This window comes from Streptomyces sp. NPDC031445 (assembly GCF_055581365.1).
On record NZ_JBVIJO010000007.1, the window covers coordinates 168201 to 281914 of the forward strand.

At 73.1% G+C, this 113714-nt stretch carries 99 protein-coding genes and 6 pseudogenes (2 of these 105 cut by a window edge); 52 read left to right on the top strand and 53 right to left on the bottom strand.

Going from position 1 to position 113714, the window contains the following annotated elements; genetic code table 11:
• Window positions 1–134, bottom strand: partial view of an MFS transporter gene (locus ACZ5DC_RS20135; RefSeq protein WP_468654875.1) — the 5' end (the start) only. The gene continues 1000 nt to the left of window position 1, outside the view; 134 of the gene's 1134 nt are visible here — the first part of the coding sequence; the start codon lies at window positions 132–134; its stop codon lies beyond the left edge, outside the window.
• A 291-nt stretch (window positions 135–425) separates the two neighbouring features.
• Here ACZ5DC_RS20135 and ACZ5DC_RS20140 point away from each other — a divergent pair, with 291 nt between their 5' ends.
• The gene (locus ACZ5DC_RS20140) at window positions 426–1088 is read left to right on the top strand and encodes a ScbR family autoregulator-binding transcription factor (protein WP_468654447.1); all 663 of its coding nucleotides are present in this window, start codon (window positions 426–428) and stop codon (window positions 1086–1088) included.
• A gap of 139 nt (window positions 1089–1227) precedes the next feature.
• On the opposite strand, the gene ACZ5DC_RS20145 is transcribed toward ACZ5DC_RS20140, so the two are convergent.
• Window positions 1228–1680, bottom strand: a complete 453-nt coding sequence (locus tag ACZ5DC_RS20145) for an SgcJ/EcaC family oxidoreductase (protein WP_468654449.1) — start codon at window positions 1678–1680, stop codon at window positions 1228–1230.
• 90 nt (window positions 1681–1770) lie between these two features.
• On the opposite strand from ACZ5DC_RS20145, the gene ACZ5DC_RS20150 reads away from it, so the two are divergent.
• From ACZ5DC_RS20150 to ACZ5DC_RS20160, 3 genes are all read left to right on the top strand, one after another.
• The gene (locus ACZ5DC_RS20150) at window positions 1771–2259 is read left to right on the top strand and encodes a MarR family winged helix-turn-helix transcriptional regulator (RefSeq protein WP_468654451.1); all 489 of its coding nucleotides are present in this window, start codon (window positions 1771–1773) and stop codon (window positions 2257–2259) included.
• A 111-nt stretch (window positions 2260–2370) separates the two neighbouring features.
• Entirely contained in the window at window positions 2371–3219 is an 849-nt protein-coding gene (locus ACZ5DC_RS20155) for a class I SAM-dependent methyltransferase (RefSeq protein ID WP_468654453.1), read from the top strand.
• Between the two features lie 142 nt (window positions 3220–3361).
• Window positions 3362–5542: an MMPL family transporter gene (locus ACZ5DC_RS20160; RefSeq protein WP_468654455.1), complete on the top strand. Its 2181-nt coding sequence runs from the start codon at window positions 3362–3364 to the stop codon at window positions 5540–5542.
• 158 nt (window positions 5543–5700) lie between these two features.
• On the opposite strand, the gene ACZ5DC_RS20165 is transcribed toward ACZ5DC_RS20160, so the two are convergent.
• A complete protein-coding gene (locus ACZ5DC_RS20165) occupies window positions 5701–6624 on the bottom strand; it encodes an SDR family oxidoreductase (protein ID WP_468654457.1) in 924 nt (307 codons plus the stop codon).
• 85 nt (window positions 6625–6709) lie between these two features.
• Between ACZ5DC_RS20165 and ACZ5DC_RS20170 the strand changes: the two genes are divergently transcribed.
• Window positions 6710–7276, top strand: a complete 567-nt coding sequence (locus ACZ5DC_RS20170; RefSeq protein WP_468654459.1) for a TetR/AcrR family transcriptional regulator — start codon at window positions 6710–6712, stop codon at window positions 7274–7276.
• A 64-nt stretch (window positions 7277–7340) separates the two neighbouring features.
• Here the strand turns inward: ACZ5DC_RS20170 and ACZ5DC_RS20175 are convergent, their stop codons facing one another.
• Complete coding sequence (locus ACZ5DC_RS20175; RefSeq protein WP_468654461.1) at window positions 7341–7739, bottom strand: ACT domain-containing protein; 399 nt, start codon at window positions 7737–7739, stop codon at window positions 7341–7343.
• A gap of 197 nt (window positions 7740–7936) precedes the next feature.
• On the opposite strand from ACZ5DC_RS20175, the gene ACZ5DC_RS20180 reads away from it, so the two are divergent.
• The 5 genes from ACZ5DC_RS20180 to ACZ5DC_RS20200 all read left to right on the top strand — a co-directional run bounded on the left by ACZ5DC_RS20180 (window position 7937) and on the right by ACZ5DC_RS20200 (window position 10951).
• On the top strand, window positions 7937–8659 hold the full coding sequence (locus ACZ5DC_RS20180; protein ID WP_468654463.1) for an FAD binding domain-containing protein: 723 nt from the start codon (window positions 7937–7939) through the stop codon (window positions 8657–8659).
• 50 nt (window positions 8660–8709) lie between these two features.
• Window positions 8710–9171: an AAA family ATPase gene (locus ACZ5DC_RS20185; RefSeq protein ID WP_468654465.1), complete on the top strand. Its 462-nt coding sequence runs from the start codon at window positions 8710–8712 to the stop codon at window positions 9169–9171.
• 130 nt (window positions 9172–9301) lie between these two features.
• Complete coding sequence (locus ACZ5DC_RS20190) at window positions 9302–10228, top strand: glyoxalase (protein ID WP_468654467.1); 927 nt, start codon at window positions 9302–9304, stop codon at window positions 10226–10228.
• A gap of 11 nt (window positions 10229–10239) precedes the next feature.
• A complete protein-coding gene (locus tag ACZ5DC_RS20195; RefSeq protein WP_468654877.1) occupies window positions 10240–10689 on the top strand; it encodes a DUF5709 domain-containing protein in 450 nt (149 codons plus the stop codon).
• 34 nt (window positions 10690–10723) lie between these two features.
• Window positions 10724–10951 (top strand): hypothetical protein, encoded by a 228-nt coding sequence (locus tag ACZ5DC_RS20200; protein WP_366753220.1) that lies wholly within the window; start codon window positions 10724–10726, stop codon window positions 10949–10951.
• Window positions 10952–11012: 61 nt separating this feature from the next.
• Here the strand turns inward: ACZ5DC_RS20200 and ACZ5DC_RS20205 are convergent, their stop codons facing one another.
• The 9 genes from ACZ5DC_RS20205 to ACZ5DC_RS20245 all read right to left on the bottom strand — a co-directional run bounded on the left by ACZ5DC_RS20205 (window position 11013) and on the right by ACZ5DC_RS20245 (window position 22256).
• Window positions 11013–11828: a carbohydrate ABC transporter permease gene (locus ACZ5DC_RS20205; protein ID WP_468654469.1), complete on the bottom strand. Its 816-nt coding sequence runs from the start codon at window positions 11826–11828 to the stop codon at window positions 11013–11015.
• A 12-nt stretch (window positions 11829–11840) separates the two neighbouring features.
• Window positions 11841–12767, bottom strand: a complete 927-nt coding sequence (locus ACZ5DC_RS20210) for a carbohydrate ABC transporter permease (protein ID WP_468654471.1) — start codon at window positions 12765–12767, stop codon at window positions 11841–11843.
• The gene (locus ACZ5DC_RS20215) at window positions 12739–13989 is read right to left on the bottom strand and encodes an ABC transporter substrate-binding protein (protein ID WP_468654473.1); all 1251 of its coding nucleotides are present in this window, start codon (window positions 13987–13989) and stop codon (window positions 12739–12741) included. The genes ACZ5DC_RS20210 and ACZ5DC_RS20215 overlap by 29 nt, the downstream gene beginning before the upstream one ends.
• Window positions 13990–14123: 134 nt before the next feature.
• Complete coding sequence (locus ACZ5DC_RS20220; protein ID WP_468654475.1) at window positions 14124–14828, bottom strand: alpha/beta hydrolase; 705 nt, start codon at window positions 14826–14828, stop codon at window positions 14124–14126.
• 124 nt (window positions 14829–14952) lie between these two features.
• On the bottom strand, window positions 14953–17700 hold the full coding sequence (locus ACZ5DC_RS20225) for an ATP-binding protein (protein ID WP_468654477.1): 2748 nt from the start codon (window positions 17698–17700) through the stop codon (window positions 14953–14955).
• A 135-nt stretch (window positions 17701–17835) separates the two neighbouring features.
• The gene (locus ACZ5DC_RS20230) at window positions 17836–18900 is read right to left on the bottom strand and encodes a helix-turn-helix domain-containing protein (protein ID WP_468654479.1); all 1065 of its coding nucleotides are present in this window, start codon (window positions 18898–18900) and stop codon (window positions 17836–17838) included.
• Between the two features lie 156 nt (window positions 18901–19056).
• Window positions 19057–19908: an NmrA/HSCARG family protein gene (locus ACZ5DC_RS20235; RefSeq protein ID WP_468654481.1), complete on the bottom strand. Its 852-nt coding sequence runs from the start codon at window positions 19906–19908 to the stop codon at window positions 19057–19059.
• A gap of 1197 nt (window positions 19909–21105) precedes the next feature.
• The gene (locus ACZ5DC_RS20240; RefSeq protein ID WP_058083357.1) at window positions 21106–21681 is read right to left on the bottom strand and encodes a Dps family protein; all 576 of its coding nucleotides are present in this window, start codon (window positions 21679–21681) and stop codon (window positions 21106–21108) included.
• 131 nt (window positions 21682–21812) lie between these two features.
• Window positions 21813–22256, bottom strand: a complete 444-nt coding sequence (locus tag ACZ5DC_RS20245) for an SsgA family sporulation/cell division regulator (protein WP_468654483.1) — start codon at window positions 22254–22256, stop codon at window positions 21813–21815.
• Window positions 22257–22505: 249 nt separating this feature from the next.
• On the opposite strand from ACZ5DC_RS20245, the gene ACZ5DC_RS20250 reads away from it, so the two are divergent.
• The 8 genes from ACZ5DC_RS20250 to ACZ5DC_RS20285 all read left to right on the top strand — a co-directional run bounded on the left by ACZ5DC_RS20250 (window position 22506) and on the right by ACZ5DC_RS20285 (window position 31861).
• The gene (locus ACZ5DC_RS20250) at window positions 22506–23495 is read left to right on the top strand and encodes a pirin family protein (RefSeq protein ID WP_468654485.1); all 990 of its coding nucleotides are present in this window, start codon (window positions 22506–22508) and stop codon (window positions 23493–23495) included.
• A gap of 21 nt (window positions 23496–23516) precedes the next feature.
• The gene (locus ACZ5DC_RS20255; protein ID WP_366753210.1) at window positions 23517–23855 is read left to right on the top strand and encodes a GNAT family N-acetyltransferase; all 339 of its coding nucleotides are present in this window, start codon (window positions 23517–23519) and stop codon (window positions 23853–23855) included.
• Between the two features lie 266 nt (window positions 23856–24121).
• Window positions 24122–26398 (top strand): xanthine dehydrogenase family protein molybdopterin-binding subunit, encoded by a 2277-nt coding sequence (locus tag ACZ5DC_RS20260; protein ID WP_468654487.1) that lies wholly within the window; start codon window positions 24122–24124, stop codon window positions 26396–26398.
• Window positions 26395–27327 carry an FAD binding domain-containing protein gene (locus ACZ5DC_RS20265; protein WP_468654489.1) on the top strand — a complete coding sequence of 311 codons (933 nt, stop codon included), beginning with the start codon at window positions 26395–26397 and terminating at the stop codon, window positions 27325–27327. Before ACZ5DC_RS20260 ends, ACZ5DC_RS20265 begins: the two co-directional genes overlap by 4 nt.
• On the top strand, window positions 27324–27806 hold the full coding sequence (locus tag ACZ5DC_RS20270) for a (2Fe-2S)-binding protein (protein WP_468654491.1): 483 nt from the start codon (window positions 27324–27326) through the stop codon (window positions 27804–27806). Before ACZ5DC_RS20265 ends, ACZ5DC_RS20270 begins: the two co-directional genes overlap by 4 nt.
• A 34-nt stretch (window positions 27807–27840) precedes the next feature.
• On the top strand, window positions 27841–28830 hold the full coding sequence (locus tag ACZ5DC_RS20275) for an amidohydrolase family protein (RefSeq protein WP_468654493.1): 990 nt from the start codon (window positions 27841–27843) through the stop codon (window positions 28828–28830).
• A gap of 20 nt (window positions 28831–28850) precedes the next feature.
• The gene (locus ACZ5DC_RS20280) at window positions 28851–30041 is read left to right on the top strand and encodes an XdhC family protein (RefSeq protein WP_468654495.1); all 1191 of its coding nucleotides are present in this window, start codon (window positions 28851–28853) and stop codon (window positions 30039–30041) included.
• Window positions 30042–30118: 77 nt separating this feature from the next.
• Window positions 30119–31861 (top strand): pyruvate dehydrogenase, encoded by a 1743-nt coding sequence (locus ACZ5DC_RS20285; RefSeq protein WP_468654497.1) that lies wholly within the window; start codon window positions 30119–30121, stop codon window positions 31859–31861.
• A gap of 12 nt (window positions 31862–31873) precedes the next feature.
• Here ACZ5DC_RS20285 and ACZ5DC_RS20290 read toward each other — a convergent pair whose 3' ends face one another.
• Window positions 31874–33523 carry an MFS transporter gene (locus ACZ5DC_RS20290; protein WP_468654499.1) on the bottom strand — a complete coding sequence of 550 codons (1650 nt, stop codon included), beginning with the start codon at window positions 33521–33523 and terminating at the stop codon, window positions 31874–31876.
• 201 nt (window positions 33524–33724) lie between these two features.
• On the opposite strand from ACZ5DC_RS20290, the gene ACZ5DC_RS20295 reads away from it, so the two are divergent.
• On the top strand, window positions 33725–34690 hold the full coding sequence (locus ACZ5DC_RS20295) for a helix-turn-helix transcriptional regulator (RefSeq protein WP_468654501.1): 966 nt from the start codon (window positions 33725–33727) through the stop codon (window positions 34688–34690).
• A 74-nt stretch (window positions 34691–34764) separates the two neighbouring features.
• Here ACZ5DC_RS20295 and ACZ5DC_RS20300 read toward each other — a convergent pair whose 3' ends face one another.
• The 4 genes from ACZ5DC_RS20300 to ACZ5DC_RS20315 form a co-directional block, all read right to left on the bottom strand.
• Entirely contained in the window at window positions 34765–35502 is a 738-nt protein-coding gene (locus tag ACZ5DC_RS20300; protein ID WP_468654503.1) for a YoaK family protein, read from the bottom strand.
• A complete protein-coding gene (locus tag ACZ5DC_RS20305; protein WP_468654505.1) occupies window positions 35483–36007 on the bottom strand; it encodes a DoxX family protein in 525 nt (174 codons plus the stop codon). The genes ACZ5DC_RS20300 and ACZ5DC_RS20305 overlap by 20 nt, the downstream gene beginning before the upstream one ends.
• Before the next feature lie 52 nt (window positions 36008–36059).
• Entirely contained in the window at window positions 36060–36722 is a 663-nt protein-coding gene (locus ACZ5DC_RS20310; protein WP_468654507.1) for a hydrolase, read from the bottom strand.
• 104 nt (window positions 36723–36826) lie between these two features.
• Window positions 36827–38695, bottom strand: a complete 1869-nt coding sequence (locus ACZ5DC_RS20315; protein ID WP_468654879.1) for an amidohydrolase — start codon at window positions 38693–38695, stop codon at window positions 36827–36829.
• 428 nt (window positions 38696–39123) lie between these two features.
• On the opposite strand from ACZ5DC_RS20315, the gene ACZ5DC_RS20320 reads away from it, so the two are divergent.
• The 7 genes and pseudogenes from ACZ5DC_RS20320 (at window position 39124) to ACZ5DC_RS20350 (ending at window position 45190) form a co-directional block, all read left to right on the top strand.
• Entirely contained in the window at window positions 39124–40095 is a 972-nt protein-coding gene (locus ACZ5DC_RS20320) for an alpha/beta hydrolase (protein WP_468654509.1), read from the top strand.
• Window positions 40096–40112: 17 nt separating this feature from the next.
• Window positions 40113–40829, top strand: coding sequence for an alpha/beta fold hydrolase (locus tag ACZ5DC_RS20325; RefSeq protein WP_468654511.1), 717 nt, complete (start codon window positions 40113–40115; stop codon window positions 40827–40829).
• Window positions 40830–41006: 177 nt separating this feature from the next.
• Complete coding sequence (locus tag ACZ5DC_RS20330) at window positions 41007–41429, top strand: hypothetical protein (RefSeq protein WP_468654880.1); 423 nt, start codon at window positions 41007–41009, stop codon at window positions 41427–41429.
• A 112-nt stretch (window positions 41430–41541) separates the two neighbouring features.
• Complete coding sequence (locus ACZ5DC_RS20335) at window positions 41542–42717, top strand: PLP-dependent cysteine synthase family protein (protein ID WP_468654513.1); 1176 nt, start codon at window positions 41542–41544, stop codon at window positions 42715–42717.
• Window positions 42714–43955, top strand: coding sequence for an MFS transporter (locus ACZ5DC_RS20340; RefSeq protein WP_468654515.1), 1242 nt, complete (start codon window positions 42714–42716; stop codon window positions 43953–43955). The genes ACZ5DC_RS20335 and ACZ5DC_RS20340 overlap by 4 nt, the downstream gene beginning before the upstream one ends.
• A gap of 69 nt (window positions 43956–44024) precedes the next feature.
• Window positions 44025–44459 (top strand): annotated as a pseudogene (locus tag ACZ5DC_RS20345) (MalY/PatB family protein); the annotation flags it as partial.
• A gap of 110 nt (window positions 44460–44569) precedes the next feature.
• A complete protein-coding gene (locus tag ACZ5DC_RS20350; protein WP_468654517.1) occupies window positions 44570–45190 on the top strand; it encodes an aminotransferase class I/II-fold pyridoxal phosphate-dependent enzyme in 621 nt (206 codons plus the stop codon).
• A 10-nt stretch (window positions 45191–45200) separates the two neighbouring features.
• Here ACZ5DC_RS20350 and ACZ5DC_RS20355 read toward each other — a convergent pair whose 3' ends face one another.
• The 5 genes and pseudogenes from ACZ5DC_RS20355 to ACZ5DC_RS20375 form a co-directional block, all read right to left on the bottom strand.
• Complete coding sequence (locus tag ACZ5DC_RS20355) at window positions 45201–47117, bottom strand: glycoside hydrolase family 5 protein (protein WP_468654519.1); 1917 nt, start codon at window positions 47115–47117, stop codon at window positions 45201–45203.
• A gap of 189 nt (window positions 47118–47306) precedes the next feature.
• Entirely contained in the window at window positions 47307–49628 is a 2322-nt protein-coding gene (locus ACZ5DC_RS20360) for a glycosyl hydrolase family 95 catalytic domain-containing protein (RefSeq protein WP_468654521.1), read from the bottom strand.
• 280 nt (window positions 49629–49908) lie between these two features.
• Window positions 49909–51021: a glycoside hydrolase family 19 protein gene (locus ACZ5DC_RS20365; protein ID WP_468654523.1), complete on the bottom strand. Its 1113-nt coding sequence runs from the start codon at window positions 51019–51021 to the stop codon at window positions 49909–49911.
• A gap of 127 nt (window positions 51022–51148) precedes the next feature.
• Window positions 51149–51424 (bottom strand): septal ring lytic transglycosylase RlpA family protein, encoded by a 276-nt coding sequence (locus ACZ5DC_RS20370; protein ID WP_366753253.1) that lies wholly within the window; start codon window positions 51422–51424, stop codon window positions 51149–51151.
• Between the two features lie 57 nt (window positions 51425–51481).
• Window positions 51482–51937: pseudogene (locus ACZ5DC_RS20375) on the bottom strand (lectin); the annotation flags it as partial.
• Between the two features lie 282 nt (window positions 51938–52219).
• Here ACZ5DC_RS20375 and ACZ5DC_RS20380 point away from each other — a divergent pair.
• Window positions 52220–53437, top strand: a complete 1218-nt coding sequence (locus tag ACZ5DC_RS20380; protein WP_468654525.1) for an alginate lyase family protein — start codon at window positions 52220–52222, stop codon at window positions 53435–53437.
• Window positions 53438–53460: 23 nt separating this feature from the next.
• On the opposite strand, the gene ACZ5DC_RS20385 is transcribed toward ACZ5DC_RS20380, so the two are convergent.
• Entirely contained in the window at window positions 53461–54363 is a 903-nt protein-coding gene (locus tag ACZ5DC_RS20385; RefSeq protein ID WP_468654527.1) for a DUF6424 family protein, read from the bottom strand.
• A gap of 201 nt (window positions 54364–54564) precedes the next feature.
• The gene (locus ACZ5DC_RS20390) at window positions 54565–55041 is read right to left on the bottom strand and encodes an SRPBCC family protein (protein WP_468654529.1); all 477 of its coding nucleotides are present in this window, start codon (window positions 55039–55041) and stop codon (window positions 54565–54567) included.
• A gap of 326 nt (window positions 55042–55367) precedes the next feature.
• Here ACZ5DC_RS20390 and htpG point away from each other — a divergent pair, with 326 nt between their 5' ends.
• Complete coding sequence (gene htpG, locus ACZ5DC_RS20395; protein ID WP_468654531.1) at window positions 55368–57278, top strand: molecular chaperone HtpG; 1911 nt, start codon at window positions 55368–55370, stop codon at window positions 57276–57278.
• 174 nt (window positions 57279–57452) lie between these two features.
• Here the strand turns inward: htpG and ACZ5DC_RS20400 are convergent, their stop codons facing one another.
• The 4 genes from ACZ5DC_RS20400 to ACZ5DC_RS20415 all read right to left on the bottom strand — a co-directional run bounded on the left by ACZ5DC_RS20400 (window position 57453) and on the right by ACZ5DC_RS20415 (window position 60812).
• On the bottom strand, window positions 57453–57878 hold the full coding sequence (locus tag ACZ5DC_RS20400; RefSeq protein WP_468654533.1) for a pyridoxamine 5'-phosphate oxidase family protein: 426 nt from the start codon (window positions 57876–57878) through the stop codon (window positions 57453–57455).
• Between the two features lie 96 nt (window positions 57879–57974).
• Window positions 57975–58190 (bottom strand): hypothetical protein, encoded by a 216-nt coding sequence (locus ACZ5DC_RS20405; RefSeq protein WP_468654535.1) that lies wholly within the window; start codon window positions 58188–58190, stop codon window positions 57975–57977.
• Between the two features lie 125 nt (window positions 58191–58315).
• Window positions 58316–59833: an MFS transporter gene (locus tag ACZ5DC_RS20410; RefSeq protein ID WP_468654537.1), complete on the bottom strand. Its 1518-nt coding sequence runs from the start codon at window positions 59831–59833 to the stop codon at window positions 58316–58318.
• 79 nt (window positions 59834–59912) lie between these two features.
• Window positions 59913–60812, bottom strand: coding sequence for a LysR substrate-binding domain-containing protein (locus tag ACZ5DC_RS20415; RefSeq protein WP_468654539.1), 900 nt, complete (start codon window positions 60810–60812; stop codon window positions 59913–59915).
• A 142-nt stretch (window positions 60813–60954) separates the two neighbouring features.
• Here ACZ5DC_RS20415 and ACZ5DC_RS20420 point away from each other — a divergent pair, with 142 nt between their 5' ends.
• Window positions 60955–61962 (top strand): aldo/keto reductase, encoded by a 1008-nt coding sequence (locus ACZ5DC_RS20420; RefSeq protein WP_468654541.1) that lies wholly within the window; start codon window positions 60955–60957, stop codon window positions 61960–61962.
• A gap of 41 nt (window positions 61963–62003) precedes the next feature.
• The gene (locus ACZ5DC_RS20425) at window positions 62004–62420 is read left to right on the top strand and encodes an SRPBCC family protein (protein WP_468654543.1); all 417 of its coding nucleotides are present in this window, start codon (window positions 62004–62006) and stop codon (window positions 62418–62420) included.
• Between the two features lie 35 nt (window positions 62421–62455).
• On the opposite strand, the gene ACZ5DC_RS20430 is transcribed toward ACZ5DC_RS20425, so the two are convergent.
• Window positions 62456–63124, bottom strand: a complete 669-nt coding sequence (locus tag ACZ5DC_RS20430) for a TetR/AcrR family transcriptional regulator (RefSeq protein ID WP_468654545.1) — start codon at window positions 63122–63124, stop codon at window positions 62456–62458.
• A 151-nt stretch (window positions 63125–63275) separates the two neighbouring features.
• On the opposite strand from ACZ5DC_RS20430, the gene ACZ5DC_RS20435 reads away from it, so the two are divergent.
• Window positions 63276–63521 carry a hypothetical protein gene (locus tag ACZ5DC_RS20435; RefSeq protein WP_468654547.1) on the top strand — a complete coding sequence of 82 codons (246 nt, stop codon included), beginning with the start codon at window positions 63276–63278 and terminating at the stop codon, window positions 63519–63521.
• Between the two features lie 15 nt (window positions 63522–63536).
• On the opposite strand, the gene ACZ5DC_RS20440 is transcribed toward ACZ5DC_RS20435, so the two are convergent.
• The 7 genes from ACZ5DC_RS20440 to ACZ5DC_RS20470 all read right to left on the bottom strand — a co-directional run bounded on the left by ACZ5DC_RS20440 (window position 63537) and on the right by ACZ5DC_RS20470 (window position 67776).
• Complete coding sequence (locus tag ACZ5DC_RS20440; protein ID WP_468654549.1) at window positions 63537–64328, bottom strand: beta-glucanase; 792 nt, start codon at window positions 64326–64328, stop codon at window positions 63537–63539.
• A 161-nt stretch (window positions 64329–64489) separates the two neighbouring features.
• A complete protein-coding gene (locus ACZ5DC_RS20445; protein ID WP_468654551.1) occupies window positions 64490–64663 on the bottom strand; it encodes a hypothetical protein in 174 nt (57 codons plus the stop codon).
• 29 nt (window positions 64664–64692) lie between these two features.
• Window positions 64693–65049 (bottom strand): PRC-barrel domain-containing protein, encoded by a 357-nt coding sequence (locus ACZ5DC_RS20450; protein WP_468654553.1) that lies wholly within the window; start codon window positions 65047–65049, stop codon window positions 64693–64695.
• Between the two features lie 63 nt (window positions 65050–65112).
• Window positions 65113–66324: a spore photoproduct lyase family protein gene (locus ACZ5DC_RS20455; protein WP_468654555.1), complete on the bottom strand. Its 1212-nt coding sequence runs from the start codon at window positions 66322–66324 to the stop codon at window positions 65113–65115.
• Window positions 66325–66444: 120 nt separating this feature from the next.
• Entirely contained in the window at window positions 66445–66786 is a 342-nt protein-coding gene (locus ACZ5DC_RS20460; RefSeq protein WP_468654557.1) for a DUF3140 domain-containing protein, read from the bottom strand.
• 5 nt (window positions 66787–66791) lie between these two features.
• On the bottom strand, window positions 66792–67028 hold the full coding sequence (locus ACZ5DC_RS20465) for a hypervirulence associated TUDOR domain-containing protein (protein WP_468654559.1): 237 nt from the start codon (window positions 67026–67028) through the stop codon (window positions 66792–66794).
• 130 nt (window positions 67029–67158) lie between these two features.
• Complete coding sequence (locus ACZ5DC_RS20470; protein ID WP_468654561.1) at window positions 67159–67776, bottom strand: hypothetical protein; 618 nt, start codon at window positions 67774–67776, stop codon at window positions 67159–67161.
• 606 nt (window positions 67777–68382) lie between these two features.
• Here ACZ5DC_RS20470 and ACZ5DC_RS20475 point away from each other — a divergent pair.
• Genes ACZ5DC_RS20475 through ACZ5DC_RS20485 form a run of 3 tightly spaced genes read left to right on the top strand, consistent with a single transcriptional unit; the run spans window position 68383 to window position 71215 of the window.
• Window positions 68383–69438 (top strand): FecCD family ABC transporter permease, encoded by a 1056-nt coding sequence (locus ACZ5DC_RS20475; RefSeq protein ID WP_468654563.1) that lies wholly within the window; start codon window positions 68383–68385, stop codon window positions 69436–69438.
• A gap of 2 nt (window positions 69439–69440) precedes the next feature.
• Complete coding sequence (locus ACZ5DC_RS20480) at window positions 69441–70208, top strand: ABC transporter ATP-binding protein (RefSeq protein WP_468654565.1); 768 nt, start codon at window positions 69441–69443, stop codon at window positions 70206–70208.
• An 8-nt stretch (window positions 70209–70216) separates the two neighbouring features.
• Window positions 70217–71215, top strand: coding sequence for an ABC transporter substrate-binding protein (locus tag ACZ5DC_RS20485; RefSeq protein WP_468654882.1), 999 nt, complete (start codon window positions 70217–70219; stop codon window positions 71213–71215).
• Window positions 71216–71316: 101 nt separating this feature from the next.
• On the opposite strand, the gene snpA is transcribed toward ACZ5DC_RS20485, so the two are convergent.
• Window positions 71317–72003: a snapalysin gene (snpA, locus tag ACZ5DC_RS20490; protein ID WP_468654567.1), complete on the bottom strand. Its 687-nt coding sequence runs from the start codon at window positions 72001–72003 to the stop codon at window positions 71317–71319.
• A 181-nt stretch (window positions 72004–72184) separates the two neighbouring features.
• Here snpA and ACZ5DC_RS20495 point away from each other — a divergent pair, with 181 nt between their 5' ends.
• The 5 genes and pseudogenes from ACZ5DC_RS20495 to ACZ5DC_RS20515 all read left to right on the top strand — a co-directional run bounded on the left by ACZ5DC_RS20495 (window position 72185) and on the right by ACZ5DC_RS20515 (window position 77991).
• A complete protein-coding gene (locus tag ACZ5DC_RS20495) occupies window positions 72185–73189 on the top strand; it encodes a LysR family transcriptional regulator (protein WP_468654569.1) in 1005 nt (334 codons plus the stop codon).
• Between the two features lie 943 nt (window positions 73190–74132).
• Complete coding sequence (locus ACZ5DC_RS20500) at window positions 74133–75047, top strand: GNAT family N-acetyltransferase (protein ID WP_468654571.1); 915 nt, start codon at window positions 74133–74135, stop codon at window positions 75045–75047.
• 186 nt (window positions 75048–75233) lie between these two features.
• Window positions 75234–76460: a cytochrome P450 family protein gene (locus ACZ5DC_RS20505; RefSeq protein ID WP_468654573.1), complete on the top strand. Its 1227-nt coding sequence runs from the start codon at window positions 75234–75236 to the stop codon at window positions 76458–76460.
• A gap of 63 nt (window positions 76461–76523) precedes the next feature.
• Window positions 76524–77003 (top strand): annotated as a pseudogene (locus ACZ5DC_RS20510) (NAD(P)-dependent oxidoreductase); the annotation flags it as partial.
• A gap of 385 nt (window positions 77004–77388) precedes the next feature.
• A complete protein-coding gene (locus ACZ5DC_RS20515; RefSeq protein ID WP_468654575.1) occupies window positions 77389–77991 on the top strand; it encodes a sugar O-acetyltransferase in 603 nt (200 codons plus the stop codon).
• Window positions 77992–78096: 105 nt separating this feature from the next.
• On the opposite strand, the gene ACZ5DC_RS20520 is transcribed toward ACZ5DC_RS20515, so the two are convergent.
• Window positions 78097–79620, bottom strand: coding sequence for a class I adenylate-forming enzyme family protein (locus ACZ5DC_RS20520; protein WP_468654577.1), 1524 nt, complete (start codon window positions 79618–79620; stop codon window positions 78097–78099).
• A gap of 234 nt (window positions 79621–79854) precedes the next feature.
• Here ACZ5DC_RS20520 and ACZ5DC_RS20525 point away from each other — a divergent pair, with 234 nt between their 5' ends.
• From ACZ5DC_RS20525 to ACZ5DC_RS20540, 4 genes are read left to right on the top strand one after another with little or no spacing between them, the layout of a single operon-like run.
• Window positions 79855–81480: an NAD(P)-binding domain-containing protein gene (locus ACZ5DC_RS20525; RefSeq protein ID WP_468654579.1), complete on the top strand. Its 1626-nt coding sequence runs from the start codon at window positions 79855–79857 to the stop codon at window positions 81478–81480.
• Window positions 81477–82586 carry an alpha-hydroxy acid oxidase gene (locus ACZ5DC_RS20530; RefSeq protein WP_468654581.1) on the top strand — a complete coding sequence of 370 codons (1110 nt, stop codon included), beginning with the start codon at window positions 81477–81479 and terminating at the stop codon, window positions 82584–82586. The genes ACZ5DC_RS20525 and ACZ5DC_RS20530 overlap by 4 nt, the downstream gene beginning before the upstream one ends.
• The gene (locus ACZ5DC_RS20535; RefSeq protein ID WP_468654583.1) at window positions 82583–84043 is read left to right on the top strand and encodes a cytochrome P450; all 1461 of its coding nucleotides are present in this window, start codon (window positions 82583–82585) and stop codon (window positions 84041–84043) included. Before ACZ5DC_RS20530 ends, ACZ5DC_RS20535 begins: the two co-directional genes overlap by 4 nt.
• Before the next feature lie 43 nt (window positions 84044–84086).
• The gene (locus ACZ5DC_RS20540; protein WP_468654585.1) at window positions 84087–85364 is read left to right on the top strand and encodes a cation:proton antiporter; all 1278 of its coding nucleotides are present in this window, start codon (window positions 84087–84089) and stop codon (window positions 85362–85364) included.
• 231 nt (window positions 85365–85595) lie between these two features.
• Here the strand turns inward: ACZ5DC_RS20540 and ACZ5DC_RS20545 are convergent, their stop codons facing one another.
• The 7 genes from ACZ5DC_RS20545 to ACZ5DC_RS20575 all read right to left on the bottom strand — a co-directional run bounded on the left by ACZ5DC_RS20545 (window position 85596) and on the right by ACZ5DC_RS20575 (window position 97979).
• Window positions 85596–87230: a SpoIIE family protein phosphatase gene (locus ACZ5DC_RS20545; protein WP_468654587.1), complete on the bottom strand. Its 1635-nt coding sequence runs from the start codon at window positions 87228–87230 to the stop codon at window positions 85596–85598.
• On the bottom strand, window positions 87227–88243 hold the full coding sequence (locus ACZ5DC_RS20550; protein ID WP_468654589.1) for a PP2C family protein-serine/threonine phosphatase: 1017 nt from the start codon (window positions 88241–88243) through the stop codon (window positions 87227–87229). The genes ACZ5DC_RS20545 and ACZ5DC_RS20550 overlap by 4 nt, the downstream gene beginning before the upstream one ends.
• Before the next feature lie 744 nt (window positions 88244–88987).
• On the bottom strand, window positions 88988–91975 hold the full coding sequence (locus tag ACZ5DC_RS20555; protein WP_468654591.1) for a glycoside hydrolase family 2 TIM barrel-domain containing protein: 2988 nt from the start codon (window positions 91973–91975) through the stop codon (window positions 88988–88990).
• Window positions 91976–92064: 89 nt separating this feature from the next.
• Entirely contained in the window at window positions 92065–94800 is a 2736-nt protein-coding gene (locus ACZ5DC_RS20560; protein ID WP_468654593.1) for a glycoside hydrolase family 38 N-terminal domain-containing protein, read from the bottom strand.
• A gap of 35 nt (window positions 94801–94835) precedes the next feature.
• The gene (locus ACZ5DC_RS20565) at window positions 94836–95693 is read right to left on the bottom strand and encodes a carbohydrate ABC transporter permease (RefSeq protein WP_468654595.1); all 858 of its coding nucleotides are present in this window, start codon (window positions 95691–95693) and stop codon (window positions 94836–94838) included.
• A complete protein-coding gene (locus ACZ5DC_RS20570) occupies window positions 95690–96637 on the bottom strand; it encodes a carbohydrate ABC transporter permease (protein ID WP_468654597.1) in 948 nt (315 codons plus the stop codon). Before ACZ5DC_RS20570 ends, ACZ5DC_RS20565 begins: the two co-directional genes overlap by 4 nt.
• Window positions 96638–96644: 7 nt before the next feature.
• Window positions 96645–97979, bottom strand: coding sequence for an ABC transporter substrate-binding protein (locus ACZ5DC_RS20575; RefSeq protein WP_468654599.1), 1335 nt, complete (start codon window positions 97977–97979; stop codon window positions 96645–96647).
• Between the two features lie 266 nt (window positions 97980–98245).
• Between ACZ5DC_RS20575 and ACZ5DC_RS20580 the strand changes: the two genes are divergently transcribed.
• A complete protein-coding gene (locus ACZ5DC_RS20580) occupies window positions 98246–99244 on the top strand; it encodes a LacI family DNA-binding transcriptional regulator (protein WP_468654601.1) in 999 nt (332 codons plus the stop codon).
• A gap of 50 nt (window positions 99245–99294) precedes the next feature.
• Here ACZ5DC_RS20580 and ACZ5DC_RS20585 read toward each other — a convergent pair whose 3' ends face one another.
• On the bottom strand, window positions 99295–100215 hold the full coding sequence (locus ACZ5DC_RS20585; protein WP_468654603.1) for a LysR substrate-binding domain-containing protein: 921 nt from the start codon (window positions 100213–100215) through the stop codon (window positions 99295–99297).
• A gap of 100 nt (window positions 100216–100315) precedes the next feature.
• Between ACZ5DC_RS20585 and ACZ5DC_RS20590 the strand changes: the two genes are divergently transcribed.
• Complete coding sequence (locus ACZ5DC_RS20590) at window positions 100316–101470, top strand: diaminopropionate ammonia-lyase (protein WP_468654605.1); 1155 nt, start codon at window positions 100316–100318, stop codon at window positions 101468–101470.
• Window positions 101471–101913: 443 nt separating this feature from the next.
• Here ACZ5DC_RS20590 and ACZ5DC_RS20595 read toward each other — a convergent pair whose 3' ends face one another.
• Window positions 101914–102339 (bottom strand): VOC family protein, encoded by a 426-nt coding sequence (locus tag ACZ5DC_RS20595; RefSeq protein ID WP_468654607.1) that lies wholly within the window; start codon window positions 102337–102339, stop codon window positions 101914–101916.
• A gap of 264 nt (window positions 102340–102603) precedes the next feature.
• On the opposite strand from ACZ5DC_RS20595, the gene ACZ5DC_RS20600 reads away from it, so the two are divergent.
• Window positions 102604–103311, top strand: a complete 708-nt coding sequence (locus ACZ5DC_RS20600) for a HEAT repeat domain-containing protein (RefSeq protein WP_468654609.1) — start codon at window positions 102604–102606, stop codon at window positions 103309–103311.
• Window positions 103312–103314: 3 nt separating this feature from the next.
• Window positions 103315–104319 (top strand): MerR family transcriptional regulator, encoded by a 1005-nt coding sequence (locus ACZ5DC_RS20605; protein ID WP_468654611.1) that lies wholly within the window; start codon window positions 103315–103317, stop codon window positions 104317–104319.
• Between the two features lie 151 nt (window positions 104320–104470).
• On the opposite strand, the pseudogene ACZ5DC_RS20610 reads toward ACZ5DC_RS20605, so the two are convergent.
• Window positions 104471–104824, bottom strand: a pseudogene (locus tag ACZ5DC_RS20610) (MmyB family transcriptional regulator); the annotation flags it as partial.
• 21 nt (window positions 104825–104845) lie between these two features.
• On the opposite strand from ACZ5DC_RS20610, the pseudogene ACZ5DC_RS20615 reads away from it, so the two are divergent.
• Window positions 104846–104998, top strand: a pseudogene (locus ACZ5DC_RS20615) (carboxymuconolactone decarboxylase family protein); the annotation flags it as partial.
• Window positions 104999–105199: 201 nt separating this feature from the next.
• Window positions 105200–105397: pseudogene (locus tag ACZ5DC_RS20620) on the top strand (SDR family NAD(P)-dependent oxidoreductase); the annotation flags it as partial.
• A gap of 49 nt (window positions 105398–105446) precedes the next feature.
• Here the strand turns inward: ACZ5DC_RS20620 and ACZ5DC_RS20625 are convergent.
• Entirely contained in the window at window positions 105447–106040 is a 594-nt protein-coding gene (locus tag ACZ5DC_RS20625; RefSeq protein WP_468654613.1) for a GNAT family N-acetyltransferase, read from the bottom strand.
• Between the two features lie 242 nt (window positions 106041–106282).
• Between ACZ5DC_RS20625 and ACZ5DC_RS20630 the strand changes: the two genes are divergently transcribed.
• Window positions 106283–108460, top strand: a complete 2178-nt coding sequence (locus ACZ5DC_RS20630) for an ATP-binding SpoIIE family protein phosphatase (protein ID WP_468654615.1) — start codon at window positions 106283–106285, stop codon at window positions 108458–108460.
• An 85-nt stretch (window positions 108461–108545) separates the two neighbouring features.
• Here the strand turns inward: ACZ5DC_RS20630 and ACZ5DC_RS20635 are convergent, their stop codons facing one another.
• From ACZ5DC_RS20635 to ACZ5DC_RS20645, 3 genes are all read right to left on the bottom strand, one after another.
• The gene (locus tag ACZ5DC_RS20635; protein ID WP_468654617.1) at window positions 108546–109730 is read right to left on the bottom strand and encodes a beta-ketoacyl-[acyl-carrier-protein] synthase family protein; all 1185 of its coding nucleotides are present in this window, start codon (window positions 109728–109730) and stop codon (window positions 108546–108548) included.
• A 371-nt stretch (window positions 109731–110101) separates the two neighbouring features.
• A complete protein-coding gene (locus ACZ5DC_RS20640) occupies window positions 110102–110734 on the bottom strand; it encodes an ATP-binding protein (protein ID WP_468654619.1) in 633 nt (210 codons plus the stop codon).
• Between the two features lie 58 nt (window positions 110735–110792).
• On the bottom strand, window positions 110793–111488 hold the full coding sequence (locus tag ACZ5DC_RS20645) for a DNA alkylation repair protein (RefSeq protein ID WP_468654621.1): 696 nt from the start codon (window positions 111486–111488) through the stop codon (window positions 110793–110795).
• 455 nt (window positions 111489–111943) lie between these two features.
• Here ACZ5DC_RS20645 and ACZ5DC_RS20650 point away from each other — a divergent pair, with 455 nt between their 5' ends.
• The gene (locus ACZ5DC_RS20650; RefSeq protein ID WP_468654623.1) at window positions 111944–113131 is read left to right on the top strand and encodes a lycopene cyclase family protein; all 1188 of its coding nucleotides are present in this window, start codon (window positions 111944–111946) and stop codon (window positions 113129–113131) included.
• Between the two features lie 66 nt (window positions 113132–113197).
• Window positions 113198–113714, top strand: partial view of a class I SAM-dependent methyltransferase gene (locus ACZ5DC_RS20655; RefSeq protein WP_468654625.1) — the 5' portion only. The gene runs 203 nt beyond the window's last position; only the first 517 of its 720 coding nucleotides appear in the window; it begins with the start codon at window positions 113198–113200; its stop codon lies off the right edge, out of view.

Here is a 113714-nt window from a genome sequence, read left to right on the forward strand (position 1 = left end):
ACGGCCACCGTCATGCCGTAGCCGGTGACCAGCAGACCTACCGCCGGCAGGGACACCCCGAGGCTGCCGGACATGAGGTCCAGGAGGCCGATGGGCAGGTTCTCCGCGGTGTTGAAGGTGAACGCGGCCAGCATGAGGGCCGCGAGCACCGCCGGGCCGCGCCGTGCGGCCGGTCGTGCGCGGACCGCACGGTCTCGTCCCGGCCCCGTCCACCGCGCCGGCTCGATGACACCGCCCATGCCCTCAGCTCACCGGCCGCACCGGTCCCGCCGCAACCGAATTCCGGCTCGCCGGCACGGCCGGGGCGTCCTGTGTCAGGCGCATGTGCCAACTCCCCGGCAACCGCCTTCGCCCGCCCTTCCGTCCAGATGGCGTGCGGTAGGGTACGAGCTGTTTGGTTTAATTTTCAGCTTGGGGGAGGGTCCATGGCTCAGCAGGAGCGAGCTGTCCGGACCCGACGTGCTGTTCTGGAAGCGGCCGCCGCCGTCTTCGCGGAACGCGGATACGCGGCCGCCACCATCGCCGAGATCCTGAACCGGGCCGGTGTCACCAAGGGTGCCCTGTACTTCCACTTCGACTCCAAGGCGGCCCTCGCCCGGGGCGTGCTCCAGGAGCAGCTGCGGACCGAGTACCACCTGCCCCGCGAACTGAAGTTGCAGGAGTGGGTGGACGCGGGCATGACCCTCGCCAAGCGGCTGCCGCAGGAGCCCGTACTGCTCGCCGGTGTCCGGCTTTCGGCCGACCTCCAGGGCCACGACGTCCTCGGCAGCGCCTGGCCCGCCTGGGCCCGGATGACCTCGTGCGCCCTGGCGGAGGCGAAGGAACGCGGCGAGGTGCTGCCGCACGTGGACCCGGAGGAGACCGCGCAGGTCTTCCTCGGCGCCTGGATCGGCGTGCAGTTCGTGTCCCAGGCCGTGGCCGGCTGGGCGGACCTGGACGACCGTATGTCGGCGCTGTACGGGCACCTCCTCCCCGCCATCGCGGCCCCGGCCGTCCTCGTCCGGCTGGACACCGCTCCGGACCGGGGCGCCCGTGTGATCGCCGAGGTGCAGCGGAACTCGGCGGCCCTCGCCGGCGCCTCCGCCTGACGCCGGCCACCGCGCCCGGCCCCGTCGGCGGCTGCCCCGGAGGGGTCGCGGGAGGCGCAGGCACCGGCATGTACCAAACCGCCGGGACGGTTTGGCGCGGACCTCGTCCGAGCCCCGTGTTCGAGGACCCGGCGTCCGGTCACGCCCGTCCGCCCGCCGGGACCAGACCGGGGGCGAACCGGAACGAGACCGCCTCCATCAGCGGCTTGCGCTTGGTGTTGTGGAAGGCGGCGATCCGCCACCCGCCGTCCGCCTCCCGCACCAGCGTGTACGTCTGCACCTTGCCGAGCCGGCGGGGCCGCCTGCCCTTGTAGGTGTCGCCGCGCCCGCTGACGACGGCCGTGTCCGGACCGGGGAAGCGGATGCCGACGACCTCGTCCGCGAGCCGGGTGTCCTTGAGGAAGGTCGTGAACAGCACGCGGTGGCTCTCGGTGATGTCCCGGCGGCCCTGGTAGAGGGTGCCGACATAGGTGGCGTAGGTGGCGTCCTCGGTGAACAGGCGGCCGTAGGCGTCGGCGTCGTGGCCGTTCCAGGCGTCGACCAGTGCGTCCAGGACGGCGGTGACGGCTGCGGTGTCGTGCGGTGCGGGCATGACGGAGGTCTCCCCTCGTGGGTAGACTGGACCGGTATCTTACTGAGAACAGTATCTGCACGCGTGCAGAGATTTGGGAAGGGGGTCACCGTGCCGAATGCCGGGAGCGGTGGGGACGACGAACACGTGCTCTTCCGTCAGTACCTGGACGCCGTGGGCCTCCAGGGCCTGGCCAGCGCCGAGGCCGCGGGTCTGCATTCCTCCGAGTGGTACGCGCTCAGCCTGCTCGGCCGGGAGGGCAGCCTGACCTCGGGCGAACTCGCCACCCGCACCGGGCTGACCACCGGGGCCACCACCCGGCTGATCGACCGCCTGGAGCGCGCCGGATACGCGCGCCGGACGCCCGACCCCACCGACCGCCGGCGCGTGCACGTCGAAGCCGTCCCGGACGCGCTCGACCGCGTGGAGCAGGTCGTGGGCCCGGCCCGCCGCCGCCTCGCCGAGGTCCTGGCCCACTACACACCCGGGCAACGCGCCCTGATCTTCGACTACTTCGCCCGCGCGGCCCCCGCGTTCCGCGCCGCGACCGAGGAGATCCGGGCGGCGGCCCCGCCCAGGCGGGCCAGGAAGTCCGGCTGACCCCGGCGCGCCGGACGGCCGGGGCACGCCGCGCTCACGCCGGGCGCTCCCGGGCGTGCCATCATCACCGTCGTCCGTACGACCGCTCCCACCGGAAGGGCACGGGCCGCGATGACCGACTGGGAGTGGGACGAGACCCTCTTCGCGGGCGCCGCCCCCTACTACCAGCGGGGCCGGCTGCCCTACGCCCCCGGGCTGGTGCCCCGGCTCGCCGAGGTGCTCGCGGCCGACGGCACCGGACGCCTCCTCGACGTGGGCTGCGGACCGGGCACCGTCACCCTCCCGCTGGCCCCGCTGTTCCGCGAGGCGGTCGGCGTCGACCCGGACCCCGGCATGATCACCGAGGCCGCCCGCCGGGCCGCCACCGCGGGACTGGCCGCCAGGACCCGCTGGCTGCGGCTGCGCGCTGAGCATCTCCCGGCCGGTCTCGGCACGTTCGACGTGGCGGTCTTCGCCCAGTCCTTCCACTGGACCGAGCGCGAGCGGGTGGCCAGGACCGTCCACGGCATGCTCCGGCCCGGCGGAGCACTGGTGCACCTGGCCGACCTGAAGACCGAGCGCCGCACGGCCGCGGGCCTGCCCCACCCGGACGTGCCCTACGCCGGCATCGCCGCCCTGGTCCGGCGGTATCTCGGCCCCGTCCGCCGCGCCGGCCGGAGCCTGCTGCCACGGGGCACGCCGGGAGGTGAGGCGGCGGTGTTCTCCGGGGCCGGATTCGCGGGCCCCGAGCGGCATGTCGTACCCGGCGGACAGGCGCTGGTGCGCACCACGGACGACGTCGTCGCCTGGACGTTCTCGATGTCCTTCGCCGCCCCGCACCTGTTCGGCCCGGACCGCGAGGTCTTCGAGGCGGACCTGCGCCGCCTGCTCGGCAGCGCTTCCCCGGCGGGCCGGTTCGCCGAACGGGTCCCGAGCACCGAGGTGTTCGTATGGCACCGGCCGCCACGCCGATATCGATGAGAGGATGCATGTCCACGGTCACTAGGATGTGAGGCCAAGACAACCATGCGACCGGCCGTTCGTTGAGGGCCGGTCGGGGTCGCCGATGCCAGGGACCGCTCCCCGGGCTGCGGTGATCTTCCTGCCCAGGAGGACCCTCCGCATGTTCCGACGAATAGGCAACGCCGTCGTCCGTCATCCCATTTGGACGATCGTGGCGTGGCTGATCGCCGCGGTGGCCATCGTGGCCACCGCCCCGAGCCTGCCCTCGAACAGTGACGAGAGCAGCTTTCTGCCCAAGAGTTACGAGTCGATCCAGGCGGTGCAACTACAGGAGAAGGCGTTCCCCAGCGCCTTCACGCCGTCGGCGATCGTGCTCTACCAGCGCACCGACGGCGGCAAGCTCACCGCCGCCGACGTGCGCGACGTCGCCCGGATCACTTCCGAGCTGGGCGAGAAGCACATCGACCAGGTACAGAAGGTCGTCCCCGGCCGGCCGTCCAAGGACGGCAGGTATGACCTGACCCTCGTCCAGATGGACAGCAAGACCGCCGGTCAGCCCGAACAGGCGGACGCGGCCAAGGAGTTGCGTGACGAGGCCAAGAAACTGGCCAAGGGCACGGACCTGGAGGCCAAGCTCGGCGGTTCCGCCGCGCAGGCGCTCGACCAGCAGGACTCCTCCAAGCGGGGCGAGGCGCTGATCGGCATCGGCACCTTCGGGATCATCCTGATCACCCTGCTCATCATCTTCCGGGCACCGATCCTCGCCGTGCTTCCCCTGCTGCTGATCGGCCTGGTGTCCGCCGTCGCCAACGGACTGATCGCCTACGCCACCAAGCTGTTCGGGCTGGAGGCCAACAGCTCGATCTCCTCCATCCTGATCGTGGTGCTCTTCGGCGTGGGCACCGACTACTTCCTGTTCCTGATATTCCGTTACCGGGAGAGTCTGCGGGCCGGCGACGAGCCCAAGGAAGCCATGATCAACGCGGTCGGCCGGGTCGGCGAGGCCATCGCCTCGGCGGCCGGCGCGGTCATCATCGCGTTCCTCGCCCTGGTGCTGTCCACGCTGGGCTTCCTCAAGCAGATGGGCCCGGCGCTCGCCATCGCGGTCGGCGCCACGCTGGTCGCGGGCCTGACCCTGATCCCGGCCGTGGTCTCGCTCATCGGGCCGAAGGTCTTCTGGCCCTCCAAGTCCTGGAAGACGGAACCCCGGAACGCCCGCTTCGCCGCCCTCGGCCGGGGCGTCCAGCGCCGCCCGGCGCTGACCGCCGTCGTCTCGGGCCTCGTCCTGCTCGTCCTGTCGCTCGGCACCCTCGGCTACAAGGCCACCTTCGACCTGGCGTCGGGCTCCATGCCCAAGACCAAGGAGTCCATGGTCGTCCAGGACGAGATGCAGAAGGCGTACTCGGCGGGCGCCGCGGCGCCGACCGACGTCTACCTGTCCAGCACCGACGGCAAGCCGCTCGACAAGTCCGCCTTCGACGCGTACGCCGGGAAGCTCGGGGCCGTGGACGGCGTCGCGAGCGCCCGCCTGACCCAGGTGAACAAGGCGGGCACCACCGCGGACTTCACCGTCACGCTCAAGTACGAGGCGTCGACGGACAAGGCGATCGACGCGGTGGGCAGGGTCCGTGACGTCGCGCACTCCTCGGCGCCCGGGGGCACCAAGGCGCTCGTCGGCGGCATGTCCTTGATCTACAAGGACATCAACGCGGCGGTCAACCACGACTACCGGACGGTCTTCCCCGTCGCCGCCGCCCTGATCATGGTCATCCTGGGCCTTCTGCTGCGCAGCGTGGTCGCGCCCTGGTACCTGATGGCCTCCGTGGGCCTCGGCTTCGGCGCCACCCTCGGTGCCACCGTGTGGATCTTCCAGGACGCCCAGGGCCACTCGGGCCTGATGTTCATGCTGCCGGTGATCATGTACCTCTTCGTGGTCGCGATCGGCACCGACTACAACATCCTCATGATCGCCCGCTTGCGCGAGGAGGCCCGTGAGGGCCGTGAGCCGCGCGAGGCCGCCGGCATGGCGCTCCGGCACGCCGGGCCGACCGTGGCCGCGGCGGGCTTCATCCTGGCGGCGACCTTCGCCACGATGATGCTGGCCGGCAACGCGCTGCTCTCGGAGATGGGTTTCGCGGTCTCCTTCGGCATCGCGGTGGCCGCGTTCGTCATGGCGATGTTCTTCACCCCGAGCCTCACGGCCCTGATCGGCCACGCGGCCTGGTGGCCGGGCCACGCCGACCGGGCGGTGGTGCCGGCCGCCGGCACCGGCGCCGGGACGACCGGCTCCGGGCCGGTCCGGGGCGAGGAGGACCGGGATCCGGCCGGGCGCCGCGGTTAGCGGCTGCCGGTGAGTTGCGCCGCGTGTCCGGGCGGTGGATGACACCGGCCGGTTCCGCCGGGCGTCGCGACGGGCGGCCGGTCTGAACGACGAGTCCTGCCGGGCCATGTGGCCCGGCAGGACTTTTTCGTGTCCGGAGCCAAAACGGGCCGGTGCGGTCAGCCGGTGGCGGCGGGGCCGTGGAAGTAGTGGCCCTCGTCCAGGTCCGCGAGGAGACCGGGCTGGACCGGTTCCCAGCCCAGCAGTTCGCGGGTCAGGGCACTCGACGCGGTGGCGTCGAAGCCGAGCGGGCCGCTCAGCCAGCCGAAGTGCCCGGCGGCGGCCTCGGGCGCCACGGAGGTCACCGGCACCGCCAGGTGACGGCCGATCACCTCCGCGATGTCACGCAGCGCGACACCCTCCTCCGCCGAACCGTGCAGCACCGAACCGGCGGGCGCCTTCTCGGCCGCCAGCCGGAACAGCCGTGCGGCGTCGAGGCGGTGCACGGCCGGCCAGCGGGTGGTGCCGTCGCCCGGGTGGCCGGAGACGCCCTTGGCGCGGGCGATGGCGACCAGGCTCGCGACGAAACCGTTGTCGCCCTCGCCGTGGCAGGTGGGGGAGAGCCGCACCACGGACGAGCGGACACCGCGTTCGGCGAGGGCCAGCGCCGCCTCCGCGGTGGTCTGCCGGACGGCGAAGTGCGAGCCGTGGAGCGCGGGCCTGTCCCGTTCGGTGGCGAGCCGCCCGGGTGCGACCCCGAGCAGCCCGGAGGCCAGGACGAAGGGCCGTCCGCTGCCGGCGAGGGCGTCGCCGAAGGCGTCCACGGCTCGGCGGTCGGCCTCGGCCGCCTCCTGGAACCCGCCGCTGAAGGCCAGGTCGTGCTTGAAGGCGAGGTGGATCACCCCGTCCGAGACGGCGGCCGCGTCCCGCAGCACGGCGAGGTCGTCGACGGTGCCGCGGACGACCTCCGCACCGGCCGCGGTGAGCGCGGCGGCGGAGGCGTCGGAGCGGGCCAGCCCGGCGACCTGGTGTCCCGCCTCGAGGAGGTCGGGCACGAGGGCGGAGCCGATCCAGCCGGACGCCCCGGTCACGAAGAAACGCATGGGAGAACCCCAGACTCTTGATGTCAGTGACTGTCATGGACCCTAGCACCGGATGTCAGTGACTGTCATCGCGTAGGATCTGCGCATGGGCAGATGGGAGCCGAACGCGCGCGAGCGCCTGGCGGAAGCGGCGTTGGAGCTCTACGGCGAACGCGGGTACGAGCAGACCACCGTCGCGGAGATCGCCAAGCGCGCCGGACTGACCGAGCGCACCTTCTTCCGCCACTACGCCGACAAGCGCGAGGTGCTGTTCGGGGGCTCGGGGGAGCTGGAGGACCTGTTCGTGCGGGCGGTCACCGGGGTGCCGGCGGACGCCGCGCCGATCGATGCGCTGGCCGCCGGGCTCGACGCGGTCTCGGAGGTCTTCGCCGACCGCCGCGCGTACGCGCGCGCCCGGCACGCCGTGATCACGGCGAACGCGGAACTCAAGGAGCGCGAGCTGATCAAGCTGGCCTCCCTCGCGGCCGCGCTCGCCGGCACCCTGCGCGGGCGCGGCGTCCCGGAGCCCGCCGCGAGCCTCGCCGCCGAGGCCGGGGTGGCCGTCTTCAAGATCGGCTACGAACGCTGGCTGGCGGCGGCCGGGGACCGCGACCTGGTGCACCTGGTGCGAGAGGCGCTGACCGAGTTCAGGGCGGTGGCCGCCGGCGGCTGAGCCCGGCGGAGGACCCGGCCGCGCCCGGTCGTGTGCTCGTGCGCGGAAGCGGTGCCGGTACGACTCAGGCGGTGGCGTCCGCCAGCCTCCGGAGGACCTCCACCGCCCGCTCGGCCTGATCGTGGGGCACGAAGAGGTGGTCGTGGTGGAAGCCCGCCACCACGTTGCAGCTCAGGCCCGCGTCCGCGAGCGCCCGGGAGACCGCGGCGGTCAGCCCGACCGCGTCCAGCGCGGAGTGCACGCGCAACGTGATCCACCCGGCCACGTAGTCGTACGCCATCCCGGCCGCGTCCGCGTCCGCCTGCGGCAGCACGAGGGTGAGGCCCTCCTGCTCGGCGACGGTGACCACCGGGGAACAGCCGGACGGTACGCCGCCCTCGGCCATGGTGAAGACATAGCGGCCCGGGTTCAGCTCCGGCCGCATGCCGCTGAGCAGCGCGCGCAGATCGGTCTCCCCTGTCACGGACCCCACCCTACGGGCCGTGCCGGCGGCCGGCCGCCCGGCCGGGCGCCCCGGCACGCCGACCGGACGGGAGCGCGGCGGGTGCTCGTGTGAGCCCTGTACGCGCCCCCGCTCGTGTGACAAGACTGCGCTGTCGGCGGGCAGCGGCCGGGCGCCGCCCGCGCATCGTCCGAGCCCAGGAAGGCAGGTCGGCCGCCGTGCTGTTGCGTCTGCCCACGTCCGTGACGGAAGCCCGGGAATGCCTGGCCGAAGGGGCCGTGCCGGTAGGCGGGGCGACTCTCGTGTGGGCGACGTGGCAACGCGACGGATTCCCCCGACTGGCCATGTCCCTGCGGGAGTTGCCGGAGGCCAACGTGCTCGGCCCGCAGACCGTGGGCGGCGCCGTGATCCTGCACCGGATCGACGGACGGGTGCCGGACGTCCTGCGGCTGGCCGCCGCCACGGTCGGCACCGGCGCCGTACGGCGCACGGCGACCGTCGGCGGCAACATCGCCGGCAGCACGCTGCGCTGCCTGCTGCCCGCCGCGCTCGTCCTGGACGCCCGCGCGACGGTCCTGGAAGCCGACGGCGTCCGCGAGGCCGGCCTGGCCGAAGTGGTCGCCAAGCGGCCGGTGCTGATCGGCCTGCGCTGGCGCACGCCGACCGCCTCGGCGTACCGCAAGCTGCCCGCGGAGGCGGGCGGCGCGCCGCCCCTCGTCGTCGCCTCGGCCCTGCACGCCGGGCAGGGCGCGCCCCACCGCGTGCGGGTCGCCGTACGGGACGGTTACGAGGTGCTCAGCGGCACCGCCCCCGGCGACGCCGGCGCCGGTGAGGCCCTCGAAGCGCTGCGCGGCACCGCCCTCGGCGAGCTGCCGGCCGCCGCCTGGGACGTCGTACGCCCGCAGGTCGTCGGCCTGTTGGAGCGACGCGGTACGGACTGAGGGGACGGCTGCTCCCCGCGGCCGTGCACGGGCGTGTCATCGTGGCGGGTATGGCGACGGAACCGGACGTGGCGGTGCTGGTCGGGCTGCAGGCGGCCGGCAAGTCCACCTTCTACGCGCAGTGCCTGGCCGGCCGGTACGCGCTGGTCAGCAAGGACCTGTTCCCGCGCGGTGCCCGGAACAAGCAGGGCCGGCAGATGCGGCTGGTGGCCGAGCACCTGGCCGCAGGACGGGCCGTGGCCGTGGACAACACCAATCCGTCACCGCGGGAGTGGGGACCGCTGGTCCAGGCGGCCCACGCCCACGGCGCGACCGTGACGGCCTACTGGTTCCCGTCGGACGTGACGGGCTCCCTGCGGCGCAACGCCGCGCGCGAGGGCCGCGACCGGGTCCCCGACGTCGGCGTCCTCGCCACGGCGAAGCGGCTGCGCAGGCCGTCGCCGCGGGACGGCTTCGACGCGGTGCGCGAGGTCCGGTTCGACGGGCGGGGAGGCTTCCGGGTACGGGACTGAACCGACGCCGCCGGTGACGGGACGCCGCACTGTTCGCTGACAGGCAACACCCGGGGCGCTGTCGGGACCGGAGCCCCCGCGCCGGGCTCCTACCTTTTCGGTGAACAGGGTCCGACCGAAGGGGACGTGAATGAAGCGCAAGGCGACGGCATGGGTGCTGCCCGCGTTACTGGTGGCGCTCAGCGTGGTGGGCTCCGGGGCTCCGTCCTCGGCGCAGAACGAGGACCGGGCCGCGGCCGCGCCGACCACGGCGGTCGGACCGCAGTACGACACCACGCACGTCTACGTCACCCCCGGCGCCACGGACGCGTTCGTTGCGAGCTGGGAGGCGACCTTCGGCGGGACCCACACGGCCAAGGCCGTCACGACGGTCACCCCGACGCCCAGCACCACCGAGTCCGAGCTGGTCTTCTCACCGGTCGGGACGCTGTCCGTCTTCGACTTCAAGACGCCCGTGCCCTATCCGTTCGGCAGCGAACGGACGGGCTGGCTCATGAGCGACTTCGACACGGGCGTCCGCCTCGCCCGCAAGAGCGGGGCCCAGGTCGTCGTCGCGCCCTTCGACGACCCCATCGGCCGGGACGCGGTCGTCCAGTTCCCGGGCGGCGTCAACGCCCAGCTGTACTGGCACACCAAGGTCCCGTCGTACGCGCCGCTGGAGAGCGTGCCGGACAACCGCGTCTATCTGACACCGGACTCGGTGGACGCGTTCCTGCGCTCCTACCTGCGCTTCACCGGTGGCCGGATCGTCGCCGACCAGCGGGCGGCGGACGGCGGTGACCTCGGCCGGCCCGGGCAGACGTACCGCCGCGTCGCCCTGCGCTCCCCGTACGGCAACACGGTCGTCAGCGTCACCGACGGCCACCTGCCCTACCCGTTCGGCCGGGAGACCACCGGCTACGCGGTGAAGGACCTGCCGGCGACGCTGCGCAGGGCCGGGGCGGCCGGCGCGAAGGTGCTGTCGGGGCCGTACGCTTCGGGGAGCCGGTCCTCCGCGATGGTGGAGTTCCCCGGTGGCTATGTGGCCGAACTGCATCAAGGAGGGGATCGCGGGTGACCGACGCGACGATGGGGGATGACGTCTACCAGCCGGACGGGTCGGAGGTGCAGGACGACGCCGGTCTGCTCGACGCGTCCGACACCCTGGACTACCGCGGTGGTGAAGAGGCCCTGGACGAGGGCTACTCACCGCCGGAGCGCCCCTGGGGCGTGGAGCACACCGGCGTCACGGCGGCGGAGCGGTGGCGGGGGGAGAGCCTGGACGAGCGCCTCGCCGAGGAGGTGCCGGACATCGGCGTCCCGGAGGGCGACGGCATCGGCGACACCTGGGGCACGGACGGAGAAGTCATCGACGACGAGGTCGGCGACGAGCGCGCCGGACGGCTCGTCGCGCCCGACGAGGGCAGCCACGAGAACACCGAGTCCGACCTGTTCGCCTCCGACCGGGGCCTGGACGGCGCCGGGGCCTCGGCGGAGGAGGCCGCGATGCATGTGATCCCCGGCTCCGAGAGCTACTGACGCCCACCGCGGGCCCGACACGGAAGGCCAGCCGATGAGCAGCGCCGAACCAGGGCCGGACGCCGGCCACCACCTGCGGAACCTCCGGGAACGGATGGCCGGGCATCACCGCCGGGCCCAGGCCGAACGGGAGGAGTCCGCGCTGGAGGACGCGATCGACGGGGCGGCCTTCGACCTGGCCGCCGACATCGCCCACCCCACCGCCGGCGGCCCGGAGCCCGGCTACGACGTCGACACGGACCTCGGCGTCGACCGGCGGTGACGGGGTCCCGCGTTCCGCACGTGGACACGACCGGCCGGCCCCGCTGCGGGGCCGGCCGGTCTCACTTGAAGGCTCCGCCGGTGATCCCGGCGGTCAGGTGGCGCTGGGCGGCGACGAGCAGCGCTGCCGCCGGGACGGACGCCAGGACGGCGGTGGCCATGACGGCGTTCCACCGGTCCGTGTGGGCGCCGAGGTACTCGTAGATGCCGACGGTGACCGGCCGCACCGACTCCGTGGTGTTCAGCGTGAGCGCGAAGAGGAAGTCGCCCCAGGCGAACAGGAAGCCGAAGAGACCGGCGGTGATCAGCGCGTTGCGGCTCAGCGGGAGCACCACGGACCACAGCACGCGGAGCCGTCCGGCGCCGTCCACGCGGGCGGCGTCGACGATCTCCCCGGGGATGCTCCGCATGAAGGCGCGCAGGACGAGGATCGCGAAGGGCACGCCCATGGTGGAGTCGGCGAGGATCAGTCCGCCGTAGGAGTTCAGCAGTCCCAGGTCGGTGTAGGCGCCGTACAGGGCGTTGGCCACGACGATGCCCGGCACCGTCTGGGTGACCAGGATGCCGAACAGCACGACCGGGGTGCCCCGCAGGCGGAGCCGGGCGAGCGCGTAGGCTGCCGGTGCCGCGAGGCCGAGGCTCAGCGCCGCACTGCCGAGGGCCACGACGAGGCTGGTGAGCAGGTTGCGTCCCTGGTCGCGCAGGGCGGTGGCGTAACCGCCGAAGTCGGGGTGGCGGGGGAACCAGCCCGCCGTGAGCATGCTGCCCGCCGGTTGCAGGGAGGCGTTCACCATCCAGTACACCGGGAACAGCATCACCACGAGCAGGAGGATCCCGACGACCGTGGACAGGGGCCCGCGTGCGGGTCCGCGCTTCACCGAAGGCCCCCCTCAGCCGTTGCGGGCGCGCCGGTCGGCGCGCAGGTGGACGAGGGCGAAGGCGAGCGAGACGAGGACGAGCACGTTGCCCGTCGCGGCGCCGCGCCCGAACTCGAACTGCTGGAAGGAGAGCTGGTACGACCGGGTGGCCAGGGTCTGCGTCGCGTCGGCAGGGCCGCCGCCCGTCACCACGAGGATGATGTCGAGCACTTTCACCGTGTAGACGACGCCCAGCACCAGCACCACGCCGGCCACGGGCCGCAGCAGCGGCCAGGTGACGTGGCGGAACGACGCCAGCCGGCCGGCGCCGTCCAGCTCCGCCGCCTCGTACAGGTGCGCCGGGATGTCCTGGAGGCCGCCGTACAGGAGCGCGGTGTTGAAGGGGATGCCCACCCAGATGTTGACCAGGATCACCGACACCAGTGCCTCGGAGGTGCCGGTCAGCCAGGGGATGCCCGAGGACAGCAGGTGGAGGTGGCGCAGCGCCTGGTTGACGACCCCGCTGTCCGTGTCGAGCATCCACCTCCACGTCGTCCCGGAGACGACCAGGGGCAGCAGCCACGGCAGCAGCAGGAGCGACCGCAGCAGGCCGCCGAGCGGGAACCTCCGCCGGAAGAACAGGGCGAGGGCCAGCCCGAGCACGAACTGTCCGGCGAGCGAACCGGCGGTGAACAGGACCGTGGTGAGCAGGGTCCGCCAGAACACGTCCGCCGACAGGGTGGCCGTGTAGTTCCGCAGGCCCACGAAGGGCGCGGCACCGGTGTAGAACGTCGTCACCGAGTAGTCCTGGAAGCTCATCACGACGTTCTTGACGATGGGGTAACCGAAGAACAGCGACAGGTGGACCAGGGCGGGCAGCAGGAACAGCCACCGGGAGACCCGCGCCCACAGCCGGGCCCGGGCCGCCCGGTCAGGAACCGGTCGCGATGTGCTGCGCACGCCTGAGCGCTTCCTGCGGGGTCCGCTCGCCCGTCAGCGCGGCCTGCACGGCGGTGTAGATCCCGGTCGCGGCGCGCGGCCATTCGACGCCGAGCTCGCCGGTGCGGGCCCGGGCCCCCTGCACGCTCCTGACGAAGGCGGCCATCGACGGGACCCGCTCGGCGTACCGGGACGCCACCGAGGGGCGGGAGGGCACGGTGTGGTACTGCTCGGCCAGGGCGAGCATGTTCTCGGAGTCGTTCAGGCAGGCCAGGACCCGGGCGGCCTTCCGCTGCCGGGCCTCGGAGGAGTTCTGCGGGACGGTCCAGACCTCACCGCCGAGCGGGGTGACCAGTCTCTGGCCCGGCCGGCGGACGGGGAGGGGCGCCACGCCCCAGTGCAGGTTCTCCGTGCTGTCCATCGCGGAGATCCGCCAGGGTCCGTTGACCATCATGGCCGCCCGGCCGGCGACGAACTGGTCGTGGACATCGGCCTGGGTCCAGTTCAGCACGGACTTCGACATGGACCCGCTCCTGACCAGGTCGACCCAGAGCTGGAGGGCCTGGGCGGCCTGCGGGCTGTCCAGCCGTGTCTCGTCCCCGCCGTTGGACCACAGGAAGGGCAGGAACTGCCAGGTGCCCTCGAAGGTGGCGTTGGCGTCCACGGCCATGCCGTAGCGGCCCGGCCGGGTCAGCCGGGCCGCGGCCGTCCTCAGCTCGTCCCAGGTCTTCGGCACGGCGACACCGGCCTCGGCGAGCATGTCCTTGTTGTAGAAGAGGGCGACCGTGCTGACCGTGGGCGCGAGCCCGTACACCTTCCCGCGGTAGGTGCCGGCCGAGCGGATGCCCCCGGTGTAGCCGGCGGCGTCGATGCCGTACCGGTCCAGCGGGGTCAGCGCTCCGGTCCGGGCTATCTGCTGCAGGTCGGGGTTGTCGAGCATCAGCAGGTCGGGCAGGGTCCGCGACGACGCCTGCCGCAGCACCTGGGGGACCAGCGACGCCCCCGGCACGCTCCGGTGCTCGACGGTGACACCGGCGGCCCTGCCGCAGGCGGAGAGCCGCTCACCCCACTGGGCGTGCTCGGTCGCGTCGGTGTAGTAGTCGAGGGCGGTGATGGAGGTCACCTCGCCGCCGACCGATCGGGAACCGGTTCCCCCACCGCACCCGGCGGCGGCCAGTACCAGGGCGACGGTTCCGCAGAGGGCGGTGATCCGCCGGGCCGACGGTCTGACCGCTGTGTTCATGGGGTGGTGCCTTCCGAGCGCTGCTGGTACCGGACCGTCCCGAGTCCGGATGAGTGGGTCCATACCGGCATGTTCCAGTCCGAGCAGGGATGGTACCGGAAGCAGACAATCGGAAGATCACCAGATGGTGAACGTCAGTACAGGGCTCCGTGGTCACCGCACTGGCCCGCGGCTTCCCGGATCATCGCCGCCACGGCGTCCGGCCGCGACAGGACCACGGCGTGCGAACCGTCCACGACGCGTTCGGTGGCCGCCATGCGCTGCGCCATGAACCGCTGAGCGGTCGGGCTGAGCATCCGGTCGGCGGCGGCGATGGCGTACCAGGACCGCTTGCGGGCCCACGCGGGCGGTCCCGACCGCGCGGTCAGCGCATCCCGCGCGATCGGGCGCTGCGTCACGGACAGCACGCCGCCGACCCCGGGCGCCAGATCGGCGGCGTACACGTCGAGGAAGCGCTCGCGGCGGAGGTACAGCTCGCTGTCCGGGCCGGCGGGAGACTGCGCGGGAAGCCGGCGGGTGACGGTCGGATCCGGCCCCGGCATGGGGGAGAAGCGGTGCGTGACGTCCAGCAGGGACTCCCCGGCGTCCAGTCCGAACCCCGCGACGTAGCACAGCGCCACGACGTTGTCGGCGTCGGCCGCGGTGATGACCGCGCCCCCGTAGCCGTGCCCGGCCAGCACGACCGGGGCGCCGATCTGGCCCACGACGCTCCTGAGGTAGGCGGCGTCGTGCGCGAGGCCGCGCAGCGGGTTCGCCGGCGCGTACACCGTCAGTCCGGTGGTGTGCAGGCGACGGATCACCCCCGCCCAGGACGAGGCGTCGGTGAACGCACCGTGCACGAGCACGACGGTCGGCGGTAAAGGTGTGCGTCCGGGCACCTCGGTGACCTCCGGTGGGGGGTGGAGGCGTCCAGCCAAGCCCATCCGGGGCACGCCGGCATCGCGCGAACGTACCAGGAACCCCTCACTCGTCGGGCAGGGCCATGACCAGGTTGGCCAGCTGCACCCGGGAATTGACCGACAGCTTGCGGAAGGCGGACGTCAGGTGCGTGTTGACGGTGTGCGGGGAGACGACGAGCAGCTCCGCGGCCGCACGGTTGCTGTGTCCCTCGGCGATCAGCCGCGCGACCTTCTTCTCCGAGGCGGTCAGGGCCTCCCAGCCCTGGACGGGGCGCTGCCCGTCCCCCGTGCGCCGTCCGCCGGCCCCCGCACGCCGCAGGTCGCGCTGGACGTGGGCCGCCACGGCGTGCGCGCCCGCCGCGGTGAACGCGTCCTGGGCCCCGGTCAGGGCCGCCACCGCCTCGTCCCGCCGGCCCGCGGCCAGGAGCGCCCGTCCGAGGTCGGCGGAGGCCGCGGCCCGGACCAGCGGGCGCGGACTCTCCCCGAGCAGGCTGACGGAACGTTCCAGCAGGGCCAGGTCGTCGTACACCAGCCCACGGGCGCGCGCGGCGAGACCCACGGCGGTGGGCACCGCCGGATTGCGGGCGGCATGGGCCTCGGCCTGCGCGGCCAGGTCCTCGGCGAGCTCCCGGTCCGCGCCGCGCAGGGCCACGCGGATCGCGGTGCCGACCCACGTGCGCAGCAGCCGCCAGCGCAGGAAGGGCGCCTCCCGCTGGACCTGCCGGACCCGGTCGACGGCACGGCCGGCGTCCCCGTCGGCCTCGGCGTGGACCGCTTCCAGGAAACGCACCGCGGCCGTGTTGCCCGGGTTCGGCTTGACCGCCAGCCGCTCGCGCGCCTCGGCCAGGTGCTGCCGCGCGGCCTCCCGGTCGCCGCGCAGCAGGGCGATCCGGGAGCGGATCACCCGGCCGTTCACCTGCTGGACGTGCGCCCGCACCTCGTCCTCCAGGCGCTCCATCGTCACGAAGTCGGCCTCCGCGTCGTCCAGCCGGCCCAGCTCCAGATGCTGCTGTCCCTGCGCCCACAGCAGCAACGCCTCACGGATGCCGCTCGCTTCGTCCGCCGCCCTCGCCAGCAGCCGCTCGCTGGTGACGAAGTCGTCCATGTGCTGGTACGCGACGATCTCCTCGGGGAAGAAGGCGGGGTCGACGGCGCTGAGCGCGGTGAAGCGTTCCAGCGCGAGCGCGTTCTCCCCCGCGTTGAGCGCGATCTCCCCGAGCGCGAACAGTGCCTGGACATGGGCGTCCCGGTCGCCGGTCGCCACGGCGGCACGCAGTGCCTCCTCGCCTGCCTCCCGCGCCGGCGCCAGGTCGTGCGCCCGGGACAGCGCCAGCGCGCGCAGACCGGCCAGCCGCGCCGCCACCTCCGGGGCCGCGCCGCCGACCGCGAGGGCCGACTCGGTGCGGCGGCGCAGCTCGTCGGCGAGGTCCAGGTTCCACAGCGTGCCGCCGAGGGCGGCGTGGAGCCGGCCGAACGTCCCCATGGGCGGCCGGTACGCCAGCAGCCGGTCCCCGGTCGCCAGCGCCTCACGGTTCCGCCCGGCCCGGCTCAGGGACACGATCGCCTGCTCACCCACGGCGAACCACAGCGGCCGTGCCACCGGCACCAGGTCCAGCGCGCGCGTCACCAGGTCGGCCGCGAGGCCGGGCGTGACGGGCAGCACGTCGGCGGCGGCGCGCCTGAGCAGCTCGACCGCCTCCTCGTCTCCGGGCTGGGCGCCCCTGAGGATGTGCGAGACCACGTCGATCGGCTGGTGGCCCGCGGCGACGAGCCTGCCCGCGGCCTCCCGGTGCAGCACCTTCCGGGCCGAGGGCGGGATGTCCACGTAGACCGCCTGGCGCAGCAGGTCGTGCCGGAAGACGAGCTGGTCGCCGTCGTCGTCCAGCAGTCCCGCGCGCACGGCCTCCTCCAGCGCCGGGAGCAGCGTGACGGACGGCCGGCCGCAGAGGGCGGCGGCGTCCTGGAAGCCGAAACGGCGGCCCAGCACCGCTCCCATCTGCAAGAAGCGCAGGGTGTCCGGGTGCAGCGAGCCCAGCCTGCCGCGGACGCCCACGACCAGCCCCGGGGGCACGGACTCACCGGAGGCGTCGGAGGACCGCAGCCCCGAGAGCATCTCGACCGCCAGGAACGGGTTCCCGCCCGCCCCGGCGAGCAGCTCGCGCACCCGCTCGTCGACGGCCGCCCCCAGGGTGTCACCGGCCAGCTGGCCGATGGCCGCGCCGGACAGCGGGCCCAGGGACAGGGCGCGCACCGGGAGCTCGTCCGCCACGGCCGCGACGATCTCCTCCGCCGGTCCGCCGACGCCCTGCCGTTCGGTCAGCAGCCACAGCACGGGCGAGGTCCGCAGCCGGCCGGGCAGCTGCTTCAGGGCGAACCGGCTCAGCGGGTCGGCCCACTGCACGTCGTCCAGGGCGATCAGCAGCGGCCCGCCGCCGGCCCGGTCCTCGATCGCCTCCGCGAGACGCTCCACCAGCCAGATCCGCTGGTCGTGCCGGCGGGTGAGGTCGACCAGCGCGTCGCCGGACAGCAGCGGCCGGTCGCCGTGCAGGACGCAGGTCGCCAACGACGACAGCGGCACCAGGTGGTGCAGCTCGTCGGCCTTGCCGAGGCCGACGGAGAAGCCCGCCGCCTGCGCACGGGCGACGGTTTCGGTCAGGAGCGTGGTCTTGCCGATGCCCGGTTCCCCGCGGAGCACGGCGAGCGCGCCGCCTCCGGTGCGGGCCACCGAGTCGATCAGTGTCCGCAGCACGTCCAGTTCGGCCTCCCGGCCGCGCAGCCCGCTGCGCGACAGCGGTCCGCCTGACCCCGCCACCTGAGCCCTCCCCGTCCGCACGCGCCGGTCGGGCCGGCGCCCCAGGGCCACTATGGCAAAAACGGCAGCTCAGCGCATTGTGGGGAAGTGACGACGCGTGACCCCGCTCACTGCCGATCGGCTCGTCCGACCCGCTCAGGCCGACACGGGCGGCGCGACCGACGGTGACGCGGGGTGTACGGGCGTGCCGCCCCGCAGCGAGGCGGTCCGCGGACGCAGGGCGGAGTCGCGCCACGCGGCGGGGGAGGTCCCGTAGGCGGCCCGGAACACCCGGCTGAAGTGGGAGGCGCTGGTGAAGCCCCAGCGGTGCGCCACCGCGGCGACGGTCAGGCCCGCCGCGTCCCGGCGGGCCAGGTCGCGACGGCAGTGCTCCAGCCGGCGCTGCTGTATCCACCGGCTGACGGTGATGTCCTCCAGCTCGAACAGCTTGTGCAGGTAGCGCACGGAGATGTGGTGGGCCCGGGCGATGGAGTCCGGCGACAGCTCCGGGTGTGCGAGGTGCCGGTCGATGTACGCCCGGATCCGGACCAGCGACGTCCGGGCGCCGCTCGCCGAGTCCTCGGTTGCCCTTCCGCACCGCTCCTCGGCCAGGGTCCGCACCAGGTCCACCACGTTGCGGGCGATCAGCTCGCCCGTCCGCTGGGGGTAGGTCGGCGCGCTGTCCACGAGCCGGGACAGGAGCGGGGTCAGCAGGCCGCCGACCGCCGACTCGGGGCCGAGCGGGGCCGCCGTGATCTGCCGCAGGTCCGACTCGCCCAGACCCAGGACCTCCCGGGGCAGCACCAGGGACTTCGTCCGGAAGTGCTCGGGGAGGATCAGCCGGACGGGCCGCGCCATGTCGTAGAAGAACAGCTGCCCCGGACGCACGTGGGCCTCACGGCCGTCCTGTTCGATGCGGGCGGCGCCCGCGCAGAGCAGCTTCACCACGACGTAGTCGTCGTTGTCGCTCCCCGCGATGAGCCGCCGGGTGCGGTGGGCCCGCAGCGGATCGCTGTCCACCGTGACGGTCTGCACCGGGCCCAGCGACGACGTACGGATCGTGCCGCGGTCGACCTCGTCGGGAACGCCCATGTCCACGGCGCTGAACGTCTGGGCCAGGGCCTCGCGCCAGTACGCCCGCCGTCGGTGGGCGGGAACCGTCTTCGTGGTGTAGTGGGTGCCCGGGGTCCCCGGGTCCGGTGTCGAGGGATCCGACGACATGATCTCCGCCCTTCGGCCGTTGCGCTTTCGAAAACACAGCGTGCCAGGGTGGCCGGATGACCACATCGCGCGAACGCGTGAGACCAGGGGTACGGGACGACGGGCCGTGCTCAGGGCGGCCGGTTCAGCGGGGGCCGGTTTCAGCGGGGGCCGGTTTCAGCGGGCCCCCGCCCAGGTGCGCCGTGCCCAGTCCGCGAAGGACGTCCAGCGCACCTCCGGGTGGGCGGCGTGCAGCTCGGGGATGTCGACGCGGTAGCCGGGTCCGTTCAGGAAGGCCCACATGGCGTGCATGTCCGGATTGCCGATCGCCGCCAGCGGGACCTGCTCGTGCCGGACCTCCCGCCCCACTGCCTCGCCGAGCGCGGCCGCCATCTGGGCCGGGGTGGGCGCGTCGCCGGCCAGCTCGATCCGCCGCCCGGCGTAGGGGGCGGGGTCGAGCAGCACCTCCGCCGCGAACGCGCCGAGGTCCGGACGGGCGAGCTGCTGCAACGGCCGGTCGGGCGGCAGCGGCAGATCGAGGACGCCGTCCAGGATGCGCTCCGCTCCGCCCAGCGCGTTGTCGAAGAAGTAGGTCGGCCCCAGGATCGTGTACGGCACGTCGCCGGCGGCCAGCTCCGCCTCGATGCGCGCCTTGCTCTGGAAGTGCGGCACCCCGCTGTCCTGGTCGGCCCCCGCCACGGAGCTGAACACCAGATGGGGAACGCGTGCGTCCGCCGCGGCGGCGAGGATGGCCCGCCCCTGGCCCACCTCCGCGTCGACTCCGGCCTCGAAGGGCGTGGTGAACGCGAAGACGCCCGCCACCCCTCTCATCGCGGAGGCCAGCGACTCACGGTCGCCCAGCGATCCCGCCACCACCTCCACGCCCCGCTCGGCCAGTTCCCGGGCGGAGCTCCGGCCCGGGTCACGGACCAGCGCGCGGACCCGCGCCCGGCGGCCCAGCAGCGCGTCGGTCACCGCCCCGCCCTGCCCTCCGGTCGCCGCGAGCACCAGAACCGGTTGGTCGTTCATCAGGGTTCTCCCTCTTTCGTACGTGATGACGGGCGCCGGCCGGAGCACGCGGCCCCCGGCCACCTTCCACCCTGGCCGGCCGCACCCGGCGTCACGGCGCGCGGGTGGCCTTGACCGTCCCCGTGGCGGACGACCTCGGCCGCCCGGTCCGGGTGCCGGCCGGGGATGCCGCCCGGCAGCCGCCCGGCACGGACCGGCGGCCACGGTGGCGGCTCCGCCTGTGGTGTGTCCGCCCTCCTGCCGGGGCCGGTCACGGCCGGCGCCGTCGCGGTGGCCGCGCGAGCAGCGCCCGCGGCCTCGGCCGGCGGGGGCGGGCGGTGACGCGGGCGGTGCGGGGCAGGCAGGCTGCGGGGGCTGGGCCGGGCCGGTGGGCGGCCCCGCTCGTGGCGCGTCAGGCGCCGGGCATGGCCGTCGCCGACGGCGTGGCTGCCGTTGGCAGGGCCCGCTGGTCTGGCGGGCTCGGGCCGGGACCTCGATCGAGCCCCGTTCGCGTCCCGGAGCCGGTCGTCTCCGGTCGGTGGGGGCGGGCGGTGACGCGGACGGCGCGGGGCAGGCAGGCTGCGGGGGCTGGGCCGGGCCGGTGGGCGGCCCCGCTCGTGGCGCGTCCGGCGCCGACGGCGTGGCTGCCGTTGGCAGCGCCCGCTGGTACGGCGGGCGCGGGCCGGGCCCTCGATCGAGCGCGGGGCAGGCTGGGCCGGCTGGCGGCCCTGCCCGTGGCGCGTCCGCCCTCCCGTCGGGGGCCGGTGCGCCGGTGCCGGGCGCGCGATCCAGGTGGGCGGCCGTCGCGAGCGACGCCCCGCCGGGTCGCGTCGCCCCGCCGGGTCGCGTCGCCCACCGGGTCGCGTCGCCCACCGGGTCGCGTTGCCCACCGGATCGCGTTGCCCACCGGATCGCGTTGCCCACCGGGTCGCGTTGCCCACCGGGTCGCGTTGCCTCCCCGCGCCGTGCCTCCCCGCGCCGTGCCTCCCCGCGCCGTGCCTCCCCGCGCCGTGCCTCCCCGCGCCGTGCCTCTCCGCGCCGCGGCTCCCCGCGCCGCGGCTCCCCGCGCCGCGGCTCCCCAGGCCGTGCCTCTCCGGGTCCGGTCCGCGCCGTCCCCCCCCGGGCCCGGTCCGCATGGGATCACGGCGTGGGCGGCGGGGCGGGCGGGGTCGTTGCCGGACACGCCGCCCGTTCCGCCGTGGGCGGTCCCCGCCGGCCTCAGGAGCGGACGAGCGGAGTGTCCACCAGGTGCTCGGCCAGGAACCAGGCCTGGAGTTCGCCGGTGCGGATGATCTGGGACACCAGCAGGTCGTTGGTGCCGTCGTCCCCCAGCTCGACGGTGCGGGCGGCCGCGTCGTGGGCCTCGGTCAGGATGGTCTCGTGGGCCTCCAGGAGCCGCGAGAGCATCGCCGGGACCTCCTCCACACCGTCCGGCGGGCGCGGGATCGACGTGATCTCGGCGACGTGCCGGGGGTCGCCCACCGCGACGCCGCCCAGGGTCTGGACGCGCTCGGCGAGGGTGTCGACCAGTTCCAGCTGCTCGCCGGCGTGCTTGTCCAGCAGCAGGTGCAGCTGGTAGAAGGTCGCGCCCCGCATGATCCAGTGGTGCTTCTTGTAGAGGCCGTAGAGGATCTGGGTGTCGGCCAGCACCTTGTTCAGGCGCTGGCAGGAGTACATGCGCGCCTCGTAGGACAGGGCGATGGGGAACTGCTTGACGGTCCCGAACTCCTGGATGACCGCGCCCTTCTGGTGCAGCCAGGGCTGGCTGCTCGGGGGCTGGGTACCGGTGGTCATGTCGTGCCTCCTGCGGATGGCGTGCTTGCGTACGGGGTCGACGCTAGGTGCCGAACCGGGGGGCGGGTTGCCCGGGAGTGCACGCATGGGTGCTCGTCAGCGCACCGGGCGGAACCCGCGGCACGGGCGGGTCACTCGCTGCCGGCCGTGAGCTGTTCCACGACACGGTCGAGGTCGATGTGGCGGTGCTCGGTGCCCGGCGGCACCAGTACCTCGGTGCGGTGCAGAAAGGCCGTGACGGAGGCGCTCGCCAGGTCCAGGAGCGCCGAACCGGCGCGCGTCCGGAGCAGGACGCGGATCGAGCCCGGCCGGCCCTGGCGCCGCGGGTAGACCACCACGTCCCCGGCCCCGGCGGGCCGGCGCAGCCCCTGGGCGAGGAGCGACCGGGCGAAGACCCACTCGACGCGGAGCGCGGAGGGTGCGCCCAGGCACAGGCGGACGGCGTAGGGATCCGCGGCGGAGTACTGGAGTTCGGCCGGTACCGGTATCGGCAGTTCGTCGGCCACGGTGACGCGGACGCTGGTCTTGCATACGATCGGGTCCTCGTCCGCGGCCCCGGAAGAATCGTTTCTCATGCCGTCCCCCTGTGTGTGACGTCTCGGTTCGGTGTGCCGGCCCGTGCCCTGACGGGCCGGGGTGCTGACGACGGTACGGCGGGTCCGGGGGAGTGGCTTGCCGACGAGCGCACGGGTTGTTGCCCGAAGAAGAAGCACCCGCGTACGCGGCCCGCGGGGTGCCCGGGGTCCGGTCCGCCTGGCGTCCGTGCCGGTCCGGACGGATGATGGTTGAATGTAAAACAATTACTGGGTGGAGAGGTGATCCCGATGAGCAATGTCGAGACGGAGCCCGTCGAAGTGCGCTGCGGCACCGAGGCGGACGGCGGGCCGCCGGCCGGGACGCCCCGGGTCGAGGTGCTGACCCCGCGCGACGTCCCCCTGGGCGGCCCGCGCGCGATGACCGTACGGCGCACCCTGCCGCAGCGCGCCCGGACCCTGATCGGCGCCTGGTGCTTCGCCGACCACTACGGCCCCGACGACGTCGCCGAGACCGGCGGCATGGACGTCGCCCCGCACCCCCACACCGGGCTGCAGACGGTGAGCTGGCTGTTCAGCGGGGAGATCGAGCACCGCGACAGCCTGGGCAGCCACGCCCTGGTACGGCCCGGCGAGCTGAACCTCATGACCAGCGGGTACGGCATCAGCCACTCCGAGGTCTCCACCCCGCGCACCGCCGTCCTGCACGGCGTCCAGCTCTGGGTGGCGCTCCCGGAGGAGCACCGCGCCACCGCGCGGGACTTCCGGCACCACGTCCCCGAGCCCGTGACGGCCGACGGCGCCGAGATCCGGGTCTTCCTCGGCTCCCTCGCCGGCAGCACCTCCCCGGTGCCGGCCTTCACGCCCCTGCTCGGTGCCGAGATCGTCCTGGAGCCGCACGCGGCCGTCACGCTCGCCGTGGACCCCGGCTTCGAGCACGGTCTCCTGGTCGACCAGGGCACCGTCCGCCTCGCCGGCGTCCCGCTGAAGCCGGCCGAGCTGGGCTACGTGCACCCGGGGCCCGGCACGCTGACCCTGGCCAACGAGTCGGACGGCGTCGCGCGGACGGTCCTCCTCGGCGGAACGCCTTTCGAGGAGGAGATCGTCATGTGGTGGAATTTCATCGGCCGCAGCCACGAGGATATCGTCAGGGCCCGCGAGGACTGGCAGAATTCCTCCGATCGCTTCGGCGCCGTCGAAGGATATCCGGGAGACCGTCTTCCCGCCCCCGTCCTGCCGAATGCCACCATCACCCCGCGCAGGAATCCGCCGCGTCACTGACGCCCTTCCGAAAGGCACCCCATGACCCAGCCATCCGCCACCCCGGTCGTCGAGCGTGTGGACGCCAGGAACCGCTACGAAATACACGTCGACGGCAAGCGCGCCGGCCTGACCGCCTACCGCGACCGCGACGCGCAGCGCGTCTTCTACCACACCGAGATCGGCGACGCCTTCGCCGGACAGGGCCTGGCCTCCCGGCTGGTCCAGGAAGCGCTCACCGACGTACGGGAGTCCGGGAAGCGGATCGTCCCCGTCTGCCCGTACGTGGCGAAGTTCCTCCAGCGGCACGAGGAGTTCGCCGACCTCGTCGACCCCGTGACGCCCGACGTCCTGCGGTGGCTGGAGACCGAACTGGGCTGACCGGCCACGACCCGGCCGCCGGCCGTCCAGGGCCGGCGGCCGGCTGTCCGGGCAGCGCACCGGCTCTGGCCTCACAGTGCACACCGCCCGTGTTCCCCTCGCCCCGCGGACGCCCGTGCGGTTAGTGTCCAGACGGTCGAATTCCACCGGCGTGGGCGTTCCCCGCGAACGCCCACGCGGCGACGGGCCGCATATTCCGCACACCTTCGCATTCGAATAAGGCCGTCGCCGGTCAATTCCCGCCACCACACGAACGAGGTGTTGTCGTGGAGCGATGGACAAGGCGCGAGGACGAACGGCTGCTCACCGGTAAAGGCCGGTACGTCGCCGATATCCAGGTGCCCGGATGCCTGGACGCCGCATTTGTGAGAAGCAAGGTCGCCCACGGCTCGCTGCGCGGCGTGGACTGTGCCGCGGCGCGTGACGTGCCCGGCGTCGTGGGCGCCTGGTCGGCCGCGGACCTGCCGGACCTGCCGCAGGTCCCGTACACCCTGCTCGCCCGGCTGTCGACACGGGAAGCGGTCGCGGGCCGGGAGTGGCCGGCGCTCGTCAAGGACCGGGTGCGCTATCCCGGCGAGGCGCTGGCCGTGGTCCTCGGCGAGGACCGCTACCGGGCCGAGGACGGGGCGGCCGAGGTCACCGCCGTGGTCGATCCGCTGCCCGCCGTGGTGACACCGTCCGAGGCCCTGGACGACTCCGTCCAACTGTTCGACGGCCTCAGCAACACCGCCCTGCGGGGCGAGGCCGGCACGCCCGTCGACCCGGCCGTCTGGCAGGACGCCGCCGCCGTGGTCGAGGCCACCTACCGGCAGCAACTGCTCATGCCCAGCCCCATGGAGTGCCGCACGATCCTCGCCGTGCCCGAGGGGGACCGGCTGACCGTGTGGTCGGGCCACCAGATGCCGCACCGGCTGCGCCGCGAACTCGCCGCGCTGCTCGGCTGGTCCACCGACCGCGTCCGGGTCGTCGTCCCGGACACCGGAGGCGCCTTCGGCTCCAAGAGCGCCGCCTTCCCCGAGTTCGTGGTCGTCGCCTATCTGGCCGTCACGCTCGGCCGGCCGGTGCGCTGGATCGAGGACCGCCTGGAGTCCATGCTCGTCGCCACCCGCGGCCGGGGCCAGGACCAGACCGTCCGGCTCGCCGCCGACGCCGAAGGGCGCTTGCTCGCTTACGAGTTGACCATCAACGCGGACGTCGGCGCCTATCCGCACCTCGGCGTGGGACTGCCCATGCAGACCGCCTGGATGGCGCCCGGCGCGTACACCACCCCGCACGTCCACGCGACCCTGCGCTCGGTGCTCACCAACACCATGGTGACCTACCCCTACCGCGGCGCCGGACGCCCCGAGGCCGCCATCGCCATCGAACGCACCATGGACCTGCTCGCCCGGCGGCTCGGCATCGACCCGATCGAGCTGCGGCGGCGCAACTTCATCCCGCCCGACGCCTTCCCGTACGACACCCCCACCGGCCGCCGCTACGACAGCGGGAACTACGCCGCCGCACTGGACCTCGCGCTGGAGACGGTCGGCTACGAGAAGTGGCGCGCCGAGCAGGCCCGCCGCCGCGGCGACCCGGACGCGCTGCCGCTCGGCATCGGCGTCTCCTGCTACGTGGAACGCTCGGGCGGCGAACCCGGCGGACTGCACGAGTTCGGCAGCCTGGAGGTCCACGAGGACGGCACCGTCACCGCCCGCTGCGGCGCCGCCCCCAGCGGCCAGGGGCACGAGACGGTCTTCCCGGCGCTCGTCGCCAAGACCCTCGGCATCCCCGAGGCGCGGGTCCGTCTCGTCGCGGGCGACACGGACGAACAGCCCGAAGGACTGGGCTCCTTCGCCAGCCGGTCGGCACAGGTCGACGGCGCGATGTTCCAGCAGGCGGCCGGCCTCCTGATCGAGCAGGCCCGCGAGCGCGCGGCGCGGCTGTGGGGCCTGCCGGCCGACGAGGTCGCGTGGGCCGACGGCACCGTCCACGCGACCTCCGGCGGCCCGGCCGTCCTGGGCCTGGCCGAACTCGTCAGGGCGAGCGGGCCGCTGCGCGTCGAGACCCGCTACGAGGCCGGCATGGCCTTCCCCTTCGGCGCGCACGTCGCCGTGACCGAGGTGGACCCCGACCTCGGCACCGTGAACGTCCTGCGCCTGGTGGCCGTGGACGACTGCGGAGTGGTCCTCAACCCCACCGTGGTGCACGGACAGGCGTACGGATCCGCTGTGCAGGGCATCGGCCAGGCCCTCTACGAAGGCATGACGTTCGACGCGGACGGCGTGCCGCACCTGGCGAGCGGATTCCTGGACTACCTGCTGCCCACGTACACGGAGATCCCGCCCATCGAGATCAAGGACACCTGCACCCCCAGCCCCGGCACCCCGCTGGGCGCCAAGGGAGCGGGCGAGTCGGGCTGCATCGGCACCCCGGCCGCGATCGTCAACGCCGTGGCCGACGCCCTGCGCGTCGCCGACCCCGACCTGCTCCAGATGCCGCTCACGCCGGACAGCGTCTGGCGGGCCGCCCGCGCCCCGAAGCACGAGGAAGGTGTCCGGTGAAACCCGCGTCCTTCGACTACGTCGTCCCCCGCACGGTCGCCGAGGCCGTCCAGGCGCTCGGCGACACCGACCGCGCGGCCCAGGTGCTCGCCGGCGGGCAGAGCCTGATCCTGGAGATGCACCTGAAACGCATCCGGCCGCAGCTCGTCGTCGACATCAACCGCATCGCGGAACTCGACGGCATGCGCGTCGACGGCGACGAACTGCGCGTCGGAGCCCTCGTCCGGCACGCGGCATTCGAGTCGGCCGACGCCGTCCCCGGCCCCCTCGGCACCCTGCTGTCCCGAGCCGTCGTCAACATCGCCCACCCGCCCATCCGTTCCCGCGGCACCATGGCCGGCAGCTACGGCTGGGCCCACCCCGCCTCGGAGTGGTGCGCCATCGGCGTCGCCCTCGACGCCACCGTCGAGGTCACCGGTCCCGACGGCGCCCGCTCCATCCCCGCGCGGGACTACTTCCTCGGGCCGTACCGCACCGCGCGCCGGCCGCAGGAGCTGATCACCGCCGTACGCCTGCCGCTGCTCGGCGAGAACACCGGCGTCGGCTTCGTCGAACACCGCCGCACGCACTTCTGCTTCGCCCAGGTCGCGGTCGCGGCGGCCCTCACCGTGACCGACGGCGTGATCAGCGACGCACGCATCGGACTGGTCAACTGCGCCGACCGCCCGCTGCGGGCCCGCGCCGCCGAACAGGCCCTGATCGGCGCCGACTTCGCAGCGCTCCCCGAGGGGTCCCGGCTCCCCGGCGGCCATCCGTTCGCCCGCGCCGCCCGGGCCGCCGCCCAGGAGGACGCCGCACCACTCGCCGAACCGTACGCCGACGTGGAGTACAAGCGGCAGGCCGTCGACGTCCTGGTCGGCAGGACACTCACCGAGGCGGCGACCGGCCTGCGCTCGCGTCCCGCCCCACGACAGGGAGGCCCCCGATGAGGATCACGCTCACCGTCAACGGCACCGCGCACGCCCTCGACGTCGAACCCCGCCGCCTGCTCGCCGACGTCCTCCGCGACGACCTGGGCCTCACGGGCACCCACCTGGGCTGCGAGCACGGCGTCTGCGGGGCGTGCAGCGTGCTCATGGACGGCGAGGCGGTCCGCGCCTGTCTGGTGCTCGCCGTACAGTGCGACGGACGCTCGGTCCGCACGGTCGAGGGCCTCGCCGGGCCCGACGGCGAACCCCACCCGCTGCAACGGGCGTTCTCCGCCGAGCACGCGCTCCAGTGCGGATTCTGCACCCCCGGCTTCCTCATGGTGGCCGCCGCGGCGCTCGACGCCGACCCCGACCTCGCCGACAAGCCGGAGGCCGTCGAGAGCGTCGTCGGCTCCAACATCTGCCGGTGCACCGGCTACGAACCCATCCGGCGCGCCATCGCCCGCGCGGCCTGGGAACAGCGGGAGACCACCGCCTGACACACACCGGCCCGCACCGACCGAGGAGACACACATGAACGGCGACATCCGCGCCGGAGTGATCGACGTGCACGCCCACTGGCTGCCCCGCGACCTGCTCCCCCTGCCGCCCGGGAACCCGCTCGGCGGCATGAACGACCGCGACGGCGAACTCTTCCTCGGCGACGTCCCGCTGTCGTTCCCGACCACCGCGATGACCGACATCGACACCGTCGTCGCCGACACGCTGAAGGCCGGACTCGGCGCGCGCGTCATCTCCGCACCCCCCTTCGCCTTCCCCGTGCACGCCCCCGCCGACGCCGACGACTACGTCGCCGCCTACAACGAACAGCTCGCCGACGCCGTCTCCCGCACGGACGGCACCCTCGTCGGACTCGGACTGGTCCGGCTGGACGACGCCGGCGCCGCCCGCAGGGAACTGACCCGGCTCGCCGCCGCCGACGGGATCGCGGGCATCGCCGTCCCGCCCGTGGTGGACGGCCGCTCCTACGACCGGGGCGTCCCCCGGCAGATCCTCGGCATCGCCGCCGAACTGGGCCTGTCCGTCCTCGTCCACCCGATGCAGCTGCCGCGCCCCGAATGGGACCACCACTACCTGGTCAGCCTCATCGGCAACCCGGTGGAGAGCGCGACCGCCGTGGCCGGGGTCCTGCTCGGCGGCGTCCTGGAGGAACTCCCCGGCCTGCGGATCTGCTTCGTCCACGGCGGCGGCTGCGCGCCCGCGCTGCTGGGCCGGTGGGGCCACGGCTGGCGCACCCGCGAGGACGTGCGCCACGGCAGCGGCCGGCCCCCGGCGGAGTCCTTCGGCCTGCTCTACTTCGACACGGTCACCCACGACCCCGAGGCGCTCACGCTGCTGCGGGCCCACGCCTCGCCCGACCGCATCGTGTGCGGCAGCGACTACCCCTTCGACATGGCCCAGCCCGACCCGGCCGGCTTCCCGTCGGCGCACGGCATCGACGCCGCGGCGCTCGAAGCGAACGGCCGCCGGTTCCTCGGGCTGACCCCGGCGAACCACGGCTGACGGCAGATCGGAGACATCCCATGCGAGACCTGGCGCCCCGCCTGCTGGAGTGGCAGGCCGCCGGAGCCCGCTGCGCCCTCGCGAGCGTCGTCGCCGTCCGGGGCAGCGCGCCGCTGCGCACCGGAGCGGCGCTGTGCGTCCACGAGGACGGCACGGTCCTCGGCAGCGTGTCGGGAGGCTGCGTCGAAGGCTCCGTCTACGACCTGGCCCGGGAGGTGCTGGACTCGGGACAGGCGCGGTACGTGTCCTTCGGGTACGCCGACGACGACGTGTTCGCCGTGGGGCTGATGTGCGGAGGCGAGATCGACGTCCTCGTCCAGGCCGTGGACGAGGACCTGACACGGGTCCTCGCCGCCGCCCACCTGGCCGCGGCGGCACGGCGCCCGGTCGCCGTGGCACGCGTGCTGCCGGGAGCGGACGCGGGCGCCGGCTCCGTCGCCGTGTGGCAGGACGGCCACCTGGGCAGCACCGGCGACCCCGCCCTGGACATCGCCGTCCTCGCCGACGCCCGCCGCCTGCTCGACCGGGACGGCACCGCCGTACGGACGTACGAGGCCGGCGTGCCGAACGGGTCACGGGCCCCGCGCGTGCTGTTCGAGTCCTGGACCCCGCCGCCCCGGCTGCTGGTGTTCGGCGCCGACGCCCACGCCGCCGCGGTGAGCCGCGTCGGTGCCCTCCTCGGCTACCACGTCACGGTCTGCGACGCCCGCGCCCCCTTCACCACACCCGAGCGCTTCCCGGACGCCGACGAGGTCGTGGTCGACTGGCCCCACCGGTACCTGGCGGCCACGCGGACCGACCACCGGACCGCGGTGTGCGTGATGACGCACGACGCCAAGTTCGACGTCCCCGTCCTCGCCGAAGCCCTCGGCCGCCCCCTGGCCTACGTCGGAGCGCTCGGCTCCCGCCGCGTCCAGGCACGCAGGCGGGAGGATCTCGCCGCGGCCGGCGTGTCGCCCGACGCCCTCGCGCGGTTGCACGCGCCCCTCGGCCTCGACCTCGGCGCGTCGACCCCCGAGGAGACCGCCGTGTCCTTCGCCGCGGAACTCATCGCCGTCCGCTCCGGCCGCACCGCCCGCCCCCTCTCCCTGCTGGACGGCCCCATCCACCCGACCGCGGCAACGGACCGTCCCGGCGCCGCCGGCGCCCGGTGCGCTCCCGGAACCGATCCCGTGCGCGGACGGACAACGGCGGCACTGCGCGCTCACTAGCGTGGGCCGGGCGCGAGGCAGGCCCTCCGTGCCCCGCCCGGAGGGTCGTGCCGCAAGGCCCGAACCCGAGGAGTCCCATGGCCAAGCAGACCATCGCCGAACAGTACGTCGACCTCATGGCGCGCGCCGGTGTGCGCCGCATGTACGGCGTGGTCGGAGACAGCCTGAACCCCGTCGTCGACGCCGTCCGGCGGCACGCCGACGTCGAGTGGATCCAGGTGCGCCACGAGGAGGTCGCCGCGTTCGCCGCCGGAGCGGAGGCCCAGCTCACCGGCCGGCTCGCGGCCTGTGCCGGATCCTGCGGGCCCGGCAACCTCCACCTGATCAACGGCCTGTACGACGCCCACCGCTCGATGGCGCCCGTGCTCGCGCTGGCCGCCCACATACCCAGCGGCGAGATCGGCACCGGCTACTTCCAGGAGACCCACCCCGACCGGCTGTTCGCCGAGTGCAGCCACTACTCCGAGCTGATCTCCTCACCCCGTCAGATGCCCCGCGTGGTGCAGACGGCCATCCAGCACGCCGTCGGCCGGCGCGGGGTCTCCGTCGTCGCCCTGTCCGGTGACACCGCCGCCGAGGACTCCCCGGACGCGGCACCCGAACTCGCCATGCCCCTGGACCTGCCCGCCATCCGCCCCAGCGACCACGAGATCGCCCGGCTCACCGAACTGGTGGACGGCGCCGAACGCGTCATGGTGTTCTGCGGCCGGGGCGTCGCCGGAGCCCACGCCGAGGTGATGGAGTTCGCCGGGAAGGTCAAGGCCCCGGTCGGCCACGCCCTGCGCGGCAAGGAGCACATCCAGTACGACAACCCGTACGACGTCGGCATGTCCGGACTGCTCGGCTACGGCGCCGCCTACGAGGCCATGCACGAGTGCGACCTGCTCGTCCTCCTCGGCACCGACTTCCCGTACACCGACTTCCTGCCCCGCCACGTGCGCACCGTGCAGGTCGACGTGCAGCCCGAACGGCTCGGCCGGCGCACCCAGCTCGACTTCGCCGTCTGGGGAGACGTCCGCGAGACCCTGCGGTGCCTGACGCCCGCGGTGCGGGAGAAGGGGTCGCGCCGGTTCCTCGACCGGATGCTGGAACGGCACGCGCACGCCCTCGAAGGCGCCGTCGGCGCCTACACGCGCGACGTCGACCGGCACACCCCCATCCACCCCGAGTACGTGGCCTCGGTGCTCGACGAGGAGACCGCCGACGACGCCGTGTTCACCGTCGACACCGGCATGTGCTGCGTGTGGGCGGCGCGTTACCTCACGCCCAACGGCCGCCGCCGCATCCTCGGCTCCTTCGTGCACGGTTCCATGGCCAACGCGCTGCCCCAGGCCATCGGCGCCCAGTTCCTCGACCGCGGCCGGCAGGTCGTCTCGCTCTCCGGGGACGGCGGGTTCTCCATGCTCATGGGCGACTTCCTCACGCTCGTCCAGTACGACCTGCCGGTCAAGGTGGTCGTCTTCAACAACTCCTCACTCGGCATGGTCGACCTGGAGATGATGGTCGACGGCCTGCCCCCGCACGGCACGACCTACCCGCACGCCGACTACGCCGCCATCGCCACGGCCGCCGGAGCGCGCGGCATCCGGGTGGAGCAGCCCGGCCAGGTCCGCGACGCGCTGCGCGAGGCGTTCGCCCACGACGGGCCCGCTCTGGTGGACGTCGTCACCGACCCCGCCGCGCTGGCCGTGCCGCCGAAGATCACCACCGAACAGCTCACCGGGTTCGCCCTGTCCGCGAGCCGGACCGTCCTGAGCGGGGGCGTCGGCCGCATGGTCCACCTGGCCCGGGCCAACCTCCGCAACATCCCCCGCCCCTGACCCGGCGCCCCCCTACCCGGCGAGCGCGGGGCCGGACCCGGCCGGTACGGCCGGCCCCGCCACCGTGTCGAAGGCATGGGTCACCTCGGGCACCGTCCCCGGCGCGAGCAGCTCACGGGCCTGCTCCTCGCGCCGCCGGTCGGTGTCCGTCCACCGGACGTGGTGCTGGGCGAGGTGCTCCGCCCAGGAGCCGACCAGGTAGTTCTCCACGAAGCGCGCCGGATCGCCGCCGTCCTGGTAGAGACCCCAGGACAGGGCGCCCGTACGGCGCCGGGACCGGGCGACCTGGCGCATGCGGTGCGTGAACGCGGCCCGGTTCCCCTCGGGGACGCGGTAGACGACGGAGACCAGGACCGGGCCGTCGGCCTCACCGGGCTCGAACACCAGGGGAGGGGCCGGCCAGTGGTCGGACGGCGTGGGGTTGATGCCCTCGGCGTCGTACAGCGGCCACCGGCGCACACTGGCCGCGCCGAGCAGCATCACCGCACCGGCGACCAGCAGGCACGCGCTGAGCCCCACCCAGTCGGCGACCGCGCCCCACAGCGGTGCCGCGAGCGCCTGACCGCCCTGGAAGACCAGCAGGTACACCGCGAGGCCACGCGCCCTGACCCAGCCGGGCAGCCGCGTCTGCACGGCCGCGTTCAGCGTGGACAGCACCCCGATCCAGGCGAGCCCCGCCGGCAGCAGCGCGAGTGCGACCAGCCAGGGTGTGCGGACCGTCGCCAGCACGGCGAGCACGCCGGCGAACACCAGGGCGCCCGCGGCGAGCGTGCCGTTGGCACCCAGCAGGGCACGCACACGCGGCAGCGCGAACGCCCCCGCCACGGCCCCCACGCCCACCGCCGCCAGCAGCAGCCCGTACCCGCCCGAGCCCAGGCCGAGGACGCGGCTCGCGGTCAGCGGCAGCAGCGCCCACAGCGCGGCACCGCCGGGGATGAACAGCAGCGTGCGCAGCAGCACCCGGCGCACACCGGGCGCGTTCCACACGTAGCGGCGTCCGGCGTACAGGGCCGCCAGCAGACCGTCGTTCCCGGAGGCGGTCACGGTGGCCGGCGGGCGCCGCCACGCCACGAGGACGGCCGCGATGCCCAGGTAGGAAGCCGCGTTGAAGGCGAACACCCAGCCCGCGCCGGCCGCCGCGACCACCGCGCCGCCGAGCGCCGGGCCGACGGCACGGGCCAGGTTCACGTTCACCGCGCCCAGCGCCGCCGCCTGGCCGAGCCGCCGGCGCTCCACCAGTTCCGGCTGGATCGCCTGCCACGCCGGACCCATCAGCGCGCTGCCGCAGCCCAGCAGGAACGTGAGCACGAGCAGCACCGCGGGCGTCAGGACGTCCAGGAACGCCAGCACGGCCAGCACACCGGACACCGCGAGCATCGCGAACTGCGCTGCCAGCAGCACCGAGCGCCGGTCGAAGCGGTCGGCGACCACCCCGGCGGGCAGGGCCAGCAGGACCACCGGGAGGCCGGCCGCGGTCTGCACCAGCGTCACCAACGCGGCACCGTGCCCGACCAGCAGCCACTGGGCGCCTACGGTCTGCATCCAGCTTCCGGTGTTCGAGACCAGCTGGGCGATCCACAGGGCCCGGAAGACGCGCGCCGCGAGCGGCGCCCAGGGGGAGTCGGTCGCGGCGGGCGCGGGGGCTGAAGAGGGGCTGCTCATGTCCGGGACAGTAGGGGCCGCGGCCCCGCGGCTCTTGACCGCCAGCGCATGGGCTGTGATCCGGCAGCGCAGCCCCGGTCACTGTCTTGTCACTCTTTTCGCACATCCACCGGCCTACGCTCCGGGCGAAGCGGAGCCGATCGCGCATTCCCCGGCACGGCCGCTTCAAACACGGCAACGGTTCGGAGGCAAGGGCGGTTCATGTCCGGCACAGGCACGTCCCTCATCGGCAGGCACACGATCGGCACGTCCACGGCCGGCACATCACCGGGCGGCAGCATGTGGCGGATGCCCATGGGCCTGGACATCGTCATCAGGGACGCGGCACCCGCACACCTGCCCCGGGAGGGGACGTCCGGCCGGCCGCCGGGCCCCGCGGCACCCGCCCGGCGGCTGACCGCCCGGCAGAGCGGCGAGTACCTCTTCGTGGGGCTGCGCGGCACCGGCGGCGCCTTACTCGCGCGGCAGCCCCCCACGGACCTCCTCCTCGGCCCCGGCGACATCTGTTTCTACGACGTGCACCAGCCCCCGGTGCTGGACTTCCCGCGCCACGCCCGCCTGAAGGTGTTCCTGCTCTCGCCCCAACTGCTCGGCCTGGCCCGGTCGGACGTGCCCCGCCTCGCGCACGCCCCCGTCACCCCGGCGTCCCGGCTGGGCGCCCTGCTCTCGCCGTTCCTGTCCGACTTCGCCGACACGGCGGCGGCAGCCCGGTCCGAGGTCGGCGACATGCTCGCCTGGAACGCCGTGAGCCTGCTGTCCACCCTGGCCGGCGAACACCTGGCCGACCAGGCGCGGGGACGGCGGCCGGGCGCCCGGGCGCCGCTGATGTCGGACATCCTGGACTTCATCGACCTGCGGCTGAGCGACACGGACCTGTCCCCGGAGAGGATCGCCCGCGCGCACCACATCTCCGTCCGCTACCTGCACAAGCTGTTCCGGGAGGAGGGCACGACGGTCGGCCGGCTGATCCAGCGCCGGCGGCTGGCCGAGTGCCGGCGTGTCCTCACCCTGCGTTCGGCGGAGCACCTGACCATCGCGGCCGTCGCGCACCGCTGGGGCTTCGCGAGCCCCACCCACTTCAGCCGGGTGTTCCGCGCCACCTACGGCATGTCGCCCAGCGCCTGGCGGGACTTCGCCGGGCGGGGCGACCGGGAGAGCACGCGATGAAGCCGTCCGGACGGATGGCTTCCGACCGGACGGCTCCCTTCGCGACGGACCTCCGTCCGCACCGCGGCCTGCCGTCAGGACGGCGGCCGGGTCCAGGCGGCGCCGTCGGAGGACAGGCGGTGGGTCAGCACGGAGGTGACCGCCAGGAGCAGCAGGCTCAGGACCAGGGTGAGCACGAGGTGCCCGTGCAGGACGAGTTCCGCGCCGACGAGGGCGCCGAGCAGCATGGCCAGCACGGACAGGATCCGCCGGCCGGGCCTCGGCGCCGCACCGCCCGCCGGCGGCGAGTCCGCGGCCAGACCGGTGAGGGTCAGCGTCAGCACGGTCGTGGTGAGGTCGGGCACGCCGAGGCGCCGGGCGACCGCGTTCTGCAACCCCATGGCGAGCCCGAGGCACACGATCAACGTGTACTCGACGCCGGTGGTGACCCGGCCGCCGGCGACCGCCGTGACGACGACGGTGACGGCGACCAGCACCGTCTGCGCGGCGGCGGCCGTCTTCAGCAGGTTCCCGCGGTGCCCCGCGAAGAGGGTCCCCAGCCGGCCGCCGGTCAGCGCGCCGGTGAGGAAGGACGCCAGCGCGACGACGGAGGCGAGCACGGACAGGGTCTGGGCGCCCGCCAGGGCGAAGCCGAGGAACACCACGTTGCCCGTCATGTTGGCGACGAAGACGTGGCCCAGCGCCAGGTAGCTCACCGCGTCGACCAGACCGGTGACCACGGTCAGGGTGAGCATCAGGGGGGGCAGCGGGCCGTGCCGGTCGCCCTTGGGCGGAACCAGCGTGTGGGCCGCGTCAGTCAGCAGGCTGCGCATGGGTCTTTCCTTCCGGAGCCAGGGCCGGGCGGTGCAGCACCAGCCGGGTCAGCAGCCCGCTCGCCGGGCCGATCACGATCACGGCGACCGCGACCCGCACCGGCCACGGCGTGACGCCGAGCGCGTGGTCGAGGGACCAGGCGCCGGGCCCCGTGAGGGATAGCGCCGCGGAGACGACCACGAGGACCAGGGGGTACTCGTAGCCGTCATTCTGCACCCACAGGCCCCTGGGCCACTTGACGGTGCCCGCGACCGTCATCACGCCCATGGCGGCCATCGCCGCCAGGGGAGTGAGCAGACCGGCGGTCAGGAACAGACCGGCCCCGATCTGGCCGGCGCCCGCGACGACCGCGGTCAGCCGGCCCCCACGGAACCCGTCGTGCCGGAACTCCTCGGTTCCGCCCGCCAAGCCGTGGCCCCCGAGCCGGAAGCTCACCTTCTGCACCCCGTGGCCGGTGATGAGGAGTCCCACCACCACCCGGAGGACCAGCAGTCCCGCGTCCATCTCTTCCTGCCTGTTCCTGACTCGGTCGTTGATCGCCGTGCTGGGGAGGGGATCAGCCGGCCGCGTGGCCGCCGATGAAGGTCTGCGCGTACACCAGGCCGAGGCCGTAGGTGCCGCCGTGCTCCTTCACGACCTCCGTCACCGGCACGTACGTCTCGCTGCGGGCCCAGTCACGCTGGAGCTCCAGCAGCACCTGCACCCAGGTGACCGGCACGGCGCCGCCCTGGATCATGCGCTGGACGGCGTGCTCGTGGGCCTGCGGGCTGACCCCGCCGGACGCGTCGGTGACGACGTAGACCTCGTAGCCCTGGGCGATCGCGGAGAGCACCGGCAGGACGACGCAGACCTCGGTCCACAGACCGGCGATGACGAGCTTCTTGCGGCCGGTCGCCTTGACGGCCTCGACGAACGCGGTGTCCTCCCAGGCGTTCATCGTGCTGCGGTCCACGATCTCGTGGTCCGGGAACACGTCCGCGAGCTGCGGCAGGATCGGGCCGGAGAAGGACTCGGCGGCCACGGTGCTCAGCACGACCGGCACGTCGAACACCTTGGCGGCCTTCGCCAGACCCACGGTGGCGTTGATGATCGAGGTCCGGTCGCCGCTGCCGGTGCCGAAGAACATCTGCGGCTGGTGGTCCACGAACAGGACCGCGCAGTTGTCCGGGGTCAGCAGGTCGGGGCTGGGGGACGCGGTGACCTGGGCGATGTCGACCATGAGAGTGCCTTTCCATGGGTGGGTGACGGCGCGGACGGGTGCCCGCGCCGGACAACGACCGTCCTGGGGACGGGGTTTGTGGGTGTGGAGGGAGCGGGGACCGCTCAGAGGACGAAGCAGGGATCGAACGGCATGTCGGCGGCGCCGGGGGCCAGACCGCGCCGCGCGCGCCAGGCGCGGTGCTGCTCCGACTCCGCGACGGCCTCGCCGAGGGCCTCGGCCTGGCGCGCGCCGTCCGGCCGGGACGCCTGGTAGCCGCCGAAGTGCGCCACCGGGCTCCACGCGGGGGTGACGGGCGGCAGCTCCTCGTCCAGGCCCTCGTACTCGCGGGCGGCGTAGACGATCCGGCCGCCGGTCACCGTGAGCAGCGACTCGATGTGCGCGATCTCCGGCTCCGGCACGGTGAAGAAGTCGTCCGACAGCACCGCGAGGTCGGCGTAACACCCCGGCCGGAGCACGCCCTTGACCTGCTCCTCGCCGGTCAGCTCGGCGCCGGCGACGGTGAACATCCGCAGTGCGGTCTCCCGGTCGACGCGGTTGCCGGGGGAGCGGAGCACCAGGTCGCCGATGTCGCGACCGCTCACCAGCCAGTGCAGGGCGACCCAGGGGTTGTAGGTGGAGACCCGGGTGGCGTCCGTGCCGGCGGCCACGGTCAGCCCGCGGTCCAGCATGGCCCGGACGGGCGGGGCGTCCGCGGCGGCCCCGGGGCCGTAGCGGCGCAGGAACGCCTCGCCCTGGAAGTACAGCCGGTTCTGGACGGACATGGCACCGCCGAGCGCGGCGACCCGGTCGAGGCTCTGCGCGGACACGGTCTCCGCGTGGTCGAACAACCACCGGTTGCCCGCCGGGAAGAGCCCCTCGGCCGCCAGCTTCTCGAAGACCGCGAGATCCCGGCGGATGGTCTCGTCGTACGTGGCGTGCAGCCGGAACCCCCAGCCGTTCTCCATGAGGAGACGCACGGCCCTCTCGAACTCGGCCTCGTAAGGGCCGAGTTCCGGGCGCGGCTGGCTGAAGTTCTCGAAGTCCGCCGCCGCCCAGGTGAGGTTCTCGCCCGCGCCGTTGAGACGCAGCCACGCGTCCCCGTCCTCCGGGCGGGCCATCTCGATCCAGCGGGTGAGGTCGGCTATCTCCTGGCCCGCGGTCTGCGGGAAGAGGTGGTAGGCGATGCGCAGCGACAGCTGCCCGGCCTTCGCCAGCTCGATGACGGTGCCGTAGTTCTCGGGGAAGTTCTGGAAGCCGCCGGCGGCGTCGATCGCCGAGGTCAGGCCGAACCGGTTCAGCTCACGCAGGAAGTGACGGGTCGACACCTTCCTGTCCTCCCCCTCCAGGACCGGTGCCTTGGCCAGCGTCGAGTACAGGACGAGGGCGCTCGGCGCGGCCAGCAGCATGCCGGTCGGCTCCCCGTCCCGGCCGCGGACGATCTGCCCGCCCCTCGGGTCGGGCGTGTCCTTGGCGTACCCGGCGGCCCGCAGCGCCGCCCGGTTCAGGACGGCCGACTGGTACAGGTGCAGCACGAACACCGGGGTGTCGGGGGCGGCTGCGTTCAGCTCGGCCACGGTCGGCAGCCGCCGTTCGGCGAACTGGTCGGCCGACCAGCCCCCGACGACCCGCACCCACTGGCCCTTCGGCGTCCGCGCCGCCTGCTCCCGCAGCATCGCCAGGGCCTGACGGAGCGTGCGGACCCCGTCCCAGCGCAGCTCCAGCACGTAGTTGAGACCGCCCCGGATCACATGCAGATGGGCGTCGTTGAGCCCCGGGATCATCCGCCGGCCGAGCGCGTCCACCACCTTCGTGGCGGGCCCGACGTGCGGGGCGACGTCCTTGTCGTCGCCGACGACCGTGATGACGCCGTCCCGCACCGCGAGCGCCTCGGCCCGCGGGCGGCGCGGGTCCCCCGTATGGATACTGGCATTGCGGACGACCAGATCCGCGGCATCGTCGATGGCCCGGGGAACCAGCCCGCCGACCGGCATGACAGACACGTGTGCGAGACCTCTTCCGTGGTGGGCGTCCTGGATGTCCGCCGCGCCGCGCTCGGTGGCCGGGAGGAGCACGAGCGGTGCGACGGGAGAAGCGATCAGAGACGCGGGCGAGAAAAGCGGTGATGGCGCGAGAGTCCGTGGCCGTGCCGACGGGCGGACCGCGACCGCTGTGCCCTCACGCTAGGGCCGGTGATCACCGCCGTGTGTCCCGTCCGTGCACCGGGCCGTTCCCCACAGCGCACAGGGCGCGCGGCGGGCGGCATTCGTGCACTTTCAGGACGCGAGGAGTGCACGGACGGGCAACCGCCCGGCCGGCGGCGGTCCTAGGGTTGCGCTCAGCGGCGCCGGAGTGCCGAGCACGACGATCCGGCTCGTACGCCGGAACGACCGGCACCCCTACGCACGTCCAGGAGATGCACATGTCTGACGCCCAGGAGCCGGTGGCCCCGGTGCTGGAGCCTGCCGCGGCCGAGTTCGTGGCGGCGACCGCCAATCCGCCCTACCTCTTCGACCTGGCCCCCGCCGAGGGCCGCAAGGCCGTCGACGAGGTCCAGTCCGGCGAGATCGACAAGCCCGCCGTTGACGAGGAGTGGATCACCGTCGAGGGCGGGCCCACCGGCAGCGTCCGGGCACGGATCGTCAAGCCCGCCGGCGCCACCGGCACCCTCCCCGTCATCTTCTACATCCACGGCGCCGGCTGGGTCTTCGGCAACGCCCACACCCACGACCGCCTCGTGCGCGAACTCGCCGTCGGCGCCGAGGCCGCCGTCGTCTTCCCCGAGTACGACCTCTCGCCCGAGGTCCGCTACCCGGTCGCCATCGAGCAGAACTTCACCGTCGCCAAGTGGGTCGTGGAGGAGGGCGCCGCCAAGGGCCTGGACGGCTCCCGCCTGGCCGTGGCCGGTGACTCCGTCGGCGGCAACATGACCGCCGCGCTGACCCTGATGGCCAAGGAACGCGGCGGCATCCCGCTGGTGCAGCAGGTGCTGTTCTACCCGGTCACCGACGCCGGTTTCGACACGCCGTCCTACCACCAGTTCGCCACCGGCTACTTCCTGCGCCGCGACGGCATGCAGTGGTTCTGGGACCAGTACACCACCGACGAGTCCGAGCGCGCCCAGATCACCGCCTCCCCGCTGCGCGCCACCACCGAGCAGCTCACCGGGCTGCCTCCGGCCCTGGTCATCACCGGCGAGGCCGACGTGCTGCGCGACGAGGGCGAGGCGTACGCCAACAAGCTCCGCGAGGCCGGTGTGCCCGTCACCGCCGTCCGCTTCCAGGGCATCATCCACGACTTCGTGATGCTCAACGCCCTGCGCGGGACGCACGCCGCCGAGGCCGCCATCACCATGGCGGTCCGCACGCTGCACGCGGCCCTGCACACCGCCTGACCCGCGAGGAGACACACGTGAGCACCACGCCCACCGTCGTCCTGGTCCACGGTGCCTTCGCCGACGCGGCGAGCTGGTCCGGGGTCATCGAGGAGCTACAGACCCACGGCATCCCCGTGATCGCGCCGCCGAACCCGCTGCGCGGCCTCGCGTCCGACGCCGCGTACGTCGCCTCCGTCGCCGCCCAGATCGACGGTCCGGTCGTGCTGGTCGGCCACTCGTACGGCGGTGCGCTGATCACCGTGGCCGGCACCGCCGAGAACGTCGTCGGCCTCGTCTACGTGGCCGCCTACGCGCTCGAAGAGGGCGAGAGCCTCGGCGAACTCCAGGGCCGTTTCCCGCTCTCGCCGCTGGTGAGCAACCTCAAGCAGTGGACGTACCCCGTGCCGGGCGGCGAGCCCGCCGTCGAGGTCACCATCGCGGAGGACGCCTTCCCGTCGGTCTTCGCCGCCGACGTGCCCGCGGAGGTCACCAAGGTCCTCGCGGCGGCGCAGCGCCCGCTGGCCGCCGCCGCCTTCGAGGAGACGGCGTCCGCCGCCGCCTGGAGGACCAAGCCGTCCTGGGCCCTGGTGGCCGGCGCCGACAACGCCATCAACCCGGAGGTGGAGCGCTTCGGCGCGCAGCGGGCCGGGGCGACGACCGTCGAGATCGAGGGCGCCTCGCACGCCGTGGCCGTCTCCCAGCCGAAGGCGGTCGCCGAGCTGATCCGCGACGCGGTCCGCGCGACCGGCTGACCCGGCCCCACGAACGACCGCGCGGACGTCTCCCCCGTATCGCGTCCGCGCGGTCTCGTCCGGCCAGGCACCGCCCCCGGCACCGGGGCCGCTCCGCACCCGAGCCCTCGCGCGGACGAATCACGCCCTCACCGATGTGACAGACCGTCATCGCTTGATTACTGTGGGACTGTGATCATGTCGTGGGGCAGCGGTGGCGGACGCGCGGGGCGCTTTCGTCGTGCCGCCCCGCTGATCGGGCTGGTCCTGGTGATCGCCGCCCACCTCACCGGCGCGGTGCACGCCTGCGCCTTCGCCGGCCCGGACCCGAGCGCCCCGGTGGCGCAGGACGTCCGGCTGGTCGCGGACGGAGCCGACGAGCCGGGCTCGAACGGGCCGCCCCAGCACCGGCACGCTGCGGACGGGCACGCCGACCACACGGCGGACCGGCCGCGCGCCGCCCTGGACGACACCGCCCTCGACGGCGAGTCGCACCAGCCGCTCCTTCCCGCCGGGCTGGGCGGGCCCGTCACCCACACCGTCCGGCGCGGCCCGCCCGGTGTGTCACCCTCCTGTGCGCACGGTTCACCGCTCGCGCTCGTCTGCGTGCTACGGCAGTAGGCCCGCGCCCGCACGCCCCCCGCCCCCGCGCGGTCCGGGCGTGCCTCGCGCGCCGCCCCCCACCCGCACAGCGCCCGCCGCACCCCCGCCGGGCGCGAAGGAGCCGTACGCCATGCACCCCTCCCTGCCCGGATACCTCCCCGAAGCCCCGCCCGGATCCCTCTCCGGACTCCTCCCGGAAGCCCTGCCCGAGCCCTTGCGGACCCGTACCCCCCGCCTGCGGACCGCCCGGCGCCCCGCCCACCTGGTCGGCGACACCCCGGTCCTGTGGGTCGACGAACCCTTCGCGCCGCCCGGCCGCGGCTTCCACGCCAAGCTGGAGGGCGCCAACCCCGGCGGCATCAAGGACCGGCCCGCCCTACACATGGTCCGCGAGGCCCGCCGGCGCGGCGACCTCGCGCCGGGCGCGCCGGTCATCGAGTCCTCCAGCGGCACGCTCGGCCTCGGCCTCGCCCTGGCCGGGCTCACCTACGGCCACCCGGTGACCGTCGTGACCGACCCCGGCATGGAACCGGCCATGGCACGCCTGCTGACCGCGCGGGGCGCACGCGTCGTCCAGGTCGCCGCGCCGCACCCCGAAGGCGGCTGGCAGGAGGCGCGCCGCGCGTGCGTCGCCGGACTGCTGGCCCGCACACCGGGCGCCTACTGCCCGGACCAGTACCGCAACCCCGACAACGCCGCCGCCTACCGCCCCCTCGCGGCCGAGCTGATCGCCCAACTCGGCTGGGTCGACGTGCTGGTGACGGCGGTCGGCACGGGCGGGCACTCCGCGGGCGTGTCCGCCGTACTGCGGGGGATCTTCCCGCGGCTGACGCTCATCGGGGTGGACTCGGTCGGCTCGGCGATCTTCGGCCAGCCGCCGGGACCCCGGCTGATGCGCGGCCTCGGCTCCAGCATCCACCCGGACAACGTCGCCTACGCGGCCTTCTCCGAGGTCCACTGGGTGGCCCCGGCCGAGGCGGTCTGGGCCTGCCGCCAACTCGCCCGCCGGCACTACGCCTCCGGCGGCTGGAGCGTCGGAGCGGTGGCACTGGTGGCTGGGTGGGCGGCGGGGACGTACCCGGCCGGGACGAGGATCGCCGCGGTCTTCCCCGACGGCCCGCACCGCTACCTGCACACGGTCTACGACGACGGCTGGTGCCGCGAGCACGGCCTGCTCGGGCGGACTCCGCCGCCGGAGCCCGACGACATCACCGAGCCGGACGCGTGCGTGGTGACCCGCTGGACGCGGTGCGGCCGGGTCCGTGACCCGCTCGCGCGCGACCTGACGAAGGCGGGTGCCCGGTGAAGCGGTCGCGCCTGGCCCTGGCCTCCTTCGACCGGCCGGCCCGGCTGCTGATGGTAAACCAGTTCGCCATCAACCTGGGCTTCTACATGCTCATGCCCTACCTCGCCGACCACCTGGCCCACGGCCTCGGCCTCGCCGCCTGGGCGGTCGGCCTGGTACTGGGAGTGCGCAACTTCTCCCAGCAGGGCATGTTCCTCGTCGGCGGCACCCTCGCCGACCGCTACGGCTGCAAGCCGATGATCCTGACCGGATGCGCCCTGCGCGCGGGCGCCTTCGGGCTGCTGGCGGTCGCCGGCTCGCTCCCCGCCCTGGTGGCGGCGTCGGCGCTGACCGGCCTGGCGGGCGCGCTGTTCAACCCGGCCGTGCGGGCGTATCTCGCGGCGGACGCCGGCGAGGAGCGCAGGGTGGCGGCGTTCGCCGCGTTCAACGTCTTCTACCAGGCGGGCATCCTGGTCGGTCCGCTCGCCGGGCTCGCCCTGCTGACCTGGAACTTCGGCGCGGTGTGCACGGTCGCGGCCGTCATCTTCGGCGCCCTCGCCGTGCTGCAGTCCCGCGCCCTGCCCGCCCGGCCCCCCGCCGGCCGCGGGACCGGGCCCGCCTGGCGGGCGGTCGCCGCCGACTGGCGCACCGTCGCCGCCAACCGCCCCTTCCTGCTCTTCGCGGCCGCCATGAGCGGCTCCTACGTCCTGGCGTTCCAGGTCTACCTCGCCCTCCCGCTGCACGCCCGCGCACTCTTCGGCGAGCGGACCGGATGGGTCACCGGCGCGGTCTTCGCCGCGTCGGCGCTGGCCGCGCTGGCGGGCCAGCTCAAGCTGACCGCGTGGGCGCAACGCACCCTCTCCGGCCCCCGGGCCGTCGCGTGGGGGCTCACGGTCATGGGCGTGGCCTTCCTGCCACTGCTGCCCCGCTCGTACGGCGCGCCGGCCGGACTGTGCGCGCTGACGGTGTGCGCGGTCCTGCTGGCCTGGGGCGGGGCGCTGCTGTACCCCTTCGAGATGGACACCGTGGTACGGCTCTCCGGCGACCGGCTCGTCGCGACGTACTACGGCGCCTACAACACCGCCTCCGGCATCGCCGTCTCGCTGGGCAACCTCGCCGTCGGGGCGCTGTTCGACACCGGGGTGCGATGGCTGCCGTGGGCGGCCCTGGCGGCGACCGGCCTCGGCTGCGCCGGACTGGTCGCCCGGCTGGACCTGGGCGGGCACCTGGCGGTACGGCCGGCGCCGGTGGCCGGATGACGTGTCGCCGGACACGGGGTCGCCGGACACGGGGGTGCTTCCACGTCCCGCCGGCGTCAGGATGGACGGATGGCAGCACAGAGGCACCCCCTGTTCGACGACCTGGACGTCCGCGCGCTGTCCCGGCGGCCCGGCGCCAAGTGGAGCGGCGCCGAGCCGGACGTACTCCCCGCGTGGATCGCGGAGACGGACTTCCCACCGGCTCCCGCCGTGCGTGAGGCCCTGGAGCGGTGCGTGGACGACGGCCTCGGCTACCCCGCCTGGGACGGACGGTCCGTCCACAACCCCCTGCGGGCCGCCTTCGCCGAGCGGATGCGCGCACGGCACGGCTGGGTGCTCGACGCCTCGCACGTACGGGAGTTCACCGACATCAACCAGGGCCTCCAGGCCGTGCTGAACGTCGCCACGCGGCCGGGCGACGGCGTCGTGGTGCACACCCCGGCCTACCCGCCGTTCCTGGAGACGATCGCGGGCATGGGCCGGCGCCTCCACCCGGTGCCGTACACACCGGACGGCGGCGGCTGGACGTTCGACGCCGACCGGCTCGACCGGGAGCTGCGGGAGGGCCGGCGCGGGTGCTGCTGCCGGTCAACCCGCACAACCCGACGGGACGCGTGCTGCGCCGCGAGGAACTGGAGACGCTGGCGGTGCTCGCCCTCCGCCACGGCCTGCTGGTCGTCGCGGACGAGATCCACTCCGACCTCGTGCACGCCCCGCACCGGCACCTCCCGTTCGCCTCGCTCTCGGCCGAGGTGGCCGCGCGCACGGTGACCCTGACCTCGGCCACCAAGGCGTTCAACGTGCCCGGGCTGCGCTGCGCCGTCGCCCACGTCGGCGCGGCCGGGGTGCGCGAGGCGCTGGCGCACCCCGCCCACCTGTACGGCGAGCCGAACACCTTCGGCGTCGCGGCCACCCTGGCCGCCTGGCGGGACGGGGACGCCTGGCTGGCGGAGCTGAGGACGGTCCTCGCGCGCAACGCCCGGTCGGTGCGCGAGGAGCTTCCGCCCGGTGTGCGCCACCGGACGCCGGAGGCGACGTTCCTCGCCTGGCTCGACTGCCGCGAGCTGGAGCTGGACACCGACCCGCAGACCTTCTTCCTGAACAAGGCCCGCGTCCTGCTCAACGACGGGCGCACGTTCGGAGCGGAAGGAGAGGGCTTCGTACGGCTCAACTTCGGGACGTCGGAGAGCATCCTGCGGGAGATCCTGCGCCGGCTGCGCGACGCCCTGCTCTGAGGCCCGGCGCTCAGGGCAGGGTGCGGCACAGCAGGGCCGCGGGGCCGGGGCGGCTGCCCACGCGGGTGGTGAAGGCGATCCCGGCGGCGTACTCGGTCACCGCGCACTGGCCCTTGTAGGCGCCGTACGCGAAGTCCCCGCCGGCGCCGTCGGCGGGACGGCTGTCGGACCGGTCGAACCACACCGTGCGCCCGGAGCCCGGCAGCGCGGTCCGTGCCGGGACGCACAGGGCCGCCGACACGCGCTCGCCCCGCAGGCTGTAGCCGATGAGGAACTGGCCGGAGGGGCACTGGTACTTGGTGTACCCCGACGCCCAGTCCCCGCCGGCCGGTACGTACCGCTCGTCGGTGACGACCGTCTGGCGGGCGTCGGCGGCGCGCAGCTCTCCCGCCCCGGCGTCGGTGCACAGGCCGCGCCCGCCGGTGTGGCTCAGCCCGGCCAGTCTCGTACCGTCGGGGCAGGCCGCCTTGTACGCTCCCGGGTCCCAGTCTCCCGTGGCCCGCACCCGCGGCGACGTCACCGCGTCCCCGTGATCGGTGCTCAGCATGCGCCAGAGCGGGACGGAGGCCACGGGACCGGTCGTGCCCGGCGCGGACATCAGACGCTGCCACGCGGTGGCGCGCCAGTCGCCGGGGTCGAGGACGCCGGAGCGGTGCCCCGCGCTGTCGTAGCGCAGCAGTGCCCAGTCGTCGTGGCCCTCGAAGCCGACCAGCGGCCAGAACGCGAAGTCGGCGTCATGGTCCGCGAGGTAGTCGGTGACATTGCCGAACCAGGTGCGGGCCGCCGCGTTCGTCTCGCCCGAGCCGATGCCGAACTCGCTCACCCAGACGGGGGCGGTGTAGTGCCGGCCGGTCTCCTCCACGAAGAACGCCTCGTCGTCCAGGGCCGCGGCCAGCTCGGCGCGGGACAGGTCCTGGTAGCGGGCGTCGTGGGTCTCGCCGACGCCCGTCGCGCCGCTGTGGCGGGGGCCGGTGTAGCCGTAGAAGTGGGCGGAGTAGACCAGTTTGCGGGCGTCCAGGAGGGTGTGCGAGAGGGTGCGCGCGGGGGTGAGCACCGGCCGGCCGTGGGGGAGTCCGTCGACGGGCACCCCGGTCCAGTTGATGCCCTCGATCACGATGAGGAGGCGCGGGTTGGCCTCGGTGAGGATGCGGTCGGCGGCCAGCCGGGCCGCGCTGTACCAGTCGTGGTCGTCCCCCAGGCCCCAGTTGGGGTCGTCCAGCACGTCACGCCGTACCTCGTTGTACAGGTCGGCGCCGACCACGCGGGGCACGGAGGCGTAGCGGCGGGCCATGAACACCCAGTCGTCCGCCCACTGCGCGGTGGTCTGCGCGCTGTTCCACCGCTCGTTGCCGTCGATGCCGCAGCACCATCGCGAGGTGTTGGTGTGGTTGTTGAGCACGACGGCGAAACCGCCCTGGCTGAGCGCCTGCACCACGGCGTCGTAGACCTCCAGCGGTGTCCTGCCGCGCAGTCCGGGGTTGGCCGCGACCGCGCTGTCGGGGACGGGCGCCGTGCTGTGGATCATCTCGTCGGAGAACGGCAGCCGGATGGTGTTGACGCCCAACTGGCGGAAGTCGGCCAGCAGTTCGCTCAGTGGCGCGCGGTCCAGGCCCAGCGGTATGCCGTGCGAGTCCTGCCCGGCGTGGTGGTTGGCGGGGTCGGCGGCGTTGCCGCTGCCGGTCCAGGAGCCCTGCGCGCCGTCCCAGTTGGCGCCCTTGAGCCGGAAGCGGTCGCCGTGCGCGTCGACGATGTACCGGCCCCGGGTCGACAGCGGCGCGGACCAGGCGGTCTGGTCCGGTGCGCCGGCGGCGACCCGGGCCGGTGCGCCGGGTGGCGCCGCGGCGGCGGGGACCGTGGTGGTGGCGGCCGTGAGGAGGAGTCCCACGGCGGTGACGGCGAGCCGCAGCGCGGCTGGTGGCATCGGCATGAGGGCAGCCCTTGGGGTCGGAGGCGCGGAGCCGGGCGGTGGCCGGTCGGTGGCGCCGCCCGGCCGGAGTGTCCACCACCGTGCCGGGAAGGACCGCGAAGGTCCATACCTGCGGACGGCCGGCCGACGCCGGCCCGGCGCGGGCGCGCCGCGCGGCGATTGGTGGGGGAGGAGGGGTACGGACGGCCGTTACGGCAGTCCCCAGGCCGGGCCGGGTTCGCTGACGGCCACCGGGGCGATGACCAGGTCGGGACGGGACCCGGAGTGGACCAGCACCTCGCGGTCCTTCGGCAGGTCGATGGCGAGGGTGCCGTCGCCGAGGTCCCGGGTGTGCGCCGGGGAGCCGTCGTCCAGCAGCACGGTGAGGGTTCCGCTCAGGCCGTGCCGGAGCGTGAGTGGCTCGCCCGCCAGGCTCCTGACCCGGATGAACCGGGTGACGCCCGCCTCGCGGACGGCGCTCACCAGGAAGGCGCCCTGGGTGCGGAAGTCGTGCAGGGTGACGTCCGCCCAGGCCGAGGGGACGGCGGGGAAGACGCGGATCACACCGCCCCAGCTCTGGCAGAACATGTCGTGCAGCGACTGCGAGGCGGACAGCGGGGTCTCGATCACCGGACCGGCCTCGGTGTAGTGCGTGTTGGCCCGGCAGGGGTAGCGGGTCGTGGGGTCGAAGAACTTCCGCAGATAGCCGAGGGCGGTGTCACCGTCGCCGGTCATGGCGTGGATCGACGCGGCCCCGGTGTAGCTGTAGCCGCGGTGGGCGCCGGTCAGCGCGTGCCAGTGGGTCACCGACTTCATGATCAGCTCGCGGTTCTCCGGCTGGTCCCAGTTGACCAGGTACAGCGGGTAGACCATCAGCAGGTGCGAGTAGTGCCGGTGGGACTGCGCGTACGGGGTGCCGGCGCCGATCATGAACCCGTTGTCGTCGACCGGGTACGGAGTGAGCCGGGCCAGCACGTCCTGCCAGCGCGGCGCCGACTCGTCCTCGATGCCGAGGAGTCCGGCCGACTCCAGGAGCGTCCGGCAGCCCCAGCGGATCAGTGCCAGGTCGTAGTTGGTGTCCTGCGGCGGCACGACGGGGTATTCGGGCGAGAGCGTGCTCGGCAGGTGGAGCCTGCCGTCGCTGCCCGGGGTGAGGAAGTGCAGGTAGTAGTTGACCGCCCGGCGCAGCAGCGGGTAGACCGTGTCCCGCAGCAGCGACTTGTCCATGCTGTGCCGGTAGGACAGCCACACGTTGTGCAGCGCCCAGGTGAGGTCGCCCGTCTCGGCGCCGGTTCCCGGCAGGCCCACCGAGCGGTTGGCGAACATGTCGGAGCTGCGGCCGATCCCGGAGCTGTCCTTGCGGTAGGCGGCGGGCACGTTGGCGACGAGCTGTTCCTGGTTCTGCCGCAGGGTGCCGGCGAGCGCGTCGAGCTCCAGGTGGTTGGAGCCGTGGATGAGCCAGTACTCCAGCTGGACGTTGAGGTTCCACCAGACCGCCGGCCAGGGCGTCGGCTCCAGCCAGGGCCCGCTGGTGGCCATGACGGGCCCTGTGGCGCGGCTGGCGGAGGCGACCTTGTAGAGCTGGATCCAGTGGAAGCTCTGCAACCGCTGGTCCGGGAACGACACGAAGCTCTTGCGGTAGAAGGCGTGCCACCAGCGCACATGCCGCCGCCTGAGGGCCGCGTACGACGTCCCGCGCCGCAGGTTGCGCAGCGAGTCGGCTTCCGCGGCGGTTGCGGAGGGGAAGCTGTGGCCGACGCTGAGCAGCAGTGCGCCGCCGGTACGGCGGTAGGCGGTGGCGGTCTGCCCGCCCCCGGTGAGCGGCTGGAGCACCTGCTCGGTGCCGTCGGACGCGGTCCGGGTGGTCCAGGGCGGGTTGCCGGTGTAGCCGGCGGGCGGGGGCTCCTGGATCCTGCGGGGGCTGACGGCCTCCTCGGGGTGGAAGGTCCAGGCGACCCGCTCGCCACCGTCCGGCGTCACACGGACGGCCAGGACCTCGTCGTGGATGAGGGCGGCCAGGGTGAGCGTGCCCGCGGTGGTGGTCACGGTGCCGGTCAGCTCGGCGTTCCACAGGCTCAGCCGCCAGTCCACGGCGGTGATGGTGCCGACCGGCTCGAGGGTGAGGTGTCCGACCGGCAGCCGGCAGGTGCCCCAGCCGCTGCCGAACTCGGGCCGGTGGTCCTGGACCCGGCCGTGCTGGACGGTGAACCGGATCCGGTTGGCGTCCGGCTCCCGGTAGATCATGCTGCCGAGCAGCCCGTCGCCCAGGAAGGGGCCCTCGTACCAGAGGGCGGGCAGCCGGCTCCACAGCAGGTCCTGGCCGCGCAGGAACCTCTCCCAGGCGCTGTCGGCGTCCATGGCGGAGCGGAGCCGCCACGGCCGTCCGGCGCCCGCGGAGCCGGTGTCCCCGCTCGTCCCCGCCTGTCGCGCGTGCGCCGCCCCCGGCAGCGCCGCCACCGCGGCTCCGCCCAGCGCGGTACCGAGCACGGATCTCCTGGCCACCGGTGAGCGCTTGTCCGACTGTGAGGCCATCGTCGTCCTCCAGACCTGACGGATCGTCGATACATCGGGTGTATCGGCCGAAGCTAGGCACCTAGCGTGCACCTGTCAATCGTCTGCACGGGGATGACCTGATCGACCATGAGCAACACATCGGATGTCTAGGCCCTCGTGGGCTCGAACGCGGCAGGTGAAAGAGGTTGCCTCCGGCCGGTCCGGCTGGATCGCGGAGCCCGGTGGCGCGACGAGAAGACCCCTGGCGCTGGGCCCCGGTCGGTGCCGGTCCGTGCGCCAGGGGTGCGCCGAGGGTGTGTCAGCAGTACAGGTTGCCACCCGGGCTGACGCCGAGGATCTGGGTGAACCTCTGGTAGGCGTCGACGCGGCTCTGGACCTGGGCGGGGTTCTTGCCGTCGCATTCCAGGGAGCCGTTGATGGAGCGGATGGTCTGACCGAAGCCGGCACCGTTGACCATGGCGTTGTGCGGGGTCATCGTGCCGGGCCCGGACTGGGTGTTCCAGTACCACAGGCCGGTCTTCCAGGCGACGGCGGAGTCGTTCTGCACCAGCCAGGGGTTGTTGAGCAGGTCGATGTGGAGCGCGTCACCGGCGGCCTTGTAGTTGAAGTTCCAGGACAGCTGGATGGGGCCGCGCCCGTAGTAGGCCGCCTGGCCCGCCGGGCAGCCGTACGGCTGGTTCGGGTCGCAGTAGTGCGGGTAGTTGGCGGTGTTCTGCTCGACCACGTACACGAGCCCGCCGGTCTCGTGGCTGACGTTGGCGAGGAAGGCGGCGGCCTCCTGCTTCTTCACGGTGTCGCTGCCGGTGTTCGCGAAGCCCGGGTAGGCGCTGAGGGCGGCGGTGAGACCGCTGTAGGTGTAAAAGGGGTTCCGGTTCGGGAACATCTGGTTGAACTGGGCCTCGGAGACGACGAACCCGGAAGGCGTGGTACCGCCCCCGCCGCTCGCCGGCGCGTTCCACTTCTGGTTCGCCCCGCCGGTGCAGCTCCAGATCTGCAGGCGGGTGCCGTTGGCGGAGGTGTTGTCCCGCACGTCCAGGCACTTGTTCGCGGCCGGGTTGACGATGTCGTGCGCGGCGGTGACCACCCACTGCTGGTTGGCTCCGCCGGAGCAGTCCCACAGTTGTACGGCGGCTCCGTCGGCTGTGCCGCGGTCGACGACGTCCAGGCACTTGCCGAGCGCCCGCAGGGTGCCGTCACCGGGGTTGGACCACCGCTGGGCGTTGGTGCCGTTGCAGTCGTAGAGCTGTACGGCGGTGCCGTTGGCGCTGTTCGCGCCCGCCACGTCGACGCACTTGCCGGCGAGGCCGGTGATCTGTCCGTCGGCGGCCCGGGCCGGGGTGACGGCGAACAGCACGGCGAGGCAGGCGGCGACGGAGGCGGCCAGCATCCGTCCGGGGTGCACGCGCGTCATCGGTATCCGTCTGAAGTACGGGACATTCATGGGGGATGCGCTCCAGTTCACGGGGCGTACTGCGAGGGGGGATGCGCGGAGCGCGGGCCGGCGCACGACGCCGGCGCTGACTCCGCGTGTTGGCGGATCAGTTGAGGACGGTCTGGGTGACGGTGATGTGCCCGGCGTCCGGGTTCAGGCTGCCGCCGAGCCGGCTGAACGCGCCGTCGGTCAGGTCGAGGCACTTGGGCTCCTGCGGCGTCTGCGCGAAGGTGCCCCGGTCGTTGATGCGGACGACCAGCGACCGGCCGTTGGCGACGTTGGTCACCTGGACGCGGGTGCCGAAGGGCAGTTGCGGCTGGCGGCTGAGGGAGGTCGCCGCCGTGTCGGCGTTGTTGTCGAAGACCTCGCCGCTGGCCGTCAGGGCACCGGGCGGCTGGGGCCCGTAATGCGTCGCCCAGCACTGGTCGGCCGGCTGCTGCGCGGCGGGCGCGTTCCACTTCTGGTTGGCGCCGCCGGTGCAGCTCCAGATCTGTGTCCGGGTGCCGTTGGCGGAGTTGTTGCCGGTGACGTCCAGGCACTTGTCGGCCTGCGGGTTGACGATGTCGTGGGCGGCGGTGACGGTCCACTTCTGGTTGGCGCCGCCGGTACAGGTCCACAGCTGCGCCTTGGCGCCGTCGGCGGTGGAGTTGCCGGTGACGTCGAGGCACTTGCCGAGGGCGCGGAGGGTGCCGTCGCTGCCGACCGTCCACTGCTGGGCGTTGGTGCCGTTGCAGTCGTAGAGCTGTACGGCGGCGCCGTCGGCGGAGCTCGCCCCGGCGACGTCGAGGCACTTGCCGGCCAGGCCGGTGATCGTGCCGGTGGCGGCCTGCGCGGGGGAGGCGGCCAGCAGCCCGGCCGAGACGGCGAACGCGGCGGCGAGCACGGTCCTGAGCAGGGGGGCGCGGTGGGGGAAGGGCGCGGACAAGGGAGGGGATCACTGCCTTTCGCGTCGATGAGGGAAAGGGAGGGCCTCGCCGGGTCGAACGCTGCGCGCGAAGGCCGCCCGGCACCGGGGACGGTAAGAGGTCTGAACCAATCACGTCAAGACATGAAGAGGCGTGCGCGTGACGGGAGTTGTCGCTTCCGGCCTCTTGACGGCCATCTGGTCCGTACCTATGGTCTCGTCAACTCGACGTTCAGTCAGCCGCACTTCGTTCACATACGAGGACGGGATCAGATGCAGGACACACCCGCTCGGCGCCGTCGCACCTCCCCGCGTTCCGCTCTCGCCCTCACGGCGGCGGCCACCCTGCTCACCACCGGACTGCTCTCCTGGCCCGGCAGCCAGCGGGCGGAGGCCGCACCCGCCACCTTCACCCACCCCGGCGTCACCGTCTCCCGCGCCCAACTCGACTTCGCCCGCGGCAAGGTGCTCGCCGGCGTACAGCCCTGGAAGGGCGCGTACGACCAGATGATGGCCAGCAAGTACGCGAGCCTCAGCCGCACCCCCCAGCCGCGCGCCGTCGTCGAGTGCGGGTCGTACTCCAACCCCAACTACGGCTGCACGGACGAACGCGAGGACGCGATCGCGGCGTACACGGACGCGCTCGCCTGGTACATCACCCGGGACGAGCGCTACGCCAAGAAGTCGATCGAGCTGATGGACGCCTGGTCCGCCGTGCTCCAGGACCACACCAACAGCAACGCCCCGCTGCAGACGGGCTGGGCGGGATCCTCCTGGCCGAAGGCCGCCGAGATCATCAAGTACACGTACACCGGCACGTGGGCCAACTCCGGCCGGTTCGCGACGATGCTCCGCAACGTCTATCTGCCCGAGATCATCAACGGCTCGAACTCCAACGGCAACTGGGAGCTGTCGATGATGGAGGCGGCCGTCGGCATCTCCGTCTTCCTGGAGGACAAGTCGTCGTACGACACCGCCATGGCGAAGTTCCGCACCCGCACCGCCGCGTACGTGTACCTCGCCTCCGACGGCGACCTGCCGAAGACCGTGCCGAGCCAGAACCTGAACACGCGCGACAAGATCGTGTCCTACTGGCAGGGACAGTCCACCTTCGTCACCGGACTCACCCAGGAGACCTGCCGCGACTTCACCCACACCGGATACGGCATCTCGGCCATCTCACACGTCGCCGAGACCAGCCGCATCCAGGGGCAGGACCTGTACGGCACCGACGTGGGCGAGCGCCTGCGGCAGGCGCTCGGCTTCCAGTCCAAGTACGAACTGGGCGCCGCCGTCCCGAGCTGGCTGTGCGGCGGGTCGGTCAACCGTGGGCTGGGCCCGGTCACCGAGGTCGGCTACAACGCCCTGCACAACCGCCTGGGCATCGCCATGACCAACACCCAGGCCCTGACCGAGCAGAACCGCCCGGCCGGCAGCAACAACCTCTTCGTCGCCTGGGAGACCCTCACCCACGGGGACAACCCGAACTGAGTCACCCGCCGGTGTCCTCCCGCTCAACGGGCCCGCGCGCCCCGCCCGTTCCCGTGCGCGTGGGCCCGGCGGGCCGTCAGCGGGCCGGACGCGGTGCGCTGCCCCGGCCCGATCTGGCCGGCGAACGCCTGGAGCGCGGCGGAGCTGTTCGGCGGCAGCACCGCCATCAGCCCGCGGTCCCGCGCCTCGGCCAGCGTGTCCGCGGCCCGGCTGCCCTCGGGGGCGTGCACCAGACGCACATGCCCGTCACCCGAACCCCGCCGGTCCACCGGTGCCACGGCGCCGTGCGTGCCGTCGGGCAGGGTCACCCACAGCTGGAAGTCGTCGTACCGGAAGAAGTCCGCACCCTTGACGGGCCACGGGTAGTGGTGCTCGCCGGGCACCTCGGGGAGGATTCCCTGGTGATCCGAACGGCTCAGCGGTACGCAGGAGTTGAAGAGCGAGTCGGTCCACGCCTCGACACCGTCGGCGTCCGTGACCGGGGTGCGCAGCAACTCCTCGGCCTCCCCGTAACCGAGTTCCGCCAGGGCGGGCAGCGTCCCGGGGAACCCGGCCACGAGGACGGCCGCGTCCTGGCGCAGCCGGTCGATCCTGGACGGCTCGGCGCAGAACTGCATGCTCCACTCGATGCCCGCACGGGCCCGGTACATCCGCCAGCCGCTCGTCGTCTTCACCCACAGGCTGCCCCCGTGGTGCATCTCCCAGTGCGCGGGCGCCACGGGCCGGGGCCCGTAGGGCAGGTCGGCGTCGTCGATCTCGTCCAGGATCCTGTGCGCCGTGCGTTTCGCGGCCTGGAAGAACGAGGACTCGAAGCGCTCCGGGTGCTTGACCAGCCGGATCCTCCAGGGATGGTTCTCCGATTCCTCACCGCCCGGCTGGATCGTGTCGGGTATCCGGGCTGCGGCGACGGTGCCGGCGCGGGTCATGACGACCTCCTCCTGCCGCCCACGGCCCGGAGCACGGACCGTGGGCCGAGTGTCCCCTGTGACTATCGTGCGCTGTGGGGCGGCAGTGGGCGAGCCGAGGCGCACCCGGCGAACGGCCGGTGAGCCCGCGTGCGCGGCACGGCGGCAAACGGCCGCCGAGCCTGTGCGCCCGGCGGCGTATGCGTCACGGCCGCGTCCGGATCAGAGGGACGAACCGCTGTCCCCGGGCCGGATCCGGCCGCGCCAGGAACCGGACTCCCCGCCCTGTTCCTCGATGAAGTGCTTGAACCGCTTCATGTCTCCCTTGACGCGCCGGTCGATCGTGCCGATCAGGTCCGCCGCCTTCTCCACGGCTCCGCTGGGCTCGACATCCATCACCAGCTCGACCTTGGTGTGCATGTCGTCCAGGCGCTCGAAGCGAACGGTGCCCTTCTGGCTCGTGTCGCCGCTGGTGGTGCGCCAGGTGATGCGCTCGTCGGGCAGTTGGTCGACGATCTCGGTGTCGAACTCGCGCCGCACACCGCCGATCTTCATGGTCCAGTGATTGTGCCGGTCGTCCAGCTGCCTGACCTCCTCGACGCCTTCCATGAAGTTCGGGAAGTCCTCGAACTGCGTCCACTGGTTGTAGGCGGTGTGCAGCGGAACGTCGACCTCCACCGCTTCCTTGACCGTGCTCATCTCCGTACCTCCGTTGTCCTCGCTCGACGGACGGCGGTCCCGGACCGTTTCCGGGCCTGGACCCCGCGAGTACCCGGCGAGCCGCCGGTCATGAGCCCCGGCTTCGGCACGGCACCGGTGCGGCGGCGCCGTTCCCCAGCGTGAGAGACTGGCCACGCAGCGCGCCGGCGGGCCGCGCGTGGGCGCCGGGGCGGACCCGAACGGTACGGATCCGGCCACCAGCCGCTCTTCCAGCCACGGCCCGCTCTTCCGGCCACCGCGCTGACGTGGTGTTTTACAGTAGCTCCACCAGTTCCGGCGACAGGACCTGTGAGGTATTCGCGAACATGCCGACCGAGACCTTCGAGTTCCAGGTGGAGGCGCGTCAGCTGCTGCAGCTGATGATCCACTCGGTCTACTCGAACAAGGACGTCTTCCTGCGGGAGCTCGTCTCCAACGCCTCGGACGCGTTGGACAAGCTGCGCCTGGAGAAGCTCTGGGACGACTCGCTCGACGCCGACGTGTCCGACCCGCACATCGAGATCGACATCGACAAGGACGCCCGTACGCTCACCGTGCGGGACAACGGCATCGGGATGTCGTACGACGAGGTCGGGCAGCTCATCGGCACGATCGCCAACTCGGGCACCGCGGAGTTCCTGCGGGAGCTGCGCGAGGCCAAGGACGCGGCCGGGGAGGAGGGACTCATCGGCCAGTTCGGCGTGGGGTTCTACTCCGGGTTCATGGTGGCCGACGAGGTCACCCTGCTGACCCGGCGCGCCGGCGAGGGCCAGGGCACCCGCTGGACGTCGCGCGGCGAGGGCACGTACACGCTGGAGCGGGTGGACGACGCGCCGCAGGGCACCTCGGTCACGCTCCACCTCAAGCCGGCCGACCCGGAGAACCAGCTCCACGACTACACCTCGCCCTGGAAGATCAGGGAGATCGTCAAGCGGTACTCGGACTTCATCACCTGGCCCATCCGGATGGTGCCCGAACGCTCCGCCACGGCCGGCGAGGACGACGGCGCGCCGGAGCCGGAGACGCTCAACTCGATGAAGGCGCTGTGGGCGCGGCCCCGCGACGAGGTGTCCGACGACGAGTACCACGAGCTGTACAAGCACATCGCCCACGACTGGCGTGACCCGCTGGAGACGATCCGGCTCCAGGCGGAGGGCACCTTCGAGTACCAGGCCCTGCTGTTCCTCCCCGAACACGCCCCGCACGACCTGTTCACGCGGGACTTCAAGCGCGGCGTGCAGCTCTACGTCAAGCGCGTGTTCATCATGGACGACTGCGAGGCGCTGCTGCCGCCGTACCTCCGCTTCGTCAAGGGCGTGGTCGACGCGGCCGACCTCTCGCTCAACGTCTCCCGCGAGATCCTCCAGCAGGACCGCCACATCGAGATGATGCGGCGCCGGCTGACGAAGAAGGTCCTGTCCACGGTCAAGGAGATGATGACCAAGGACCAGGAGCGGTACGCCACCTTCTGGCGGGAGTTCGGCACGGTCCTGAAGGAAGGACTGGTCACCGACTCGGAGAACCGCGACGCCCTCCTCGCCGTCGCGTCGTTCGCGAGCACCCACCACGACACCGAGCCGACCACGCTCAAGGGGTACGTGGAGCGGATGAAGGACGGTCAGGAGGACATCTACTACCTGACCGGCGAGTCGCGGCAGAGCATCGAGAACTCCCCGCACATGGAGGCGTTCCGGGAACGGGGCATCGAGGTGCTGCTGCTCACCGACCCCGTGGACGAGGTGTGGGCCGACGCCGTCGGCGAGTACGAGGGCAAGAAGCTGCGGTCCGTCGCCAAGGGGCAGATCGATCTCGACGCCGAGGACGAGGCCACCGCCGACGAGGAACGGGAGAAGCAGACCGAGGAGTACGCCGGGCTGCTCGGCTGGATGAAGGAGCAACTGGACGAGGACATCAAGGAGGTGCGCCTGTCCTCCCGGCTCACCGTCTCCCCGGCCTGTGTCGTCTCCGACGCGCACGACCTGACGCCGGCGCTGGAGAACATGTACCGCGCCATGGGCCAGGAGGTGCCCCGCGCCAAGCGGATCCTGGAGCTCAACCCCGGCCACCAGCTGGTGAAGGGCCTCAACCAGGCGTACAAGGAGCGCGAGGACCGCACGGAGCTGGCCGAGACCGCCGAGCTGCTGCACGGTCTGGCCGTGCTCGCCGAGGGCGGCCAGCCGAAGGAACCGGCCCGGTTCGTGAAGCTGATGGCGGACCGTCTGGAACGCGCGCTGTAACGGTGCCCTCCGGGGCGGGCGGTGTACTCGGCGCCGAGCACACCGCCTCCCTCCCCGCTGTCCGTGGGCACGAAGTCCCGGCTGTGATCATGGCCGGATCCTGTCCCCAGGCACCGCCGACGACGACCTTCCGCGGACCGGCGGGGGAGACGGCACGGTGCCGGCCCCGTGCCGTCAGACGGCTCCCAGGTCGGCGGCGATCCAGTGCTCGGGCCGCATGTAGACCAGGAAGTGCTCGCCGAGCCGGGTCCGGTCGTACTCGACGAACGCGGCGACCTTCTCCTCGGGCAGGTAGCGCGCCGCCATCTCCCAGGAGTGCTCGTGGCTGTCCGGGGCCGTCCTGGTGACCGGTCCCTCGGCCGACACGTAGCGCACGGTGGGCTCCGTGCGCTGCACCATCAGGCTGAAGCGCCCCGCGGCACGGATGGCCCGCGCCTTGCGGGAATCGGGGCCGGTGCGCACCCACAGTTCGCCACCCGGCGTGTACTGGTACCAGATGGGAACCGTCAGCGGGGCGCGGTCCGGCCGTTCGACGACCGACAGCGCGCCGATGTGGGGCTCCGCGAGAAACCGCTCTCGTTCTTCGATGGAGAGTGTCACGGGGCCGACCCTAACGCCCGGGCCGCGCGGCCGGCCGTAGCGGATTCCGCCGAGTTCCGCGGCCCGGCCGCACGCGGGGCGCGCGCCGAGAGCGTGCTAGCCGGCGTCGCGGTCCAGGACGCGGCGGGCCGCCTCGGCCTCCGCCGCCGCGGGGGACAGCTCGTCGAGCGTGTCCAGCTCGTCGTCCGCTTCGAGTTCCCGTTCCCAGGCCGCCGCCAGGGCTTGCTGCTCCTCGCGCGGCCGCGCGCCGACGGCCTCGCGGTGGTGGGGGTCCAGCGCCGCCAGGAATCGTTCGACCGTGTCCGTCGGCATGCGGTGCTCCTTGTCGCCACTGGGTGCCGCTCCGGCCCAGCATGGCCAACCCGGGGCGCGTCGGCAGCCCGACACGGCCCGGCGCCACCCTGATGGCCCTGCCGCGTGCCGGGACCGCGGGCCGGTCAGGTGTGCCGGGCGTGCACCGGGTCGTGGGCGACCTCGTCCGGGCACGTCCCGTGCGGGTCGCTCGGCCGCCGGTCCCGCTGCCAGTCGAAGGCCGCGAGCGCCAGGGACGCCGCCATCCCGACGAGGGCGGCGCACAGCGCGGTCAGGAGGGCGCCCCGGTAGTCGTGGCCGCGGCCGAGCACCAGGTAGAACAGGCCGGGCAGGGCGGCGGTGCCCAGCGTGGCGCCCAGCCGCTGCCCGGTCTGCAGGGCGCCGCCCGCCGCGCCCGCCATCGACACCGGCACGTCCCGCAAGGTCATCGTGATGTTGGGGGAGACCACGAAACCGCCGCCGACGCCGCCGAGGAACAGCACCGGGGCGGCGACCCAGGGAGCGACGTCCAGGGGCACGAAGCGGAGCAGCAGCGCGGTGCCGCCCAGACCGGCGAGCACGCCCGTCAGGCCGCACACGGTGAGCAGACGGCCGTACCTGTCCACCAGCCGCCCGGACACCACGGCCGCGCTCGCCGAGCCGAGGGCGAACGGCGTCACGGCGAGACCGGAGCGGAGCGGGGAGAAGCCGAGGCCGTGCTGGTAGAAGAGGGCGAACACCAGCCAGACCCCGCTGAAGCCGATGAAGTACAGGGTGCCGATGCCGGCGCCGACCGCGTAGCCCCGCACGCTGCTGAACAGCCGCGGGTCGAGCAGCGGCTGGGCGTGCCGGGCGACCAGGCGGCGCTGCCACTGGACGAAGACGACGAGCACCGCCGCGCCCGCCGGGAACAGCCACCACAGGCGGCCGAGACCACCGGAGTCCGCCTGGACCAGCGGATACATGAGCGCGAGGACGCCCAGGCCGAGGAGCACGACGCCGGGCACGTCCACCCGGCCCCGCCCGGAGCGCCGGGTGCGCGGCAGCAGGCGGCGGCCGAGGAGGACGGCGAGGATGCCGATGGGGACGTTGACGTAGAAGATCCACCGCCAGCCCTGGGCGCCGGAGGCGAGGGCGAGGATGACACCGCCGGTGACGGGGCCCGCGGCGGAGGAGAGGCCGACGGTGGCACCGAAGAAGCCGAAGGCCCGGCCGCGTTCGGCGCCGCGGAACATCTGCTGGATGAGCGCGGAGTTCTGCGGGGCCATGAAGCCGGCCGCCAGGCCCTGGGCGAGACGGGCCGCCACCAGCAGCATGATGTCGGGGGCCGCTCCGCACGCCGCGCTGAAGACCACGAAACCGCCGAGGGCCAGCAGGAAGATACGGCGCCGGTCCAGCGCGTCGCCGAGACGGCCGGCGGTGACGAGGGCGAGGGCGAAGGTCAGGGCGTATCCGGAGACCACCCACTGCACCTGTGCCGGAGAGGCGCCGAGATCCCGTTGGACGGTGGGCAGGGCGACCGCCACGATCGTCACGTCGAGCAGGCTCATGAAGCCCGCCACCAGGGTGACCCACAGGGCGCGCCACCGGCGCGGATCAGGCTCGTACCCGGCCTCCTGGGCGCCCGCGTTCCGACCGCCCGCCGCCGATGTCGACGCTGTCAACCTGGGACTCCTTCCACCAGGGCCGCACTCGGTCGGACCAGGTTCCCGCGCCGGGCGAAGGCACACATGCCCCGGCCGCTCACACGGTCCCGGCCCCGCCCAGGACCAGCTCGCGGAACGAGGGCACGACCGGGCGGAGATCCGTCCGGTGCCAGGCCGCCCAGAGCCGTACGGACGCCTCGTGCCAGGGTAGTTCCCGTACGGTGACGCCTTCGCCGGCGCCTCGGAGCATGCTCTTCTGGATCAGCGCGAGGCCCAGTCCGGAGGCGACGAGTCCGAGGGCGGTCTGCGGCTCGGCGGCGTCCAGCCGCACGTCCGGAGTGAACCCGGACGCCGCGCAGGCCGCGATGAAGACGTCGCGCCAGGCCGGGTGCTGGGAGTCCGCCACGGCGATCCAGGGCTGCCCGTCGAGATCGGCGGCGGTGACGACCTCCTGCGCGGCGAGCGGATGCCCGTGGGGGAGCGCGAGCATCAGCGGGTCCTCCAGCAGCAGCGCCGAGCACAGGTCGGAATCGTCGTCGGCGGGCGGCTCGTGGACGAGCGCGATGTCCAGGCTGCGCTGCCGCAGACCCTCGAACTGCTCGGCGGGGCTCAGCGGGTACAGGGCGACGTGGATGCCGGGGCTGCGCTGCTGGAGGGCGCGCAGCGCGCCGGGCAGGATGCCGGTGTGCAGGGCGTGCGGGACGTACCCGATGCACAGTCCCCCCTCCTCGCCCCGGCCCAGCCGCCGGCCGAGGTTCTCCAGCCGCTCGGCGTGCCGCAGCAGCGCGCGGGCCTCGCTGAGGAAGACCCGGCCGTCCGCGGTGAGCCGGATCCGCTGCTGACTGCGCTCGAAGAGCGTCAGACCGAGCTTCTGCTCCAGCTGGGCTATCTGCCGGCTGAGCGGCGACTGGGAGATGTGCAGGGCCTCCGCGGCCCGGCCGACGTGTTCGGCCTCGGCCACGGCGACGAAATAGGTGAGCTGGCGCAGATCAAGCATGTAAGACCTCTGGGGACTGAAGTCTGTCCAACTATGTCTTGGACAGTCTCAACTCCTCGATCCTAGCCTCGGTGACACAAGGACGACGACCCGCCGGACACCCCGCGCGGCACCCGTCACCACCCTCACCGAAAGACCCCCCATGAGCATCAAGAACCTGCTTCCCGGACGTCTCGGCTTCGGCACGGCCCCGCTGGGCAACATGTTCCGCGCCATCCCGGACGAGGAGGCGGCGGCCACCGTCCAGGCCGCCTGGGACCACGGCATCCGCTACTTCGACACCGCCCCGTTCTACGGCGCGGGGCTCAGCGAGATCCGCCTGGGCGAGGTGCTGTCCGGCATGCCCCGCGACGCCTACGTCCTGAGCACCAAGGTCGGCCGCGTCATCCTCGACGAGGCCGAGGACCCGGCCGCCCGCGACCTGGGCGAGAAGGGCGGACTGTTCGAGCACGGACGCCCCAACAAGATGGTCAACGACTACTCGGCCGACGCCACCCTGCGCTCCGTCGAGGACAGCCTCAAGCGCCTGCGGACGGACCGGCTCGACATCGTCTGGGTGCACGACGTCGCCCAGGACTTCTACGGCGACGAGTGGCTGGCCCGGTACGAGACCGCCCGCACCGGAGCCTTCCGGGTCCTGGACCGGCTGCGCGACGAAGGCGTCATCAAGGGCTGGGGCCTCGGCGTGAACCGTGTCGAACCCCTGGAGGTGACCCTCGACCTGGACGAGCCCAGGCCGGACGCGTTCCTCCTCGCCGGGCGCTATACCCTCCTCGACCACGAGCGCGCCCTCCAGCGGCTGCTGCCCGCCGCGGCCGCGCAGAACGTCGACATCGTCGTCGGCGGCCCCTACAGCTCGGGCATCCTCGCCGGAGGCACGCACTTCGAGTACCAGCAGGCCCCCGCCGAGATCGTCGCCAAGGTCGAGCGGATCAAGGCGCTCGCCGCCCGGCACGGCGTCGGCATCAAGGCCGCCGCGCTGCAGTTCTCCCTCGCCCACCCGGCGACCGCCGCGGCCATCCCCGGCGCCACCCGCCCCAGCCGCGTCGCCGAGGACGTCGCCGCGCTCACCGAGACGGTCCCGGCCGCGTTCTGGGCCGCGCTCCGCGAGGAGGGCCTGATCGCCGGGAACGCCCCGCTGCCCGCCTGACCGTCCCCCCGTACCAGACCTGATCCACCCAGGAGGAACCCATGGCGACCACTACCGCGTCGCTCGACGTCCCCGTGCCCGCCGACCGCGTGTGGCAGCTCATCGGCGGCTTCGGCTCGCTGCCCGACTGGCTGCCGTACATCCCCGGCAGCGAACCCGGCGAGGGCGGCCGGGTGCGCACCCTGACGAACGAGGAGGGCGGCGTCATCGTCGAACGGCTGGAGGCGTTCGACGACAAGGCGCGCACCTACACCTACTCCATCGTCCGGGCGCCGTTTCCGGTCACCGACTACCGGTCCACCCTCACCGTGCGTGAGACGCCCGACGGCCACGGCGCCCGCGTCGAGTGGTCCGGCACCTTCACCCCCGCCGGTGTCCCGGACCAGGAGGCCGTCGACCTCTTCCACGGCATCTACACCGACGGGCTGGCCGCCCTGCGCCGGACCCTCGCCGGCTGATCGCGCGGGCGCCGCACGCGGGACGCGGCGCCCGGTCAGCCGGCCGCCGCGGACCGCACGCCGAGCCCCGTGAGGTAGGCGGTGAGGACGCGGGTCAGGCGGGGTTCCACCTCGACGACGGCATGGCTCAGCCGGGGATCGCTCGCGTACAGCTCCCGCAGGCGCGGCCCCGGGCTGGCCATCTGCCACAGCGCTCCGGCCATGCCGGTCGCGGTGGCCACCGTGTCCACGGCCTGCGGTTCGGTCAGCCCCAGCAGCCGGTGCAGCTCGCCGCCGATCCGCTCGACCTCCCCGAGCGTTTGAAGCTTGAAGGACCGCACCGACTCGATCGACACGTTCCGTTCCAGGTTCAGGGGCGCCTGGGCGAGCAGGTCGCAGAACAGGGGGCGCGCCGCGAGCGTGCCGGCGACGACCCCGGCGACCTCGGCGGGGGTGGCGTGCGGCCGGCCGGCGAGGTCGCCGCACAGGTCGGCGGACCACTGCCGCCACCCTTCCGCGGTCAGTTCGAGGAAGATCTGCTCCCTCGTCTCGAAGTAGCGCAGCAACGCCGATTTGTGCATGCCCACGGCCGCCGCGATGTCGGTGAGGGTGACCTCCCGCACGCCCTGCCGGCCGGCGAGCGTGCGGGCCGCGGCCAGGATCGCCTGTTCCCGGACCTGTTTGGCCTCGGGACTGCGCGCACGCTGAAAGGCAAGCTCACTCATGGGGACATCATAGGAGGGGTAGCGCAATGGCGTTGCGTAATCCCGCGTGAGGCGCCGTCCCTCTCGCGTTTGCCCGGCCCGTTTCTCCGGCCCGTTTCCCCGGTCGGCCCACGGGAACCCGGCCGTGCCGACGACGGATCGGAGGACGGCCATGACGGGACACACCGACGAGCCCGCCGACCGCTCCGCCCGGGCCCGCGACGAGGAGGAGCCCGGAGCGCACTCGGGCAGCGAGAGCCAGGCCCGTGACCGGACGATTCCGGGCACGGCCGGCGCCAAGGAGGGCTACCAGCCCGACGAGGGCACAGCGGCCGGTGAGCCGCTGCGAGGCGTGGAGGCCGAGGAGCGGCCGGGGGAGCGCCGGGGGGAAGACGAGGAGACCGGATCCGACCGGTAGCCAGGCCGCACGGCCTCAATCGGGGCCATCGGCGTGGTGCCGGTCGGCTGGGCCGCCCACGGTGGCGGTCCCGCTGTGCTCACCGTCGCCCTTCCCGCCGCCCGGGCCGGGACGGCGTACGACCAGACTGCTCACCTCGAAGCTCATCTCGGTCGTGCCCGCCTCGGGCGGCGGGTGGTAGCGCCCGGCGCTCACCGAGAGGTTGACGATCAGGTAGGCGTGCCAGGCGCGGCCCACGCCCCGCCCGTCCGAAAACACGCGCGTGCCGTTCAGCCACCAGACCACCGAACGGCGCCCGAAGTCGGTGCGCAGGTCCACCCAGGTGCCGGGACCGACGGCGTCGTCGCGCACATAGCGCTCGGCGCCACGCACGTGGTTGGTCAGTTCCAGCAGGTCCGGGTGGTCCGGGTGGTACTCGAAGACGTCGATCTCCTGGTCGCCGTCCCGCCAGGTCCAGATGGCCGGCCAGGCGCCGATCTCCCGGGGCAGCCGGACGCGGGCCTCCAGCACGTCCCCCGCCCGGACCGTGAACCCCTCATCGCTCCCCTCGGTGGTCAGCAGCCCCGTGTCCCACAAGCCGTCCGGCCGGCGCGTGGCCCGGAAGACTCCGGAACGGCTGTGATCGGCGTCGGCCACCAGGTGGTCGAGCTTGTCGTCGTCCGGGTTGACCGGGCCGCCGTCCGGATAGGCCCACGAACGGCCCGCGACCCACTGCGTCTGCGAGGCGAAGTCCGCCGTGAACACGACATCGGATCCGGCAGGGCGACGCGGAGCGGGCAGGCTGCCGTCCGGTGCGTGTTCCTCCATACCCGATGTCTCACCGGCGGTCGCCCGGTCATGCGCCCGGACGCCGATCCGGCACCGAGATTGACCCGTCCGGGTGAACGGCGGGCGGCACGGCGCGGCCCCGGTGCGTCGCCGGGGTCCCGCGAGCCGTACCGGCACCTTCGCCGCGTGCGCGCAAGCGGTCAGCGGAGGAGCCGGTGCTTCCTGCCTCCCCGGTGAAGGCGCACCGCGGCGAGGACGAGGTCGGCGACGAGCACGACGGCGCCGATGACGAACAGATAGAACAGGCCGTGGGCGACGAAGCCGATGATGCCCAGGACGACGGCCACGAGGACGAGCAACAGGAACAGACTCATCGCAACTCCCGGCGTTCTCCGCGCGTCGGTCAACGGCGGGCCAGGCGCCGCTCACCGCCGGCGCCCGGTGTGTAGGTCAGCTCGTAGTGGGAGAAGACACCCGGCTCCTCGGCGACGGGCAGCTCGCCGTCGGTGTCGATCGCCGGGGCCTTCTTGACCTGGTCCTTGCTGTGGGCGACTTTCAGGTAGCCAGGACCGACCGTCGCACCGGTAAGCGGCACGAACGCCAGACGGCGACGGGTGGGCAGACCCACGGTCACCGTGGCGAAGAAGGGCTGGTCGGTGGTGGTGTCCACGTAGATCGACTCCAAGACGCCGATCTTGTGTCCCTTGGGGTCGACGACGTCGTGTCCTCGCCACTCACGGATATCGGATGCCTCGAACATCAGAACCTCCTCTGCGGGGGTACCCACGATCGGGCCGGTGATGTGGCCGCGCCACCCGAATCCTCAGAAGGCGTACCGGATGCGCAGCCAGGGGGCGTGGGACGCGACGAGGTCCTTCAGGGTGCGTACGGCCTCCGCTTTGACGCGCGTGGCGTAGCGGACGTTCAGCGCGCCGTTCTCCGAGCGTTTGCCCTGTTGCAGCGCGGGCTGCCACAGCACCTCCTCGGCGCGGGGGTGCCACCCCAGATTGACCTCGTGCAGCTCCCGGTTGTGCGTGAGCATGATCACCTCGGCGGCGGCCTGCCGTCTGACCCTCTCGGGCAGGGTGTCGTCGAGATGCCGCAGCAGTTCGGTCCAGGCTTCCTGCCAGCCGGGGCGCACCACCACGGGGGAGAGGTTGAAATGGACCTCGTACCCCGCGTCCAGGAAGTCCGCCGCGGCGGCGATCCGGTCGCCGACCGGTGACGTCCGCAGGTCCAGCAGCCTCGAGTCCGCCGGGGGCATCAGGGAGAAACGGATGCGCGTCCGGCCCCGCGGGTCCAGCGCCAGCAGGTCGGGGTTGACGAACTTGGTGGCGAACGACGCCTTGGCCGTCGGCCACTGGCGGAAGGCGCGGACGAGATCCGCGGTGTTGTCGCTGATGAGCGCGTCCACCGAGCAGTCGCCGTTCTCCCCGATGTCGTAGACCCAGGCCGACGCGTCGCACTGGTTCGGTTCCCGTTTCCGGCCCTGCCGTGCGATGTGCCGTGCCAGGTGGGCGATGACGCCGTCGATGTTGGTGAAGACGGTGATGGGGTTGGCGTACCCCTTGCGCCGCGGTACGTAGCAGTAGGCGCAGGCCATCGCGCACCCGTTGGAGGCGCCGGGGGCGATCCAGTCGGCGGACCGGCCGTTGGGCCGCGTCGCCAGCGTCTTCTTCTCGCCCAGGACCAGCGTCTCCCCCTTCACCCGCACCCAGCGCTCGACGTTCCCCTCGTTGCCGTGCAGCCCCGGGATGCGCCAGTGGGAGTCCACCTCGATCACCTCGGCCTCGGGGAAGCGGGCGAGGATCTGACGGCCGCGGGCCGAGGAGGCGGCGGCCGGCTCGGCGTAGACGGTGCGTACCGGCAGCAGGCGGCGGGCCGCGGGGGAGTCACGGAACCAGGGGCGGTGCTCCGGCCCGGGAACCGTGCCGTCCCCGCCGGTCCCGTGTGTGCCGGGCGCGGCGGTGTCCAGCGCGTCGAGGTCGAACAGGGCGTCGGGGCCGTCGTCCGGTCCGGCGGAGGGGTACCGCATCTCTGCTCCGCTCGGGAAAGTGCCGTGGTGGGGTCTCCACTCCACTGTAGGCATGTGCCGCGGCGGCGATTGCGCGCGCCCGGCCGGCAGGGGGGAGCCGCCGCCGCGGGTACCGGGGACTCAGCGGTCGTCCAGGGGGTCGTGGCCCCAGTTCATCAGCGAGTGGCGCCAGCGTGTGTCGCGTACGTCTCCGGACGGGCGCTGTGCGAGGTGGCGGCGGATGTAGCCGGTCACCTTGCGCATGTGCGCGTAGTCCGCGTCCGAGAGGTCGCCCTTGTTCTTGCGGAGGATGTCCACGATGGCGCGGCCGGAGGCGTGCCCGGTGGACTCGCCCCCGTCCTTGTGCTGTCCGGCGGCCCGGGATTCGTCGGTGGCCAGCCACTTCTCCAGTGCGGAGGGTGTCATGTTCACCAGTTCGCGAAAGCTGTCCCGGATCTCCCGGTGCTCCTCCTCGCCCGCCACCGGGCCTACTTCTTCCGCTTGAGCGCGGACGGCTTGTGCACGGCCGTGCGGCCGGACTTGTCGCTGCGGACCTCGTACTGCGGGTCGTCGGGCGAGGCGTCCACGGTGCGTCCCGACGCCTCGGTGCGCTCGGTGATCTTCTTCTCCACGGTGCCCTCGGTCTCGTTTCCGTGACTGCGCCAGGCCACCTTGTCGCCCTTGGACGGTTCCTTCTCGCCTGATGTGCGCTTCGCCTTGGCCATGGTCGTACTCCCTGGAGACAGAGGTTCCGGCGTGCGGGTGGAAAGCGATGTGTCCTTCCACCACCTTGCCGGGAGAGGGCGCGGTCCGCACCTGTGGGCCCGGCCCGGCCCTCTCCGCGGGACGGGGAGGTCAGGAGAGCTTGCCGACCGCCGTCCGGGTGGTGGCCTTGAACGCCTTGACCGGGGCGTCGCGGAACGAGCCCATCTGGGACCACTTCACGACGGTGACGGTCCTGCCCTCGCGGCCGACCGAGAACAGGGCGATGTCGGAGGCGCCCCACGTCGAGGTGGTGTGGATGCCGTAGACGTGGGCGCCCGCCGCCACCTCGACCTTGCCGTAGTACTTCTTCGCCGCCGTGATGTCCGGGGACTGCGACTGGAGCTTCTTCGCGCAGCCCGCGAGGTCCTCGCGCAGCAGGGCCGCGAAGCCGGCGGCGCGCTGTGCGTCGCGCTCCACCACGGTGACCTGCAGGGCGTTGGTGTCGAGGTCCGTGGAGAAGGCGCGGTGTACGGAGGTCGACGGCAGGGCGTCGCCGACGCAGACCGGCAGCGGGTCCGGCCGGCCGGCGGTGACCGGGCCGGCGTACCAGGGCGACGACGGGTGGGGCGGCAGGTCCGCCGGGCCGAGGAAGGCGGGTGCGTCGGCGGTGCGGGCGGCAGCCGTCGCCGGGACCGCCGCCAGGGCGAGGGCGGTGCCGGTGGCCAGGGCCGTCAGAGCATTGCGGATGTCCCGCGTCCGGATCGTCATGGTGTCCCCCTGTGCGGAGTGATGCGCTCGATGCCGGTGAGGACGGATTCCTCCCGGCCGTCATGTGGAGTACGACCCGCCCCGGGCCCGGTTCGTTGTGCCCCGAATGGCACAGGACGGTCACAGACGTCACCGTTCGGTCGCCACGCCCGGCTCGCACCAGGTTCCGGCAGGCCGCACGGCCTGGCCCCGCACGCTCCGGGCCACCCTCGCGGGGCTGTACGACACCCGGTGTCCGCGGTGGCCGCCCGAAGGGGAGGTGTCTCGGCCGCCGGTCGAGCCGGAGCCGGTGCGGATCGGGCAGCCATGCCGATCGCGGCCGGCCGCACCGAGCGGCGCGCACCCGTCGCGAGGGGCCCTCGTGACGGTTTGTTAGGCTCGCCTTGCCTCCCGTGGGGGAAGTCCGGTGAGAGTCCGGCGCTGACCCGCAACGGTGTGCGCGGGGACCCTGTGGTCCGCGCGCGAGCCCGATCGCCCGCGGAGGGGTCAGCGACCCGTTTGACTGCTCGCCGCGGACTGCGAGAGGGGGGCCGCGCGGCCGGCACGGCCGTACGGGCTGTCCCTGTTCGACGTCCCGCGGCGGCCCGTGCGAAGGACGGCCCCACCGTGCGTCGAAGAACGGCACCCCGCCGGATACCCGCGCTGCCGCTCGGCCTGGGGCTGGCGGTGCTGCTGGCGCTCTCGCTCCTGTGCGGTGTAGCGCTCGGCGCCGCCGGAATCGGCTGGGCCGACGCGCTCCGCTTCCTGTGGGCCGGGCTCACCGGCGGCACCGTGCACGCGCACGACGCGGCCCCCTACACCATCGTCTGGGAGATCCGGCTGCCCAGGGTCCTGCTCGCCGCCGTCGTCGGGGCGGGGCTCGCGGCCGTCGGCGTGGCCGTGCAGGCCATGGTCCGCAACGCGCTGGCCGACCCGTTCGTCCTCGGCATCTCCTCCGGCGCCGCGGTGGGCGCCAACGCCGTCATCCTGCTCGGCGCGCTGGCGGGACTCGGGGTGTGGGCGCTGTCGGTGTCGGCGTTCGCCTCCGCGCTCGCGGCCATGGCCCTCGTCTACGCCGTCGCCCGCTCGCCGCACGGACTGACCCCGCTGCGGCTGATCCTGACGGGCACGGCGCTGGCGTACGGCTTCGAGGCCGTCACCACGGTCATGGTGTTCGGCGCGGCCCGGGGCGAGGCGGCCCGGTCGGCGATGATGTGGCTGCTGGGCAGCCTGGGCGGCGCCACCTGGGCGCAGGTGCCGCTCGCCGCGGTGACCGTGGCCGCCGGATGGGCGTGGCTGCGCCGGCGGGCCGAGGCGCTGAACGCGCTCTCCATGGGGGACGAGACCGCGGCCTCCCTCGGTGTCCCGCCACCCCGGCTGCGGCGGGAGCTGTTCGTGGTGACCGCGGCCGTCACGGGAGCCGTCGTCGCGGTCAGCGGGGCCATCGGGTTCGTCGGGCTGATGGTGCCGCACGTCGTGCGCATGCTGGTCGGTGCCGACCACCGCCGGGTGCTGGCGGTGGCCCCGCTCGCGGGAGCGGTGCTGCTGGTGTGGGCGGACGTGCTGTCCCGGCTGCTGCTGGCCCCGGCCGAACTGCCGGTCGGTGTCATCACCGCGGTGGTCGGTGTCCCGGCGTTCCTGTTGCTGATGCGGCGGGGCGGCTACGCGTTCGGGGGGCGCTGAGCGTGCGGCTCGACATCGAGGACGTCACGGTCGAGGCGGCCGGAACCCGCCTGGTCGAGCACATCGGCCTCACCGTGGGCAGCGGGACGTTCGCCGGGCTCGTCGGCCCCAACGGCAGCGGCAAGTCGACCCTGTTGCGCAGCGTGTACCGGGCGCTGCGGCCGGCCGCCGGCGTGGTGCGGCTGGACGGCGACGACCTGCACGCCATGGAGCCGCGGGCCGCCGCCCGGTCGCTCGCGGCACTGCCCCAGGAGTCGTCGGCCGAGTTCGACTTCACCGTGGCCGAGGTGGTCGCCATGGGCCGGCTGCCGCACCGCGGCCGTACGGCCGCCGCGGACCGCGAGATCTGCGCGCGGGCGATGGACCGCACGGGCGTCACCCACCTCGCCGGCCGGGGGTTCCCCGGCCTCTCCGGGGGCGAGAAGCAGCGGGTCCTCATCGCCCGCGCGCTGGCGCAGCAGCCACGGGTGCTCGTCCTGGACGAACCCACCAACCACCTCGACATCGCCCACCAGTTGGACGTGCTCGGCCTGGTCCGGGACAGCGGCCTGACCGTGCTGGCCGCGCTGCACGACCTGAACCTCGCCGCCGCGCACTGTGACGTCCTGTACGTCATCGACAAGGGCCGGATCGTCGCCGCCGGCCCGCCGCTCGACGTCCTGCGACCCGCGCTGCTCGCCGAGGTGTTCGGCGTCCGGGCGCACCCGGTACGGCATCCCGTGACCGGCGCCGTCCAGCTCCTGTTCGACCGGCTTCCGCCCACCACCTGAGGATGATTATGCGCACGCTGCTCGCCGCCGCCCTCTGTCTCGCCGCGACCGCCACCGGCTGCGGCGCCACCGTCGAGTCCGCCCGGGACGCGCGATCCCCCGCCGTCACGCTCACCAACTGCGGCCGTGAGGTGACCTACGACAAGGTCCCCGAGCGCGTCGTCACCAACGACGTCGGCATCACCGAGCTGATGTTCGCGCTCGGCCTGGAGGACCGCATGGCCGGCTTCGCCATGCCCGACGACAAGGGCGACCTGAGCCGCGTGCCGTGGAAGGACGGTTACGACAAGGTGCCCTGGCTGTCCAAGGACCAGCTCACCAAGGAGAACGTCCTGGACGCCCGCGCCGACCTCGTCGTCGCCGGCTGGAACTACGGCTTCCGCGAGGACGGCGGCTTCACCCCCGACGCCCTGGGCAAGCTCGGCATCCCCTCGTACGTGCTCACCGAGTCCTGCCGCAACGGCCGTACGAAGACCTCGCGGGGGATCATGCCGCCCCTGGACGCCCTGTACACCGACCTCACCAACCTCGGCAGGCTGTTCGGCGTCGAGGAGCGGGCCGCGGCGCTGGTCCACGGCTTCGAGGAACAGATCGCCGGCGTACGGGCGAAGGCTCCGAAGGGCGTCGGCCGCCCCTCGGTCTTCCTCTACGACAGCGGCCGGGACACCCCCTTCACCTCCGGCCGCTACGCCGCCCCGGAACAGATCATCACCGAGGCCGGCGGCGTCAACGTCATGCACGACGTGGCGGACTCCTGGACCACGGCCGGCTGGGAGACCGTCGTCGAGCGCGACCCGGACGTCATCGTGCTCTGCGACTACGGCGACGTCAGCGCCGAGCGGAAGAAGCAGTTCCTGCTCTCCTACGCCCCGCTGCGCGACGTCTCCGCCATCAGGCACCGGCGGATCGTCGCCCTCGACTACGCCGACCTGGTGGAGAGCCCCCGCAACCCGTCGGCCATCGCCCGGCTCGGCGCCTACCTGCGGACGGTGGCGGGGCAGGGGTGAGCGTCGGAGCCCGGTGCGGCGGCCCGTACGACGGCGGTACGGACCGCGGCATCACCGAGCCGCGGTCCGTACCGGGGTGAACCGGGAGGGCTGTGTGGGGATCAGCCGCCGTGGTTCACCTTCGCCAGGGCCTTGGCCAGGCCGTTGGCCCACAGCTGGTTGACCCGGGAGCGCTCGGTGGCGTTCGGGTACCGGTTGGTGCAGGACGGGCCGGGGCCGCCGCCGGACATCAGTTCGCTGCACGGTCCGCTGTAGTGGTCGGGCAGGCCCAGCACGTGGCCGGTCTCGTGGGCGGTGACGCGCACGGAGTCGTACTGCTGGTTCTGCGCGTAGTCCAGGAAGATGTAGCCGCTGCCGTGGCCGTTGGTGGAGGCGTAGGACCCGCGCGAGTCGTTGCCCTCGTAGTAGGCGAAGTCGCCGGCGCCCGAGGTCGCCTGGAGCTTGACGTTCGACACGGAGCTGTTCCAGATGGAGGCGGCGCTCGATATCTGGGAGCGGAAGCTCGGGGCCTGGGAGGCGTTGTAGTAGACGGTCACCACCTTCAGCGAGGGCTGGGCGGCCTGCCGCTCGGCGACCGACTTCAGCACCGCGTCGAAGAACGCCTTGCTGCCGGCGCTGTCGGCCGTGCCCACGTAGCCGGCGGCGGCGCGGGCCGGTGCCTGGGCGGTGCTCTGGGCGTTCGCCGGGCTCGCGGTGCCCAGTGCGGCGGAGGCCAGACCGAGACCGAGGGCCAGGGTCAGCAGTCGTCTGGTCTGCTTCGAGCCGGTGCTGCTGCGGAACGACACCATGGGGGGCTCCTTCTCGTCCTGTGGGGTGGAACGATCGGTTGCCAGTGAGTCTCGGGCAGACCAACGGGGCGCGGGATGATGGCATTCGGGGATAGCCCGGGGCTATCGCGGGCCGACTCGTCCCTGTTCGTTGGCACTTGAACATCTGGTGCGGTGCCGTGCGCCGCCTTACGCTCCCCCCATGGAGCTGGAGGTGAGGCACCTGCGCGTCCTGTGCGCCATCGCCGACACCGGCAGTCTGCACAAAGCCGCACGCCAACTCGGTCTCGCGCAGCCTTCGTTGAGCACCCAGCTGCGGCGCATCGAGCGTGCCCTCGGTGCTCAGCTCTTCGTACGCACCCGGACCGGCTGCCGTCCGACCCCGCTGGGGCTCGCCGTGCTGAGCCGGGCCCGGCCCCTGGTCGCGGAGTTCGCGGCGATCGTCACCGAGACCAGGGCGGCGGCCGCCCGCGCCGCCGGCGGCTTCCGGCTGCGCATCGGCGCCACCGCGAGCCGGGCCATCCCGAGCTGGCTGCGCCTGCTCAGGGCACGCGGGCCCGGATCCGGCCCGACGCTCCAGATGAACGTGTCCGCCAACGCCCTGCTGGGCATGGTCGCCGCCGGCCGGCTCGACATGGCGTTCGTGCACGAGGTCGAGGGCAGCCCGCTGCGCATTCCGCCCGGCCTGAGCCTGCGGGTGCTCGTCGAGCGCGAACCGCAGTTCGTCACGCTCGCCGCGGACCATCCGGCCGCGTCGCAGCCGGAGGTGAGCCTTGCCGATCTGGCCGACGACCGCTGGATGGTCGACTCCACGGTCGACGGCGAGTGGGACGGCCTGAGCCGGGTCCTGCGCGCCGCGGGCCTGAATCCCGAGATGCTGCACGGCGACTACCTCACCGCGTACTCACTGGCCGCCACCGGTGAGGTGGTCACGATCAGCCAGCCGACCGCCCATCCCCGCCCCGACCTCGCGATCCGCCCGCTGAAGGGCGACCCGATAGGGGTACGGCTGCTGCTGGCGGCCCGCACCGAGGACGAACTCGACGAGGCCTACCCGGAGTTGGAGGAGGCGTACTGGACCGTGGCCCGGGAGGCGCCGGCCTACCGGGAGTGGCTGAAGCGCGCGGACCCGCGCGGCGCCCGCGCGGGTCGTGCCACGCGCGCCCGGTGGGCCACCACCACGGGAACCGCCGACGCGCTGACGTGAGCCGTCCCCAGCCGTTGCCGGCGACCGGGTCGGTGAGTGCGGCGCCACCGGGACCGTCAGCCGTCGGTCCGACCTCGTGGCCGAGGTCCGGTCACGCGTCCGGTGGCACCGGCCGGACACGGTCCCGGATGGGCAGCCCGGCGTGATCGGGGACCGGTCGCGGGTCACCGTTCATGGCCCGGCTGTGCCTCGTTTGCCGGGCAGGTGGCCGTCAGCCGTCGGTCCGACCTCGTGGCCGAGGCCCGGTCACCCGTCCGGCCGCACCGGCCGGGCCTCGGGGTGGGAGAGGTCGTGGGGGCGGGTGACGGTTCCGCATGGGCAGCGGGCGTGATCGGAGAACGGTCGCAGGTCACCGTCCGTGGCCCGGCTGGGCCCCCGCATCCCGGGCCGTGCACACGCCCGGCGCGGGGCGGTCGTGCCGCCGGAACCGGCCCTCGTACCGGACCCGCCAGGGCCCGGACGGCGGCGTGAGCGGGGCGAGACCGGGAGGATGCGGCGCGGCCAGGGCGCCGGACACCGCTGTGAGGCCGGGGAGGAGGGCCTCGCCCGCCTCGGTCGGCGTACTCGCAACGCCGTTCGGGGCCCCCGGCCCGGCCCACGCACCTCGGGGCCGCCGCCGCGACCGGCGGGTGCGGGACGCCGTGCCAGGCCGGCAGGGCCCGCGCGACGGCCGCCAGGGGAGCGGCGGCCGACCGGCTGACGGCGCCCGCGCCGAGGCGGTGCAGGACGGTGCGCGGGACGCGCTGGAGCCGCCGGTCCCGGTCCGCGCCCGCCGGACCGGGACCGGCGGAGCGGTGCGCCCCGCGTCGCCAGGGACCGCACCACGCGCCGGCAGCGGCCCGCTGCCGCAGCCGCCCACGGGCATGCCCGGCCCGTTCGTCATGACCCACAGCCTTCCGGCTCCCAACTGCCGCAGCCGCGGGACGACTTCTAAGGTGATCAAGTGACAGCATTCAACATCCTTGACGACCACAGCGCCTGGCAGAAGGACTTCGAGCAGCGGCTCCACGCTCCGTACACGGCGGCCGGGTTCAGCCTGGCCGCCGCCCAGCGTCTGGTGGAGTACATCCCCGCCCGCATCGGCGACTGGACCGTCGCCGAGATCACGGACGCCGGGACCCGGGTGGGACACGTGGCAGTGGACGTGGCCGACGACCACGGCGTCCTCGTGGGCCACATCCAGGACCTCCGTGTCGACGCCCCCCACACCGGCCGGGGGTACGAGCAGGCGGCCCGGGACTGGGCCGAGGCGTGGTGCGCCGAGCGCGGCGCGCGCCGGCTGGGCATACGGCTCACCGAGCCCGCCGGTGACCTGTTCGGCGGGTACGGCGTCCGGGGCCAGCTCAGGGCGCGGAGCATCGGCCCGGCGCCCGAGCCGCTCCACGGTGTCACCGCGCGGCCGATGACCCCGGCCGAATACCCCGCCTGGGTCGACTCCGAGAAGGCCGCCTACGTCGCCGACATCGTCCGGTCGGGAGCCATGAGCCGGGAGGAGGCCGCGCGCAAGGCCGACCGGGACTTCGGGAACCTGCTGCCCCAGGGCCTGGACACGCCCGACAACAGCGTCCTGGTGCTGGAAGCGGCCGGCGAGCGGATCGGCAGCGGGTGGCTGAAGCACGGACACCTGCCGGGGGTGACGTACGGCTACTCGCTGCACGTCGAGGAGCGGCACCGCGGCAAGGGGTACGGGCGGGGCGCGATGGCGGCCGGCGAACAGGTCGCGCTCGCGGCCGGTGACTCGATGCTGATGTTCACCGTGTGGGGCGGCAACGAGGTGGCCATGAACCTGTACACGAGCGCGGGATACCGGATCGTGGAGGAATCGCGCACTCTCGACCTCCCCCAGGGCGCGGCCTGACCCGAGGCGGCGAGGCCCCGCCTTCGGCCAGAGTCGTGGGCGAGGGCGGGGCCCGTCTCCGCCCCGCCAGGCATCCGGAAGGGAACCGCCCCCGCCGGGAAATCCGGGTGTACGGCGAATCTGGGTATACACCTCTAGAAACCGGCAAACGCATACATACGGTCGCTGCCCGTTCCGGGAGGCACGATGAGCCAGCAGCCAGTCCTTCTCCCTTACGCCGACCCGGCCTTCGTGGCGGACCCCTTCCCCCTCTACCGCCGCCTCCGCGAGGAGGGCCCCGTCCGCCGCGCGATCATCGCCGGCGGCCTGGACGCCTGGCTGGTCACCCGCTACGAGGACGGACTCGCGGCCCTGTCCGACCCCCGGCTGAGCAGCGATGTCCGAGACGCCTCGGACCCCCGCCTCATCGCACAGCTGCCCGCGTTCGAGCGCGAGTCGATGATGAGCACCATGCTGCGCTCCGATCCGCCCGACCACACCCGGCTGCGCCGCCTGGTGGCGAAGGCGTTCACGGCGCGCCGGGTCGCCGAGCTGCGGCCCCGGGTCCAGGAGATCACCGACCGGCTCCTCGAAGCGGTGCTCCCGGCCGGCCGGGCGGAACTCGTGGCGGACTTCGCGCTGCCCCTGCCGGTCACCGTCATCGGCGAACTGCTGGGCGTGCCGGTGGACGAACGGCGCGACTTCCAGCGGTGGACCGACGCCATGCTCGTCCGCGGGGAGGAGGCGCCCGACCCGCTCGTGGTCGACGAGGCGTGGCGCCGGATGCGCGCCTACGTGACGCAGCACCTCGCAGCCAAGCGAGCCCGGCCGGGGGACGACCTCCTCAGCGCGCTGATCGACGCCCATGACCAGGAGCGGCGGCTGAGTCACGACGAACTGATCGCCATGACGTTCCTGCTGCTGGTGGCGGGCTACGTCACGACGGTCAACCTGATCGCCGGCGGCATCGCCGCGCTGCTCACCCACCCCGACCAGCTCACCCTCCTGCGGAATCGTCCGGAGCTGCTGCCGGACGCGATCGAGGAGTTCCTGCGCCACGACGGCCCGGTCAGTCCGGGCATCGCCCGTTTCGCACGCGAGGACGTCGAGATCGCCGGCGTGACCGTCCCGCGCGGCGCGACCGTGCTCGTCGCGTCCGCCATCGCCGACCGTGACCCGGCGCGGTTCCCGGACCCCGACCGGCTGGACATCACCCGGCGGGACAACGGCCACCTGGCCTTCGGGCACGGCATCCACTACTGCCTGGGCGCGCCGCTGGCCCGGCTGGAGGGCCGGGTCGCCATCGGTACGGTCCTGCGCCGCCTGCCTGACCTGGCCCTGGCCGTACCGCCGGCGGAGCTCACCTGGCGTCCCGGCGGCCTCCGCGGCCCGGCGCGGCTGCCCGTCACGTTCGCCCCCGGCGGCCTGCGCTGAACACCGCCGGCCGCCCCTCGGCCACCGCGGTCACCCCGGGGCACGCGGCCCGGTGGGGCGATCAGCGGCGTCAACGACACCCTGGACGCCGGGGTGCTGCGTGCTCTCGCCGAGGGCGGCACCCGGATGACCGCCCAGCGGTCCACCGGTTACTGTTCGCCTGGACCCTCGCGCTCGCGGTCGACCGCAGGATCGCCGGGCCGTACAGCGAACATCGCCGAGAACCCCGACTGCCTCGCCCTCGGCATGAGTACGTGCCGCGGAGGCGGCTGTTCGCCGAGGCGGACCTGGTCGGCCCGCACGTGCCGTTGCTGCCCGACGCCCACCACCTCGTCGGCGCCGAGGCCCTGGCGCTCATGAAGGACGACGCCCTGCTGATCAACTCCAGCCGGGGCGGTCTCGTGGACACCGATCACCTCGCACCAGGCGTACTTCACCAGGGACGCGGTCGGCCGGATCGCCGAGACCACGGTGGCCGGCATCGAGGACTGCGTCGCGGGCCGTACCAGCGACAACACCCTGGTGCGGCCCGTGACGGCGTGACACACGGTCTGGGCCGTGCGCGGATTTGGCCCCCGCTGGTCCGCCGCCCCGGGAGTGGCGGACCAGCGCCTGCGAAGACGCCGTCGCGGGGTGAAACGGAACCTACGCTTCCGGTGCTTCGCGATGGAAGACCTGTGGATGTGGTCCGCCTCACACGTGCCCAATGAGCCCGTGCGAGACGCGCTGACCAGCGGAAACCACAGGCTGCCCACGGCGGCTGCCCACGGCGACGAACTCCTTCCCCTTCGGCCGGATGCCGGCGCGAGCGACATCCCCCAGGAGGTGGTCATCAAAGCTCGGCTGAACGAAGATGGCCACCGGTGGACACGAGGCGCCCGGGACGCCGGGCCCGTGCCCGAGGGCTGGACGAGGGGAGCGTTCCGCGGTGACGCAGGCTCATGAGGACGACGTACTGGCCCGGATCGCGAAGGGACTGGTCTACACCGAGTCGGAAGCGGCCTTCCAGGCCCCTCGGCGCCGCACCGGGGAGATCTTCGAGTACAACCACACACCTCCGGACCGAACGGACAGGCGCCGTGCGCTGCTCCTCGCGATCTTCGGCTCGGTCGGTGAACGCACGGTGCTGCTGCCGCCGTTCCACGCGGCGTTCGGCGGCAACGTCCACATCGGCGACGACTTCTTCGGCAACGTGAACCTGACGTTCGTCGACGACGTGGACATCCGCATAGGCGACGGTGTCATGATCGCCCCCAGCGTCACCCTGACCACGACGGGGCACCCGGTGCACCCGGCGCGACGCGCCGACTTCGGCCGGTTCTCGGAACCGATCGTGATCGAGGACAAGGTCTGGATCGGCAGCAACGCGGTGGTCCTGCCGGGCGTCCGCATCGGTTACGGCTCGGTCATCGGCGCCGGCAGCGTCGTCAGCCGCGACATCCCCCCGATGAGCGTCGCGGTCGGAGCCCCGTGCCGGGTCGTCCGCCCGATCACGGAGGCGGACCTCACCACACGCACGGCCGGGCATTAGGGCCTCTCGTTTGGATCATGCCGGGCTCCCTGATCCGGCCTGATCCAAACGAAAGACCCTGGGCCCTGCGGCGGCCCGTCGGCGTCCGGCGGCGCTCCGTCCCGGTCAGCGCCCCGGCACCAGGGCGCGCAACGCCGCCTTGTCCGGCTTGCCGCTCGGGGCGACGGGAACCTCGGTGATGCCGACGACGCCGGCCGGGACGCACGCCTCGCCGAGCTCCCGGGCCACCAGCTCGCGCAGTGCGTCCGGGCCGGGCACGCTCCCGGCTCGCGGGACGACGAAGGCGTGGATCGCCTCGCCGGTCCGGTCGTCCGGGACTCCGACGACGTACGCCTGGTCGACGTCGGGATGGGAGGCCAGCACCCGCTCGATGGGGCCCGCGTAGTGGATGACGGCGTTGACGATGACGATGTCGCGCGTGCGCCCGGACAGCCGCAGATACCCCCGCGCGTCGAGCCGTCCGAGGTCCCGGGTCCGGACCCAGCCGTCCCGCAGGACCTCGGCGGTCTCCCGGGGGTCCTCCCAGTAGCCGCTGAACGCGTCCGCCAGCCGGACCCACACCTCGCCCGTCCGGCCCGTGGGGAGGTCCCGTCCGTCGGCGTCCCGCACGGTCATCTCGACGGTGTCGAGCGGGCGTCCGACGCTGTCGGCGAGCCCGGGATCGGCCGCCAGCTCCTCCGGTTCGAGGACGGTCAGCATGCCCGTCTCCGTCTGGCCGTAGGCATGGTGGACCACCGGCCCCAGCAGCTCCGCCGCCTCGGTGAGCCGGTGCGGGGCGAGCGGGGAGCCGGCCACGACGAGGGCGCGCAGGCTGCTCGTGTCCACCGCCCGCTCGCGCACGGCGTCGAGGATGCCGTACAGACGCGGCACCGTCGTCATGCAGGCGGTGACGCGGTGGTCGGCGAAGACCTCGGGGAACCGCAGGGGCCGGTCCGGGATGACCGCGGTGCCTCCGCCGAGCAGCGACAGGCAGACGTGTTCGAACATGACGGCGCTGCTGAGCGTGCCGAAGAGCAGGAAGCGCGCGTACCGCGCGGCGAGGCGTCGGGTGCGGTCGGTCCAGCGGGCGGGTTGCAGGGACCAGTCCTCCGACAGCGCGCCGTAGGTCACCATCGTGCCCTTGGGCCGGCCGGTGCTGCCGCTGGTCAGGTGGATGACGCCGATGCCGTCCCGGTCGCCCCGGGCGGTGAGGTCGCCGAGACCGGGAGTGACGGGTGCCGGGGCCCATGACGCGCCGCCGGTGTCCAGCAGCGGGACGTCGCCCGCCTGAGTGGCCAGTTCCGGCCGGCTCGCGGCGTCGTCCGTCACGACGGCGTCGATGTCGCGGGCGAGGATGTCACGCAGGTGCTCGCGGGTCAGCCCGGGACGCAGCGCCACCACCTGGCAGCCGACGACATGGGCCGCCACGCGGACGGCGAACGCCTCCGGCGTGACACCGGTGTCCAGGGCCACGCGGGATCCGGCGGTCAGCCCCGCACCGCGCAGACCTCGCACGAACCCGGCGGTCAGCGCGAGCACCTGCCCCCGGGTGACCGCGCGTCCCCCGTACTCGAAAGCGGGCAGGTCCGGAGCGTCGCGGAAGGCGTCGACGAGCGCTTGCGGAAAGACTTCCCCGGGCTTTTCGTCCACTTCGTCTCCACTCCGGGCCGGAAATCGACGTAAAGGCAGTGTGAATGACTGGAAAACGACCATGCGGGGCGTGCTCGGCGCACTCCGTCCGCCAATCACGCCTTCACGTTAACCGACAGGAGAAATCCGCCACCCCGATAGGTGTGTGACCTACATCACGCGGGGCTGGGGTGGCTCCGTGCTTTAACCGTCAAGTACCGTCTTTCCCGCCCCCACGTTAGGCAGGAGAAGGCCATGTCTGATTTAGGACAGGTTGACTATCTCGTCATCGGCGGCGGCCCTGCGGGCCTCCAGGCCGGTTACTTCCTCCAGAAGAGCGGCAGAGATTACCTCATCGTGGAAGAAGGCGACGCTCCGGGCGCTTTCTTCACTCGCTTCCCCAGACACCGGACCTTGATTTCCTCCAACAAGGTGCACACCGGTTGGAGCGATCCCGAGATGCGGCTGCGCGTCGACTGGAACTCCTTGCTCTCGGACGAGGGCCCGCTGTTCACGGCGTACTCGCCCCGGTATTTCCCGCCGGCCGACGACATGGTCCGGTACCTGGCGGACTTCGCGCGGGCGCACGCGTTGCGCATCCGCTACCACACCCGTGTCACCCGGATCTCCCGGCCCGGCGGTGACCTCTTCACGGCGACCGACCGGAGTGGCAACGTTGTCCGGGCCCGGCGCGTCATCGTCGCCACCGGCGTCTCCAGGCCGTACGTGCCGCCCATCGAGGGCGCCGAGGAGGCCGAGCACTACGACCAGGTGTCCGTGGACCCCGCCGAATTCACCGACAAGCGGGTACTGATCATCGGGCGGGGGAATTCGGCTTTCGAGACCGCCGACAATCTCATCGAGACCGCCGCCGTCATCCACGTCGCCGGCCCCGGCTCCCTCAAGCTCGCCTGGCGCACCCATTTCGTCGGACATCTCCGGGCCGTCAACAACAACTTCCTCGACACCTACCAGCTCAAGTCGCAGAACGCCGTACTGGACGGTGACATCCTGCGCATAGCACGGAAGCCCGACGGCACCTATGTCGTGAGTGTCAAATTCGCGCGCGTCGCGGAAGTGGTCAAGGACATCCCCTACGACCGGGTCATTCTGGCCACCGGATTCCGGTTCGACGCCTCGATCTTCGACGACGACTGCCGTCCCGGCCTCGTCATCAAGGACCGTTTCCCGCAGCTCACCGATGCCTGGGAATCGGTGAACGTGCCCGATCTGTATTTCGCCGGCACCATCACCCAGTCCCTGGACTTCAAGAAGTCCACCAGCGGCTTCATCCACGGGTTCCGGTACGGCGTGAAGGCGCTGCACCGCATCCTGGAGCGCCGCTACCACGACCGGCCGTGGCCCCACACCACCCTGCCCGCCGCCGCGGGCCCCGTGGCCGACGCGGTCATCGGGCGGGTCAACCGCACCTCGGCCCTGTGGCAGTTGTTCGGATTCCTCGGCGACGCGGTGCTGGTCGGCGCCGAAGGGGAGGTCCGCTACTGCGAGGAGATCCCGGTGGCGCACCTGCACGAGGCCGCCGCCCGGGGCGAGTTCGGCAATCCGTCCTCCTACTTCACCGTCACGCTGGAGTACGGCGCCGACCACGACCGGGTCGACCCCTTCGACATCACCGTCAGCAGGACGCCCCAGCAGGACACCAGCGGTCTCGACGCGCGCTATCTGCACCCGGTGGTACGGCAGTTCCGGCCCGACGGCAGCGGCAAGCCGGTCGCCGAGCACCACATCACGGAGAACCTGGAGAACGAGTGGGACAACCCCGACGTCCACGTCGGCCCGCTGCGTTCCTTCCTCGCGTCCCGGCTGTCCGCCGGGGACGACCTCCCGGCCGGCGAGGAACTCGCCGCGCCCCGGGCATGACCGGCCCGCACGCCGGCCCGCCGCACGGTCCAGCCGAGTCGGCACGCGACAGACTCAGTCCCGAGCACTACGACTACTTCGCCGGCGGCGCGGGCGAGGAGAAGGCGCTCGGGGACAACGAGGACGCCTTCGGCCGGCTGGCCCTGCTTCCCCGGGTGCTGCGGGGCGGCGCCGGCCGCGACACCCGGGTGAGCGTGCTGGGCCGGCAATGGCCGGCACCGCTCTTCGTCTCGCCCACCGCCTTCCACCGTCTCGCCCACCCCGACGGCGAGGCGGCCACCGCCCGCGCCGCCGCGGCGACCGGCACCCCGCTGGTCACCGGCATGGCCGCCACCACCGCCGTCGCGGATGTCGTCGCCGCGGCCCGCGAGGCGGACCCGGACGCGGTGGTCTGGTTCCAGCTGTACCTGCAACCGGAGCACGAGGTCACCGCCGAGCTGGTGCACCGGGCCGAACGCGCGGGGTGCTCCGCCCTCGTCGTCACCGTCGACTCACCCGTCTTCGGCACGCGCACCCGGGACCTGCGCAACGGCTTCCACGACCTGCCGCCCGGTCTCGCGGCGGAGAACATGCGGGACCTGCCCGGTGCCGCACCCGGCGCCACCCGCGACATCGCCATGTGGCCGGCCGGCTGGGACGACCTGGGGCGGCTGCGCGAGCTGACCGGCCTGCCCCTCGTCCTGAAGGGCGTCCTGCACCCCGAGGACGCGCGGCTCGCCGTCGAGCACGGCGTCGACGCGCTGGTCGTGTCCAACCACGGGGGACGGCAACTCGACAGCGCTCCCGCGTCGGTCGAGGCACTCCCGGCCGTCGCCGAGGCCGTCGCCGGACGGCTGCCGGTCCTGATGGACGGGGGAGTGCGCCGGGGCGGCGACATCGCCCTGGCCCTCGCCCTCGGGGCCCGGGCCGTCGGCGTGGGCCGCCCCGTCCTGTGGGCCCTGGCCACGGGCGGCGAGGCCGGCGTACGGGAGGCGCTGACGGCCCTGCGCGAGGACTTCGACCAGGTGCTCGCCCTCTGCGGCGGGCACCGCCCGCACGACCTCACGGCCGACCAGGTGGTCCCGCGCGGACTCCCGTACCGGACCCGCGAGAGAGGACCCGCATGATGAGCAGGAGAACGGCGGCGGCCCTGGCCGCGGGCGGTGCGCTGCTGCTGACCTCCCCGGCCTGGCTGCCCGGCAAGGTCGTCGCACTGCGCACGAAGGTCTTCGCCCGCGTCAACGGCGACGAGGGCATGCTCCTTCCCAACGCCGTCTTCGGCCCCGACCGCTTCCAGGAGGTCTACGGCCACCCGGCCGCCGGGGGCCGCAGCAAGGGCGCGGCACTGTCCGACCTCTTCTGGTACTGGCTCGCGCCCGGCGCCGACATCCACCAGGAGCACCTGGAGGCCGGACCCCGCTACGACGAGGTCGCCCGCCGGACGCTCGCCATCCTCTCCGGCCCGTCGGCGGAGCTGTACGAGGCCGCCGCACGGCACACCCGGCAGGCCCTGGACGCCGCGGCCACCGGCCGCGTCCAGGCGGTGCGACTGCGCGACCTGATGATGCCGGTGTGGGCCGGGTTCTTCTACGGCCTCGTCTTCAAGGAACCCTGTCCGGCCGAGGCCCGGCGGCTGATCGTCGCGCACGCCGAGGACGTCGTCGACGCCCTCAAGTGCACCCGTCCGCGCCGCATGCGCCGCAGGAACCGGCTCACCCGCTACCTGCTGCGGCGCCTGGCGGCCGGTGACGTACCGCAGGAGCTGCCCGCCGGCCTGACCCGCCGCCAGCAGGCGTACTACCTCCAGGGCACCTTCTTCAACACCGCCGTCGTCCAGATGTCCGAGGCGATGGCCCACCTCCTGCTGGTCCTGGCCCAGCACCCCGAGGTCCAGGACCGGGTGGCGGCCGCACCCGACGACGACCGCTACCTGACCCAGGTCATGAACGAGACGTTCCGCCTCTACCCGCTGTTCGGGGTGGCCCACCGGATCACCACCGCGGACATCGCCCTCGACGGTCTGCCCATGATCCCGGCGGGCACCGTCCTGACCTTCAGCTACCCCGACTACCACGCCACCGGATACCCCGACCCCGAACGCTTCGACCCCGGACGCTGGGCGGCGCTCTCCGCGAGGCACGCCCATCACATCCCCTTCGGCGTCGCCGCCAACCGGCCCTGTCCCGCCTGGCGCCTCGCACCCGTCGTCATGCGCGCCGCGACCCGCGAGGTGCTGGCCCGGTACGTGCTCGACTCGCCCGTCCGCCACACCCGCTCCATCCCGCACCGCGCTCCCTGCCTGCTCCTGCCCCGGGACCGGCCGGTCCCGGAGCGCCGGCGACGCGTCCTGCGCACGGCACTGACCGTCCGCGACCGCGCCGAGGACGTCGGACGGAGCCTGCTGCAACTGCTCTTCGGCACCTGGATGGTGCTCGACGCCCGTCGCACCACTCCCGCCGCGACGTACTTCGCCCGGCACGACACCGAGGGCCGCCCGCTGGACGGCGACCACGGCTCGCCCGGCACCGCGGCGGGACCCGCACAGGCCGCGGCCGCCTGCCCCTACACCGGCCGGAGCGCCTGACAGCGGCAACCCCCCCATACGTCTCCTCACCAAGGAGTCACCGTTGTCGACCACCGAGATGGGCCCGGCGTTCTTCCTCGCCGCGGCCGTCATCCTCACCGCGTGCCGCCTCGTCAGCCGGCTGCTGCGCCCGCTCGGCCAGCCACCGGTCGTCGGCGAGATGGTCGCCGGCGTGGCCCTCGGCCCCTCCGTCCTCGGCCTCCTCTCGCCCGGCCTGGAGAAGGCCGTCTTCCCGGCGGAGATCCGTCCCGTGCTGTACGTGGCGGGACAGGTCGGCCTCGTCGTGTTCATGTTCCTGTCCGGATACGAGTTCCGAACCGACCGGCTGCGGTCGGTGGGCCGCACCGCGGTGCCCGTCTCGGCGGCCGGCATCACCGTGCCGCTCGTGCTGGGCGCGGGACTGGCCTGGGCGGCGCACGACACGGTGGACCTCTACCCGGACGGCATCTCGCCCACGGTGGGCGCGCTGTTCGTCGGCGTCACCGTCGCGATCACCGCCTTCCCGATGATGGCCCGGATCATCACCGAACGCGGGCTGACGAACACCCGTTTCGGATCGGTCTCCCTGGCCGCGGGCGCGCTCGACGACGCCGTGGCGTGGGTCCTGCTCGCCGGGGTGCTCAGCATGGCGGGCAGCGGTGCGGACACCTTCCTGCGCGCCGTGATCGGCACGGCCGGGCTCGCCGTGTTCCTCGGCGTCTTCCTCCGTGTCCGGCCCCGGGCCCTCGAACGGGCCCGGCGGCTGACCGAGGACCACATGCTGCTGGTCACCGTCCTGCTGCTGTTCCTGGCCGCGTGGTACACCGACCGCATCGGCCTGTACGCCGTGTTCGGCGCCTTCAGCCTCGGTGTCGCCTTCCCCCGCGACCCGGTGGTGACGCGCGCGGTGGAGGCCATCGCACCGGTCAGCCGGATCGTGTTCCTGCCCCTTTTCTTCGCCTACTCCGGCCTCAACACGGACTTCACGCTGCTGTCCGACGGCAGGCTGCTGCTGTTCACCGTGGCCTGCGTGGCGGTGGCGATCATCAGCAAGTTCGGTGCGTGCTGGGCCGCGGCCCGCCTGCTGGGCGAACCGCAGGCCGTCGCCCTCCGCGTCGGCACGCTGATGAACGCGCGCGGCCTGATGCAGCTCATCGCCATCAACGTGGGCCTGTCCGCGGGCATCGCCTCCCCCGCCCTCTTCGGCGTCCTCGTGATCGTCGCCCTGGTGACCACGGTGATGACGGCCCCGCTGCTGGCCCTGCTGGACCACCGGGACCAGAGCCGACGCCCGCGCGAGGCTCCCCTGGCGGGGATGACACCGACCGCGAGGGAACCATGACGCCGTCCGGGATCCGCTGCCGGTGCGGGGCCGCCCGGACGGAGCCGGTCCGCCGGGACTGCCCGCGGTAACGGAGGACCGGGGCCAGCAGGGCGCCCAGCCGGCCGTGACGGGGCGATCGCATCGCCGACGTGACCGCGGCGGCGGTTCGGCGCTCGCGGGCGCCGGCGGACTGGTGCCGTGCCTCCCTCACGGACACGGTCCTCATCGGTCGACCGGACGGCGGCCTCATCAGGGGGCGGGCCCCGGCGGGCCGTGACCGCCGGCATGCGCCTCCTCCGGCGTTCCGGGTGTTCCGAGGTGTTGTTCCGCCCACACGGTCTTGCCGTAGGCGTGCTGGCGGGTGCCCCAGCTCCGGGTGAGCTGGGCGACGATGAACAGTCCGCGTCCGCTCTCGTCGAAGGTGCGGGCCCACCGCAGGTGCGGGGAGGTGCTGCTGTTGTCGGAGACTTCGCAGACCAGCCCCGTGCCCTGGCGGATCAGGCGCAACCGCACCGGAGGCCCGGCATGGCGGACGGCGTTGGTGACGAGTTCGCTGACGATCAGTTCCGTGGTGGGGACGGCCTCCTCAAGGCCCCACGCGGTCAGCTTCTGCGCGACGTGCTGACGGGCCTCGGACGCGGAGGCGAGGCCGGCCGGGAGCTCCCAGGTGGCGACGTCGTCGCTGCCGAGCCTGCGGGTGCGGGCGGCCAGCACACCGGCGTGGGCGTGACGCTCACAGGACAGCAGCGTGTCGAGCGCGGCCTGGCAGACGGCAGTCAGGCTCGGCTGGGGTCCGAGGTCCGCCAGGGGCGGCGCGGTCGCGCCGGTCCCGGCTGCCGGGCCGGGTGTCCCGGGGGCGTGTCCGCACAGCAGGAGCACACTGCCCTCGGGGAGACGGACCTCCGTGGCCTCCACGGGCGGCCGCGCGTGTCCGAGCGGTGGGCCGGCCGGGAGCTCGACCGTGGTGACGACACCGTCGGGCCCGAGGACGGTCGGCGCCGGAGATCCGGCGCCGGCGAGAGCGCAGCAGCCGGAGACGGGGTCGTAGACCGCGTACAGGCAGCTCACGGTCATCTCCGGCGCGCCCGCGCGGTGCCGGCCAGCGGCGCCGGCGGGACGCAGCCGGGTGAGCACGTGTTCCAGGCGGGTGAGGAGTTCCTCCGGTTGCAGGTCCAGGTCGGCCAGCGTGCGTACCGCGGCGCGCAGTTCGGCGGTGACGGCGGGCGTGGCGGTCCCGTCCTCGACGGAGCCGGCGACGAGCGCGACGCGGGCGCCCGGCAGCGGTATGGCGTCCAGCCAGTAGGCCTGGGCGCCGGCCGTGCCGTCGGCGGGCGTGCAGCGAACGGCCAGTTCCACCGCCGCGGGGTGCGGCAGGAGGTCGAGCCGCAGATCGGTCACCGGGGGCGCGGTGCCAGGGACCGCGCTGCGGGCGCGCTCCACGAGCCGCTTCCCGGGGACGGGAGCCGAGCGGTGGGGGCGCAGCCGCGCCTTGCAGACGACGAGGCTCAGGACGAGGGACAGCACGGCCGCGGAGATCACGACCGTTCGGCCGCCGCCCGAGACCCCCTGGATCGCGAAGCCGTAGACGGCCACGCTGGCGGCCAGCGTCGCCATCCCGACCGTGAGGGTGCTGCGGACGGAAAGCAGCGCGGCGGCCACCAGGGGTGCCGGCAGGGAGTAGGCGGACCAGCGGACCAGACCGCCCGCCGACGCGCCCAGCTGGACCGCGCAGGCCGCGCACAGGTAGACGGCGAGCAGCGAGCCGGGGTGCCACAGCAGGCGGCGTACGGCGGCCGTCCGTGTCACGGTCCCTTCCGGACCGGCGCTGTGCAGGGGGCACACAGCGGGCGGGGGGTCGTCGCCGCTGGTCGTGTCGCCGGTCATGCGGTCGCCTCCGGTGCGGGTCCCGCGACGGCCGCCGGGACGTGGCAGAAGGGGGCGGGGGAGTGCACGGCCACCATGGCGAGGTCGTCGTCCAGATGCCGCCCCGCATACCTCTTCAGGTCCTGGCCGATGTCCTGGAGAAGACCGCGCGGACACTGCCACGCCCAGTCGGCGGCGCGTTCGAGGACGGGGTAGAAGCTCCCGGTGGCATCGCGGGCCTCGATGAGCCCGTCGGTGTAGAGCAGCAAGGTGTCTCCTGGCGCGAACGCGAAGGTGGAGAGGGGGAACTCCTCCGCCGTGCTCCCGGCCAGGCCGAGCGGCGGAGCGGGACGGGTCACACGCAGGGCGGTCACGGGGCCGCGCCGGTTCACCAGGGGCGGGGGATGTCCGCAGCTGACGATCCGGACGGTCTCCTCTCCGTCGGGAAGTTCGGCCAGCAGGGCCGTGATGAAGCGCTCGGCGCTGTCGGGCGCGAGTTCGGCCATCTCGTCCAGGTGCCGGCGGACACTGCGTTCCAGGGCGGCCGCCAGCTCCGGGAGCGTCTCGTGCTGGTGGGCCGCCTCGCGGAACGCGCCGAGCAGGGCGGAGGCGTCCTCCAGGGCCGGCAGACCCCTGCCGCGGACGTCGCCTATGAGGATGCGGGTCGCGCGGCCGGTGCGGGCGGCGGCGTACAGGTCACCGCCCACCTGGGCGTGCGCGGTGGCCGCCCGGTACGCCGACGCGACGCGCAAGGAGCCCAGCCTGCGGGGGAGGGGCCGCAGCAGGACCCGCTGGGCCGCCTCGGCCACGGCCCGCACCTGCGTGAGTTCCCTCAGGTCGCGATCGTGCAGGGCGCGAGCGGCGATCACCGAGGCGGACACGGCCATCAGGGCGCCGATGTGAATGGGCAGCAGGGGTGAACGCAGCAGCCCGTCGTGCCGGTCGACGAGGAGGACGGCCGCACTGGCGATCAGCGCTATGGCGACCGTGTACCGGGTCCGCGCGACCGCTGAGGTGCAGGTGGGGGCGGCCACGAGGAGGGGGGAGAGGTGAACGGCCAGGGGGGCGAAGGACGCCGCGAGGGTGATGACCGCGATCAGCAGGAGCGGAAGGGCCGCCTGGGCTCGGACACCGCTCGCGAGGGGTCTGCCGGCATCCGTGGGGCCGAGCCGGGACCGGCTTGCCCACCGGTGCCGAAGTCCCCGCGACCCGTGGCCCTCCGGGTCCTCGGGACCCGATGCCGGGACACCGCGGGAAGGAGATTTCATGGGGGTCCTATGAGAGGTCGAACCTCATGAGCGCCGGGGGTTCCCCGGCGACGCGACGCAGACGCTCCGACGGAAGTGGATCATAGGCCCGCCGTCCTCACCGGATTCGTGCCGCATTATCACCGTAATGCGCGAAATGGTTTCCGTTATGCGGAATCAAATGTGCGACACCCGAAGGACGCGAGTCAAGTGCCTATAGCATCAAGACCCCGTCATGACAAGACTGTACGCATTCATGGTCACCCTGTGCTCGGCCGGACACGTGCCGGTCATGGCCCGGCCGCCGGGCAGCACCCTCGCGCTGTACACCGACGGACCGGTCGAAGGGCCCGGCACCGGCATCGAGGCACCCTCGCCCACACCCTCGACGGCGTGTCGCGGAACGCTCCCTGCGGTCCGGACGCCCTGGACGCCACCGCGGCCCACCTGCTCGGCAGCCTCATCCCGGACACGGCCACGCACGACGACGACGTGACGCTGCTCCTCCTCGGCGTGCCCGAGCCGCAGGAGTCACCCGGTTCGGCGGTCCGCCGTGATGCGCAGCCGGATCGTGCGGGCCTCGGGGCGCAGCGCGAACGCGGGCCGCACGTCCGGTCCGCAGGAGCGTGAACCGAGTCCGTGCTGGGCCGCATCGATGATCAGGTGGCTCGTCGTCGAGGCGGGAAGCTCGAACGGGTGCCCGGCCCGTGCGGTCTGCTGGGGGGTGTGGCGGCTGAGGGTGAAGCCCGGACGACGTCCGGACCTGTCCGGGACGGCCTCGACGTGCAGCACCTCGGTGCCGCCGCTCAGCAGTGTCAACCGGCGCAGTCCGGAACGGTGCCCGGTCTCCTGGGGGCGCGCGTAGCCGGCCGAGAGGTCGCCGATACCCGCGGTGAAGCGGCCCGTGCGCGCCGCGCGCAGACTGTCGGGGTAGGACTCGAAGGGGCCGAGACCGAACCACTCGGCGCCGTCGACCGGAGCCGTGCCGTCGGGAAAACCGAAACGGATCCCGATCCGGGGCCACACCGTCCGCCAACCCCTCGACGGCTCGACCTCCACGAGCAGTTCCAGACCGTCGGCCCCGAGGGACCAGACGGACTCCACCGTCACCGACGGGGCGGAGCCCGCCGCTGCGACCTTGTCGATCGTGCGCAGGGACCGCGCGGCCTGCTCCACGCGGACCCGCCGTGTCATGAGCCGGTCGAGACCGTCGCGGCGCCACAGATCGGCGTGGGAGACGCCGGCCACGGCGGCGTCACTGTCCTCGACCCGGTCGGACGCGCTCTCGTCGTTGTCGGTCGGTGCCCGGAACAGTTCCAGCCGCGGGCCCGTCACGGCGCGCCCGGCCAGCCGGACGAGGGACCCGCCGGCGAACTCGGCGATCCCCAGCGTCAGGGTTCCCCCTCCCGGCCGCCAGTCGGTCCGGGGCCGGGCCGCCGGCACGGTACGGGGCGCCGACGCGTCCCGCTGGGCCGTCGCGACCACGTGCCCCTCGGGCGCCCAGGCCGTCCCGGCCGCCAGCACCGCGTCGACCGTCAGCCATGTCTCGGCGTCCGGCGACACACGGACCGGGGGCAGCGGCACCCGCGCCGAGCCGCCCGGTCCGACGACGGGGACCTCCAGGACCCCGCTGTCCACGGGCGTCCCGTCGTGCTCGACCCGCCAGCGGAAACGGAGGTCGGAGGTGTCCGCGGAGTGCCGCAGGTTCGTGACCGTGACGCCGTCGTCGGCGAAGCCGAAGCGGATCGGCTGCGCGACCGCCTTGAACTCGTGGAGGCCGGGCGTCGGCACGTCGTCGCTGAGCAGCATCCCGTCCATCACGAAGTTGCCGTCGTGCACCACCTCGCCGAAGTCGCCGCCGTAGGCGTAGTACGGCGTCCCGTCCGGGGCGCCGGCCAGGATGCCGTGGTCGCGCCACTCCCAGACGAAACCGCCGTGCACGCGCGGGTACGCGTGCACCAGTGCCTCGTACTCGTCGAGCCCTCCCGGCCCGTTGCCCATCGCGTGCGCGTACTCGCACAGCAGGAAGGGCTTGGCACGCTGACGGGCACTCTGGGCCGGGGTGCAGTGCGCCAGCGCCGAACGGGCCCCATCGGCGCCGATCTGCTCGATCTCCGGCACCGATGCGTACATGCGGGAGTAGACGTCGGTGTACTCCCCGGTGTGGTCGCCCTCGTAGTGCACGGGTCGTCCGGTGTCGCGGGCGTGCACCCACGCCGACATGGCGGCGAGGTTGCTGCCGGTCCCCGCTTCGTTGCCGAGCGACCAGAGCACGATGCTGGGGTGGTTCTTGTCCCGTTCGACGGTGCGCTGGATCCGGTCGAGGAGCGCCTCGCGCCACGCCGGGTCGTCGGAGGGATTACCGGCCCAGCCGGCGTCCTCGAAGCCGTGCGTCTCCAGATCGCATTCGAGGACGACCCAGAACCCGAGTTCGTCGGCGAGGTCGAGCAGCCTCGGGTGCGGCGGGTAGTGGCTGGTGCGGATGGCGTTCACGTTGAACCGCTTCATGCGGGCCAGGTCCGCCCGGGCGTGCTCCTCGTCGAAGACGCGCCCGCGCTCGGGGTGGGCCTCATGGCGGTTCATCCCGTGGAACACGACGCGGCGGCCGTTGACCAGGAACCGGTCGCCGCGGATCTCGACCGTGCGGAACCCGACCCGCAGGGAGACGGTCTCGGCGGCCGTCGACACGGTGGCGTCGTACAGGCGCGGTCGTTCGGCCGACCAGGGCTCCACGCCGGCGACGTCCAGGGGGGCCACGTCGGCGGGCGTCGCCCAGACCCGCTCCACGCCGAGTTCCGGGATGCGCAGGGTGACCGGGAAGGCCGCCGCCTCGGCCGTGACCTCGGGATCGACGCGTCCGCGCCCGTCGTCGAACCCGGTGCGCAACCAGACGTCCTCGACGCCCCCGGCAGGCCGGGCGATCACGGTGACGTCCCGGAAGATGCCCGGCAGCCACCACTGGTCCTGGTCCTCCAGGTAACTGCCCGCCGACCACTGGTGCACCCGTACGGCGACGACGTTGTCGCCCGGGCGCACCACCGAGGTGACGTCGAACTCGTGGGCGAGCCGGCTGCCGCTCGCGCTGCCGATCTCCACGCCGTTCACCCACACCCGCAAGAGCGACTCGACCCCGTCGAACCGCAGCACGACGCACTCGGCGTCCGACCAGTCGGCGGGCAGGCCGAAGTGGCGCCGGTAGTCGCCGGTGGGGTTCTCGTCCGGCACGTGGGGCGGGTCGAGCGGGAAGGGGTAGCGGATGTTGGTGTAGACGGGCCGGCCGTAGGCTCCGTCGCCCTGGAGCACCCAGTGGGAGGGGACCGGGATGCTGTCCCAGCCGCGGTCGTCGAAGTCCTCGGCCGCGAAGTCCTCGGCCTGCGACGCCGTGGGCGACAGACGGAACCGCCACGGCCCGTCGAGTGACAGGGAGGGGGCGTCGGAGTGCAGCCACGACCGCGCGGGACGCAACGCCCCGCGCCCGGGGGCGAGGTCTGTGACAGGGGTGGGAAGTCTGGAAGGCAAGGGGTCACAACTCTTTCTCGTGAGCGAGTGCGCGCGTGAGCGAGTGAGCACTGGGCGACCGGGCGTGTTCGAGCGCCCGCCGCGACCGGTCAGCACACCCTGACGGTGCGGATCTCCCACGGGGCGAGGTCGAGTCCGAGCCCGTCGCGCACCGGCGTCTCGGACAGGGGCCTGCCCAGCAGGTCGACCGTGGTGGCTTCCGTGAACGGGCCGGTGACGCGGACGTGCGCCCCGCTGTCGCTCATCGCCGTCAGCCGGATCTCGGTACCGCTGCCGGTTCCGTGACCGGCGTCGGTGACCCGGCGAACGGCCGAGACGAGGACGTTCGCGCCGTCGACGTGGATGCCGGTCGCGTCGGGGGGCAGCCCGCCCCCGGCGGGGCCGGTCCCGCGGGTCACGAGGACGTCGTTGCGGAACTCCTCGGCGCGCGCGACCGCTCCGGCACCCGACCAGCCGGCCGCCGAGGGCAGCACCGCGAAACGGTTCTCGATGCGCATGCCCAGGTCCTGCGCACCCGGTGCCGGGATCTCGCTCGCCGCGGGCTCGTCACGGAGAGGATGGATGTTGACGCTGATCGAGCCGATGGCGCGCAGCAGGGTGAGGGCGAGTTCGGAGCCGCCGTCGACGAGTTCGTACTCACCGGAGTGGGCGAGCAGCACGTGCGCGGCTCCGGCCGACACGAAGGAACTCGCGGGGAACGTCGGGATCGGGTACTCGCCCCAGCCGCCCTCGGCGCTGAGCCCGCGTTCGGTGACGGCGAACTGCCCGGCCGAGGCCGACGTGTCCACCGGTTCGGGCAGCGGCACGTGGAAGCGCAGCCGGTGGTCGGCGCACTGGTTGAGGAACGCGGTGGAGACACGGACGAACGGCTCCCCGGCGCGCACCTCCACCAGCGTCTCGACCGGCGTCGGCACGGTCCGCGCGCTGCGCACGTCACGGTCGGAAGACAGCTCCGCGGGCCACTCGTAGACGCGGGTGACACGCACGCGCGCACGCAGCGGGCCGCTCTCGAGCAGCTCGCAGACGGCCTCGGCGGGCTCCGAGACGAGAACGTCCCGGGCCGGGGGAGCGTAGTTGTAGCTGTCGCCGCGGTCTCCGCCGTCGACGAGCCGCCCGACCCCGTTCAGCACGGTGCCGTCGGCCCCGGTCACGTTCAAAGTGCCGTCGTCGGCGACCACGACCTCGACGAGCCCGTTCGACAGGGCGCGGTCCGTCGCCGTCGCCGGGGCGGGTGCCGTCGCGGGGGCGGCGGTCCGGTCGCCCGGCGCGACCCGGAAGCTCGCCAGCCCGCAGGCGGGGACGTGCACGGGCACCAGCGCGGTGGCACGCGCCTCCTGAAGCGTCAGCACCCGCCACTCACCCGGATGCGCGGCAGCGGCGGCGGCGACGTCCCGGCGCAGGACGAGCAGGTCGAACGGTCCGCCCGCCGGCACCTCGGCGAGGTGGAAGACGAGCGAACCCGGGGTGAGTTCGTAGTGGTCGATCAACAGGCCGAAGAGTTCCCGGCGGTGGATCCGGCGCAGCACGCGTTCGAGCTGCGAGGCGTCCACCCGCTCGTCGCTGAGCACGGTCGGGGCCTCGCGGACCAGTTGCACGGGGTGTTCGCGGCCGTCCGCGGTGGTGGCGACCAGAGCGGTTCCCCCGGGCGGGGCCCCGACCTCCACCTCGACCAACGCCTCACGGGCGAACGGCAGCGGATTGGCGACCAGGTGACCGTCGCCCGGCACCAGGGCGGCGGGCTCGGCCAGAGCCGCATCCCGGACGGCACGAGCGATCTGCGCGGCTTCGGCGAGCCGCGCTTCGACCTGGGTACAGGTCTCGTCGGTGCCGGAGCCGACCACCGAGTCGTGCGCCGTCGACTCGATGATCTTGTGCCAGGCGAGCGAGAGGAACGGCGAGTCGTCCCGGCGTGACCACAGCGCGTTCACCCGCTCGGCGTGGTCGATGGTGCGCTCGGCCACGGCCATCCGCTGCTTGAGCCCGAGCCGGACGGACAGCACGCCGGGCAGGATGTTCCCGCGCACATGGCTGCGCAGCTCACCGGTGACGACGGTGGCCGCCTCGTCGCGCACGTGCTCGCGGACGTACTCGTCGAGCGTGGCGAGGGTGATGGCGCGGTCCGGTCCGGCCGCGCGCCGCAGCCAGGCCGCGAGCCGCGGGTCGGGCGCGGTGTGATCGGTGCCGGCCATCGCCAGCACCGGGTCCTCGCCCCACCGGTGGGCCGTCATCTCCGTGTACTCGCCGAGAGCGCGGCCGATCCGGTCGGGTACCAGCAGCAGGTCCAGGCCGTTGTCGTAGCCGTCGAAGAGGAACTCGGTGCGCACCTCGGAGCCGTCGGGAGCGCGCCAGCGGAAGGCGTGGCCTTCGACGGCACCGGGCACACCACGCCACAGCGCCGCGTGTTCGATGCCGGCGCGGGCCAGGATCTGCGGCATCTGCGCGATGTGGCCGAACATGTCCGGCAGATAGCCGATGGGCATCGCCCCGCCCAGGCCCTGCGCGGCCGCCCACCCGAGCTGGAGGTTGCGGACGATGGTCTCGCCGGAGCAGAGGAACTCGTCGAGCAGGATCAGCCACGGTCCGATGGCGAGCCGGCCCTCGGCGACCAGGGCCGCGAGACGATCGCGGTTCTCCGGACGCATCTGGAGGTAGTCCTCGACCGCGGCCATCTGGCCGTCGACGGTGAACCGGAACTCCGGGTCGGCCTCGGCCGTCTCCAGCACGGTGTCGAGGGCGGTGACGAGCCGGTGCCGGAACACCTGGAAGGGCTCGTACCACTCGCGGTCCCAGTGGAAGTGGGGCACGAACACGGCCTCATGGGGCATGGCGGCGGACACCTTCCGTGCGAGGGGGGCGGACGTCATTTGAGGGACCCGGCGGCGAGCCCGGTCCGCCAGAACCGCTGGAGGAGCACGAACACGATGATCACGGGCACGATCGACACCAGCGAGCCGGTGATCACGGACTGCTGGAGCAGCGGGGCGCGGGCGGTCTGGCCGTTCCACTCGTACAGGCCGAGCGTGATCGGGAACAGGGACTCCTTCTGCAGCATCACCATCGGCAGGAAGAAGTTGTTCCAGATGGCCACGAACTGGAACAGGAAGATGGTCACCAGGGCCGGCGTCATCAGCCGGAACGCCACCGAGAAGAACGTGCGGAACTCGCCCGCGCCGTCCAGCCGCGCCGACTCGATCAGCTCCTGCGGGACGGACGCGTTCGCGAAGACGCGCGCGAGGTAGACGCCGAACGGGCTGACGACGCTGGGCAGGAAGACGGCGAGATAGGTGTTGACGAGCCCGGTCGCCGAGAACAGCAGGAACAGCGGCAGGGCGAGCGCGGTGGTCGGCACGAGGACACCGCCGAGGATGACGGAGAACAGCACCTCCCGGCCGCGGAAGCGGAACTTGGCGAGGGCGTAGCCGCACAGCGCGGAGATCAGGGTGCCCACGGCCGCGCCCAGCACCGCGTAGACGACGGTGTTGAGGGCCCAGCGGCCGAAGACGCCGTCGCTGCGGGTGAACAGGACGCGGAGGTTCTCGAACAGGTCGAAGTGCGAGAACACCAGCCCGTTGGTCGAGGCGAGGTCGCCCTGCGGCTTCGTCGCCGCGACGACGAGGAAGTAGACGGGCAGCAGGAAGTAGACGGCCAGCAGCAGCATCAAGGCCATGACGGCCGTACGGCTGACGCGGCTCTCACGGATCACGGAGGGGTTGCTCACAGTCCGGCCCTCTTCGCGGTCAGTCGCATGAACCCGAAGCTCAACACGAAGGTGATGACGGCGATGACCACGGAAATCGCCGCGGCCTGCTGGTAGTTGTTCCCCGAGGCCACCGTGTAGGCGAGCATGTTGGGCGTGAACGTGCTGGAGATGTTCGAGGAGATCTGGCGCAGCACGGCCGGTTCGGCGTACAGCTGGAGCGTGCCGATGATCGAGAACACCGAGGTCAGGACGATCGACGGGGCGATGATCGGGACCTTGACCCGCCACGCGATCGTCCAGTTGCTCGCGCCGTCGATCTTCGCGGCCTCGTAGAGCTCCTGCGGGATCGACTGCAGCGCCGAGAACATGATCAGCATGTTGTATCCGGTCCACAGCCAGGTGGAGACGTTGGCGGTCGACCACAGCACGGCGCCCGGGCCGAGGAAGTCCGGCTTGAGGCCGACGCCGTTCAGCAGGTCGACGACGGGGCTGAGCTGGGGCGAGTACAGGTACGACCACATGATCGCGGCGATCACTCCGGGCACCGCGTACGGCATGAACGCGGTGATGCGGAAGAACGCCTTGAGCTTCAGCAGCGGAGTGTCCAGCAGCAGCGCGATGATCAGGGCGACGAACAGCATGACCGGCACCTGCACGACGCCGAACAGCCCGATGCGGCCGATGCTGGACCAGAACTCGGTGTTCCGCAGCACCTGCCCGTACTGCTCGAAACCACCGAAGGCGGTGTACGAGGTCCCGTACTGCCCGCCGGTGCGGCGCACCACCCGGAGGCTCTGCCAGAGCGCGTAGCCGACGGGCACCAGGTAGAACAGCAGGAACGGCAGGAAGAAGGGGGTCAGGAACGCGGCGACGGTGCCCGCCCGGGGCCCGCCGCCGTGGAGCCGGCGGCGGACACGGACCGGCGCCGCCACGGATGCCGCACGGGCCGCGGTGTCGGTCATGCCGCGGTCACTTGCCCGCCGTGACCGGGATCGCCTGGTCCTTCATCGATGTCAGCGCCGCCCTCTGGGCTGCCGCCAGCGCGTCGGTGAGCGTGCCGCCGCCGGCCGTCGCCTTGGCCATCGCGTCCTGCAACGCCAGGTTGACCGTCTTCTGCGTGGGACCCCAGGCGAAGTCGGTGTCGATCTTCTTGGACGACTCGGCGAAGACGTCGAAGATCTTCTCGTTGCCGTAGTACGCGACGCCCTTCCGCAGCGAGGGAAGCCGCAGCCCGGCCTTGGCGGCGGGGTACAGGCCGCCCAGCTCGTTCTCCAGCGCGAGCGCCTCCGGATCGGTGTTCAGCCAGGTGTTGAACCGCACCGACTCGTACAGGTGCTTGCTCCCCTTCATGAACGCGACGGTGGAGCCGCCCCAGTCACCGGACGCGCCGTCCGTGCCCCAGGTCGGCAGGGGTACGACCGACCACTTGCCGGCCTGCTTGGGCAGGTTGTCGCGGAACATGCTGTAGCCCCAGGCGGCACCGACGTAGCTGGCGATCCGGTCCTTCTGGTACGCGGCGTACATCTGCGTCGAGCCGTTGGTGAGATCGGTGCGCACGAGCTTGCCGGAGACGAGCTTCTGCCAGTACGCCGCCACCTGCCTGCTGCGGTCGGAGTCGACGGTGACCTGCCACTTGTCGTCGGAGTAGCCGTACATCCGCGCGTCGTTCTGCCAGAGCAGCCCGTTGAACCACTCGGCGTTGTTCGGGTCGAAGAACGTGATGGCGAGGTCCGGGTCCGCCTTGTGCAGCTTCTGTGCCGCGGCGGCGTACGCGTCCCAGGTGGCGGGGATCGCGATGTGGTGCTTCTCGAAGAGGTCGCGGCGCACGAAGAGGGCCATCGGGCCCGTGTCCTGCGGGAGGGCGAACACGCCGGTGCCGCCGAAGCTGGTCTGGGACCAGGTCCACGGGACGAACTTCGACCTGGCCGCGGTGGCCGCCTTGCACGCCGAGGCGTCCACGAAGGCGTTCTGGGTGCGCAGGTTGGGGAGTTCGTCGTAGCCGACCTGTGCCAGGTCCGGCGCCTTCCCCGCCTTCAGGGCGTTCCCCAGGGTGCCGTACTGGTCGTTGGAGATGTTCTTCGTCTCGACCCGGATGTCCGGGTGCCGCTGGTTCCACAGGTCCACGACCTTGTCCATGCCCGGAACGGTGTTCCAGTACTGGAGGGTGACCTTGCCCTTGGCGGGCGCGCACGACGCCGCCGACGCCTCGCCCGACGGCGCGGGCGAGGAGCACGCGGCGAGTACGGCGACACCGGCGGCCGCGGCTACGGTGGCGAGGCGGGTGCGCATGACTGTGCTGCTCATGGTTTCCGTTCCCGAGAACGGCCGGCGACGGGCGCCGGCCGGGTCGACGTTGACTCACTCAGACGGGATGCCGCGGTGGACACGGACGGCCGCGACGGTGCCGGCCGGGGTCCCCGGGCACCGTGGCGGAAAGGGGCGAGCCTGCTGTAACTTCCGTCCGTGAGCGTTCACGGGAACGTTCACGGGCGCTGTGAAACGTTCGGAAGTGTGCGCTCGGGTGCAGTTGAGTGTCAAGACTTCCGATCACGAGGGGGAGGTGGCCGACCGTGCCGTCCGGGACCGGGTCCCGCAGGGTGACGATCCATGACGTCGCCCGTGCCGCCGGGGTGTCCCGGCAGACCGTGTCACGCGCGCTGAACGACAAGGGGGAGATCGACGACTCCACCAAGCAGCGCGTGCTCGACGCCGCGCGGACGCTGGGATACCGGCCGAGCCGGTTCGCGAGGGGACTGGTGCGCCAGGACACGATCAGCGTCGGTCTCGTGATCCCCGACCTGCTCAACCCGTTCTTCACCGAGGTCGCCGCTGCCGCGCTGGAGGCGGCGCGGGCCCGCGGATGGCACGTCCTGGTCTACGACACCGCGGACAGCGCACAGGAGGAGCTCGGCACGCTCCAGGTGATCGCCTCCCAAGTGGACGCGGTCGTCGGCTACTTCAGCCGAGGCGAGAGCGAGATCGAGCAGTGGACCCGGGGGCTGCCGGTCGTCCTCATCGACCGGGGCGAGGACGCCGAACGCTTCAGCTCCATCCGCATCGACGGGCGCGAGGGTGTCAGGGCGGCCATCTCCCACCTCGTCCAGGCGGGTCACCGGCGCATCGGCATGCTCGACCACGCCGCTCGGACCGAGCCGAGCGTCCGGCACGCGTGGTTCGCCGACGCGCTGACCGCCTGCGGACTCGCCGACGGACCGGTGTGCCGCGCGGAGCAGAGCGTGCAGGGCGGCGAGAGGGCGCTGGAGCACCTCCTCGGCCACCATCCCGACGTGACCGCCGTGTTCGCCTTCAACGACGTCATCGCCATCGGCGCGCTCCGTGCCGCGCGCCGGACGGGACGCCAGGTGCCGCGCGACCTGGCCGTGATCGGCTTCGACGGAGTGACGCTCGGCACGCTGGTCGAGCCCCCGCTGTCCAGCGTGGCACTGGACATCCGCCGGCTCGGAGCACTCGCCGTCGAGCAAGCGGCCCGTCTCCTGACCGGCGACAGTCCCCTCGGCCCCGACGACCTCGTGGTCCGCGCGGAACTCCGGCTCCGCGAGTCCACGTAAGCGCGCCCCTCACCCGGGCGGCGTGGCGAGCGCCGCCGGGACCGGCCCCGTCACGCGAGGCCGGAGCGCAGGCCGACCGCGTGGCGGAGGGCCTTCCGGCACGCCCGCACGGCAGGGTGCCGGCCGCGGCCACGGCGTACGACGGTGAAGATGCGACGGACGCGCTGACCGCGGGGGAGCGGCCGCAGCGTGACGGTCGGGGACTGTCCGGTCCAGACGAGGCCGGGCAGGAAGGCCGCGGCGTGCCTCTGCTCGACGAGGCGCAGGTGGAACAGCAGGTCGGTGGTCTCGAACCGCACGTCCGGTTCGAAGCCGGCGTCGCGGCACAGGGTCATGGCCCAGTGCCGGGCCGCGGTGCCTTCCGGTTCCATCACCCAGGGGTGGCCGGCGAGGGAACGCAGCGCCGCGGCCGGGCCCTCGGCCTCCGCTGTGCCGGCCGGTGCCGGCAGGGCGAGGTGCAGGGGGTCGTCGAGCAGGCCTTCCTGTTCGAGTTCGGCGGGCCGGGGGTTGGGGTTGCCCGGGTATTCCTCGGCGAGGACGAGGTCGAAGTCGCGGGCCTGGAGCGCGGGCAGGGCCTTTTCCGGCTCCATGTGCGTGACGTGGACACGCAGGTGCGGGTGCTGCTCCCGCAGCAGGCCGAGCGCGGTGGGGACGAGGGCCAGGGCGGCTGTCTGGAACGAGGCGATGCGCAGGGTGCCGGTCAGGTCGGACAGCGAGGCGGCGATGTCCGCCTCCGCGCGCTCCAGGCGTTCGAGGACCGCCTCGGTGTGGGCGACCAGGATCTCGGCCTGCTCGGTCAGCCGTACCCGCCGCCCGACCGGTTCCAGCAGTGGGACACCGACCTCGCTCTCCAGCAGGGAGAGCTGCTGGGAGACGGAGGAGGGGGCGTAGGACAGGGCGGCTGCGACGGCCGCCAGGGTGCCGCGGTGCTTGAGTTCCCGGAGCAGGCGCAGCCGGTGCAGATCGAACATGTCACGCTCGGTCCGTGGGCCCATCGGTCGGTTCTGCCGATGAGTATAGGTCGAAAACATTCGCTGGACCGATCGTACGGCCGCGCCGCACGCTGATCCTGTGCCTGACGACACCCCTGCCGACGCCGGCGCCCCTGACGACGCCTCCTCCTCCCGTCCGCTGCCGTGGTTCGCGCGCTCCGGTGCCCGTGCCTGGCGGTGTGAGCCCGCGCCGTCCGGGGTGCGGGCCTTCCACCTCTCGCTGCCCGACTACGCGCCCACCCCGCTGACCGAACTCCCGTTCCTCGCGGACGCGTGGGGTGTCGGCCGGGTCTTCGTCAAGGACGAGTCGTGCCGTCTGGGGCTGCCCGCGTTCAAGGCCCTGGGTGTGTCCTGGGCCATCCACCGCGTCCTCGCCGAGCGGACGGCCGACGGCGGGGAACCGGCTCCGGTCACCCTCGTGACCGCCACCGACGGCAACCACGGCCGCGCGGTGGCCCGTACCGCACGCCGCCTCGGCCAGGAGGCCCACGTGTTCGTTCCGCAGGGCGTGCACCCCCGGGCCGTGGCGGCCATCGTCGCCGAACAGGCCAAGGTCACCGAGGTGCCGGGGCCGTACGACGAGGCCGTGCGCCGGGCGGCCGAGGCGGCCGCCGCGCCGGACGCGGTCCTGGTCCAGGACACCGCCTGGCCGGGCTACGAGCGGATCCCGCGGTGGATCGTCGAGGGCTACTCCACCCTCTGCGTCGAGACCGACGAGCAGTTGAGGAGCCAAGGGGTCGCCGACGGGCCCGATCTCGTCTCCGTACCGGTGGGCGTGGGGTCCCTGGCACAGGCCGTGGTCACCCACTACCGCAGCCGCCCCTCCGGGCACGCCCCGGCGCTGCTGTCGGTGGAGCCGGAGGCCGCGCCGTGCGTCCTGGACAGCCTCACGCTCGGCGCACCCGTCAGCGTCCCCACGGGGAGGACCACCATGGCCGGGCTGAACTGCGGCACCCCGTCCAGCATCGCGTGGCCCCACCTGCGGGACGGGCTGGACGCCGCGGTCGCCGTCGCGGACGCCGACAGCTCCGACGCGGCCGGTGTCCTCGCCGCCGCCGGTGTCTCCTCGGGCCCCTGCGGGGCCGCGTCGCTCGCCGGTCTGCGCGCGGCGCTCACCGGCGCGGGGGCCGGGGAACGCCGCAGGGCGCTGGGACTGGGACCGTCCTCGGTCGTCGTGCTGCTGAGCACCGAGGGCACCGCTGCCAATCCGCACGCGGGGGCGGGTCGCGGATGACCGCATCGCCTCGGCTGCCCGCCCCCTGGGCGATGACGCTCCTCGTGCTCGTCGACGGCGCGCTCACCCTCGCCTGGCTCGCGGGCTGCTGCTCTGGGGTGCGCGCCGACCGTGGCCGGGCCGGCGGCCGTGCTCGCCGCCTCACGTCCCCACAGGAGGTGGGTCAGCACGCGGCCACCCTCCCCCGGTCGTGCCGGCTGCGTCGATCGCACTCTTCGACCCGGTCGAACCGGCTTGCTGCTGCCGTCCAAGGCCGGACCGGTCCTCCACAATTCACGGATCCGCCGCGCGCTCGGGCCGACCACGGGCGTCGCACTGGTCGGCCCGGGTCTCACGGTCGCCGCGACGTCCGGTTGGCGGGCGTCCGCCGGCGGTTCGGCGACACACCGGGATGCCCCGGCCGGCTCTGGGCAAGCCGGGGCCCGTCGCCGTCCGGCGGCCGGCTACGGCCGGATGTACGGCCGGGTCATGATCTCCATGTTGTGGCCGTCCGGGTCCTCGAAGTAGGCGCCGCGGCCACCGAAGAGACGGTTGATCCGGCCGGGCTCGGTGTGGCCGGGGTCGGCGTAGTAGGTGACACCGAGCGTGTCCAGGCGGGCGATCATGGTGCTGAACCGATCGTCGGGTACGAGGAACGCGTAGTGCTGCGACTGGATCGGCTCGTCGCGCTTCTCGTAGTAGTCGAGTGTGACGCCGTTGCCCAGGTCGACGGGCAGGAACGGGCCGAAGGGGGCACCGACCTCCAGACCGAGGACCGCGGCGATGAATTCGGCCGACAGGCGACGGTCCGTCGCGTAGACGGCGGTGTGGTTCAGCTGGACGGCAGCCGGCGAGGCAAGGTCGTGCCGGCGCTGCTGGTCATCTGACATGTGTGGTGTGCCTCTCGAGTCCTGGATCCGCTGTCGGGGCGCCGCGTGGGGCGCTCGGGGGAAGACGCGGAGAGGTGGCGGGGCTCTGGCCCGCCTCGGGCTCACGCCGAGGCCGGGTGCCCTGCTTGTGCATGGCCCATGGCCGACCCGGCAGTCACACGATCGACTTTAGTGCCTGACCGTCTGTCACGGCAAAGAGAAGGGGCGCACCTTGACCCTGACATGGTGACAAGGTCTTCACTGCGTGCCGAGGAGGTGGTCTCGATGACGATCCCAGGACAGGCCACGGATGCGGATGCGGACACGGACACGGATACGGACACGGACACGGCAGGAGTGCTCCACGGGCTGGAGGACAACCGGCCGTCCGTGCGGCTGCGGACCGCCATGGCGGCCGGGACGGCGCCCGACCCGCGTTTCGTCGACAAGCTCGTCGAGCGATGCGCGGTCGAGCCCGAGTTCTTCGTCCGCGACATGCTGACCTGGGCGCTCACCCGCCACCCGGTGCCCATGACGCTTCCCGTACTGCTCCGCGAAGTCCGCTCGGAGCGTGCGCAGGCACGGAGCCAGGCGCTGCACACACTGTCCAAGATCGGGGACCGGCAGGCGTGGCCGGCGATCACACGGACACTGCTGACCGACGCCGACGACGAGGTGGCGCGGACCGCCTGGCGGGCCGCTGTCGTGCTCGTACCGGAAGGCGAGGAACCCGCGCTGGCCACGGTGCTGGCGACCCAGCTCGGGCGCGGCGACCGGGAGACACGGCTGAGTCTCAGCCGGGCACTGGTCGCGCTGGGGGAAGTGATCGTGCCGGCTCTCCGTTCTGCGACGATGGCCCCCGACCCCGGTGTACGGACGCACGCGCTCGCCACGCAACGGCTGCTGCGCGACCCGGACGCCGGATTCGAGTTCGCGATCGAGGAGGCGAAGCGCGTCGTGGTCCTCGGCGGTCCCGGCCAGGAGGAGCGATAGGGCGTGTTGATCAGTGAGGTGGCGCGGCGGTCCGGGGTCAGCGCCCGCATGCTCCGGCACTACGAGTCGCTCGGTCTGGTGCGCCCCTCGGGTCGTACGGGCTCCGGATACCGGGAGTACTCCCGCGAGGACATGCGCAGGATCTTCCACATCGAGAGCCTGCGGTCGCTGGGACTGTCGCTGCGGGAGATCGGACGCGCGCTCGACGATCCCGGCTTCACGCCCTCGGCGCTCGTCGACGATCTCGTTCGCCAGACGCGCGACCGCATCGCGGCCGAGACCGAGCTGCTCACGCGGCTGCGCCGCATCCGCGCCGCGGACCCCGCCGGCTGGGAGGACGTCCTCCAGGTCGTCGCGCTGCTCCGGGCACTGGGGTCGAAGAACGCCGACGCACGCCAGCGCGCGGCCCTCTCCTCGGCCGACGAGGTTCCGGTACCGGTGGAGGCCCTGGTCGAGGCGGCACTCGGCGAGGCGGACCCGAACGTCGCCGGGGCCCTTCGATGGGCGCTGGCGCGATCGGGCGGCACGGGCCCTGCGCTGCTGGCGGAGGGCCTCGGCTCACCGGTGGCCGCGGTGCGGGAACGTGCCGTTCAGTGCCTCGCCGAGATGCCCGGCGAGGAGGCCACGGCGCGACTGCGGGACGCCCTCGCCCACCCCGACGCCGTGGTGCGCGGGCATGCGGCTCTGGCGCTCGGCGCACGCGGTCCGGCCGATGCGGTCCCGGTGCTCATCGACATGATCGTGGAGGGAAGGAACGACACCGACGCGGCCGATGCGCTGAGCGTGCTGGCCGGCGACACCGCGACGGCGGACGAGATCGCGAGCGTGTTCGTCGACCGCCTCGCCCACGGCACCACGGGAGCGCCCGCACGCGGACGGCTGACCCAGGCGCTGGCGGGCGTCCCGGGACCCAGGGCGTCACGGGCCCTCGTGGAGCTGTCCCACGACCCGGACCGTGCCGTCGCGCTGACCGCGGCGTACCTCCTTCAGCTGCGCGGCGCAGGCTGACGGGTCTCCGCCGACGGCTGGGGAGCGCTCGGGCCGCGGCGACTCACCGCGGCCGGCTCGGCCGGCAGCCGTCAGTCCTCCAGGCCGGCGGCTCCGCGGCGTGCGCGCCCGGTTCCGGCGCACCAAGCCGCTCGCCGGGCGGCCCCGCGGGCTACCGGTCGTCCGCCGCAGCGGTCGGGACCATGACGTCCGTCTCCTGAGTGGCGGCCCAGGAGGCGAAGAGTCGCAGGGCCTCGTGCCCGGCCGTGCCGGGGGCGGCGCTGTAGGCGGTGAGGGTCAGGCCGGGCAGGGCCGGTAGTTCCATGGCGTCGAAGTCCAGGGCGAGGGCGCCGACGGCCGGGTGGCGGAAGGATTTGCGGCTGGTGTGGTGCAGGCGCACGTTGTGCTTGGCCCACGCGGTGCGGAACTCCTCGCTGCGGGTGACGAGTTCGCCGACGAGCCCGGTCAGGCCGCTGTCGTGCGGGGCGCGTCCGGCCTCGGTGCGCAAGAGCGACACGGTGGTGTTCGACTCGTCGCCGGCGGTGACGCCGACCAGCTCCGCTTCCACCTCGGACGCGCGCAGGAGAACGGCGTCACCGAGACCGAACTCATCGAGGCGATCACCCACCTCGCCTTCTACGCCGGCTGGCCAAAGGCCATGACGGCGATCACGGCCGCGAAGCAGGTCCTCGCAGCCTGAACACCGGGGGAGGAGCCGGCCGGGCTCCTCGGGCCGGCAGCGTGTCCGCACACGGACCCGGCACCCGGACGAGCCAGGGGCGGCCCGGACGGAAGGAGGCATTCCCATGCGAGGAGCAGTCCGACGCGATGGCGAAGAGGCCCTCACACTCCCAGCGGTGGTGTCCGCCCGGGCACCGCGCGTGCCACAGGGGGCGCGCCCGTGAGCCGGATCCTGGTCACCGGCTCCGCGGACGGCCTGGGACGTGCCGCCGCCGACGCGCTGTCGTCCGCCGGACACCAGGTCGTGGTGCACGCCCGCGACGAGGAGCGCGCGGTGGCCCTCCACCCGCCGGCCGGCCGCGGGGCGCACCTCGTGGTCGGCGACTTCACCGACCGCGACGCCGTACGGCGCATCGCCGCCGACACGACGCTCGCGGCCGCGGTGGCCCGCCTGCGCCCCGACGTGCTCAGCAATGCGGTGGACCCGGGCTGGGTGCCGACGGCCTCGCGGCCTGGCTCCGCGCGGCAGTCGCGACGTACTGGTCCGACGACAACTCGAACACCCGGACCCGCCGACCGCCGGCGGGATGGACGGTCTCACGGACCGGACGCATGCCCAGTTTCGCCATGATCCGTTCGGAGGCGTCGTTGCCCACCTGAGCGATGCTGACGATCCGCTCCAGCCCCCGTTCCTCGAACCCGAACCGCACGGCGGCCACGGCCGCCTCGGTGGCCAGGCCCTGCCCCCAGTGGGAACGTCCCAGCCGCCAGCCGACCTCGACCGCCGGCAGCACCTCCGGCAGGAAGTGCGGCACCGAAAGACCGGTGAACCCGGCCAGCTCCCCGGTGGAGCGGATCTCCACGGCGAACAGGCCGAAGCCCCGTGACTCCCACTCGCTCTCCCATGCATGGATCCCGTCGCGGGTCTGCTGTTCGTCACGGACGCTGCCGTCACGGATCCACCGCATGACCTCGGGGTCGGCATGGATGGCGGCCATGGGCGCGACGTCTTCCTCGCGCCAGCGACGCAGGATCAACCGCGGAGTCTCAAGCGTGACCATCCCCTCATTCTGGATCACGGAACGGGCTGTCCGCCATCCTCACCAGGCGCTTCCGGTACACGCCGGCCGTGTTCACGACGTCGCCGGGGCGGTGCGTCGCCGACCCGCCTCGCGGTGCCGCCGTGTGGGCGAAGCGACCCCCGCTGTTATTCAATGAGGTGTGCGGCCGGGGCTCTCGGGACCCCGTCGCACGGGTCCGAGTACGGCCCCGGCGCTGCGCCGGGGATTGCGGAGAGAGCTGCATGGACTCCACACCCTCCCCATCGTCCTCTTCCGCGTTCGACCTGGTCAGCAGGGCCTTGGGGCGCTACATCCCGCGCGGCGGAGCGGCAGGGGCCGACCGTCCCGCCGACGCCCGTCCCGCCGACGCGCGGGGTGATCGCACCACGCGCCGGCGGCCGCCCGAGGACCCGGCGACCGGCCGGCAGGAGCAGATTCTCGGCGCGGTCAACCTGGACCGGGATCTGGTCATCACCCGCTGCAATCTGGACGCCCCGGTGTTCGCGGGTCTGCAGGCCGTGGTCGGCAGGCCCTTCGTCGGTCTCCTGCCCCCCGGGGACGTACCGACGGTCACGCGGCGGTTGCGGCAGGTCCTGGAGACCGGTGAGGCGCATGTGGCCCGGATCCAGCGCCTGCGGCGCGGTGACGGGTCGGAGCTGGTCGTGTCGATGAGCATCCTGCCCGCGGCGGCGCCCGAGGAGGGCCTGACCGTCTCCCTGATCGCGATGGCCAGGAGACTGCACCTGTACGCCGCCGAGACCGCGATCGGCACCTCGCTGGACATCGGTGAGACCGCGCAGTCGCTGGCGGAGTCCTTGCTGGCCTGGGGGGACGTGGCCGCCGTCGACCTCGACTTCGCCGTGTGGACGGGCGAGGGGGTCACCGGCCGCTCCAAGGGACGCATCCGGCTGCGGCGGGCGGCCCTGGTGCCGGACCGGGCGTGGCCCGAGGGCTACGTGACGCCGGGCGAGGACCTCCCCGGCGACGCGAGCCGCCTGCTGGCGCAGGCCGTACTGCGCGACGACGCCCCGCAGACCATCGTCATACCCGACCGGGAGGCCGTCGAGCGGGTGCTCGGCAGTCCACGCGTCGTGCGGGCCCTCGTACCCGGTGACCGGTCGGCGGGTGTGGCGTGCGTCCCGCTGGTCCTGGACGGCACGCCGCCCGTCGTACTGGGCGTGGCGGAGGTCTGGCGGCGGGCGGACTCCCCGTTCCGCGACAGCGAGCTGCTCGACCTCCAGGAGCTGGTCGCCAGGACCGCCCACCACGTCGACCTGGCTCGCCAGCACCAGCGCGAGCACACCCAGGTGCTGGCCCTGCAGCGCCGGCTCCTGCCCCGGACCGGTGGCGACACGATCGAGATAGCGAGCGTCTACCAGCCCGCCACCCCCGACAGCGCGGGCGTCGGCGGTGACTGGGTGAACAGCTTCCCGCTGCCGGACGGCCGCACCGCACTCGTCGTCGGCGACGTCGTCGGGCACGGTCTGGGAGCCGCGGCCACCATGGGCCAGCTGAGCATGGAGGCCCGCGCGCTGCTGTCCGCCGGACTCGCGCCGGACGAGGTGCTGGAGCACCTGGACGAGACCGTCTCCCTGCTGGACGACGCCGATTCCGGGCTGACGGCCGGTTACAGCGCCCTCGGCTCGACCTGCTGCATCGCCCTCTACGACCCGGTCAGCCACCGGGTGACCCTGTCCAGCGCGGGCCACCTCCCACCGGTCCTGGTCTCCCCGGACGGGCACGCGGGCCCGCTGGAGGTCCGCACGCACCCCGGCCTCGGCGCCGAGTTCGCGTTGCGGGAACCGTTCGACGTGCACACGTTCAGCGCACCGCCGGGTTCCCTGCTCGCCCTCTACACCGACGGCCTGGTGGAGGATCCGGCCGCGCCGATCGACGAGGGCATCGGCAGGCTGGCGGAGGCCGTGTCCACCGTGCACCCCTGGGACGCCCTCCAGCGGGCGGCACGGCACGTCGTCTCCACGCTGGCACCCGCGCGCCAGCGCGACGACGTGACCCTGCTCCTGGCACGGATGATCGGCTACCGCAAGGGGGACACCGCGACCTGGCGGCTGCCCGCCCGGGACGACGCCCCCGCTCGTGCCCGCGCGCAGGTCTCCGTGCTGCTGCGGCAGTGGCGCACGAAGGACGACACCCGCGACGACGTGGTCCTGCTGATCAGCGAGCTGGTCACGAACGCCGTGCGCTTCGCCACCGGCCCCATCACGGTACGGCTGATCAGGTCCGGTCACGGCCTGCTGTGCGAGGTGGGCGACACCGGCAGCGGCAGGCCCCGTCTGAGGCGGGGCGGCCTGCTCGACGACGGCGGCCGTGGCCTGCACATCGCGCACAGGCTCACCACCCGCTGGGGGGTCCGGTGGACGGACACCGGCAAGGTGGTCTGGGCGAAGGTCGCCAGGTGACGCGGCCACGGGGGCCAGGCGCCTGCCGGTACCTGACCGGTGCCGGGGTCCTGGCACCGGCTGGTACCGGTACGGGCGGGGCGTACTACAGCCACTCCCCTTCCAGGGCGGTGGCGGTGAGGCCCGGCGCCGCCGCGTAGAGAACGGCGCGACTGCCCGGCTTCTGCCCGGCGTCATGCGCCCGCCGCAGGATGTCGAACACGGCGGCGCCCCCGCGGTTTCCGGAGGTGTAGCTGTCCCGGCTGTGGTCCAGCAGCCCCGACGGCCAGGCGTCCGGCATCGTCTGCTCCATGTACTCCAGCACCCGGGTGCCGCCGGGGTGCGCGAGCAGCACGTCGGGGTGCCAGGCGTCGGGGTGGTCCTGGTACCGGACGCGCAGCCACTCCCACATCGCGGTGACCGTCTCCTGTACAGCACGCGGCCCGCGCCGGTCCATCACGAAGTGGGTGCCGTCCGCACGCGTCTCCAGGCGGTGCAGGTCCTGGGTGCCGGGCAGGGTGTGATGCCAGGCGGCGTCCAGGCGCAGCACCGACTCGCGCCGGGGGCGGCCCGTGACCACCGCGGCGACCGCGGTGTCCGCGAACAGCAGCCGGACGATCAGCGACTCGAGGGTGTCGTCCGCGGGCTGGTAGGTCGTGCTCAGCGCCTCCGAGATGACGACCAGGACCACGCGGTCGGGGTCCGCGGCCACGAGGTCCGCGGCCAGCGCCAGGGAGCGGGTCCCGGCGATGCACGCCCACTGCGTGGCCGGCAGCAGCATCACGTCGTCGCGCAGGGAGAGCTTGTTGGCCAGGGCTATGTCCAGACCCGGCAGGGCCGGGGTGGTGGAGTGGCTGGTGATCAGGCAGTCGATGTCCGCGCTGTCCAGCCCGGCGATCTGCAGGGCCCCGCGCGCCGCGCGCTCTCCGTAGGACTGCACGGCCTGCCAGGCCGGCCCGGTGCGCTCCTGGACGGTCTGCGGCGTGGGCAGTGCCTCGAGCGCGGCGATCACGCGGTCCACGTCCTGCTGGGTGAACCCGTCACGTGCCAGTGCCTCTTGGGCCGGCTCGACGCCGACGGCCCGCAGCCCGCCGCTCTTGCCGGGCGCGACGGCGGTCTCCAGCGGCAGCATCCACCCACGGGTCTCGATACCCGTACTGGCCGCGATGCCGTCGATCCGCTGCGCCCACGTGGCGTGCGGGTGCCGGTCGCGCACCTCCGCCACGATCTGGCTGGTCTTCACGGGGTGCTCGCCGTGTATCACGGCAGGAGGACAGAGATAAGCGGCCATGGTGCACCTTCCCGGCAGAACAGAGGAAATGGGAGGAAAACGGATATCTAATGAATGGTGTGGCATGAGCCACTTTGCGACCTCATGTCCAAGGGAATGCCAATAGGCCCCACTTGGGGAGTCGGTATCCGTTTCGAGCATGGACGCTAAAGGGACATTTACGCTGTGATGCAGACAACTTAGGTGGCTTCGGGAGTGCGTGACACGGCACACACATCGCTGCATCGGGGGACCGCGGGAGTGGTTCCCACCCGGGCTTGGGCAAGCACGTCCTCGCGGCGGAGGAATTGAGCACCCGTCGGTGACACGCGACGGTGACTGTGCGCCAGGGGAGCGGGTGCGCTCCTTCTACCGGCGGCGGGGGCAGGTGCTCAGTCGAACCGGATGTGCCTGATCCCTGTCCAGGCCCGCCGCGCACGTCCGCGCAGTGCTCCGTCCCTGTTCGGGGCGAGTGCCAGGCCGGCGGCAGCGGCGATGCGCTCGGCGACCTCGGGCACGGTGAGGTGGTCGGTCCAGACCTGGTCCCCGAACTCCCGGGCACGCAGGCGCTCCAGACAGAGGTCGAGCCGGGACACGGCGAAGCTCTCGCGACGCAGGGGGGCGTCCTTTCCGGCGACGAACCGGACAACGTGTCCGAAGCCGCGCTCGCGCAGCCGGCGCAGCACCGTCTCACGCTCGGCCAGCAGGGCGAAGTGCCGCACATCATGGCCGCGCTCGCGCAGGCGGCCTACGGTCTCGCGGAAGTACACCGGCTCCACGACCGTCATGGGCACGATCACCGTCCCCTCGTACGTGCTCAGGACGTGATCCAGCACGTCGACCACCCCCAGCCGCCAGGCGGCGAGATCCTGGAAGTCGCCGCGCAAGGACGGGGGCATCATGCGGTGCAGACCGAAGCCCACGTGTTCGGGATCGCAGACGACGCTGTCCGCGAGCCGGCGTCGGAGTTCGTACGCGGTCTGCGTCTTGCCGCCACCGAAGGGACCGTTGATCCACAGGAGCATGCACGCGACCTTACGGGGGCCGGGGCGGTCGCCGGCCGCGCCGGGTTCGTACCCGGCCCTATCGCGCCCTCACGAACCGTGCCCGCTCGGCCGGCGCCAGGCGTTCCGTCGCATGGCGCACGGTGACGCGCGGCAGCTCGTCCAGGTACCGTGCGAGGAAGGCCACCATGAGCGGTTCGTCCCGGCGGCCGATCTCCCGCAGCATCCAGCCGAGCGCCTTGTGGATCAGAGGTTCCGGATCCTGGCGCAACGTCAGGACCAGCCCGAGCGTCGGCTCGAAGCGGCCCGCGCGGATCAGCGCCAGCGTGGCGAGCACCGCGATCCGGCGGTCCCACAGCCGCGCTGACGCGGCGAGTTCGTCCAGGACGCGCAGGTCACCCTCCAGCAGCCAGGGCCCGAGTACGACGTGCGCGGAACCGTCGACCAGGTCCCAGTTGTCCACGCACTCGGTGCGCGCCAGATAGAAGCCGGCCAGCGCCTCGCGGTCTGCGCCGCTCGCCGTGCGCACCCGCTCGGCCAGGACCAGCAGCCCGGCGAAGCGCTCCTCGTGGACACGGCCGCGCAGCAGTACGTCGACGTCGTCGAGGGACAGCTCGCGGTAGGCACGCGCCAGCTTGCGCAGCACCGGCACGCGCACGCCGAGCAGTTCGTCGTCCTCCGCGGGGCTGAGCACCCGCTCCAGTTGCGCCCGCACGGCCGGCTCCGCCAGATTGCGCAACTCGGCCCGCAGGTCCTCGAGCGAAGTGAACGTCATGACGGCGGACGTTAGCGCAGGCGCCCCGTGCACGCCGCGACCGGAGGCTGCCTGTGCCCCGTTTTTTGCGACGCCTCCCTGATCGCCCCCGGCCTGGCGTCGCGCCGTGCCGGCCGCTGCTTCTCCCTCGGCACCGGGTCACCGTCCTCGGCGACCGCGTTCAGGATGCCGCCGTACAGGACGAACGCGGTCGACACGGCGGCGGGAGACCGGCTCCGGCGTCCCGAGGCCGGGGCGGCGGTCCGTCACCCCCTCCTCGCCCGCACGCGGACCCGGCGTGCCCCGGCGCCCGTCGCAGCGGGGCCCGGCGTCCGCGGTGGTGTCTTCCGCGGCGCCGTCCGCCGTGACCTCCGCGTGCCGCATCCGGGTGACCCGCGTCCGTTCGGGCACTCCGGCGGGAAGAGAGGCAGAGCACGTGCACCCACAGCACGGCGCACAGCAGGGAAGGAGCCGTCGTGTTCGAGGCGGACGTGGCCGTTCTGGGCGGCGGAGCCGCAGGACTGTCCCTGGCCCACCGTCTGGCCGGGCCCGCGCGGGGACCGCGGACGCCCTCCGTCGTGCTGGTGGACGCGCCGCCGGGCCCACTGCGCCCACCGCGCCGCACCTGGTGCTTCTGGGAACCGGGCCCGGGGCGCTTCGACGGCGCGCTGACGGCCTCCTGGGGGCATCTGCGCGTACGGCCCCCCACGGGCGACCCGATCGAGGGGGACCTCGCACCGCTGCGGTACAAGATGATCCGGTCCGACGACTTCGAGGAGCTGGTCGGGCGGGACCTGGCGCGCAGCCCGAACGTGCGGCGGCTGGAGGCCACCGTCGAGACGGTGGAGGACATCGAGGGCGGAGCCCGCGTCCAGGTGCGGAGCGCCGGCGGCGCAGCCCGGGTGCTCACCGCCCGCTGGGTGTTCGACTCCCGGCCGCCCGGCAGCCTGCCCGCCGCCCGCACCACCCTGCTCCAGCACTTCCACGGCTGGTTCGTCCGCACCGCACGCCCCGTCTTCGACCCCGGCACCGTCGACCTCATGGACTTCCGCACCCCGCAGCCCGCCGACGGCCTGTCGTTCGGCTACGTCCTGCCCGTCGGACCGCGCGAGGCCCTCGTCGAGTACACGGAGTTCTCATCCCGGCCACTCACCGACGGCGAGTACGAGGCGGCGGTGCGCCACTACGCCGACGACGTGCTGCGTCTCGGCGACGTACAGGTCCTGTCCACCGAGACCGGCGTCATCCCGATGACGGACGCGCCGATGCCCCGGCAGGCCGGGGCCCGCGTCTTCCGCATCGGTGCCGCCGGCGGCGCCACCCGCCCGGCCACCGGCTACACCTTCGCCGGTCTGCAACGTCAGACACGGGCCGTCGCCGCCGCCCTGCGCCGCGGCCGGCGGCCGGCCCCGCCTGCCGCCCACTCCGCCCGGTCCCGCGCCATGGACGCCGTCCTCCTGCGCGCCCTGGCCAGCGGCCGGGTCGACGGCCCCGCGCTGTTCTGCGGCCTGTTCGCCCACGTACCCGCCCCCCGGCTGCTGCGCTTCCTCGACGGACGCACGCGTCTGTGCGAGGACCTCGCCATCGGCCTGCGCACCCCGATCGGCCCGATGCTCCGCTCGGCGCTCGAACTGCCCCTCCTGCCCCGCCGCCCGTTCGACTGAGCCACCCGTCCCGCTCCACCGCCCCGCCCGGCCGATCACCCGCCACCGCACCGACCTGGAGACCGCATGACGCTGCTGCGCGACGAGGACCTCACCGCCGCCTTCGACCACGCCGCCCGCGGCTACGACGGGCTGGTGGCCGCCAACCCCGGCTACCACGCCCACCTGCGGCGCTCGGTACGCCGTCTCGGCCTGCCTGGGTCCGCGGCGGGCCTGCGCCTGCTGGACCTGGGCTGCGGCACGGGCGCCTCGACGGCCGCGCTCCGCGCCGTCCTGCCGGCCGCGCACATCACCGCCGTCGACGCCTCCGCCGGCATGCTGCGGCGGGCCGCCGCCAAGCCCTGGGCGGACGGGGTGACCTTCGTGCGGGCACCGGCGGAACGGCTGGCCGAGGCGGGCGTGACCGGGCCCTTCGACGCGGTCTTCGCCGCCTACCTGCTGCGCAACGTGTCCGATCCCGACGTCGTCCTCACCGCCGTACGGGACCTGCTCGTGCCCGGCGGCCGGCTCGGCGTGCACGAGTACGCCCTCAGCGGCCGCCGCGTCGACCGAACGGTGTGGAGCCTGGTCTGCCGCGGCCTCG

Bases quoted from the DNA above. Each gene is read 5' to 3' on its own strand.
- ACZ5DC_RS20315 (WP_468654879.1), bottom strand. From the start codon at position 38,695: ATGCCGGTCGGCGGGCTGGTTCCCCGGGCCATCGACGATGCCGCGGAT.
- ACZ5DC_RS20380 (WP_468654525.1), top strand. From the start codon at position 52,220: ATGCAGGACACACCCGCTCGGCGCCGTCGCACCTCCCCGCGTTCCGCT.
- ACZ5DC_RS20465 (WP_468654559.1), bottom strand. From the start codon at position 67,028: ATGGCCAAGGCGAAGCGCACATCAGGCGAGAAGGAACCGTCCAAGGGC.
- ACZ5DC_RS20425 (WP_468654543.1), top strand. From the start codon at position 62,004: ATGGCGACCACTACCGCGTCGCTCGACGTCCCCGTGCCCGCCGACCGC.
- ACZ5DC_RS20455 (WP_468654555.1), bottom strand. From the start codon at position 66,324: ATGCGGTACCCCTCCGCCGGACCGGACGACGGCCCCGACGCCCTGTTC.
- ACZ5DC_RS20270 (WP_468654491.1), top strand. From the start codon at position 27,324: ATGAGGATCACGCTCACCGTCAACGGCACCGCGCACGCCCTCGACGTC.
- ACZ5DC_RS20505 (WP_468654573.1), top strand. From the start codon at position 75,234: ATGAGCCAGCAGCCAGTCCTTCTCCCTTACGCCGACCCGGCCTTCGTG.
- ACZ5DC_RS20625 (WP_468654613.1), bottom strand. From the start codon at position 106,040: ATGGTCACGCTTGAGACTCCGCGGTTGATCCTGCGTCGCTGGCGCGAG.
- ACZ5DC_RS20330 (WP_468654880.1), top strand. From the start codon at position 41,007: ATGTCGTGGGGCAGCGGTGGCGGACGCGCGGGGCGCTTTCGTCGTGCC.
- ACZ5DC_RS20640 (WP_468654619.1), bottom strand. From the start codon at position 110,734: ATGCTCCTGTGGATCAACGGTCCCTTCGGTGGCGGCAAGACGCAGACC.
- ACZ5DC_RS20160 (WP_468654455.1), top strand. From the start codon at position 3,362: ATGTTCCGACGAATAGGCAACGCCGTCGTCCGTCATCCCATTTGGACG.
- ACZ5DC_RS20255 (WP_366753210.1), top strand. From the start codon at position 23,517: ATGACCCAGCCATCCGCCACCCCGGTCGTCGAGCGTGTGGACGCCAGG.
- ACZ5DC_RS20290 (WP_468654499.1), bottom strand. From the start codon at position 33,523: ATGAGCAGCCCCTCTTCAGCCCCCGCGCCCGCCGCGACCGACTCCCCC.
- ACZ5DC_RS20355 (WP_468654519.1), bottom strand. From the start codon at position 47,117: ATGCCGATGCCACCAGCCGCGCTGCGGCTCGCCGTCACCGCCGTGGGA.
- ACZ5DC_RS20595 (WP_468654607.1), bottom strand. From the start codon at position 102,339: ATGTCAGATGACCAGCAGCGCCGGCACGACCTTGCCTCGCCGGCTGCC.
- ACZ5DC_RS20185 (WP_468654465.1), top strand. From the start codon at position 8,710: ATGGCGACGGAACCGGACGTGGCGGTGCTGGTCGGGCTGCAGGCGGCC.
- ACZ5DC_RS20535 (WP_468654583.1), top strand. From the start codon at position 82,583: ATGATGAGCAGGAGAACGGCGGCGGCCCTGGCCGCGGGCGGTGCGCTG.
- ACZ5DC_RS20305 (WP_468654505.1), bottom strand. From the start codon at position 36,007: ATGGACGCGGGACTGCTGGTCCTCCGGGTGGTGGTGGGACTCCTCATC.
- ACZ5DC_RS20170 (WP_468654459.1), top strand. From the start codon at position 6,710: ATGGGCAGATGGGAGCCGAACGCGCGCGAGCGCCTGGCGGAAGCGGCG.
- ACZ5DC_RS20635 (WP_468654617.1), bottom strand. From the start codon at position 109,730: ATGGCCGCTTATCTCTGTCCTCCTGCCGTGATACACGGCGAGCACCCC.
- ACZ5DC_RS20285 (WP_468654497.1), top strand. From the start codon at position 30,119: ATGGCCAAGCAGACCATCGCCGAACAGTACGTCGACCTCATGGCGCGC.
- ACZ5DC_RS20275 (WP_468654493.1), top strand. From the start codon at position 27,841: ATGAACGGCGACATCCGCGCCGGAGTGATCGACGTGCACGCCCACTGG.
- ACZ5DC_RS20295 (WP_468654501.1), top strand. From the start codon at position 33,725: ATGTCCGGCACAGGCACGTCCCTCATCGGCAGGCACACGATCGGCACG.
- ACZ5DC_RS20250 (WP_468654485.1), top strand. From the start codon at position 22,506: ATGAGCAATGTCGAGACGGAGCCCGTCGAAGTGCGCTGCGGCACCGAG.
- ACZ5DC_RS20240 (WP_058083357.1), bottom strand. From the start codon at position 21,681: ATGACCACCGGTACCCAGCCCCCGAGCAGCCAGCCCTGGCTGCACCAG.
- ACZ5DC_RS20365 (WP_468654523.1), bottom strand. From the start codon at position 51,021: ATGACGCGCGTGCACCCCGGACGGATGCTGGCCGCCTCCGTCGCCGCC.
- ACZ5DC_RS20630 (WP_468654615.1), top strand. From the start codon at position 106,283: ATGGACTCCACACCCTCCCCATCGTCCTCTTCCGCGTTCGACCTGGTC.
- ACZ5DC_RS20445 (WP_468654551.1), bottom strand. From the start codon at position 64,663: ATGAGTCTGTTCCTGTTGCTCGTCCTCGTGGCCGTCGTCCTGGGCATC.
- snpA (WP_468654567.1), bottom strand. From the start codon at position 72,003: ATGGTGTCGTTCCGCAGCAGCACCGGCTCGAAGCAGACCAGACGACTG.
- ACZ5DC_RS20310 (WP_468654507.1), bottom strand. From the start codon at position 36,722: ATGGTCGACATCGCCCAGGTCACCGCGTCCCCCAGCCCCGACCTGCTG.
- ACZ5DC_RS20570 (WP_468654597.1), bottom strand. From the start codon at position 96,637: ATGACCGACACCGCGGCCCGTGCGGCATCCGTGGCGGCGCCGGTCCGT.
- ACZ5DC_RS20140 (WP_468654447.1), top strand. From the start codon at position 426: ATGGCTCAGCAGGAGCGAGCTGTCCGGACCCGACGTGCTGTTCTGGAA.
- ACZ5DC_RS20450 (WP_468654553.1), bottom strand. From the start codon at position 65,049: ATGTTCGAGGCATCCGATATCCGTGAGTGGCGAGGACACGACGTCGTC.
- ACZ5DC_RS20165 (WP_468654457.1), bottom strand. From the start codon at position 6,624: ATGCGTTTCTTCGTGACCGGGGCGTCCGGCTGGATCGGCTCCGCCCTC.
- ACZ5DC_RS20200 (WP_366753220.1), top strand. From the start codon at position 10,724: ATGAGCAGCGCCGAACCAGGGCCGGACGCCGGCCACCACCTGCGGAAC.
- ACZ5DC_RS20430 (WP_468654545.1), bottom strand. From the start codon at position 63,124: ATGAGTGAGCTTGCCTTTCAGCGTGCGCGCAGTCCCGAGGCCAAACAG.
- ACZ5DC_RS20235 (WP_468654481.1), bottom strand. From the start codon at position 19,908: ATGAACGACCAACCGGTTCTGGTGCTCGCGGCGACCGGAGGGCAGGGC.
- ACZ5DC_RS20145 (WP_468654449.1), bottom strand. From the start codon at position 1,680: ATGCCCGCACCGCACGACACCGCAGCCGTCACCGCCGTCCTGGACGCA.
- ACZ5DC_RS20390 (WP_468654529.1), bottom strand. From the start codon at position 55,041: ATGAGCACGGTCAAGGAAGCGGTGGAGGTCGACGTTCCGCTGCACACC.
- ACZ5DC_RS20485 (WP_468654882.1), top strand. From the start codon at position 70,217: ATGCGCACGCTGCTCGCCGCCGCCCTCTGTCTCGCCGCGACCGCCACC.
- ACZ5DC_RS20195 (WP_468654877.1), top strand. From the start codon at position 10,240: ATGGGGGATGACGTCTACCAGCCGGACGGGTCGGAGGTGCAGGACGAC.
- ACZ5DC_RS20435 (WP_468654547.1), top strand. From the start codon at position 63,276: ATGACGGGACACACCGACGAGCCCGCCGACCGCTCCGCCCGGGCCCGC.
- ACZ5DC_RS20420 (WP_468654541.1), top strand. From the start codon at position 60,955: ATGAGCATCAAGAACCTGCTTCCCGGACGTCTCGGCTTCGGCACGGCC.
- ACZ5DC_RS20190 (WP_468654467.1), top strand. From the start codon at position 9,302: ATGAAGCGCAAGGCGACGGCATGGGTGCTGCCCGCGTTACTGGTGGCG.
- ACZ5DC_RS20385 (WP_468654527.1), bottom strand. From the start codon at position 54,363: ATGACCCGCGCCGGCACCGTCGCCGCAGCCCGGATACCCGACACGATC.
- ACZ5DC_RS20560 (WP_468654593.1), bottom strand. From the start codon at position 94,800: ATGCCCCATGAGGCCGTGTTCGTGCCCCACTTCCACTGGGACCGCGAG.
- ACZ5DC_RS20575 (WP_468654599.1), bottom strand. From the start codon at position 97,979: ATGAGCAGCACAGTCATGCGCACCCGCCTCGCCACCGTAGCCGCGGCC.
- ACZ5DC_RS20300 (WP_468654503.1), bottom strand. From the start codon at position 35,502: ATGCGCAGCCTGCTGACTGACGCGGCCCACACGCTGGTTCCGCCCAAG.
- ACZ5DC_RS20280 (WP_468654495.1), top strand. From the start codon at position 28,851: ATGCGAGACCTGGCGCCCCGCCTGCTGGAGTGGCAGGCCGCCGGAGCC.
- ACZ5DC_RS20470 (WP_468654561.1), bottom strand. From the start codon at position 67,776: ATGACGATCCGGACGCGGGACATCCGCAATGCTCTGACGGCCCTGGCC.
- ACZ5DC_RS20230 (WP_468654479.1), bottom strand. From the start codon at position 18,900: ATGTCGTCGGATCCCTCGACACCGGACCCGGGGACCCCGGGCACCCAC.
- htpG (WP_468654531.1), top strand. From the start codon at position 55,368: ATGCCGACCGAGACCTTCGAGTTCCAGGTGGAGGCGCGTCAGCTGCTG.
- ACZ5DC_RS20525 (WP_468654579.1), top strand. From the start codon at position 79,855: ATGTCTGATTTAGGACAGGTTGACTATCTCGTCATCGGCGGCGGCCCT.
- ACZ5DC_RS20155 (WP_468654453.1), top strand. From the start codon at position 2,371: ATGACCGACTGGGAGTGGGACGAGACCCTCTTCGCGGGCGCCGCCCCC.
- ACZ5DC_RS20645 (WP_468654621.1), bottom strand. From the start codon at position 111,488: ATGACGTTCACTTCGCTCGAGGACCTGCGGGCCGAGTTGCGCAATCTG.
- ACZ5DC_RS20440 (WP_468654549.1), bottom strand. From the start codon at position 64,328: ATGGAGGAACACGCACCGGACGGCAGCCTGCCCGCTCCGCGTCGCCCT.
- ACZ5DC_RS20495 (WP_468654569.1), top strand. From the start codon at position 72,185: ATGGAGCTGGAGGTGAGGCACCTGCGCGTCCTGTGCGCCATCGCCGAC.
- ACZ5DC_RS20545 (WP_468654587.1), bottom strand. From the start codon at position 87,230: ATGACCGGCGACACGACCAGCGGCGACGACCCCCCGCCCGCTGTGTGC.
- ACZ5DC_RS20585 (WP_468654603.1), bottom strand. From the start codon at position 100,215: ATGTTCGATCTGCACCGGCTGCGCCTGCTCCGGGAACTCAAGCACCGC.
- ACZ5DC_RS20335 (WP_468654513.1), top strand. From the start codon at position 41,542: ATGCACCCCTCCCTGCCCGGATACCTCCCCGAAGCCCCGCCCGGATCC.
- ACZ5DC_RS20360 (WP_468654521.1), bottom strand. From the start codon at position 49,628: ATGGCCTCACAGTCGGACAAGCGCTCACCGGTGGCCAGGAGATCCGTG.
- ACZ5DC_RS20415 (WP_468654539.1), bottom strand. From the start codon at position 60,812: ATGCTTGATCTGCGCCAGCTCACCTATTTCGTCGCCGTGGCCGAGGCC.
- ACZ5DC_RS20405 (WP_468654535.1), bottom strand. From the start codon at position 58,190: ATGCCGACGGACACGGTCGAACGATTCCTGGCGGCGCTGGACCCCCAC.
- ACZ5DC_RS20245 (WP_468654483.1), bottom strand. From the start codon at position 22,256: ATGAGAAACGATTCTTCCGGGGCCGCGGACGAGGACCCGATCGTATGC.
- ACZ5DC_RS20600 (WP_468654609.1), top strand. From the start codon at position 102,604: ATGACGATCCCAGGACAGGCCACGGATGCGGATGCGGACACGGACACG.
- ACZ5DC_RS20320 (WP_468654509.1), top strand. From the start codon at position 39,124: ATGTCTGACGCCCAGGAGCCGGTGGCCCCGGTGCTGGAGCCTGCCGCG.
- ACZ5DC_RS20215 (WP_468654473.1), bottom strand. From the start codon at position 13,989: ATGAACACAGCGGTCAGACCGTCGGCCCGGCGGATCACCGCCCTCTGC.
- ACZ5DC_RS20530 (WP_468654581.1), top strand. From the start codon at position 81,477: ATGACCGGCCCGCACGCCGGCCCGCCGCACGGTCCAGCCGAGTCGGCA.